Annotated in this window: 83 protein-coding genes, 1 tRNA gene and 1 pseudogene; 64 read left to right on the plus strand and 21 right to left on the minus strand. The window is 63.3% G+C overall.

Translation table 11 applies throughout. The annotated features are described in order from the left end of the window. Positions 1–738: electron transfer flavoprotein subunit beta/FixA family protein (locus Q390_RS0112730; protein ID WP_051603226.1), on the plus strand; the 738-nt coding region annotated here is incomplete at its 5' end. A 58-nt stretch (positions 739–796) separates the two neighbouring features. Further along, positions 797–1,729 carry an electron transfer flavoprotein subunit alpha/FixB family protein gene (locus Q390_RS0112735; RefSeq protein WP_027996409.1) on the plus strand — a complete coding sequence of 311 codons (933 nt, stop codon included), beginning with the start codon at positions 797–799 and terminating at the stop codon, positions 1,727–1,729. A gap of 146 nt (positions 1,730–1,875) precedes the next feature. Here Q390_RS0112735 and Q390_RS0112740 read toward each other — a convergent pair whose 3' ends face one another. Together Q390_RS0112740 and Q390_RS0112745 are read right to left on the minus strand one after the other, a co-directional pair. After that, positions 1,876–2,655, minus strand: a complete 780-nt coding sequence (locus Q390_RS0112740) for an SDR family NAD(P)-dependent oxidoreductase (protein ID WP_027996410.1) — start codon at positions 2,653–2,655, stop codon at positions 1,876–1,878. A gap of 46 nt (positions 2,656–2,701) precedes the next feature. Then, positions 2,702–4,150 carry a coniferyl aldehyde dehydrogenase gene (locus tag Q390_RS0112745; RefSeq protein ID WP_051603227.1) on the minus strand — a complete coding sequence of 483 codons (1,449 nt, stop codon included), beginning with the start codon at positions 4,148–4,150 and terminating at the stop codon, positions 2,702–2,704. Between the two features lie 119 nt (positions 4,151–4,269). On the opposite strand from Q390_RS0112745, the gene Q390_RS0112750 reads away from it, so the two are divergent. The 4 genes from Q390_RS0112750 to Q390_RS0112765 all read left to right on the plus strand — a co-directional run bounded on the left by Q390_RS0112750 (position 4,270) and on the right by Q390_RS0112765 (position 8,099). Then, positions 4,270–5,610, plus strand: coding sequence for a spinster family MFS transporter (locus tag Q390_RS0112750; RefSeq protein ID WP_027996412.1), 1,341 nt, complete (start codon positions 4,270–4,272; stop codon positions 5,608–5,610). A gap of 83 nt (positions 5,611–5,693) precedes the next feature. Then, the gene (locus Q390_RS0112755; protein WP_051603239.1) at positions 5,694–6,554 is read left to right on the plus strand and encodes an SDR family oxidoreductase; all 861 of its coding nucleotides are present in this window, start codon (positions 5,694–5,696) and stop codon (positions 6,552–6,554) included. After that, the gene (locus Q390_RS0112760) at positions 6,551–6,814 is read left to right on the plus strand and encodes a hypothetical protein (RefSeq protein ID WP_027996414.1); all 264 of its coding nucleotides are present in this window, start codon (positions 6,551–6,553) and stop codon (positions 6,812–6,814) included. The genes Q390_RS0112755 and Q390_RS0112760 overlap by 4 nt, the downstream gene beginning before the upstream one ends. A 157-nt stretch (positions 6,815–6,971) precedes the next feature. Further along, on the plus strand, positions 6,972–8,099 hold the full coding sequence (locus Q390_RS0112765; RefSeq protein ID WP_027996415.1) for an aromatic ring-hydroxylating dioxygenase subunit alpha: 1,128 nt from the start codon (positions 6,972–6,974) through the stop codon (positions 8,097–8,099). Positions 8,100–8,205: 106 nt separating this feature from the next. Here Q390_RS0112765 and Q390_RS18445 read toward each other — a convergent pair whose 3' ends face one another. Both Q390_RS18445 and Q390_RS0112775 read right to left on the minus strand, forming a co-directional pair. Further along, positions 8,206–9,051 carry an EthD domain-containing protein gene (locus Q390_RS18445; protein WP_051603228.1) on the minus strand — a complete coding sequence of 282 codons (846 nt, stop codon included), beginning with the start codon at positions 9,049–9,051 and terminating at the stop codon, positions 8,206–8,208. A gap of 120 nt (positions 9,052–9,171) precedes the next feature. After that, positions 9,172–10,449, minus strand: a complete 1,278-nt coding sequence (locus Q390_RS0112775) for an MFS transporter (protein WP_037472967.1) — start codon at positions 10,447–10,449, stop codon at positions 9,172–9,174. Between the two features lie 357 nt (positions 10,450–10,806). On the opposite strand from Q390_RS0112775, the gene Q390_RS0112780 reads away from it, so the two are divergent. Then, the gene (locus Q390_RS0112780) at positions 10,807–11,664 is read left to right on the plus strand and encodes an SDR family NAD(P)-dependent oxidoreductase (protein WP_027996418.1); all 858 of its coding nucleotides are present in this window, start codon (positions 10,807–10,809) and stop codon (positions 11,662–11,664) included. 9 nt (positions 11,665–11,673) lie between these two features. On the opposite strand, the gene Q390_RS0112785 is transcribed toward Q390_RS0112780, so the two are convergent. From Q390_RS0112785 to Q390_RS0112805, 5 genes are all read right to left on the minus strand, one after another. Further along, on the minus strand, positions 11,674–13,350 hold the full coding sequence (locus Q390_RS0112785; RefSeq protein WP_027996419.1) for a GMC family oxidoreductase: 1,677 nt from the start codon (positions 13,348–13,350) through the stop codon (positions 11,674–11,676). Between the two features lie 95 nt (positions 13,351–13,445). Next, positions 13,446–14,219, minus strand: coding sequence for an SDR family NAD(P)-dependent oxidoreductase (locus Q390_RS0112790; protein WP_051603229.1), 774 nt, complete (start codon positions 14,217–14,219; stop codon positions 13,446–13,448). Positions 14,220–14,238: 19 nt separating this feature from the next. Then, the gene (locus tag Q390_RS0112795) at positions 14,239–14,982 is read right to left on the minus strand and encodes an SDR family NAD(P)-dependent oxidoreductase (RefSeq protein WP_027996421.1); all 744 of its coding nucleotides are present in this window, start codon (positions 14,980–14,982) and stop codon (positions 14,239–14,241) included. A 32-nt stretch (positions 14,983–15,014) separates the two neighbouring features. Continuing rightward, positions 15,015–15,389 carry a steroid Delta-isomerase gene (locus tag Q390_RS0112800; RefSeq protein WP_027996422.1) on the minus strand — a complete coding sequence of 125 codons (375 nt, stop codon included), beginning with the start codon at positions 15,387–15,389 and terminating at the stop codon, positions 15,015–15,017. Positions 15,390–15,392: 3 nt separating this feature from the next. Beyond that, on the minus strand, positions 15,393–16,166 hold the full coding sequence (locus Q390_RS0112805) for an SDR family oxidoreductase (protein ID WP_027996423.1): 774 nt from the start codon (positions 16,164–16,166) through the stop codon (positions 15,393–15,395). 405 nt (positions 16,167–16,571) lie between these two features. On the opposite strand from Q390_RS0112805, the gene Q390_RS0112815 reads away from it, so the two are divergent. From Q390_RS0112815 to Q390_RS0112945, 27 genes are all read left to right on the plus strand, one after another. After that, the gene (locus Q390_RS0112815) at positions 16,572–17,306 is read left to right on the plus strand and encodes an SDR family NAD(P)-dependent oxidoreductase (RefSeq protein ID WP_027996424.1); all 735 of its coding nucleotides are present in this window, start codon (positions 16,572–16,574) and stop codon (positions 17,304–17,306) included. Between the two features lie 37 nt (positions 17,307–17,343). Next, a complete protein-coding gene (locus Q390_RS0112820) occupies positions 17,344–18,111 on the plus strand; it encodes an SDR family NAD(P)-dependent oxidoreductase (protein WP_027996425.1) in 768 nt (255 codons plus the stop codon). Further along, entirely contained in the window at positions 18,108–18,758 is a 651-nt protein-coding gene (locus Q390_RS0112825) for a nuclear transport factor 2 family protein (protein ID WP_037472969.1), read from the plus strand. Before Q390_RS0112820 ends, Q390_RS0112825 begins: the two co-directional genes overlap by 4 nt. A 1-nt stretch (position 18,759) precedes the next feature. Continuing rightward, positions 18,760–19,839 carry an alkene reductase gene (locus Q390_RS0112830; RefSeq protein WP_027996427.1) on the plus strand — a complete coding sequence of 360 codons (1,080 nt, stop codon included), beginning with the start codon at positions 18,760–18,762 and terminating at the stop codon, positions 19,837–19,839. Between the two features lie 108 nt (positions 19,840–19,947). Then, positions 19,948–20,535, plus strand: coding sequence for a DUF4142 domain-containing protein (locus Q390_RS0112835; protein ID WP_245606917.1), 588 nt, complete (start codon positions 19,948–19,950; stop codon positions 20,533–20,535). Between the two features lie 531 nt (positions 20,536–21,066). Then, positions 21,067–21,975, plus strand: coding sequence for a VOC family protein (locus Q390_RS0112840; RefSeq protein WP_027996429.1), 909 nt, complete (start codon positions 21,067–21,069; stop codon positions 21,973–21,975). 19 nt (positions 21,976–21,994) lie between these two features. After that, positions 21,995–22,873: a CoA transferase subunit A gene (locus Q390_RS0112845; protein ID WP_027996430.1), complete on the plus strand. Its 879-nt coding sequence runs from the start codon at positions 21,995–21,997 to the stop codon at positions 22,871–22,873. 17 nt (positions 22,874–22,890) lie between these two features. Then, positions 22,891–23,655: a CoA-transferase subunit beta gene (locus tag Q390_RS0112850; RefSeq protein WP_027996431.1), complete on the plus strand. Its 765-nt coding sequence runs from the start codon at positions 22,891–22,893 to the stop codon at positions 23,653–23,655. A 9-nt stretch (positions 23,656–23,664) separates the two neighbouring features. Further along, positions 23,665–24,570 (plus strand): enoyl-CoA hydratase, encoded by a 906-nt coding sequence (locus tag Q390_RS0112855; protein ID WP_027996432.1) that lies wholly within the window; start codon positions 23,665–23,667, stop codon positions 24,568–24,570. Next, positions 24,567–25,691, plus strand: coding sequence for an NAD(P)H-dependent flavin oxidoreductase (locus Q390_RS0112860; protein WP_027996433.1), 1,125 nt, complete (start codon positions 24,567–24,569; stop codon positions 25,689–25,691). The genes Q390_RS0112855 and Q390_RS0112860 overlap by 4 nt, the downstream gene beginning before the upstream one ends. A 32-nt stretch (positions 25,692–25,723) precedes the next feature. Then, positions 25,724–26,479 (plus strand): enoyl-CoA hydratase family protein, encoded by a 756-nt coding sequence (locus Q390_RS0112865; RefSeq protein WP_027996434.1) that lies wholly within the window; start codon positions 25,724–25,726, stop codon positions 26,477–26,479. Between the two features lie 16 nt (positions 26,480–26,495). After that, positions 26,496–27,650 (plus strand): acyl-CoA dehydrogenase family protein, encoded by a 1,155-nt coding sequence (locus Q390_RS0112870; protein ID WP_027996435.1) that lies wholly within the window; start codon positions 26,496–26,498, stop codon positions 27,648–27,650. Between the two features lie 12 nt (positions 27,651–27,662). Continuing rightward, on the plus strand, positions 27,663–28,739 hold the full coding sequence (locus Q390_RS0112875; RefSeq protein WP_027996436.1) for an acyl-CoA dehydrogenase family protein: 1,077 nt from the start codon (positions 27,663–27,665) through the stop codon (positions 28,737–28,739). 16 nt (positions 28,740–28,755) lie between these two features. Continuing rightward, a complete protein-coding gene (locus tag Q390_RS0112880) occupies positions 28,756–29,907 on the plus strand; it encodes an acetyl-CoA C-acetyltransferase (protein WP_027996437.1) in 1,152 nt (383 codons plus the stop codon). A 4-nt stretch (positions 29,908–29,911) separates the two neighbouring features. Next, the gene (locus Q390_RS0112885) at positions 29,912–30,790 is read left to right on the plus strand and encodes an SDR family oxidoreductase (protein ID WP_027996438.1); all 879 of its coding nucleotides are present in this window, start codon (positions 29,912–29,914) and stop codon (positions 30,788–30,790) included. A 122-nt stretch (positions 30,791–30,912) separates the two neighbouring features. Next, the gene (locus Q390_RS0112890) at positions 30,913–32,058 is read left to right on the plus strand and encodes an acyl-CoA dehydrogenase family protein (RefSeq protein ID WP_037472972.1); all 1,146 of its coding nucleotides are present in this window, start codon (positions 30,913–30,915) and stop codon (positions 32,056–32,058) included. Next, positions 32,055–33,218: an acyl-CoA dehydrogenase family protein gene (locus Q390_RS0112895; protein ID WP_027996440.1), complete on the plus strand. Its 1,164-nt coding sequence runs from the start codon at positions 32,055–32,057 to the stop codon at positions 33,216–33,218. Before Q390_RS0112890 ends, Q390_RS0112895 begins: the two co-directional genes overlap by 4 nt. 120 nt (positions 33,219–33,338) lie before the next feature. Beyond that, on the plus strand, positions 33,339–34,124 hold the full coding sequence (locus Q390_RS0112900; RefSeq protein ID WP_027996441.1) for an SDR family oxidoreductase: 786 nt from the start codon (positions 33,339–33,341) through the stop codon (positions 34,122–34,124). A gap of 1 nt (position 34,125) precedes the next feature. Then, positions 34,126–34,596 (plus strand): MaoC family dehydratase, encoded by a 471-nt coding sequence (locus Q390_RS0112905; protein ID WP_027996442.1) that lies wholly within the window; start codon positions 34,126–34,128, stop codon positions 34,594–34,596. A 24-nt stretch (positions 34,597–34,620) separates the two neighbouring features. Beyond that, on the plus strand, positions 34,621–35,829 hold the full coding sequence (locus Q390_RS0112910; protein WP_027996443.1) for an acetyl-CoA C-acyltransferase: 1,209 nt from the start codon (positions 34,621–34,623) through the stop codon (positions 35,827–35,829). Positions 35,830–35,954: 125 nt separating this feature from the next. Then, positions 35,955–37,076 (plus strand): helix-turn-helix transcriptional regulator, encoded by a 1,122-nt coding sequence (locus Q390_RS0112915; RefSeq protein ID WP_084153906.1) that lies wholly within the window; start codon positions 35,955–35,957, stop codon positions 37,074–37,076. Positions 37,077–37,312: 236 nt separating this feature from the next. Further along, a complete protein-coding gene (locus Q390_RS0112920) occupies positions 37,313–38,923 on the plus strand; it encodes a class I SAM-dependent DNA methyltransferase (RefSeq protein ID WP_027996445.1) in 1,611 nt (536 codons plus the stop codon). 1 nt (position 38,924) lies between these two features. Continuing rightward, a complete protein-coding gene (locus tag Q390_RS0112925; RefSeq protein ID WP_037472975.1) occupies positions 38,925–39,194 on the plus strand; it encodes a DUF1016 N-terminal domain-containing protein in 270 nt (89 codons plus the stop codon). Further along, positions 39,187–39,621 carry a nucleotidyltransferase substrate binding protein gene (locus tag Q390_RS0112930; protein WP_027996447.1) on the plus strand — a complete coding sequence of 145 codons (435 nt, stop codon included), beginning with the start codon at positions 39,187–39,189 and terminating at the stop codon, positions 39,619–39,621. The genes Q390_RS0112925 and Q390_RS0112930 overlap by 8 nt, the downstream gene beginning before the upstream one ends. Beyond that, complete coding sequence (locus tag Q390_RS19575) at positions 39,614–41,371, plus strand: restriction endonuclease subunit S (protein WP_211250463.1); 1,758 nt, start codon at positions 39,614–39,616, stop codon at positions 41,369–41,371. The genes Q390_RS0112930 and Q390_RS19575 overlap by 8 nt, the downstream gene beginning before the upstream one ends. A 261-nt stretch (positions 41,372–41,632) precedes the next feature. Next, positions 41,633–42,709: a Fic family protein gene (locus Q390_RS0112940; RefSeq protein WP_027996448.1), complete on the plus strand. Its 1,077-nt coding sequence runs from the start codon at positions 41,633–41,635 to the stop codon at positions 42,707–42,709. A 100-nt stretch (positions 42,710–42,809) separates the two neighbouring features. After that, complete coding sequence (locus tag Q390_RS0112945) at positions 42,810–46,052, plus strand: type I restriction endonuclease subunit R (RefSeq protein ID WP_027996449.1); 3,243 nt, start codon at positions 42,810–42,812, stop codon at positions 46,050–46,052. A gap of 40 nt (positions 46,053–46,092) precedes the next feature. Here the strand turns inward: Q390_RS0112945 and Q390_RS18455 are convergent, their stop codons facing one another. Further along, entirely contained in the window at positions 46,093–48,531 is a 2,439-nt protein-coding gene (locus Q390_RS18455; RefSeq protein ID WP_051603230.1) for an efflux RND transporter permease subunit, read from the minus strand. Next, positions 48,528–49,532: a WD40/YVTN/BNR-like repeat-containing protein gene (locus Q390_RS0112955; RefSeq protein WP_027996450.1), complete on the minus strand. Its 1,005-nt coding sequence runs from the start codon at positions 49,530–49,532 to the stop codon at positions 48,528–48,530. Before Q390_RS0112955 ends, Q390_RS18455 begins: the two co-directional genes overlap by 4 nt. 280 nt (positions 49,533–49,812) lie before the next feature. On the opposite strand from Q390_RS0112955, the gene Q390_RS0112960 reads away from it, so the two are divergent. The 6 genes from Q390_RS0112960 (at position 49,813) to Q390_RS0112985 (ending at position 53,200) form a co-directional block, all read left to right on the plus strand. After that, entirely contained in the window at positions 49,813–51,027 is a 1,215-nt protein-coding gene (locus Q390_RS0112960; RefSeq protein ID WP_027996451.1) for a thiolase family protein, read from the plus strand. A 3-nt stretch (positions 51,028–51,030) separates the two neighbouring features. Further along, positions 51,031–51,975, plus strand: coding sequence for a bifunctional OB-fold nucleic acid binding domain-containing protein/MaoC family dehydratase (locus Q390_RS0112965; RefSeq protein WP_027996452.1), 945 nt, complete (start codon positions 51,031–51,033; stop codon positions 51,973–51,975). Positions 51,976–52,064: 89 nt separating this feature from the next. Then, a complete protein-coding gene (locus tag Q390_RS20550) occupies positions 52,065–52,298 on the plus strand; it encodes an SDR family NAD(P)-dependent oxidoreductase (protein ID WP_027996453.1) in 234 nt (77 codons plus the stop codon). Positions 52,299–52,319: 21 nt separating this feature from the next. Continuing rightward, positions 52,320–52,577, plus strand: a complete 258-nt coding sequence (locus Q390_RS0112975; protein ID WP_027996454.1) for a hypothetical protein — start codon at positions 52,320–52,322, stop codon at positions 52,575–52,577. Continuing rightward, positions 52,525–52,905 (plus strand): hypothetical protein, encoded by a 381-nt coding sequence (locus Q390_RS0112980; protein WP_027996455.1) that lies wholly within the window; start codon positions 52,525–52,527, stop codon positions 52,903–52,905. The genes Q390_RS0112975 and Q390_RS0112980 overlap by 53 nt, the downstream gene beginning before the upstream one ends. A gap of 103 nt (positions 52,906–53,008) precedes the next feature. Further along, on the plus strand, positions 53,009–53,200 hold the full coding sequence (locus Q390_RS0112985) for a hypothetical protein (protein ID WP_027996456.1): 192 nt from the start codon (positions 53,009–53,011) through the stop codon (positions 53,198–53,200). 190 nt (positions 53,201–53,390) lie between these two features. On the opposite strand, the gene dmpG is transcribed toward Q390_RS0112985, so the two are convergent. The 5 genes from dmpG to Q390_RS0113015 form a co-directional block, all read right to left on the minus strand. Continuing rightward, on the minus strand, positions 53,391–54,434 hold the full coding sequence (gene dmpG / locus Q390_RS0112995) for a 4-hydroxy-2-oxovalerate aldolase (RefSeq protein WP_037472977.1): 1,044 nt from the start codon (positions 54,432–54,434) through the stop codon (positions 53,391–53,393). A gap of 22 nt (positions 54,435–54,456) precedes the next feature. Further along, positions 54,457–55,380 (minus strand): acetaldehyde dehydrogenase (acetylating), encoded by a 924-nt coding sequence (locus Q390_RS0113000; RefSeq protein ID WP_037472979.1) that lies wholly within the window; start codon positions 55,378–55,380, stop codon positions 54,457–54,459. 13 nt (positions 55,381–55,393) lie between these two features. Further along, positions 55,394–56,191 (minus strand): fumarylacetoacetate hydrolase family protein, encoded by a 798-nt coding sequence (locus tag Q390_RS0113005; protein ID WP_027996459.1) that lies wholly within the window; start codon positions 56,189–56,191, stop codon positions 55,394–55,396. 3 nt (positions 56,192–56,194) lie between these two features. Beyond that, positions 56,195–57,031, minus strand: coding sequence for an alpha/beta fold hydrolase (locus Q390_RS0113010; protein ID WP_027996460.1), 837 nt, complete (start codon positions 57,029–57,031; stop codon positions 56,195–56,197). Between the two features lie 65 nt (positions 57,032–57,096). Then, a complete protein-coding gene (locus tag Q390_RS0113015; protein WP_027996461.1) occupies positions 57,097–58,101 on the minus strand; it encodes a flavin reductase in 1,005 nt (334 codons plus the stop codon). Positions 58,102–58,364: 263 nt separating this feature from the next. Between Q390_RS0113015 and Q390_RS0113020 the strand changes: the two genes are divergently transcribed. The 7 genes from Q390_RS0113020 to Q390_RS18465 all read left to right on the plus strand — a co-directional run bounded on the left by Q390_RS0113020 (position 58,365) and on the right by Q390_RS18465 (position 68,367). After that, entirely contained in the window at positions 58,365–59,561 is a 1,197-nt protein-coding gene (locus Q390_RS0113020; RefSeq protein ID WP_027996462.1) for an acyl-CoA dehydrogenase family protein, read from the plus strand. A 31-nt stretch (positions 59,562–59,592) separates the two neighbouring features. Further along, the gene (locus Q390_RS18460) at positions 59,593–61,383 is read left to right on the plus strand and encodes an FAD-binding protein (protein ID WP_245606918.1); all 1,791 of its coding nucleotides are present in this window, start codon (positions 59,593–59,595) and stop codon (positions 61,381–61,383) included. Beyond that, entirely contained in the window at positions 61,380–63,050 is a 1,671-nt protein-coding gene (locus Q390_RS0113030) for an FAD-binding protein (RefSeq protein ID WP_027996463.1), read from the plus strand. The genes Q390_RS18460 and Q390_RS0113030 overlap by 4 nt, the downstream gene beginning before the upstream one ends. A gap of 1 nt (position 63,051) precedes the next feature. Next, a complete protein-coding gene (locus Q390_RS0113035) occupies positions 63,052–63,810 on the plus strand; it encodes an SDR family oxidoreductase (RefSeq protein WP_027996464.1) in 759 nt (252 codons plus the stop codon). A 112-nt stretch (positions 63,811–63,922) separates the two neighbouring features. Beyond that, the gene (locus tag Q390_RS0113040; RefSeq protein ID WP_027996465.1) at positions 63,923–64,969 is read left to right on the plus strand and encodes a ferredoxin--NADP reductase; all 1,047 of its coding nucleotides are present in this window, start codon (positions 63,923–63,925) and stop codon (positions 64,967–64,969) included. A gap of 6 nt (positions 64,970–64,975) precedes the next feature. Beyond that, positions 64,976–66,634 carry a FadD3 family acyl-CoA ligase gene (locus Q390_RS0113045; protein ID WP_156949901.1) on the plus strand — a complete coding sequence of 553 codons (1,659 nt, stop codon included), beginning with the start codon at positions 64,976–64,978 and terminating at the stop codon, positions 66,632–66,634. A gap of 35 nt (positions 66,635–66,669) precedes the next feature. After that, positions 66,670–68,367, plus strand: coding sequence for a methyl-accepting chemotaxis protein (locus Q390_RS18465; protein WP_051603232.1), 1,698 nt, complete (start codon positions 66,670–66,672; stop codon positions 68,365–68,367). 61 nt (positions 68,368–68,428) lie between these two features. On the opposite strand, the gene Q390_RS0113055 is transcribed toward Q390_RS18465, so the two are convergent. Beyond that, positions 68,429–69,286: an enoyl-CoA hydratase gene (locus Q390_RS0113055; RefSeq protein WP_245606919.1), complete on the minus strand. Its 858-nt coding sequence runs from the start codon at positions 69,284–69,286 to the stop codon at positions 68,429–68,431. 77 nt (positions 69,287–69,363) lie between these two features. On the opposite strand from Q390_RS0113055, the gene Q390_RS0113060 reads away from it, so the two are divergent. The 13 genes from Q390_RS0113060 to Q390_RS0113120 all read left to right on the plus strand — a co-directional run bounded on the left by Q390_RS0113060 (position 69,364) and on the right by Q390_RS0113120 (position 85,587). Then, the gene (locus Q390_RS0113060; protein ID WP_027996468.1) at positions 69,364–70,149 is read left to right on the plus strand and encodes an SDR family oxidoreductase; all 786 of its coding nucleotides are present in this window, start codon (positions 69,364–69,366) and stop codon (positions 70,147–70,149) included. A gap of 55 nt (positions 70,150–70,204) precedes the next feature. Further along, positions 70,205–71,182, plus strand: a complete 978-nt coding sequence (locus Q390_RS0113065) for a Zn-ribbon domain-containing OB-fold protein (protein WP_027996469.1) — start codon at positions 70,205–70,207, stop codon at positions 71,180–71,182. Next, positions 71,179–72,360, plus strand: coding sequence for an acyl-CoA dehydrogenase family protein (locus tag Q390_RS18470; protein WP_051603233.1), 1,182 nt, complete (start codon positions 71,179–71,181; stop codon positions 72,358–72,360). Before Q390_RS0113065 ends, Q390_RS18470 begins: the two co-directional genes overlap by 4 nt. Position 72,361: 1 nt before the next feature. Continuing rightward, positions 72,362–72,766, plus strand: coding sequence for a MaoC family dehydratase (locus Q390_RS0113075; RefSeq protein ID WP_027996470.1), 405 nt, complete (start codon positions 72,362–72,364; stop codon positions 72,764–72,766). 46 nt (positions 72,767–72,812) lie between these two features. Next, positions 72,813–73,991 (plus strand): lipid-transfer protein, encoded by a 1,179-nt coding sequence (locus Q390_RS0113080; protein WP_027996471.1) that lies wholly within the window; start codon positions 72,813–72,815, stop codon positions 73,989–73,991. 30 nt (positions 73,992–74,021) lie between these two features. Then, positions 74,022–75,203 carry an acyl-CoA dehydrogenase family protein gene (locus tag Q390_RS0113085; RefSeq protein WP_027996472.1) on the plus strand — a complete coding sequence of 394 codons (1,182 nt, stop codon included), beginning with the start codon at positions 74,022–74,024 and terminating at the stop codon, positions 75,201–75,203. 46 nt (positions 75,204–75,249) lie between these two features. Beyond that, entirely contained in the window at positions 75,250–77,058 is a 1,809-nt protein-coding gene (locus Q390_RS0113090; protein ID WP_027996473.1) for a long-chain-acyl-CoA synthetase, read from the plus strand. Continuing rightward, positions 77,055–78,179 (plus strand): MBL fold metallo-hydrolase, encoded by a 1,125-nt coding sequence (locus tag Q390_RS18475; RefSeq protein ID WP_084153909.1) that lies wholly within the window; start codon positions 77,055–77,057, stop codon positions 78,177–78,179. Before Q390_RS0113090 ends, Q390_RS18475 begins: the two co-directional genes overlap by 4 nt. After that, a complete protein-coding gene (locus Q390_RS0113100; RefSeq protein WP_027996474.1) occupies positions 78,166–79,353 on the plus strand; it encodes an acyl-CoA dehydrogenase family protein in 1,188 nt (395 codons plus the stop codon). Before Q390_RS18475 ends, Q390_RS0113100 begins: the two co-directional genes overlap by 14 nt. 42 nt (positions 79,354–79,395) lie before the next feature. Continuing rightward, positions 79,396–80,553 carry an acyl-CoA dehydrogenase family protein gene (locus Q390_RS0113105; protein WP_027996475.1) on the plus strand — a complete coding sequence of 386 codons (1,158 nt, stop codon included), beginning with the start codon at positions 79,396–79,398 and terminating at the stop codon, positions 80,551–80,553. A gap of 5 nt (positions 80,554–80,558) precedes the next feature. Next, a complete protein-coding gene (locus tag Q390_RS0113110; protein ID WP_051603234.1) occupies positions 80,559–82,289 on the plus strand; it encodes a class I adenylate-forming enzyme family protein in 1,731 nt (576 codons plus the stop codon). A gap of 329 nt (positions 82,290–82,618) precedes the next feature. Then, positions 82,619–83,992 carry a DUF1329 domain-containing protein gene (locus tag Q390_RS0113115; protein ID WP_027996477.1) on the plus strand — a complete coding sequence of 458 codons (1,374 nt, stop codon included), beginning with the start codon at positions 82,619–82,621 and terminating at the stop codon, positions 83,990–83,992. A 38-nt stretch (positions 83,993–84,030) separates the two neighbouring features. Continuing rightward, on the plus strand, positions 84,031–85,587 hold the full coding sequence (locus Q390_RS0113120) for a DUF1302 domain-containing protein (RefSeq protein ID WP_037472981.1): 1,557 nt from the start codon (positions 84,031–84,033) through the stop codon (positions 85,585–85,587). Positions 85,588–85,765: 178 nt separating this feature from the next. On the opposite strand, the gene Q390_RS0113125 is transcribed toward Q390_RS0113120, so the two are convergent. Continuing rightward, complete coding sequence (locus tag Q390_RS0113125; protein WP_037472983.1) at positions 85,766–86,338, minus strand: DedA family protein; 573 nt, start codon at positions 86,336–86,338, stop codon at positions 85,766–85,768. Positions 86,339–86,500: 162 nt separating this feature from the next. Then, positions 86,501–86,721 (minus strand): annotated as a pseudogene (locus Q390_RS19580) (hypothetical protein); the annotation flags it as partial. Positions 86,722–86,909: 188 nt separating this feature from the next. Between Q390_RS19580 and Q390_RS18480 the strand changes: the two are divergent. The 3 genes from Q390_RS18480 to Q390_RS18485 are packed head-to-tail and all read left to right on the plus strand — an operon-like array spanning position 86,910 to position 90,105. Continuing rightward, positions 86,910–87,461, plus strand: a complete 552-nt coding sequence (locus Q390_RS18480; protein WP_156949902.1) for a phosphatase PAP2 family protein — start codon at positions 86,910–86,912, stop codon at positions 87,459–87,461. Next, entirely contained in the window at positions 87,458–88,516 is a 1,059-nt protein-coding gene (locus Q390_RS0113140; RefSeq protein ID WP_084153911.1) for a glycosyltransferase family 2 protein, read from the plus strand. Before Q390_RS18480 ends, Q390_RS0113140 begins: the two co-directional genes overlap by 4 nt. Further along, positions 88,513–90,105 (plus strand): ArnT family glycosyltransferase, encoded by a 1,593-nt coding sequence (locus Q390_RS18485; protein WP_051603236.1) that lies wholly within the window; start codon positions 88,513–88,515, stop codon positions 90,103–90,105. Before Q390_RS0113140 ends, Q390_RS18485 begins: the two co-directional genes overlap by 4 nt. Here Q390_RS18485 and Q390_RS20635 read toward each other — a convergent pair. Then, the gene (locus tag Q390_RS20635) at positions 90,035–90,307 is read right to left on the minus strand and encodes a GtrA family protein (RefSeq protein WP_342666099.1); all 273 of its coding nucleotides are present in this window, start codon (positions 90,305–90,307) and stop codon (positions 90,035–90,037) included. The genes Q390_RS18485 and Q390_RS20635 overlap by 71 nt on opposite strands. Positions 90,308–90,421: 114 nt before the next feature. On the opposite strand from Q390_RS20635, the gene Q390_RS19590 reads away from it, so the two are divergent. Beyond that, positions 90,422–91,324 carry a ChbG/HpnK family deacetylase gene (locus Q390_RS19590; RefSeq protein WP_169737282.1) on the plus strand — a complete coding sequence of 301 codons (903 nt, stop codon included), beginning with the start codon at positions 90,422–90,424 and terminating at the stop codon, positions 91,322–91,324. 319 nt (positions 91,325–91,643) lie between these two features. On the opposite strand, the gene Q390_RS0113155 is transcribed toward Q390_RS19590, so the two are convergent. Continuing rightward, positions 91,644–91,719 (minus strand) — tRNA-Asn (locus Q390_RS0113155). Positions 91,720–91,736: the final 17 nt, after the last annotated feature.

Below are 91,736 nucleotides of genomic sequence, written 5' to 3' on the forward strand. Positions count from 1 at the left end.
GTCCCGGTCAAACGCGTGGTCGACTACAACGTGAAAGTTCGAGTGAAGTCGGACGGCACGGGTATGGACATCGCCAACGTCAAGATGAGCATGAACCCCTTTGACGAAATCGCTGTCGAAGAGGCCGTGCGCTTGAAAGAAAAAGGCGTGGTCACCGAAGTGATTGCCGTCTCCTGCGGCGATGCCAAGTGCCAGGAAACGCTGCGCACTGCCATGGCCATTGGCGCCGACCGCGCCATCCTGGTGCAGACCGATGCCGAACTCCAGCCGCTGGCCGTGGCCAAGCTCTTGAAAGCGCTGGTCGATAAAGAGCAGCCCGGCTTGATCATCCTGGGCAAGCAAGCCATTGACGACGACGCCAACCAGACCGGCCAGATGCTGGCGGCGCTGGCGGATCTGCCCCAGGGCACCTTTGCCAGCAAGGTGGAAGTGTTGGGCGAGAGCGTGCAAGTGACGCGCGAAGTCGATGGCGGCCTGGAAACGCTCTCGCTGAGCCTGCCGGCGGTGATCACCACCGACCTGCGCCTGAACGAGCCGCGCTACGTGACGCTGCCCAACATCATGAAGGCGAAAAAGAAACCGCTCGACACCTTCACCCCGCAAGACTTGGGTGTGGACGTGAGCGCGCGCCTCAAAACCCTCAAAGTATCCGAGCCGCCCCAGCGCGGCGCTGGCATCAAGGTGCCCGACGTGGCCACGCTGGTCGAGAAACTCAAGAACGTGGCCAAGGTCCTGTAAAGCGCCAGCGCACGCACCCCCTGTCCATGACTGAACAAGCTATTTGGAAACCCACACCATGACCGCACTGGTTATTGCCGAACACGACAACAGCGCCATCAAGGGCGCCACGCTCAACACCGTCACCGCCGCCCTGGCCTGCGCTGGCGAAGTGCACGTGCTGGTGGCCGGCCACAACGCCGCCGCTGCTGCGCAGGCCGCAGCGCAAATCGCTGGCGTGGCCAAAGTGATCCATGCCGACAGCGCTGAGCTGGCCGACGCCCTAGCGGAAAACGTCGCTGCGCAAGTGCTGGCGCTGGCCGCCAACTACAGCCACCTGCTGTTTGCCGCCACGGCAGCCGGCAAGAACGTCGCCCCGCGCGTCGCGGCCAAGCTGGACGTGGCGCAGGTGAGCGAAATCACCAAAGTGATCAGCGCTGACACCTTCGAGCGCCCGATCTACGCTGGCAACGCCATTGCCACGGTGCAAAGCCTGGACGCTACCAAAGTCCTCACCGTGCGCAGCACCGGCTTTGACGCCGCAGTGGCGACGGGTGGCAGCGCCGCGGTCGAAACCGTAGCTGCGGCGGCGGGCGCTGGCCAAAGCCGCTTCCTTGGCCGCGAAGTGACGAAAAACGACCGCCCCGAGCTGACGGCGGCCAAGATCGTGGTCTCGGGCGGGCGCGCGCTGGGCAGCAAAGAGCAGTTTGACGCGGTGATGGAGCCGCTGGCCGACAAGCTGGGCGCCGCGCTGGGCGCCAGCCGCGCGGCGGTGGACGCGGGCTACGCACCCAACGACCTGCAAGTGGGCCAGACGGGCAAGATTGTGGCGCCGCAGCTGTATGTGGCCGTCGGCATTTCGGGTGCGATCCAGCACCTGGCGGGCATGAAGGATTCGAAGGTGATCGTAGCGATCAACAAAGACCCGGAAGCGCCGATCTTTAGCGTGGCCGACTATGGGCTGGAGGCCGATCTGTTTGTCGCCGTGCCGGAGCTGGTGGGCGCGCTGTAAACGCTCGCTGATTTCTCAAACAAAAAGAGCGCCGCAAAAACGGCGCTCTTTTTTTATAGCTAGTACCGCACGTCAAATAACGGTTTCAGGCTGTTTTGTTCTTAAAAACCAATAGATACGTGCGGTTGCAGCTATTGAATTAATTTTTAAAAATTCGGCGCTTCGACGCCGCCGTCCACGCCCAGCACCTTGCCGGTGATCCAGCTGGCGGCGGGCGAGGCCAAAAATAGCGCGGCGTGGGCGATGTCTTCGGGCTGGCCCAGGCGGCCCATGGGGGTGCTGCTGTTCATGCGCTCGGTGCGCTCGGGCGTCAGGAACGGCGCCAGCGCGTCAGTCAGGATGGTGCCGGGTTCGATGGCGTTGATGCGCACGGCCGGGCCGAAGTCTTGCGCCAAGTTGCGCGTCATCTGGTTCAGTGCCGCCTTGGCGGCGCCGTAGGCGCTGAAGTGCTTTTGTGCGTAGCGCGCCGCCACCGAAGAGATGTTGACCACCGCGCCACCGCCGGCGTGTTTCATCGCCTGGGCGGTCTTCTGGATCATCAGATAGGCGGGGGTGACATTCCAGGCCAGCACGGCGCTGAACTCGGCACCGCCCATTTTCAGCGGGCTGTTCGGGCCGGCGCCGCCGGCGTTGTTGATCAGGATGGTGATCTTGCCGAGCTCGGCCACGGTGCGCGCCACCAGGGTGTCGAGGTTGGCTTCGTCGCTGACGTCGCCGGCTACGGTGATGGCGCGCCGGCCCAGCGCGCGCACTTCGGCGGCGACGGCGTCCAGGTCGGCCTGGGTGCGTGCGGCCAGCGCCACGTCGGCGCCGGCGCGCGCCAGTGCCAGCGCGCAGGCGCGGCCAATGCCCTTGCCGGCGCCGGTGACGATGGCGACTTGGCCGTTCAGGGAAAAGGGCGAGGAAGGGGAAGCAATAGCGGTCATATAGCGGATGAAGGGGAGTCAAAAAAGAAAGAGCAAGGACGCAGCCTCAGGGCGCCACAGCAGCGCGGATCATTTGCTCAAACGTCTCGGTGTACGGCGGCAACATGCCCCATTCGCGGCGCGGGTCGTGCGCGCCGGCGCTGTAGACGCTGCGTGCATGGCTGAATTCCAGGAAGCCTTCGCGGCCGTGGTAGTGGCCCATGCCGGAGGCGCCGACGCCGCCAAACGGCGCGTCGTGCAGGGCCGGGTGCATGGTGACGTCGTTGATCGAGACACCGCCCGACAGCGTGTGGTCCAGCACCCATTGCTGCTCGGCGGCGTCGCTGCCAAAGTAGTACAGCGCCAGCGGGCGCTCGCCGGCATTGATCTCGGCCACGGCCTCACTCAGTGTGCGGTAGCTGCGCAGCACCAGCGCCGGACCAAAAATTTCGTGCTGGGCGATGACGCTGTCCGCCGCCGGATTCACCACGATGCGCAGCGGCATCCGGCGCGATGCCACCGCGTCCGAGGTCGGCCAGTCACCGGCCATCACCACGCGCGCGCCGCGCTGACCGGCGTCGGCTATATAGGATTCGACGCGGATAAAGTGGCGCTGATTCACCACCGGTGTCACGTCGCTGTTGTCGGCAATCGTCGGGTACAGGCCGCTGTAGCTGCTTTGCAGGGCGGCAATGAAGGCTTCGGTCTGCGACTCGTGCACCCACACCGTGTCGGGCGCGACGCACAGCTGGCCGGAGTTGGCGCTCTTGCCCACGGCAATGCGCTCGGCGGCGTTGGCAATGTCGGCGCTTTGGCCCACCAGCACTGGCGACTTGCCGCCCAGTTCCAGCGTTACCGGCACCAAATTTTCTGCCGCGCCGGCCATCACCAGCTTGCCCACCGCTGTCGAGCCGGTGAACACCAAGTGGTTGAACGGCTGGCGCGAGAATTCAGCCGCCACATCGGGGCCGCCGGTGACGACGGCCAGCACTGTCGGATCAAAGAATTCGGCCACAGCCTGCGCCAGCACCTTGGCGGTGCGCGGTGCGATTTCTGAGGGTTTCAAGATGCCGCTGTTGCCGGCGGCAAAGGCGCAGGCCAGGGGCGATAGCAGCGTGAAAATCGGCGCATTCCAGGTGCCGATGATGCCGACCACGCCCTTGGGCTGAAAGCGCACCCAGGCGGTGGCGCCAAAGTTGTCAAACGGCGCGACGCTGGGGCGTGGCTGATCGGGCATCCAGGCTGCGCAATGGTCGCGGGCGTGCTTGAGCGAGCCGAGCGAGCCGACGATGTCGTTCATCATCGAAAACACCACCGGCCGGCCGCCAAAGTCTTCGCCCATCGCGGCGCACAGCGCATCGCTGTACTGCACCAGCATGTCGATGGTGCGCTGCAGGCGCTGCTGGCGCGTGGTGGCGCTGACGGGGCCTTCAGCGCGAAACGCCGTCTGCTGCGCAGCGAGCAGTGCCGCCAGCGAAGCGGCGGCCGTGGCGGGGGAGGCAAGGGAAGAGGACATGCAGTCTCCTGGTAGAAATGGTGGTGCTGGCGCGAAGATGCATCCTAGCGGCGCCAGTTTTGTCTGGCGTAGTCTAAAAAGACGATGGCGTGCGGCCCCTTGCCCGGCGAACATGGGGCATGAACCTGCAAGATCCACCGCGCGTCAACTGGCGCACCCACCTGAGCCTGGCGCTGTTGGCGCTGGTGTATATCTTTTCCTACATTGACCGCCAGGTCGTGGCCATCCTGATCGAGCCGATCAAGCACGAGTTTGGCGCCAGCGACACGCAGATGGGGCTGCTGACCGGCCTGGCCTTTGGCCTGATGTATGCCGCACTGGGCGTGCCAGTGGGCAAGCTGTCTGACCACACAAGCCGGCGCAATATTGTGGCCGTGGCCTGTGGGCTGTGGAGCCTGGCCACCATGGCCTGCGGCTTTGCCGGCCAGTTCTGGCAGCTGCTGCTGGCCCGCATGTCGGTCGCAGTGGGCGAGGCCGGCGGCATGGCGCCGTCGATTTCGATGGTGTCCGACATGTACCCGCCCCGCCAGCGCTCATTCATGATCAGCCTGTTCATGATGGGGCCGCACTTTGGCGTGCTGATTGGCCTGGCGCTGGGCGGCTGGATTGCGCAGCACTACGGCTGGCGCGCCACGTTCATCTGGTTTGGTGTGCCCGGCCTGCTGCTTGCGGCCTTGGTGTTTTTGTTGGTGCGCGAACCGCGCCGGGGTGGCTTTGAAACGGCAGAGGTCCTGGAGCAGCTGCAGCAGCAGCCGGTCGAATCGATGTGGAAGCAGCTGCGCCGCCTGCTCGGCATTACCGCGTTTCGCCGTCTGGCCTTCGCCTGCGGGCTAGCCGGCATGGCCGGCTACGGTTACGGCATCTGGACACCGAGCTTCCTGGTACGCACGCACGGCATGAGCATGGCCCATGCCGGCCTGCTTTTTGGCGTGGTCAGCGGCGTGGGCGCGGTGGCTGGCGCCCTGACCAGTGGCTGGCTGTGTGACCGTCTGGTAGCGCGGGATGTGCGCTGGCAGATCGGCCTGCCGATGCTGGGTGTGGTCATTGCCATTCCTTGCGCCATTGCCTTTTTTATGTGGCCGACCACTGGCAACTGGATGCTGGGCCCGATGAAGGTGCCGCACGCGCTGGCGTTTGCTGCGGTGTTTGCATTCTTTGCCAGCTGGTGGCCGTCGCTGTCGTTCAGCGCCACCAGCCACATGGTGGCTTCGAACGAACGCGGTGTGGCTGCGGCTCTGCTGAGCTTTTTTCTCACGCTGTTTGGCGTGGGTGCGGGTCCGCTGGTGACCGGCATAGTCAGCGACCTGCTGACCCCCATGTTTGGCGTCGAGGCGCTGCGCTGGTCACTGGTGTGCGTGATGCTGTTCATGGTGCCCACCGCCGTGCTGATGGCTATGTCGCTCAAGCCCTACCGTGCGCGACTGGAGCAGATAAGGCCCAGCAGCTTGCGTCGTGCCTGATACGCACTGCTTGGCGCTGCTGCCGGATGCAGGTGCGTCCGGCAGCAGCGCACTTTCATATTTACAGCCAAAGGAACATTTGCGTGTCTGTCGCTCGCTCTGCTTTTTATCCTTCGCCATCGGGCGTCGTTTTCATCACCGGTGCCAGCCGCGGCATTGGCGCCGCCACCGCCGAGGCGTTTGCGCGTGCCGGCTGGCGCGTGGCGATTGCCGCGCGCACGCATGACGCCAGCCAGGCGCTAGCGCACCAGCTGCGCCGCCCCGATGGCCAGCTGCTGGCCGGCAGCCTGGCCACCACCGCCGCCGCCGTGCAGGCCTGCGGCGCCGAGGTGTTTGCCCATGCCATGGACCTGATGGACAGCGCCTCGATGGATGCGGCGCTGGATGCGGTGCTGGCACACTTTGGCCGCATCGATCTGCTGATCAACAACGCCGTCTACCAGGACCGTGAGATCAACGCCATGTTGCTGGAGCTGGACGATGCCGCGCTGCAGCGCACGCTGCTGGGCAACGTGGTGGCGCCATTCCACTTGGCGCGCCGGCTGCTGCCGACGCTGCTGGCGCAGGGCAGCGGCCAGATCATCAATGTCTGCTCCGGCGCCGGCCAGAGTGACCCGCCGATCGCCGCCAACCAGGGCGGCTGGGGCTTTGCCTACGGTGCCTCCAAGGCGGGTCTGGCGCGGCTGGCCGGCTGCATCAACCGCGAACACGGCGCCCAGGGCGTGCGTGCCTACAGCGTCAACCCCGGCCTGGTCACGACCGAGGCCGTGACTGCCACGCTCGGCGAGGACAGCGCGCTGGCGCAGCGCTATGGCGCGGTGTCGCCCAGCGCCATTGCTGCCGGCTTGCTGTGGCTGGCCACCGACCCGGGCGCTGTGGCGCTGGCGCGCAAGCCCACGCTGATACAGCTGCAGGAACTGGTGCACGAACACCAGTTGACATGACGCTGCAGCGCCTGCCGCAGGTGCCACTCCTGCCACGGCCACTGCTGACCAATGCGCAGTGGCGCTGCCTGCGCGTGCTGAGCGAGGTCGGCGGCGATGTGGCCCACGCGGCGCGCAAGCTGCACTGTGCACAGGGGTCGCTCAAGGGAGCGCTGGCGGAATTGCAAACCTGCCTGGGGGCGCAGCATCTGGCGGTGTCGGATGCGCATGTGCAACTGTCTCCATCACTGCAGATGCTGTTGCGCTCGCGCTGCGACTGAGTCCGCTGCGCCGCGTTCATCGTCCAAACGGCTTAACCGGTCCGGCGGTTTGCGCTGTATCAGCCCGAGCGGTCCTATCGTCCAAACAGGGTATGTCAGCGGGGAGCGGCAAATCCATCATTGCCCTCTACCCATTACTACACTGTCTGGAGACTTTATGGCCACTACCAAGGAATACCGACTGGGCGAATTCACCTTCCCCCGCGGCTGGTTCATGATTGCCGATGCTGAAGAGCTCAATACGCACAAGCCCCTGGCGGTGCGCTTCTTCGGCAAGGACTTTGCGCTGTACCGCGGCCGTGCCACCGGCAAGGTGATCCTGCTGGACGCCTACTGTCCGCACATGAAGACGCACTTGGCGGCGCCCAACACCACCTCGTATGTGGTCATCGACGGCGGTGGCAGCAACATCGAGGGCGACAACATTCGCTGCCCCTACCATGCTTGGCGCTTTGGCCCGGACGGCAAATGTGACGACATCCCTTACCACCAAGGCCCGATTCCGGCGGCCGCCTGCGTCAAGAGCTGGACGGTGGTCGAGAGCCTGGGCGCGATCTGGGTCTGGCACGACCCCGAGGGCGGTGAGCCCGAGTGGGAGCACCCCAGCCTGCCGCAGTGGGACGACCCCAGCTGGGTGCGTGGCCACTGGGACCACTTGGGGATGCTGAACCAGCACCCGCAGGAAGTGATCGACAACATCACCGACTACGGCCACCTCAGCCCCATCCACGGCTCCACCGTGGAGCGCTACGAGAACGAATTCAAGGGCCACAACGCCATCCAGCGCCAGTGTGGCGGCCACCGCACACTGGTCGGCGCCGATCCTGCCAACAGCACCCTGTACACCGATACCGTTTACCACGGCCCTGGCGTGCTGATCTCGATGTTGACCGGCATGTTTGAAACCGTGCTGCTGATCATGCACACGCCGGTCGATGACGGCACTATCAAGGTGTGGCACTCGCTGATCGTCAAGTCGCCCGGCGGCAACGCCCAGGTCACCACCGCCGATTTGGTGGGCGCGCGCCAATTCCAGGAATCCAGCCGACTGGCGTTTGCGCAAGACTTTGAAGTCTGGACCAACAAGGCAGCGTGCCTGAACGGCTTGTTTATTCCCAGCGATGGCCCGTTCATGAAAGCGCGCGTTTGGTACAAGCAGTTCTATAACCCCCGCGCCAACAAGCACGAGTACTTGGAGCAGTGCGAAGGCCTGTACGTGCCACGCGGCGCCACGCCTTACAGCGAACGCGGCGCCGCCGCTATGGCCGCCGCCGCAGCCGAGTAACCGCTCGGTAGGAATGGCCGGCGGTGCAGACACAGCACCTACCGGCCAGGCATTCCCCCTTCCCGCCTTGGGCTACAGCCACGCTGTAGTCCACAGGCGGGTTTTTTTATGAGGATTGCACCGAAGCTTCAGGCCGTTGGTGCGTCACCTGTGTGAACATAAACACCGATTGCTTCAGATCCACCAGCACGCTGTACGGTGCGGGCAGTTGGCAGCGCAGATCACGCACTTGGCTGCGCATGTCCACCGGACCATGGCCGTTGCCACTAGGTGCCGCATTGCCACTGCGGCTGTCGGCAAAAGCGGCGCGGGCCGCGTCGGCGCTGTCAAACCACCACTCGGCAATGCCGTCGAAGTCGTAGCCCTCGGGCGGTGTTTGCACGACGTGGTTGTGCACCACGCGCCGGGCGGTTTTCAGCGTCGGGGAGCTGAGCCAGGCGTCTTTGGGGCCGTCCATCCAGGCGGTGTCAAACGCGCTTTTGCTGACACCGGCATTGCGGCGCAAAAAGCCAAACACCACCACCGGGCCGGCGGGGGCCTCACGCAGCACCTGCTCGCTGCACACCAGTGTGCAATCGCGCACATAGGTCGAGAACACGCGCGGTTCGTCAGGGCGCATGGTAGCCAGCGTTTCTGGGTCGTTCCAAATGTCGTTGGCTACTTCGAGGTCGCGCAGTTGCAGCAGATTGACGCCGTCGTAATCCGCGCTGGCACCGTGCAGGCCGCCATCTTCCGCGCCACTCTCGCCATTGCGCACGCGGCTGCATTGCTGCACGCCCAGCACTTTGTCGCGCACGTTGGTGCATTGGCTCCCCAGCGCCGAGTGTTCACGCCAGGCTTGGGCAAAGTCCTCGGCCGCCAACGCGGGGTTGCGCTTGGCGAGGTAAATCATCTTCCAGCGCGGCTGGGCAGTGGCAGCGGGAACGGGAGCAGTAGCAACAGCAGAAGTCATGGCGGTGGGCCTTTCTATCGGGGTGGATGAAACGAGGTGACTTAGCGATAGCCTATTCAACGACGGCCCGGCTGTAAATCGGGGGTATGCCCCGTACCTTGTGGTAACTGTGGGCGGTGTTCAGGCGCGGTGGGCGTTGCGATACGCCTGCGGATAAGCCCGCATGGCGCGAAAAAACGCAAAAATTCCGACCAAAATCATGCTGACCATGCCCAGCATGGCGTAGCGCAAACCGTCGCCGCCCAAGCTGGCGTTGAGCACATCGCTCAGCCAGCCGGTCAAAATCGGCCCGAGGCCGTTGCCAACGATGGCGCCGGCCAGCAGCACCATCGAATTGGCGGTGGCGCGGCGCTGGCTGGGCGTGACCATGCTGATGGCGGCGTAGCTGGGCGCCGCCCACCACGGTAGAAAAAAGGCAAACAACACCATTAGCACCGTCGCTAGCAGCAGCGTGCCGGCCGGCAGCAGCAGATACGCCACGCCACTCAGCAGCGACAGCACCAGCCCGAGCAGCGGCACGCCCAACTGCCAGCGCAGGTCGCGGTGCGCCAGCCGGTCGGTCAGCGCGCCCGAGACCAAGCTGCCGGTAATCGAACTGAGCGCCGAGGCGCCAGAAATCCAGCCCGCCTGTTGCAGCGACAAACCGTGGTGGCGCACCATCAGCGCAATGTTCCAGGTGCCAAATGAATACGCCGCCAGCAGCGTAAACGCCACGCCAATCACCAGCCAGCGCGTCACCGGCTCGGCCCAAATCGCCGCCACCGCACCCGGCTGGCGCACGCCGGCAGCGGGCGCAGCGTGCGCCGTGGCCTGGCGCAGCGGCTCGCGCACGGTCAGCAAGAGCACCAACGCCATCAGCAGCGAGCCAGCGCCGGCCACTACCACCGTGGTGCGCCAGCCGTAGTTTTCGGCCAGCCACGAACCCAGCAGCAACGCCAGCAGTGCGCCGATGCTGCCGCCGGTGCCAAACACGCTCATGGCGCGCGAACGCTGCGCCGGTGGGTACAAATCGGCCAGCATCGACATCGAACCCGGCGTGCTGCCGGCATCACTCAGCGCTGCGCCCGAGCGCGTGAACATCAGCGACCAAAACCCCACCGACGCCGCCCCCAGCGCCGCCAGCAGCCCGCCTGTACCCCGGCACAGCGCAATCAAACCGCGCCGCTCGCGCCGGTCGGCCAAGCGTCCCAGCGGCACGCCCAGCAGGCCGAAAGTAATGGCAAAGCCCAGCCCGGTAATCAAGCCGATTTGCAAATCCGACAGGCCAAATTCGAGCTTTACCGGCTCAATCAGCACCGACAAAATTTGCCGGTCCATGAACGCCAGCGCCGACATCACCGTCAGCAGCGTCAGGATGTAGCGGCTGTTGGGGGCGGTTTCAGGGGGCGCGTTGCTCATAGTCGGCCTGTGGTGTGCTGGTGCAGCGGTGCGTCGTGGCTGCGCCGGCAGCAGGCGATAGGGGGCATGGAGCAAATCCTCAGAGGTGGCGCCTGGGCGTGCACAGTCGCCGCCGCAGCGATGCTTGCCATTTTTTGGCGCCCCTGTTGCCCGGTCATCGTCCGCTCAGACGATGGAGGGGTGTTGTTTTTAGATAAAAACAGGCTGTAGGCCTTTAGGTACGTGCGCTAGCAGCTATTTATTCAGGAGTCTTTCTCTGCTGCACATGGTCTGAGCGGACGATGGCGCTGCCGCACTGGCCGCTGAAGATGCTGCGCAACTACAACCACCGCCCCATCGGCGAGACAAGGAGACAACATGGCTTTCACATTGACAGGGTTTGACGGCAAAGTGGCCGTGGTCAGCGGCGCGGGCCGGATGCGCAGCATTGGCCGGCCGATTGCGCTGGCACTGGCGCAGGCCGGCTGCGACGTGGTGCTGACCGGCACCGGGCGCGCGCCCGAGACGTATCCGCAAGACGAGCAGGACGCCGGCTGGCGCGACATTGCATCGGTCGCCGACGAGATTCGTGCTCTGGGCCGGCGCGCCTTGCCCGTGGTTACCAGCGTGGCCGACCCGGACGCCGTCGATGCCTTGGTGGCGCAGGTGATCGCCGAATTTGGCCGCGTGGATTTTCTGGTGAACAACGCCGGCGCATCGCGCGGCGGCGACCGCGTGCCGGTCACCGAGCTGGCTATCGAAACCTGGAAGCGCGTGATGGACACCAACCTGAACGGCACCTTTTATATGTCGCGCGCTTTTGCCCGGCAGATGAGCGCGCAGGGCGAAGGTGGCGCCATTGTCAACATCTCCTCGCTGGCAGCGCGCCTCTTGGCGCCCGACACCGCCGCCTACGCTACGACCAAAGTGGCCATCAACGGTTTGAGCACCATCATGGCCGGTGAGCTGGGGCCGAAAAACATCCGCGTCAACGTGGTGGCCCCCGGCATCATCGACACCAGCCGCTTGGACGATGTGCCACGCGGACAAGTCTGGGACGACATGGTCGCCGCCTTCATTCCGCTGGGTCGCGCCGGCACCGGCGAAGACGTGGCCAACATGGTGACCTTTCTGTGCAGCGCACAAGGCGCTTGGGTCACCGGCCAGCACATCTACGTCGATGGTGGTCACGGTGCTACGCCGCGCCGGCCAGCGCCAGCACCAGTGCAGAAGTGAGGTCGCGGGCTACAAATACACCGCCGCCGGCGCCGCTTGCCCCAGCACCAGGTCGGCGCCTTTGTCGCCAATCACCACCGCGGCGGCGTTGGTGTTGCCCGAGACGAGGTGTGGCATGACCGAGGCGTCAATCACCCGCAGTTGCTGGATGTCACGCACTTTCAAGTCGGGCGTGACCACGGCCAGCATGTCATCGGTGCGGCCCATGCGGCAGGTGCCGACAGCGTGGTGGCCCGAGCCGAGGTAGGGCGCCAGCCAGTCCAGCCATTCGGCGTCGCTGTCCACCGTCGGCACGGCCAAGCCGGGGCGGGTTTCGGCTTCGACCAAGGCAGCCAGTGCCGGTTGCTGGGCGATGCGGCGCACAAAGCGCAGCGCGTACAGCAGCGCGCGGCGGTCGCGCTCGTCGTCCAAATAGTTCATGCGGATGCTGGGGCGCTCGGCGGCGTTGGCGCCGTTCAAGCGCAGTGCGCCGCGTGAGTAGGGGCGCACTTGGTAGGGCGCCATCGTCATGCCCGGAAAGGCTTCGGCGCTATAGGCTTTGGCGCCCTCCATAAAGGCTTCAATCTCGCCCGTCGCCGGCAGGCCGTGCACTTGGATGTCTTGGTAGGGCAGGCTGGGATCGCTGCTGAACCACGCGGCAAATTCGGACGCCGGCACCGACAGCGGGCCACGCCGTGTCAGCAAATAGCGTAGCACCGAGCCGGCCAAGCCCACGCCGCGCAGGCCGGCGTTCAGGCTGGGCGTACCGGGTTTCAGGCGCCAAGACATCGGCACGATGGCGTGGTCTTGCAAATTGGCGCCGACGCCGGGCAGGTCGGCCTGCACGGCAATCCCGTGTTCGCGCAGGTGCTCGGCCGGGCCAATGCCCGACAGCATCAGCAGTTGCGGTGATTGCAAAGCGCCAGCGCACAGCAGCACTTCGCGCGCGGCGGTGGCGTTGTGCTCGCTGCCATCTGGCAGTTGCCAGCAGACGCCGGTGGCGCGGCCTTGGCTGACGTGGATACGCTGCACCAGCGCGTCGGTGCGCACCGTCAGGTTGGCGCGGCGCATGGCCGGTTCGATGGCGTTGCGCGCCACCGACGAGCGCCGACCAGCGCGCAGGTTGGCTTGGAAGATGCCCGCGCCGTGCGGGTGGCCGTTGTTGAAATCGGGGCAGTGCGGCAGGCCGGCTTGCAGCGCGGCTTGCACCATGGCGTGTGACACCGGGTTGTCCACCTGCGGGTCGGCGGCGCGCAGCGGGCCGCCGCGTCCGTGCAGCGCACTGGCATAGGGGCCGTCGCTGCGCTGCTGGTCTTCGGTGCGGGCAAAGTAGGGCAGCAGCTCCGCCCAGCTCCAGCCGCTGGCGCCCAAGGCCGCCCAGCTGTCGTAGTCGGCGCGGTCGCCGCGCACGTAAACCATGCCGTTAATCGACGAGGAGCCGCCCAGGCGCTTGCCGCGCGGCAGGGCGATGCGCCGGCCGCCGGCCCAGCGTTCTGGCTCGGTTTCGTGGCCCCAGGAGTAACGCGGGCTGTAAATCATTTGCCCCCAGCCTGCGGGCATGTCCACCAGCGGGTCGCGGTGGCTGCCGCCGCCTTCCAGCAGCAGCACGCGCACGCTGGGGTCGGCGCTGAGCCGGGCGGCCAGCGTGCCGCCGGCAGAGCCAGCGCCGATGATGATGTAGTCGAAAGTGTCGAAGTTGTCGCTCATTGGGGCTTTGCTTTCGGATGGTGGTGCTTGTCGGGTTACGCCCTTTGGGCTAACCCGACCTACGGCGCTATGGCGCTGCGGTGCTTGGCTCTCGCTCAGGCGGTGCAGGAGCCGCCGTTGAGCGGCAGCACTTGGCCGCTCATCCAGCTGGCTTCGTTGGACACCAAGTACGTCACTGCGGCGCCCACGTCGTCCGCCGTGCCGGCGCGGCCGACGGCGGTGTTGCGTTTGGCGATGTCGTCGTAGCCAAAGTTGTTCATTGCGCCCAGCGACAGTGCGTTGGCCGTCACGCCTTGGCGACCGACTTCGTGCGCCAAGTGGCGCATAAAGCCCAGTGCCGCCGATTTAGCTGCGGCGTAGTTTGATAGGCCCATCGCCATGCCGTTGCGCCACGACTCGGAGGTGATGATGACGATACGGCCAAAGCCGCGCTCGCACATACCGTCCACCACCAGCCGCGTCAGGCCGAGGATGGCGCGCAGGTTCAGGTCGAGCTGGCGCTCAAAGTCCTCATCGCCCAAATCTTTGAAGGTGCGCAGCGAATTGGGCATGCCCGGTGGCACGCCGGCGTTGTTGACCAAGATGTCAATCTCGCCAAAAGTGCTGCACGCGGTGGCGACGATGGATTCGCGTACGTCGGGCAGCGTGATGTCGCCGGGCGCGGCGCAGGCTTTGAAGCCTTCGGCGACCAGCGCAGCGGCAGCACCTTCGGCGCGCTCGGGATAGTAGTCGTTGATGACCACGCTGGCGCCTTGGCGGCACAGCGCGCGTGCTGCGCCCAAGCCCATGCCTTGGCCGGCGCCGGTAATCAGCGCGACACGGCCGGTGAGGTTGAACAGCGGGGCGGTGGTGTTGGTGTTTTCGCTCATAAAAAGTCCTGCTTGTTTTTTAGCAAACGATGCTGCCGCCGTTGACCGGCAGCACTTGGCCGTTGACCCATTCAGCTTCGGGCGAGGCCAGATAAACGATGGCGGCGCCGACGTCTTGCGGCGAGCCGGCGCGCTTGACTGAGGCGGTCTTGCGGGCGATTTGCGCCGAGCCTTCCCAGTTGTTCATGGTGCCCAGCGACAGCGCATTGGCGGTCACGCCGTGGCGGCCGACTTCGCCCGACAGGTTGCGGATAAAGCCAATCGCCGCCGCTTTGGCCGCGCCATAAGCACACAGACCCATGCCAGTGGCGGTGCGTGCCGCGTCGGAGTTGACGGCGATGATGCGACCCCAGCCGCGCTCGATCATCGACGGCAGGATGGCTTGGCAGGCGTGCATCAGGCCGTGCAGGTTCAGCTGCAACCACGCATCCCACTCGGACGGCGGCGACTCCAGAAATGGCGTGTAGCCCCAGCCTTGCGCCGGGATGCCGGCGTTGTGCACAAACACGTCGATGCTGCCGTGGTCGGCCAGCAGGTGTTTGACCATGACAAACACCGCCTCGCGGTCGGTCATGTCGGCGGTGGCGCCAAAGGCTTTCAAGTCTTCGCTGCGCAGTGCTTCGGCACCGGCTTCAGCGCGGTCGGCAAAGAAGTCGTTGACGATGACGGTGGCGCCTTGGCGCGCCAGCATTTGCGCCACGCCAAAGCCCATGCCGCGTCCCGCGCCGCTGACCAGCGCTACTTTTCCATCCAAACGGAACATGTTTTTGTCTCCTGTTGTTTTATGTACGTTGTTCAGCCGTGGCTGATGTTGCTGGGGCCAAAAAAGGCACGCATCGCGGTGATGCGACCCGCGTCGTCAAAGCGCATCACGTCTATCGGCCGGATGGTGAGGCGCTGGCCGTCCATCACCAGCGCGACGCTGAAGGCAAACGCTGCCTCGTTGGCGACGGCGCGAACGGGGCCTTCCAGTACCACTTGCAGCTGCATTTGCAGCGAGGCGCTGTAGAAGCGGCGAATCTCCGCCAGGCCGCGCTGCGGCGTGGCGCCGACCGGGTCTTCGACGGTGGCGTCCTCGGCATACAGCGCGACGATGGCGTCGATGTCGCCGGCGTTCAGCGCGGCGATGTAGGCGCGCACGGCCGCTTGCATGTGCTCGGGCGTGGGCATGGCTTAGAACTGCGTTGGACGCGTAACAGCGTCAATGCCGCCATCGACATACAGCTGCGCGCCGTGGACAAAGCTGGCACCGGCGCCCATCAAAAAGGCGACCACCGAGGCCATCTCGCTCGGCTCGGCGCGGCGGCCCATCGGGGCGACAAAGTTTTTGATCGATTCGCTGAAGCGCTCGTCTTGCAGACCGGCTTGCAGCAGCGGGGTTTCGGTGGCGCCGGGGGCGACGGTGTTCAGGCGCACGCCGGCCTGGCCCCAGGTGGTGGCGCGCTGGCGCACCGCCACGGTGACGGCGTTTTTCGAGCCGGCATAGGCCAGGTTGCCGCCTTGCGCGCCAGCGGCCATGACGATGGCGTTGGCGGCGGCTTCGTCACCGGCGGTGCAGGCGGCGGCCATCGGGTTTTTCTCCCACGGCAGCATGGCCGAGGCGACCGACGAAATCACTACGGCGGACGGGTTGTCGCCCTTTTGCAGCGCGCCCAGCAGGCCGTCCAGCAGCGCAATGGTGCTGAAGTAGTTGACCGACAAAATCAGTGACGCTGGCTGCACCTGCGCGCCCAAACCGGCGCACAGCACCAAGCCATCCAAGCGGCCGCCGGTGCGCTCCAGCGTTTGCTCAATCACGGCCGCGCGCCCGGCGGCGGTGGACAGGTCGGCGTTGATGTCGGCGTTGCGCAGGTCAGCGCCAATCACGGTGTGTCCTGCGGCTTGCAGCGCTTGTACGGTGGCGGCGCCAATGCCGGAGGCCGAGCCGGTAACGAGGGTGGTGGGCATGGATTCAGTCCTTGAGGGGCAGGGGTAAACGGGGTGTGTAGGGAAAAGCTGAGCGCAGCTTGCCAGCAAGCCGCACCAGCGCACCACATGCAAACGGACGATGGCCGGGTGGCGTTTGGCTTTTTTGGCTGGCCCGTGATGCTATTGAATAAAGAGCTGCTGGCGCATGTATCTAAAGGGCTAGAGGCTTATTTCATATAAAAATGAAGCGCGCTGGTAGGTAGTGCTGGATCGGTGGTTTTTTAGTGTTTTTGGCCTCTGGCCCTTTAACAACATGCGCTAGCAGCTATCAATAAAGTAGTGATTGGGTGGCTTGCGTAGTCTTGTTGGACGATGAGACTGGGACTCTCTGTCTTTAGTCTTGTGGCACCCATCGATTGAAAAATTTCCACAGGAGCACAACCCATGAGACTGAAAGACAAAGTAGCGCTGGTGACTGGCGCCGGCCAAGGTATGGGCCGCGCGATTGCGCGCTGCTTCGCGCAAGAAGGCGCCACCGTGATTGCGCTGGACCTGAACCTTGAAGCCGCGCAAGCGTCGCTGGCCGGCTTGGGCGGCAACAGCATCGCGCGCAGCTTGGACGTCGGCAACAGCGCTGCCGTCGCCGTTTTGGTCGATGAAGTCGTCGCCACTTTTGGCCGGGTGGATGTGTTGGTGAACAACGCCGGCATTGGCTCGGTCGATGCCTTTGCCGATATTGCTGACGAAACCTGGGCGCGGGTGCTCAACGTCAACCTGAACGGCGCTTTTTACTGCGCTCGCCAAGCCGTGCGCGCCATGCTCAAGGCCGAGACGCGCGGCGTGGTCATCAACGTCGCCAGCACTGCGGCGGCCAGCGGTGATGGCCCGGCGCACTACTGCGCCTCCAAAGCCGCGCTGATGGGCCTGACGCGCAGCATGGCCAAAGAGCTGGCGTCCAAAGGCATCCGCGTCAACACGCTGGTGCCCGGCCCGACCAACACGCCAATGATGCAAAGCATCCCGCAAGAGTGGACCGACGCCATCATTGCCGGCGTGCCGATGGGCCGCATGGCCGAGCCGCAAGACATCGCCCGCGCGGCCTTGTTCTTGGCCAGCGACGACAGCGGCTTTGTCACCGGCCAGAACCTGGCAGTCAACGGCGGCAGCGCTTTCCTGTAATCCCTGCGTCCCTCAGTACCAATTTTCAAGGATTCCCATGACACAAAGATTGCAAGGCAAGGTTGCTTTGGTGACCGGCGCCGGTACCGGTATTGGTGCCGCCACCGCCCTTCGTTTCGCGCAAGAAGGCGCCACCGTGGTGCTGTGCGGCCGTCGCCAAGAGCCGCTTGATGCCGTGGTCGCGCAAATCAAAGCCGCCGGTGGCCAAGCTGAAGCGGTGTCGGTGGATGTCAGCGACGAAGCCGGCTTCACGGCGGCCATCAACGGCGCTGCCGCGCGCCACGGCCGCTTCGACGTGCTGGTCAACAACGCCATGGCCTACAGCTGGGGCTCGATTGAAGAAACCAGCACTGCCGATTGGCACAGCAACTTCAGCACCTCGGTGGACGGCACCTTTTGGGGTACGCGCGCGGCGATGAAGTTGATGAAGGCCGAAGGCGGCGCGATCATCAACGTCTCGTCGATTTGCGGTTTTTTGGGCACGGCGTATATGGCTGGCTATTCGGCTGCCAAGGCGGCCATCGTCAACTTCTCGCGCGCTGCGGCGGCGGAAGGTGCGCTGAGTGGCATCCGCGTCAACGTGGTGGTGCCAGCGGTGGTGGAAACACCCGCGACCGCCGGCATGTTGTCGGACGACACCGCACGCAAAAACACTGAAAAGCTGATTCCTATGGGCCGTGTCGGTCAGCCGGAAGACTTGGCCAATGCCATATTGTTCTTGGCCAGCAACGAGGCCAGCTACATCACCGGCGCGGTGCTGCCAGTGGACGGTGGCCGCTCGGCGGTATTGGTGACGGCACTGTGAGCAACGCTGCCACTCCGGCTTGGCCGGCGAACCTGGAGGAGCGCATCGACCGGCTTGAATCCATCGACGCGATTCGCCAACTGGCCGGTAAGTATTCGCTGTCGCTGGACATGCGCGACATGGATGCGCACGTTAACCTGTTTGCACCCGACATCCGCGTCGGTCGCGACAAGGTCGGTCGCGCGCACTTCAAGGCGTGGCAGACCGATACGCTGCGCGAGCAGTTCACCGGTACCTCGCACCATTTGGGTCAGCACCTCATCGAATTTGTCGATGCCGACCACGCCACCGGCGTCGTCTATTCTAAGAACGAGCACGAGTGCGGCGCCGAGTGGGTGATCATGCAAATGCTGTATTGGGACGACTACGAGCGCATTGACGGGCAGTGGTGTTTCCGCCGCCGCCTGCCGTGCTACTGGTACGCCACCGACCTGAACAAGCCGCCGATTGGCGACATGAAAATGCGTTGGCCCGGCCGCCAGCCGTACAACGGCACCTTCCACGAGCTGTTTCCGAGCTGGAAAGAGTTTTGGGCGGAGCGCCCGGATAAAGACACGTTGCCCGAAGTGGCTACCCCGGCGCCACTGGAGCAATTTTTAGCGACGATGCGGCGCGGCACCCCCGCGCCCAAGATGAGGGTGCGCTGACATGAAGCAACTGTTTGAACCGCTGCAACTGGGCGACTTGCGCCTGGCCAACCGCATCGTGATGGCGCCAATGACGCGCAACCGCGCGGGCGCCGATGGCGTACCGACCGATGTGATGGTCGAGCACTACGGCCAGCGCGGCGATGCCGGCTTGATCGTCGCCGAGGGCACCTGGCCCAGCGCCGTCGGCCAGTCCTACTGTCGCCAACCCGGCATTGCCACGCCAGCGCAAATTGCCGGCTGGAAGCGCGTCACCGATGCGGTACACGCACGCGGCGGGCTGATCGTGCTGCAAATCATGCACGGCGGGCGCATTGGCAGCCGGCATATCAAGGCCGAGGGCGTGGAGACCGTGGCGCCGAGCGCGTTGCAGGCCGCTGGCGAAATCGTCACCGACATCGCCGGTATGCAGCCCTATGACACGCCGCGTGCGCTCAGCACTGAAGGCGTCCGCGCCATCGTGCAAGAGCACGCGCAGGCGGCGCGCAATGCGCGCGAAGCCGGCTTTGACGGCGTTGAGCTGCACGGCACCAGCGGCTACCTGCCGATGCAGTTCCTCAGTTCGGGCAGCAACCAGCGCACAGACGAATACGGCGGAACGGCCGCCCACCGCGCGCGCTTTGCCTTTGAGTGCCTGCGCGAAATGGCCGCCGCCATTGGCGCCGGTCGTGTGGGTTTGCGCCTGAATCCGGGCAACACCTACAACGACACCCGCGATGAAGATTCCGCCGCTACGCACGCCGAGCTGATGCGCCAGGCCGCGACGCTGAACCTGGCTTATCTGCATGTGATGCGTGCGCCGACGCCCGAGCTGGATGCCTTTGCGCTGGCGCGAGCGCAGTTTGGCGAGCGGCTGATTCTGAACGACGGTTTTGGTCCGGACAACGCGGCAGCCGCCTTGCAGGACTATGCGGGCGCCGCGCTGTCGTTTGCGCGCCATTTCATCGGTAACCCCGATCTGGTGGAGCGGTTGCGCGCCGGCCAGCCGCTGGCACGCTTTGACCGCAAGACGCTGTATACGCCGGGTGCCGCCGGCTACACCAGCTACGAATGCTATAGCGCGGCTGCCCTCACCGCCTGACGCAAGACGGCTGGCGCCGGCGCTCGGGTTGGCTTTTTGGCTGCATTCCTTTTCCTTGCTAGACCAAGACGGCCCGATGGAAAAGAGCTTTACCGCTAAGAGTAGGAGTTGCCCGACGGGATAACGTGGTATTGGCTGGCAGTGCCGCTGCGCATGGCGGTTGAAGCTAGGATTTTTCTTCACGGAGCCATCCTCATGAAACTCAGTCATTTGGCCGCCGCAGCCTTCAGCGTCGCTTTTATTGCAACCGCGCATGCCCAAGCCAGCAAGAAGGATCAGGAGTTCCTCACCCAGGCCGCAGCAGGCGGGCTTTACGAAGTGGAGGCGGGGAAACTTGCACAGGGAAAGGCCTCCTCGGACAGGGTGAAATCCTTTGGCAGCATCCTGGTGAAAGACCATGAAATTGCCAACGATGAACTCAAGCAGCTGGCGAGGAGCAAGGAGGTGTCTCTTCCGACGGCCATCCCTGCCGATAAGCAGTTGCGACTGGATGAGCTTGTCATAGCAAAGAATTTCGACAGAGAATTCCTGCAAGAAGTCGGATTGGACGACCACACGAGCGATATTTCACTCTTTGAAAAAGCCAGCAGAGACTCGGACGACAGCGCAGTCCAGGCATTCGCCCGCAAAAATTTGCCGATGCTGAAGGCGCACAGGAAGCAGGCGGAAAGTTTGCAAAATTCATTAGGAAAATAACGGCGGCCACTCTGCTGCCCTGTCCGCTCCTTGCAGAGGCGGCACTGACTGACGGTAGGTGAGTGGTGCTGCTGCAAATTTCACCAGAGGTGCCGAGACGGACTAACTCAAGCGTGCTTCATAGAGGTCCCCGGCATATGCACGCAGTTGTTTGTTCGTTCAGCGTCAGCGGCTCACTGCCCCTTGGCCTTGATCCCGCCGTGGTTGAACCAGCCTGGCGTAAGGGATGGGTGCGCACCCCACGGAAATCACCAAAACACGCAGGCCGGTCACGCCAACGGATAGTGCCGCGCTAACGAAAGAGCGCCGCCTCTCCACGAACAGCCGGTTGTCTCGCTCAGTCGTTCCAGACGGTCCTGCCTGGCCGGGTAACAAGGTCTTGATGCGCTGCCAATGCGCATCGGGCAGGGCCTATTTTTGGGGCCGGTTTTGCTGTGCTTTTCGTTAGTCTCAACGGACGATGCTGGTGCCGGGTCGGCTGACCAGAATCAGTCCATCGACTTGATGCGTGCAAAACCAGGAGAAGCGTGAATGATGAATATCAGCGGTCTGGCCTATGTGGTGGCTGAAACCACCGACCTGGCCAAATGGAAGGGTTATGCCGAAGGCGTGCTGGGCATGATGACAGCGCCTGCACCCGATGGAGGTCTGTATGTGCGCATGGACGAGCGGCAGTTCCGCTTTGCCGTGCAGCCCGGCGCGCGTGATGCCTACGTGGTATCGGGTTGGGAGGTGACCGGCCGCGCCGACTTTGACGCTGCACTGGTGGTGCTCAAAGACGCTGGCGTCGCGGTCGAGATGGGCGACCCCGCCCACTGCCGGCTGCGCTGCGTGCAGCAAGTGGCCGCTTTCAGCGACCCGTCGGGTAACCGCCACGAGCTGGTCTGGGGCTTTCGCTCGGACTTTGCGCACTTTGCCTCGCCGACCGGCGTGTCGCGCTTTGTCACCGGCAACATCGGCATGGGCCACACCGTGCTGCCCACCACCGACTTTGCCAAGACGGTCGAATTTGCGACCCAGGTGATGGGTTTTGGTCTGTCCGATATCTACAACTTCCAGCCCGCCGGCCCCGATGGCCCGACGCTGCCAATCCATTTCTTTCACTGCAACAACGGCCGCCACCACAGCTTGGCGCTGGCCGGTTTTCCGGTCGAGAGCGGCTGCGTGCACGTCATGGTCGAGGTCGAGAACATGCCCGAAGTGGGCCGTGCGCTGGACCGCATGGCCGCGCACCAGGTGCCGCAAACCGCCACGCTGGGCCAGCACACCAACGACAAGATGATTTCTTTCTATATGCGCACGCCGTCGAACTTCGACATCGAGTACGGCTACGGCGGTGCGGTGGTCGATTGGCAAGAGCACATCGTCCACGAATTTACCCGCGTGAGCCTGTGGGGTCACGATTTCAGCATCGGGCAGCGCAGTGCTGCCGCTGCTTGACCAGGAGAGCAAGAGAGCTATGGCCAACAAAAATATGACTGCCGCGCAAGCGGTGGCGCAAATCAAAGACGGCATGACCGTCGGCATCGGCGGCTGGGGCCCTCGGCGCAAACCGATGGCGCTGATCCGCGAGATTCTGCGCAGCCCCGTGAAAGACCTGACGGTGGTGGCTTATGGCGGTGCCGATGTTGGCATGTTGTGCGTCGCCGGCAAGGTAAAAAAGCTGATTTTTGCTTTCGTCACGCTGGACTTCATTCCGCTGGAACCCTACTTTCGCCAGGCGCGCCAGAGCGGCGGTATGGACATCATGGAAATCGACGAAGGAATGATGCTGCTCGGTTTGCGCGCCGCTGCCATGCGCGTGCCCTTCATCCCTTCGCGCTTGGGCTTGGGCACCGACGTGCTCAAGCGCAGCCCGAACATCAAGCTGGTCGATTCGCCCTACGACGAGCGCCAGTGGGTGGCCATGCCGGCGCTGAATCTGGATGTGGCGCTGGTGCATGTGGACCGCGCTGACGCGCGCGGTGTCTGCCAGGTCGATGGCCCGGACATCTACATGGACGAGCTCTTTGTGCGCGCGGCCAAACAAAGCTTTGTCAGCTGCGACGAGCTGGTCGATAGCAGCTACTTTGAAGGCCGCGACGCCTCGCGCCAGGTGTTCTGGGAGCGCGCCCACACCACCGGCGTGGTGCATGTGCCAGCCGGCGCCCACCCGAGTTCGTGCGCGCCGCTGTATGGCTTTGATGTCAAGCACTTCAAGGAATACGCCGCCAGCGCCAAGGAAGAGGGCGGCTGGCAGAAATATGCCGCGCGCTATGTGCATTGCACCCACGCCGAGTATTTGGAGCGTATCGGTGGTCTCGAAGCGGTGCACCAGTTGCCGCTGCCAGTGTTTTGACGACGGGAGAGCGTGTCATGAGTGAATTTTCTTTGGTAGACCGCATCATCTGCGCTGCATCCGATGCGTGGATTAACGATGGCGAAGTGTTGGCGACCGGCATTGGCATCGTGCCGCGCCTGGCGGCATCGATGAGCATGTTGTCCAGCAATACCGATCTGATGATGACCGACTCCGAGGCCTGGTTGGTCAGCGAGCCGGTGCCGATCGGCCCGCGCAATGGCTATCAAATCAAGCGCGAAGGCTGGATGGGTTTTACCCGCATCTTTGACAACGTCTGGAGCGGCAAGCGCCACGCCATGGTGGGGCCAACGCAAGTCGACCGCTTTGGTCAGGCCAACATCTCGATGATTGGCAGCGACTACGACAAACCCAAGTCGATGATGCTGGGTGTGCGCGGTTTTCCGGGCAACTCGATCAGCCACGCCAACTCGTTCTTTGTGCCGAACCACAGCACCAAGGTGTTTGTGGCGGGCGAGGTCGATATGGTGGCTTCGGTGGGCTACAACCCAGCGCGTTTGGCGCGGGGCTGGAGCTTGGACGATATTGATGTGCGCCTGATTTTTACCAATCTGGCAGTCATCGACTTTGGCGGCCCGAACCACCAAGCCCAACTGCGCTCGGTACACCCCGGTGTGACCGCTGCGCAGGTGCAAGAGGCCACCGGCTTTGAGCTGCACATGCCCGCCAGCGTGCCTGAAACCGCTGCACCCACCGCCGCGCAACTGGCGCTGCTGGCGCGGCTCGACCCCCACAACCTGCGCGCCTCGGTGCTGAACTGAGTTCTCCCCATGAGCCACAACGACCCGGGTGACCACTTTGTGCAGCGCGAGGACGCATCGGTTTACGAGACCGACGCGCCGGTGCTGTACCAGGCCGTGGACGGCATCGCCACCCTGACCATGAACCGCCCAGACTTCAACAACGCGCAGAACTCGCAGATGACCTACGCGTTGGATGCCTGCTTTCGCCGCGCGGTCGATGACGACAACGTCAAGGTGATCGTGCTGCGCGGCGTCGGCAAGCACTTCAGTGCCGGCCATGACATTGGCACGCCGGGTCGTGACATCAATAAATCTTTTGAGCGCGAGAGCCTGTGGTGGGATCACACCAACAAGCCCGGCGCCGAACAAATGTTTTCGCGCGAGCAAGAGGTTTACCTCGGCATGTGCCGGCGCTGGCACGACCTCCCCAAGCCGACGATTGCCATGGTGCAGGGTGGCTGCATTGCCGGCGGCCTGATGCTGGCCTGGGTGTGCGATCTGATCGTTGCCAGCGACGATGCCTTTTTTCAGGATCCGGTGGTGCGCATGGGCATTCCGGGGGTGGAGTATTTCGCCCATGTGCACGAATTGAATCCGCGCATTGCCAAAGAATTTCTGTTCTTGGGCGAGCGCATGAAAGCCGACCGCGCCTACATGATGGGCATGGTCAACCGCGTGGTGCCGCGTGATGAACTTGAAGCGCAGACCTACGACATCGCCGCCCGCATCGCCAAGCAGCCGCGCCTGGGTTTGGCGCTGACCAAGACGGTGATCAACCGCGTCGAAGAGCTGCAAGGCCTGCGCTCGACCATGGACATGGCTTTTGGTTACCACCACTTTGCCCACGCGCACAGCCAGGTGCTGGGCGCCGGCCACCTGGGCGGGCACGACGCCAAGTCGATGGTGCAAGCCAACAAAAAGGACAGCGCATGAGCACCGCCACCCATTCTTCTGCGCACGATTTGCGCACCCCCCTGTGCGACCTGCTGGGCTGCCGCTACCCCATCGTGCAGACGGCGATGGGCTGGGTCGCCGGCTCGTCGCTGGTGGCAGCCACCACCAACGCTGGCGGCTTTGGTTTTCTGGCCGGTGCCACCATTGCCGCCGACCGCGTGGAGAGTGAAATCGTCCGCGTGCGCGAGCTGACCGGTGACCAGCCGTTTGGCCTGAACTTTCACATGTTCCAGCCCAATGCCCAGCAGCTGCTGGACTTGGCGGTGAAGCACAAGCTGCGCGCCGTCAGCTATGGCCGTGGGCCGGACAAGAAGGTGATTGGCCGCCTGCGCGATGCCGGCATCGTCTGTATGCCGACGGTGGGCGCGCTCAAGCACGCACAAAAAGCCATCGAGATGGGCGCCAACGCCATCACTATCCAGGGCGGCGAGGGCGGCGGTCATACCGGCTCAGTGCCGACCACGGTGCTGCTGCCGCAGGTGGTCGATGCGGTGCAGGTGCCGGTGGTCGCCGCCGGTGGTTTTTACGACGGGCGCGGCTTGCTGGCGGCGCTGGCCTTTGGCGCGCAGGGCATTGCCATGGGCACGCGCTTTTTGATGACCAGCGACTCGGGCGTGCCCGAGGTGACGCTGAAACGCTACCTGGCGACGCGCGACGCCGAAAAAATCCAGATTTCGTACCTAGTGGACGGTATGCCGCAGCGCATGATTCCCAACGAATACCTGGCCATGCTGGAGAAGGCTTCGCCCTTTAAGCGCCTGCGCATCGCCGTGAAGCTGGCCTTGCAGTGGAAGGCGCAGACCGGCATGACCTCCAGCCACGCGCTGGGCGTGCTGTGGCAGGGCCTGCGCGAAGACCCCGGCAGCGCCGCGCAGACGGTGATGGCCGCTAATGCGCCGATGCTGTTGCAGCGCTCGATGGTCGACGGAAAGCCCGCCGAGGGCGTGATGTCCGCCGGCCAGGTGGCGGCGCTGATTGGCCAGCTTGACTCCTGCGAGCAGGTGATCTCGGGCATCGTCGACCAGGCCTGCGCGCGCTGCGCCGCACTGAATGCAATGACCACCGCGCCGCTGGCCCTGCCGGCCGCGCAAGCCGCCTGACCACACCCGAAGACCCAACTGGTAACGCAAGCATGAACTCACAATTTTCTTCCCAGGTGCACGACAACGGCGTGGCCGAAGTGGCGCTGAACCGCCCGCCGGTCAATGCCCTCAACGCCGCCGGCTGGAACGGCTTGGCCGCTGAAATTCACGCGCTGGGCGAGCGCCCCGAAGTGCGCGTCATCGTCGTGCGTGCCGAAGGCCGGGGCTTTTGCGCCGGTGTCGATATCAAAGAGCTGGCCAGCAACGACAAGCTGATTTTGGACGTCAATGCCGGCAACTACGCCACCTTCAAGGCGGTGCACTTGAATAAGGTGCCGGTGATTGCCGCCGTGCAGGGCTTTGTGCTGGGCGGCGGCATTGGCATTTGCGGCGCCGCCGACATCGTGATTGCCGCCGACGATGCCACCTTCGGCCTGCCCGAAGTCGATCGTGGTGCCATGGGCGGCGCAGCGCACTTGCAGCGCATGTTTGGCGTGCAAAAGACGCGCTACCTGTTCTTTACCGGCGACATGATCGGCGCGCCCGAAGCGCTGCGCCTGGGTGCCATCGAACGCGTGGTGCCACGCGAGCAGCTGCGTGACGTGGCGCTGGAGATCGCCGGCAAGATTGCCGCCAAGAGTCCCACCATGATCCGCATCGCCAAGGAGGCGCTGACCGGCATCGAGGACGGCGACCTGGAAGCCAAATACCGCTGGGAGCAAGGGTTTACCCTGCAGGCTTATATGAGCCCGGACTCTGGCGAAACCCGCAGCGCTTTTGTCGAAAAGCGCGACGCCAAGTTCTGAACCCGAGGACACCCCCATGGACTTGAATTACACCCCTGCGCAACAGGCTTTCCGGGTCGAAGTGCGCGACTGGCTGCACAGCCATGTGCCGAGCGAAAAATTTGCCAGCTACGACACGCGCGAAGGCTTTGAGCAGCACCGCCGCTGGGAAGCCGTGCTGGCCGAAGGCGGCTGGAGCAGCGTCACCTGGCCCAAGGATTTAGGTGGGCGCGGCTGCGACCTGATCGACTGGCTGATTTTTGAAGAAGAGTACGCCGCAGCGAATGCGCCGTTTCGCGTCAACCAGAACGGCATCTTGCTGCTCGGCCCGACGCTGATGGAGTTTGGTACGCCCGAACAAAAAGCCAGGTTCCTGCCGCGCATGGCGCGCTGTGACGACATGTGGGCGCAGGGCTGGAGCGAGCCGAACGCCGGCTCGGACATGGCCGCCATCAGCAGCCGCGCCATCCGCGACGGCGACCACTACGTGCTGACGGGCCAAAAAACCTGGTCCACCCGCGCGCTGTTTGCCAACTGGCTGTTTGGCCTGTTTCGCAGCGACCCCAACTCCAGCCGCCACCATGGCCTGAGCTACATGCTGGTGCCGCTCGATACCCCCGGCATCACCATCCGCCCGATCCAGGCGCTGAACGGCAAGCAGGCGTTTGCCGAGGTCTTCTTTGACGATGTGCGCGTGCCGGTGGAGAACCTGCTGGGCGACGAAGGCCAGGGCTGGAACGTGGCCATGGCCACCGCCGGCTTTGAGCGCGGCTTGCTGCTGCGCTCGCCGGCGCGCTACCAGCGCACGGCACAAAAACTGCTGGCGCTGTACCGCAAGCACCAGGCCAGCGCCGACCGCGACCCGTCGATCCGCGAAGCGGTAGTGCGCGCCTGGATGGGCGCCGAGGCCTACAACCTGGCCTCGTACCACACGGTCAGCCGGGTGCAACACGGCGCGCGCATTGGCGCCGAGGCCAGCACCAACAAGATTTTCTGGTCGGAGCTGGACTTGGACATGCACGAGACCGCCATGCGCATCCTGGGTCCGCGCGCCGAACTGTGCGACGACCCCGAGACGCACGACTGGCTCGAAGGATTCCTGTTTGCCCAGGCCGGCTCGATCTACGCTGGCAGCAACGAGATCCAGCGCAACATCATTGCCGAGCGGATGCTCGGTTTGCCCAAGTACTGAACGAGGCCGACCATGGATTTCACTTTCAATGAAGACCAGCAAGCGCTGCGTGACTCGGTCAGCCGCTTCCTGATGGTCGAGGCCGCGCCTGAAAAAATGCGCGAGATCTGGCAGACCGACGTCGGTCGCTCGTCCGAACTGCGCGCCAAACTGGCCGAGCAGGGGCTGACCGCGCTGTCGGTGCCCGAGGCCGACGGCGGTTTGGGCATGGGCGATGTCGACTGGTCGCTGATGACGCAGGAGCTGGGTTACTTCGGCATTCCCGACTCGCTGGCCGACACCGCCTACCTGGCCACTGGCCTCCTGGTGGCGCTGCCCGAGGATCACCCGGTGCGCAACACCTGGCTGGCGCGCATTGCCGACGGCAGCGCCCGTATAGCGCTGGGTCATCCGGTCAACCCCTGGGTGGCCGATGCCCACCTGGCCGACCTGCTGCTGCTGGCGCACCCCTGCGACGGCGGCACCGAGTGGCACGCGCTGGCGCCCGCACAGGTGCAGGTCACGCCGTGCGCCAGTATCGACGCCTCGCGCCGGCTGGCCACCGTGGTCTGGACGCCATCGCCGGCCACGCGCATTGCCGATGCGGCTGCGGGCCAGGTGCTGGCCGATGCACTGGTGAACCGGGGCGCGCTGAATGTGTCGGGCCAACTGATCGGTCTGGCGCAGCGCATGTTGGACTTGACGGTCGATTACGCCGCACAGCGCAAGCAGTTTGGCAAGCCGATTGGCGCTTTCCAGGCGGTCAAGCACCACCTGGCCGATGTCGTCACCAAGATTGAATTTGCCAAGCCGGTGCTGTACCGCGCCGCCAGTGCGCTGGCCAGCCAGGCGCCGGATGCCGCGGTGCGCGTCTCGCACGCCAAGCTGGTCTGCGCCGACGCCGGCTGGTTTTCGGCGCGCAAGGGCATCCAGGTGCATGGCGCCATGGGCTACACCTGGGAAGTCGATTTGCAGATGTTCATGAAGCGCGCCTGGGTGCTGGACGCCACCTGGGGTGACCGCGCTTTCCATAAAGAACGCCTGTTTGAGGCGCTGCTGCACGACAGCAGCCTGCTCGGCCCCGGCGCCACTTTCCACACCCCTTCCTGATTTGGAGACCCCTGCCATGGCAGAAGCTTTTATTGTTGACGCGCTGCGCTCGCCCACTGGCAAGCGCAACGGCTCCTTGGCCGCCGTCCACGGCGCTGACCTGGGTGCCCACGTGATCAAAGCACTGGTCGAGCGCAACGGCGTGCCGGCCGAGGACTACGACGACGTGATTTTTGGTTGTGTGGACACCATCGGCTCGCTGGCCGGTGACATTGCCCGCACCTCGTGGCTGGCCGCCGGTATGCCGCTGCACGTGCCCGGCACCACCATCGACCGCCAGTGCGGTTCGTCGCAGCAGGCGGTGCATTTCGCCGCCCAGGCGGTGATGAGCGGCACGCAAGACGTGGTGCTGGCCGGTGGTGTGCAGACCATGAGCGCCATCCCGATCAGCTCGGCCATGCTGGCCGGACAGCCCTTGGGTTTCACCACGCCGTTTGCCGAAAGCAAGGGCTGGCAGGCACGCTTTGGCGATGCCCCCGTCAACCAGTTTTATGCCGCGCAGCGCATTGCCGACCACTGGGGTTTGTCGCGCGCCGACATGGAAGTGTTTGCCAAAGAAAGCCACGACCGCGCCCTGCGCGCCATCGCTGAAGGCCGTTTTGACCGCGAGATCGTGCCGTTCGGCGACTTCCGCATGGACGAGACCGCGCGCTCCAGCACGCTGGAAAAGTTGGCCACGTTGCAGCCGGTCGATCCGACCTATCCAAAAATTACCGCTGCGGTGTCCAGCTCGACTTGCGACGCCGCGGCTGCGGTGCTGGTGGTGTCCGAAGCGGCACTGAAGCGCTACCACCTGACGCCGCGCGCCCGCATCCACCACATCAGCGTGCGTGCGGACGACCCGATCTGGCACCTGACGGCGCCGATTGCCGCCACCGAGTACGCGCTGAAGCGCGCCGGCATGAAGCTCGATGACATCGACCTGGTCGAAATCAACGAAGCCTTCGCTTCGGTGGTGATGGCGTGGTTGAAAGAAACCCGCTACCCGCACGAGCGCACCAACGTCAACGGCGGCGCGATGGCGCTCGGCCATCCGCTGGGCGCTTCGGGCGTCAAGCTGATGACCACGCTGTTGCACGAACTCGAACGCACCGGTGGTCGCTATGGCCTGCAAACCATGTGCGAAGGCGGTGGCCAAGCCAACGTGACCATTATTGAAAGAATCTAAAACCATGGCTATTTGTAACCACCGTACTGTCATCATCACCGGCGCTGGCGGTGGCTTGGGCCGCGCTTATGCGCTGGCGTTTGCCGCTGAAGGCGCCAATGTGCTGGTCAACGACATCCGTCTGGACGCCGCCGAAGCGGTGGTGGCCGAAGTCGCCGCTGCCGGCGGCAAGGCCATTGCCAACAACGGCGACATCACTACCATGGCTGGCGCGCAAGCCATCATCGATGCCGCCGTGGCCGCGTTTGGTGAAGTGCATGTGCTGGTCAACAACGCCGGCGTGTTGCGTGACCGCATGTTCGTCAGCCTGAGCGAAGACGACTGGGACCAAGTGATGCGCGTGCACCTGAAGGGCCACTTTTGCCTGGCGAATCTGCTGGGCAAGCGCTGGCGCGATGCCGCCAAAGCCGGCAACACAATCGACGCGCGCATCATCAACACCAGCTCCGGCGCGGGTTTGCAAGGTTCGGTGGGCCAGTCGAATTACTCGGCGGCTAAGGGTGGTATTGCCGCGCTGACGCTGGTGCAGGCCGCTGAAATGGCGCGCTACGGCGTCACCGCCAACGCACTGGCCCCGGCGGCACGCACGGCGATGACCGAAGCCGGTATGCCCGACATGGTCAAGGCACCCAGTGACGGCAGTTTTGACGGCTGGGCGGCCGAGAACGTCGCGCCGCTGGTGGTCTGGTTGGGCAGCAGCCAATCGGCGCATGTCACCGGAAAAATGTTTGAAAGCCAAGGCGGCCGCATTTCCATTGGCGACGGCTGGCGCACCGACGCGACGCGCGACAAGGGCGCACGCTGGGACGTGGCCGAACTCGGTCCGGTGATTGACGCGCTGCTGGCAGAAGCCGTGCCGGCGCAAAAGGTCTGGGGCAGCTGATGGCTGGCAGGCGGTGCGTTGGTGAGTTATTGTGATATTAAAACAATAGCTGTTAGCGCACGTATCTAAAGGGCTAGAAGCCTATTTGATGCATATTTTTGCTCTTTTGGATGGACACCCGTATGGATCTTTCTCTCAGCGACGAGCAGCAGCAAATTGCCGACAGTGCTGCCATTTTTCTGCAAGAAGCCAGCACCAGCGCCGCCGTGCGCGCCACCTGCGAAGGCGCTAGCGGCATTGACGACAAGCTTTGGCAAGGCATCGCCGAGCTGGGTTGGTGCGGCGTGCACCTGCCTGAATCGGTGAATGGTTTGGGCTTGGGCGTGGTCGAACTGGTGCTGCTGCAAGAGCAGCTAGGGCGCCACTTGGCCTGCGTGCCGTTTTTTGACAGCGTGGCGCTGGCATCGACCGCATTGCGCGAACTGCCCGATAGCGCTTTGGCGCAGCAGTGGCTCGAGTCTTTGGCCAGCGGCGAGAAAAAAGCCGCGTTGGCTTTGGGCACCGAGTGGGTCTTTGCCACCGCCCGCGCACAACGTACGGCCAGCGGCTGGACGTTGGATGGCGCATGGCCGCAAGTCGGCTCCGCCGCGATGGCCGATGTGCTGCTGTTGCCGGCGCAGGACGACGCCGGGCACAGCGTGTTGCTCCTCGTGCCGGCGGACGCCGCTGGCGTGCAAGTCACGGCCCTGACCACGTTGGACACCACGCGCCGGATAGCCGCTGTGCAGTGCAGCGCGGTCACGCTGCCGGCAGAAAACTGCATTGGTCAAGGCGCGGCGCTGGACGCAGTGCTGGCGCGCACGCTGCACATCGGCGCGATGGCGCTGGCAGCCGAGCAAGTCGGCGCCGCGCAGCAGTGTTTGGATTTGACGCTGGCGTTTACCGCCCAGCGTGTGCAGTTTGACCGGGCGATTGCCGGTTTCCAAGCCGTCAAACACCGCTGTGCGCAGATGTTGGTGGTGCTGGAGAGCGCCCGCTCCGCCGTCTATGGCGCGGCCTGCATGGCCGATACCGGGCCGGCTGCGGCGACGCTGCTGTTCTACGCCGCGCAAGCACGCGTCGCCGCTACCGAAGCGGCGCAGTTTTGCGCCCGTGAAGCGCTGCACCTGCACGGCGGCGTCGGCTTTACCTGGGAGTACGACCCGCACCTGTACCTGCGCCGTGCGCAAGCTTCCAGCCAGCGGCTGGGCGCGCCCGCGTGGTGGCTGGAGCAGGTGGCACAACAACTGCTCAACACGTCCAAGGACACGCCCAAGGAGGCCGTATGAACCTGCAAGAAACCGAGGTAGAAAAAGCCTTTCGCACCAGCGTGCGCGCGTGGATGGCCGCCAACCTGTGCGGCGAGTTTGAGCCGCTGCGTAACGCCGGCGGCCTAGGCTCGCCCGGCTACGAACCCGCGCTGGCCAAGCGCTGGGAGCAGCACTTGGCCCAAGGCGGCTGGACGGGATTGGGCTGGCCGCGGGCGCACGGCGGGCGTGAGTTGCCGCTGGCGCAGCAGGTAATTTTTCACGAGGAATACGCGCGCTGCGGCGGCCCGAGGCGCTTGGGCCACATTGGTGAGACGCTGCTGGCACCGACGTTGATGGCGCACGGCTCGTCCGAACTGCAAGCGCGGTTTTTGCCCGGCATCTTGGCTGGCGAAACCTATTGGGCGCAGGGCTATTCCGAGCCGGGCGCCGGCTCCGACCTGGCGGCGGTGCGCACCCGTGCGCGCATCGATCCCGAGACGGGTGAATGGGTGATCGACGGCCAGAAGGTCTGGACGTCGTGGGCGCAAGAGTCGGACTGGATTTTTGTGCTGGCGCGCAGCGAGGCCGGCTCGGTGCGCCACAAGGGGCTGGTGCTGCTGCTGGTGCCGCTGCGCCAAGCCGGGGTGACGATTCGGCCGATCCGCCAGATCACCGGCGACTCGGAATTCAACGAGGTGTTTTTGGACGGTGCCCGCACCGAAGGGACTTTGAGCCTGGGCGCGCCGGGGCAGGGCTGGGCCGTCGCCATGTACCTGCTCGGCTGCGAGCGCGGCGCCTCGACGCTGGGCCAGCAGGCGCATTTCAAAAGCGAGCTGGAGCAGCTCATCACCGTCGCCCAACGCAATGGTGCCGTGCACGACCCGCTGCTGCGCCAGCGTCTGGCGCACGCCGCGCTGGGTTTGGAGACACTGCGCAGCCACGCGCTGCGCACGTCGGGTGATGGTGCGCCGCCGCGCGCCGCCAGCATCAGCAAATACGTCTGGTCGAACTGGCGCCGTGCGCTGGGCGAGCTGGCCATGGATGTGTTGGGGAGGGAGGCCGACATTGATGCGGGTGACCCGCTGCACCGCACATTGCAGCATCTCTGGCTGGAAAGCCGCTCCGACACCCTCTATGCTGGTAGCAACGAAATTCAACTCAACATGATGGCGGAGCGCGCATTGCAAATGCCGCGTTAAAAAGCCCATTTTTTAGCACGCTCTTTACAGGCCCGCCCGGCTCATCGTCCATGCAGACGATGCCGCTTGGCGGGCCTGCTTGCACCATGGGGCTGTCTTACTTTGATGGATGTTGACCCCATGAAGCCTGCTCCCGATTACGTTCCCGCCCACGGCCTGTTGCGTGGTAAATCTATGCTGGTCACGGCCGCTGCTGGTGCCGGCATCGGCTTTTCCGTCGCCCAACGTGCGGCCGAAGAGGGCTGCCGTGCCCTGTTTATTTCTGACGTGCACGAGCGCCGCCTGAATGAGGCGGTCGAGGCCATCCGCAAGGCCACCGGTTTGCAGGAGGTCTACGGCCAACTGTGCGACGTCAGCCAGGAAGCCCAAGTGCAGGCGCTGGTGGATGCTGCCGAAGCGCAGATGGGCGGCATCGACGTGCTGGTCAACAACGCCGGCCTAGGCACCAGCCGCCGCGTGGTCGACATGGAAGACAGCGAGTGGCACAAGGTGCTGGACGTGACGCTGACCGGCACCTTCCGCATGGTGCGCGCGGCGCTGAAGGTGATGCAGCCGCGTGGCAAGGGCGTCATCATCAACAACGCCTCGGTGCTGGGCTGGCGCGCCCAGGTCGAGCAGGCGCACTACGCGGCGGCCAAGGCCGGCGTGATGGCGCTGACGCGCTGCGCCGCCATGGAAGCGGCCGAGTTCGGCATCCGCATCAACGCCGTGGCGCCGTCGATTGCCATCCACGCTTTTTTGAAGAAATCCGCCTCCGAAGAACTGCTAAACGAGCTGTCGGCCAAAGAAGCCTTTGGCCGCGGCGCCGAGCCCTGGGAAGTGGCCAATGTGATGATTTTCCTGGCCAGCGATTACTCGTCCTACATGACCGGCGAAGTGGTCTCGGTCAGCTCGCAGCACGCTTGATATGACCACTGCTTTGTTTGATTCCGTCGCCGGCGTGCTGGCGGCGGTCGGCACTGACTTGGGCCACACCGACTGGGTCGTTATCGACCAGCAGCGCATCAACACCTTTGCCGAAGCCACTGGCGACCACCAGTGGATTCACGTCGATCCCGAGCGCGCCAAGGACGGCCCGTTTGGCGTGTGCGTGGCGCATGGCTATTTGACGCTGGCGTTGGCCAACCTGTTTTTGCCACAACTGGTCAGCTACCAGCGCCTGAAGATGGGCGTGAACTACGGCTGCGACAAGGTGCGTTTTCCCGCGCCGGTGAAGGTCGATTCGCGCGTGCGTGGCCGAGGTGCAGTGGTGGCGGCCGAGCCGGTCAAAGGCGACGGCGTGCAAGTCACCGTGCGCATCAGCGTCGAGATCGACGGCAGCGACAAACCCGGCTGTGTGGTGGACACCATCAGCCGCCTCTACTTCGATGAAGTTTGATGATTTTTGATTGAGAGTATTTGCATGAACCCCCAAGACGCCGTCATCGTTTCCACCGTCCGCACGCCCATCGGCAAGGCTTTTCGCGGCGCCTTCAACGACACCGAAGCGCCCGCCATGGGCGGCCATGTGATCCGCGCTGCGCTGGACAAAGTCGGCGTGGCTGGCGCTGATGTCGGTGATGTGATGCTGGGCATTGCCGCGCAGCAGGGCAACCAGGGCTACAACCTGGGCCGCCTGTGCGCCTATACCGCCGGTTTGCCCGACAGCGTCGGCGGCATGGCCATTGACCGCATGTGCGCCTCGGGCCTGATGAGTATCGCTACCGCCGCCAAAAGCATCGTCTGTGGCGAGCTGGACATTGCCGTCGCCGGCGGGCTGGAGTCGATTTCGCTGGTGCAGAACAAGCACAAGAACAGCTACCGCGCACAGTCCAAGTCGGTGCTGGAGGCCATGCCCACGGCCTATATCCAGATGATCGAGACGGCTGAAATCGTCAGCCGCCGCTACGGCATCTCGCGCGCGGCGCAGGACGAGTATTCGCTGCGCAGCCAGCAGCGCACCGCTGCGGCGCAAGCGGCCGGTTTGTACGCCGACGAAATCGTGCCGATGACCACCAGCAAGCAACTGTTTGACAAGGAAGGCAACGTCACCGGCAACGAAACCGTCACTTTGCTGCAGGACGAAGGCAACCGCGCCGACACCTCGCTGGAAAGCCTGGCCAAGCTCAAGCCCGTCTGGAAGAACGGCCAGTGGGTGTCCGAAGGCGAATTCATTACTGCCGGTAATGCCTCGCAGCTGTCCGACGGCGCCTCGGCCTCGGTGCTGATGAGCGCCGCCGAAGCGCAGCGCCGGGGCTTGGCGCCGCTGGGCATTTACCGCGGCGTGGCCGTGGCCGGTTGCGGCGCCGACGAAATGGGGATTGGCCCGGTGTTTGCCATCCCCAAGCTGCTGGCACGCCACGGCTTGACGGTCAACGACATTGGCCTGTGGGAAATCAACGAGGCCTTTGCCTGCCAAGTGATCCACTGCCGCGACACGCTGGGCATCCCCGACGAGCGCTTGAACGTCAACGGTGGCGCGATTTCTATTGGTCACCCGTTTGGCATGTCGGGCGCGCGCCTGGTGGGTCACGCGCTGCTCGAAGGTCGCCGGCGCGGCGTGAAATATGCCGTGGTCAGCATGTGCATTGGCGGTGGCATGGGCGCGGCCGGGCTGTTTGAAATAGCATAGGCGGCATAAAAAGTCCTGCTCTGTTCCGTCGTGGGACAAAAGAGCATTTCATTTTCAATGAATTCAACGACTTAAAAGCAGCGACCTTGCAAGACATCTCATCTGAATTTTCCCTTGGCGAGAACATGTCGCCAGAATTTTTAAGCCAGATCCTAGGGGCGGTATATGACGCGGCCCTGGATGAGGCGGGCTGGGTCAGTTTTCTGGAGTCGGTGCGCAAGATCATGGACGGCAATTACGCCTCGCTGATTGTGCGCACCGAAACCACTGACGACATCGGCCTGATCGTCTCGGCCGGCCAGAACCAGCCCAGTCTCGACCCCGGCAATCCCTATATCGCCATGAGTCCCTTCACCGGGATGAAACCCGACCATCTGGTCACCATCAGCGATGTGCTGTCGCCGCAAGAATGGCGCGCATCCAGCTATTACCGCGATTACTGCGCGGCGCAGGGCGTGTTCCATGTGCTTGCCGCCGACATCACTACGCGCAATGGCGGTGTCTATGGTTTTCGCGTCACCCGCCCGGAGACGGCGCCTGATTTTTCTAAAGATGACATCCGTTTTTGCAGTCTGCTGATTCCGCACATCAAGCGTGCCTTGAATCTGCACCTGTCGATCCACCAAGACCGCAAGGTCAGCACTTTGTACAGCCACGCCATGGCGCAAATGATGGTCGGCGTGGTGGTGCTGGACCAGAACGGCGAGGTGATTGAATGCAACCCGGCCGCCACTGCCATCCTGGATGCCAAGGATGGCCTGAGCGTGGTCGGCAAGCAGTTGACCGCGTCCTATGCCGACGACAACCGCGCGCTGCAGGCACTGGTGCGCAGTGCGCTGGTCAACACCCACGCGGCACGCCTGTCGGTGAACGAAGCCATGCCGATCAATCGCCCCTCGGGGCGCTTGAGCTGGGGGCTGATCGTGCAGAGCATTTCCTCCGACCAGTGGACCGAGGGCAAACAGCGCCCCAGCGTCGCCGTGTTTGTGCGCGATACCGAGGGCCGGGTGGATCCACCGGTGCGACTGGCGCAGCAGTTGTTTCGCCTCACGCCGGCCGAAACTGCGCTGGCGATCCAGCTGGCCAACGGCCTGTCGCTGGAGGAAGCGGCCGAGGTCCTGCACATCAAGCGCAACACCGCGCGCGCGCACCTGCGCTCGATCTTCTCCAAGACCGGCGTGCGCCGCCAGACCGAGCTGGTGCGTATTTTTCTCAATAGCGTGGCCTGGCTGAGCGCTGGCGAGTAAGCGCTAGAGCAGGGTGTGTACGCAGCGGTGCATACACCCTGATAGCTGCTATATTGATAGCTTATAGCGCTTGCCCAGCAAGGGTTTAAGCCTGATTTGACTTTATTTCTTCAGCCGGGGTGCGCCGCTAGGGCGGCCCTCCTGGGTGCCGATCCTGCCCAGCCGGGCAGGATGCAAATCCGGTGGTATGGTCAGCGTGATATGGCGCTCAGTGGCAGCGCCCACCACCCCATCCCATGCTCGACGACATCCAAAAAACCCTCTGGGCTACGGCCGACAAACTGCGCGCCAACATGGACGCAGCCGAATACAAGCACCTGGTGCTGGGCCTGATCTTTCTCAAATACATCAGCGACACCTTTGCCGCGCGCCGCGCTGAAGTGGCCGTGCGTCTGAGCGACCCGGACGACGAGTACTACTACGGCGACGCCGCCCCCGAAGACCTGGCCGCCGAGCTGGACGACCGCGACTATTACGTCAGCGCCAACGTCTTCTGGGTGCCCGAAGGCGCCCGCTGGGAGCAGCTGCGCGCCCAGGCCAAGCAGCCGGAGATTGGTAAACGCATCGACGATGCGCTGGCGCTGATCGAGGGTGACAACCCCAAGCTCAAAGGCATTCTGGACAAACGCTTTGCCCGTGCGCAGCTGCCCGACGGCAAGCTGGGCGAGCTGGTGGACTTGGTATCGACCATCGGCTTTGGCGCCACGCCCGACGTGGCACGCGACACCCTGGGGCAGGTGTACGAATATTTTCTGGGCATGTTTGCCAGCGCCGAAGGCAAGCGCGGCGGCCAGTTCTACACGCCCGCCAGCATCGTCAAAACCCTGGTGGCCGTGCTCAACCCGCACAGCGGCAAGGTGTACGACCCGTGCTGCGGCAGCGGTGGCATGTTTGTGCAGTCTGAGAAGTTCATCGCAGCGCACGGCGGCAAGATCAACGATGTGTCCATTTACGGGCAAGAAAGCAACCCCACCACCTGGCGCCTGGCCGCCATGAACTTGGCGATTCGCGGCATCGACTACAACCTGGGCCGCGAGCCTGCCGACACCTTTGTGCGCAACCAGCACCCCGACCTGCGCGCCGACTTCATCCTGGCCAACCCGCCCTTCAACATCAGCGACTGGTGGCACGGCAGCTTGGAGGGCGACCCGCGCTGGGTCTATGGCGACCCGCCGCAAGGCAACGCCAACTACGCTTGGTTGCAGCACATGCTGCACCACCTCAAGCCCACCGGCCGCGCCGGCATCGTGCTGGCCAATGGCTCGATGAGCAGCAGCCAGAACAGCGAAGGCCAGATCCGCGCCGCCATGGTCGAGGCCGATGTGGTCGAGGTGATGGTGGCGCTGCCCGGCCAGTTGTTCTTCAACACGCAAATCCCCGCCTGCCTGTGGTTCCTGGCCAAGCAGAAAACCACGCGCAAGGGTGAAGTGCTTTTCATCGACGCCCGCAAACAGGCCAAGATGATTTCACGCGTGCAGGCCGAGCTGGACGACGCAGCGATTGCCCGCATCGCTAACACCGTCGCCGCTTGGCGCGGTGAAGCACTTCCCCTGTCTGCGGATTCACTCCCTCTCCCTCTGGGAGAGGGCGGGGGTGAGGGCTCCCCAGCCGCGTACCAGGACATCCCCGGCTTCTGCCGCAGCGTCCCCCTGGCCGAGATTGCCCAGCACGGCCATGTGCTCACCCCCGGCCGCTACGTCGGCGCCGAAGAAGTCGAAGACGACGACGAAGCCTTCGCCGACAAGATGCAAAAGCTGACGGAAAAACTGGGCGAGCAGATGGCCAAGGGCGCGGAGCTGGATGCGCTGATTCGGGTGAAGTTGGGAGGGCTGGGGTATGAGTTCTGAGATGGCCACCATCACCCCTGCCTACAGCCAATGTCTGGGCGACCTCAAAACCCGCTACCGCCAAGTTCAGCTCAAAGCGGCAGTTGCGGTCAACACTGCCATGCTCCAGTTTTATTGGGAACTGGGGGCCGACATTGCAGCGCAGCAGGGCAAACACGCCTGGGGCAGTGGCTTTCTTGCCCAACTCAGCGCGGGCCAGTCAACGCCTATTGCGAAGCAGGCTGCTTCGCAATTTGATGGTGACAATTCCAAGGAAACACGCAATGGCTGATACAAAACTCGACCTAGACGCATTGCGCCGCGCAGTGGCTTCACTAGAGGACGGCTTGGAAGTGGTCAGCAACGCTGACTGGTTCAACCAGCAGTCGTCCAAAGTGCAAAACACCCTCATCGCCGGCGTGATTCAAAATTTTGAATTCGTCTACGAAGTCGGCTTCAAGATGCTGCGCCGCCAGATTGAGCTGGAGTCAGCCAGTCCGAGTGAGGTGGATGAGAGCAATTTCCGCGACGTGCTGCGCGTGGCGGCAGAAAAGGGGCTGATTGCCGATGTCGAAGCGTGGTTTCGCTACCGGCAAATGCGCAACCTCACCGCCCACACCTACAACCACGAAAAAGCCCAGCAGGTGTACCAAGGCACGCTGCTGTTCATTGGCGATGCGCAGGCCTTGCTGGCCAGCTTGGAGGCACGCAATGCTTGAGCGCCCTTTGGTAGATGTTCGCCCCGACCTGTGGCGCATCGTGCAGGGCATCCTGCAAAAGCAAGTGCCAGACCGCGAGGTGTGGGCCTTTGGCTCGCGCGCCAAATGGACAGCGAAAGAATTTTCTGATTTGGATTTGGCCGTCATCGGCGAAGTGCCGCTGTCACTCGACGCATCCGCCGCCTTGGCCGAGGCGTTTTCCGAGTCCGACCTGCCGTGGAAAGTGGATGTGGTCGATTGGGCCAGCACCAGTGCGGAGTTTCGCCAAATCATTGAGCGGGACAGGGTGGTGGTGCAAAACGCCCCCGCAGCCCCCGTAGGTCGGGTTAGCCCAAAGGGCGTAACCCGACAGATGTCCGACGAGCCAGCGGCGGTGGGTGCCGAAGATGTCGGGTTACGCTGCGCTAACCCGACCTACGAGGGGGAGTGGAAATCCACCACCCTCGGTCAGATTTGTACAGCCCAAGGCGGGGCAATCCAAACCGGCCCTTTTGGCAGTCAGTTGCACACGTCTGATTACAAGGAGGTAGGGATTCCTGTAGTCATGCCTACCAATATTGGCGAGAGCGGCATCGTTCTTGATGGCATCGCCAGAATTGACCAATCAGACGTGGAGCGTCTTTCTCAACACAAGCTGCAACTTGGCGATATTGTTTTCAGTAGGCGTGGTGATGTCACCAAAAACGCCTTGATTCGCGAACACGAAGTCGGTTTTTTTTGCGGCACAGGATGCTTGAAAGTCAGACTGGGTAATGAATCCATTTCCAGCGCCAAATTCATTTCGCACTACCTGCGATTACCTGAAATCAAGGATTGGCTGATACGTCATGCCGTTGGGGCTACGATGCCGAATTTGAATACCGGCATCCTTTCGGCTGTTCCCATTGATTTGCCACCGCTGCAAATTCAATGGGAAATAGCAACAATTCTCGGCGCACTCGACGATCGCATCACTCTCCTGCGCGAAACCAACGCCCCGCTCGAAGCCATCGCCCAGGCGCTGTTCAAGTCGTGGTTTGTCGATTTCGACCCCGTGCGCGCCAAGATGGAAGGCCGCGCCCCCGAAGGCATGGACGAGGCCACGGCGGCGCTGTTTCCGGATGGGCTGGAGGAGTCGGAGTTGGGGGTGGTGCCGAGGGGGTGGAGCACCGTTCCCATCTATGAGCTGGCCACCTATATCAACGGTGCTGCCTACAAGGCATTCGAACCAAATACTGACTGCCGTGGGCTTCCTATCATCAAGATCGCGGAGCTTAAAGCGGGCGTTACTTCGCAGACTGCATATTCGGACGTCGCCATGCCAAACAAGTACCGCATCGAGACTGGCGACATCTTGTTTTCATGGTCTGGCAACCCTGATACGTCGATTGACACCTTCGTGTGGACCCACGACGAAGCTTGGTTGAACCAACATATCTTCCGCGTGCTGCCGCACTCATCAGAAGCGCGATCCTTCGTACTTCAAACACTTAAGCATCTCCGGCCAGTGTTCGCTGAATTGGCTCGCAACAAGCAAACAACCGGGCTTGGGCATGTGACGGTTGCGGATATGAAGCGCTTGTTGGTGGTCAAGCCCAACAAGTCCGCCCTCGATCATTTCGACCTTGTCGTTGCACCTATTCATAGAAGAATTTTCGGCAATGTGCAGCAAGCCCAAACCCTTGCCACCCTCCGCGACACCCTGCTGCCGCGCCTGATTGCCGGCCAGTTGCGGCTGCCCGAGGCACAGGCGCTGGTGGCTGCGGCGTGACAAAGCGGCACATTAAAGAATTCTTTAATGACCCAGCAGCCTGTTAAAGAAAACTTTAATGTGTTTTTGCTACTTATTCGATAGCTGCAAGCGCACGTATCTAAAGGGCTAGATGCTGATTTGACTACTATTTTGTGCCAATGCGCCTCAAAACAGCCCCAAACCATGTCTAAAAAACCGCTTTTTCTATACACATGGCCACTGACGTGCATAGAAATCGCGGTTTTTTAGACATGTCCTCTTTCCTGAGAACGCTCTTTTATGTCTTTTGACCGCAACCAACCCTACAACGACCTGCCGCTGCTGCCACCAGCCATGGAGCTGGAAACCAAGGCGGTGCTGAAACAAGCGATTGCCGCCAATCGGGTGCTGGCCAATCTGCGGGGCTTGGCAGCGCAGATACCGAATCAAGGCGTACTCATCAATAGCATCGTGCTGCAAGAGGCGCGGCTGTCGTCCGAGATTGAAAACATCGTTACCACCAACGATGAGCTGTACCGCGCCGATGCCGATGCCGATGGCAAAACCGACCCACACACCAAGGAAGTGCTGCGCTACCGCCAAGCGCTGAACTTCGGCTTTCGCCAGCTGAAGGAACGCCCGCTCTCCACCAATCTGTTTATCGACATCGTTCGCACCATCAAGCAAGTGGACTTGGGCGTGCGCAGGGTGCCGAATACGGCGTTAAAAAACGCATTGAACGAGGTGGTGTACACGCCCCCGGTCGGTGAGGCTGTCATACGCGAGAAGCTGGCCAACTTGGAGCAGTTCATCCATGCGCAGGACGACTTAGACCCGCTGGTCAAGATGGCCGTGATGCACTACCAATTTGAGGCCATTCACCCCTTCGAGGATGGCAACGGCCGCACCGGGCGCATTTTGAATCTGCTGTATTTGGTGGAGCAAGGGCTGTTGGATAGTCCAGTGCTCTTCCTGTCGCGCTACATCATTGCCAACAAGCCGGGCTATTACGAAGGGCTGCGCGGCGTAACCGAGCGGCAGGACTGGGAGAGCTGGATTCTGTACATGCTGCGCGCCGTCGAAAGCACTGCACAGCAGACATTCGACCAAGTAACCCGCATTCGGCTATTGATGGAGCAGGTGCGCGAGCAAGTGCAGCAACAAGCGCCGGGCATCTACAGCAAAGACCTGATTGAAGCGATTTTTCAACATCCGTACACCAAGATTCAATTTCTGGTGGACGCCAACATCGCTAAGCGCCAGACCGCATCCAGCTACCTTCAGACCTTGGCGGGCTTGGGCGTGCTGCGCTCCAGCAAGCAAGGACGGGAGATGTATTACATCAACGACGCGCTGTTTTCTGAGTTGGTGAAATGACGATGGAATCGACATATGCAAAAAACATGTCGATTTAAAGTAAAAAAATAAACATATCAGAGGTGTCATGTCGATGACATGAACATGAGGGAGTAGCTCGATGACCGAAGACCAACTCGAACAAGAAACGCTCTCGTGGCTGCAAGACGTGGGCTATGTGGTGCAGCGCGGGCCAGACATTGCGCACGATGGCCAGCAGCCCGAGCGCGCCCACTACCGCGAGGTGTTGCTGCTCGCCCGCCTGCGCGCTGCCATCGCCCGGCTCAACCCCAGCATCCCCGCCGCCGCCCGCGAGGACGCGGTGCAGCAGGTGCAAAACCTCGGCTTGCCGGTGCAGTTTGCGGCGAATCGGGCGTTTCACAAACTGCTGATCGGCGGCGTGCCGGTGCAGTACCAGCAGGACGGCGAGACGCGGGGCGACTTTGTGCGGCTGGTGGATTGGACGAATGCATCGCGCAACGAGTTTTGGGCGGTCAACCAGTTCACTGTCAAAGGTCCGCACCACACACGCCGGCCCGACATCGTGCTGTTCGTCAACGGCCTGCCGCTGGTGCTGCTGGAGCTGAAGAATCCGGCCGATCAAAACGCCGACATCTGGAAGGCCTACGACCAGATTCAGACCTACAAAGAGCAGGTGCCCGACCTGTTCCAGTTCAACGAGGTGCTGGTGATTGCGGACGGCAGCGAGGCGCGGCTGGGGTCGCTCTCAAGCAATGCCGAGCGCTTCATGCAGTGGCGCACGATTGACGGCGTGCAGCTCGACCCGCTGGGCCAGTTCAACGAATTGGAGACGCTGGTGCGTGGCGTGCTGGCGCCGCAATACTTGCTCGACTACCTGCGCTTCTTTGTGCTTTTCGAGGACGACGGCCAGCTGGTCAAGAAGATTGCCGGTTACCACCAGTTCCACGCGGTGCGCGCGGCCATTGAGCATGTGGTGGCCGCTTCGCGTGAAGGAGAGGAAGCTACTAAGCGTGGCAAAGGCGGCGTGGTCTGGCACACGCAGGGCAGCGGCAAGAGCATCACCATGACCTGCTTTGCCGCCCGCGTGATGCAGGAGCCGGCGATGGCCAACCCGACCATCGTCGTCATTACCGACCGCAACGACCTGGACGGCCAGCTGTTTGGCGTGTTCAGCTTGGCGCAGGATTTGCTGCGCGAGCAGCCGGTGCAGGCCACCACACGCCAAGCCCTGCGTGAGTTGCTGAGCAACCGACCCTCGGGCGGCATTGTGTTTGCGACGATCCAGAAGTTCATGCCGGGCGAGGACGAGGATTTGTTCCCGGTGCTGTCTGCCCGCCACAACATCGTGGTGATAGCGGATGAGGCGCACCGCACGCAGTACGGCTTTGAGGCCAAGCTCAAGACGCGCAAGACGGGGTTTAAGCCAAATCAGCCTCAAACGCTTGATGGGCAAGCGCTAATAGCTACTAAAGGCATAGTGACTGGCGATGCCGGCAGCAGTGCGCTGCTGGCTGAATTCGAGGTGCCGGAATACAAGACCAGCTACCAGGCGGGTTACGCGCAGCACCTGCGCGATGCACTGCCACACGCCACCTTTGTCGCCTTCACCGGCACGCCGGTCAGCAGCACCGACCGCGACACGCGCGCCGTGTTTGGCGATTACATCCATGTCTATGACATGCAGCAGGCCAAAGAAGACGGCGCCACGGTGGCCATCTATTACGAAAGCCGTCTGGCCAAGTTGCGTTTGAAGGACGACGCGCTGGCGCTGCTGGACGACGAAGTGGACGAGTTGGCCGAGGACGAAGAAGAAAGCACCCAGGCCCAACTGAAAAGCCGCTGGGCGGCGCTGGAGAAAGTGGTGGGCGCTGCGCCGCGCATAGCCAGCGTGGCGGCCGACCTGGTGGCGCACTTTGAAGAGCGCAATCAAGCGCAGGACGGTAAAGGCATGGTGGTGGCCATGGGCCGCGACATTTGCGTGCACCTCTACGATGAAATCGTGCGCCTGCGCCCCGACTGGCACAGCAGTGACCCGGAGCAGGGCGCCCTCAAGATCGTCATGACCGGCAGTGCCAGCGACAAGGCTTTATTGCGAGCGCACATCTACAGCAGCCAGGTGAAGAAGCGGCTGGAAAAGCGCTTCAAAGACCCTGCCGACCCGCTGCGGCTGGTGATCGTGCGCGACATGTGGCTGACGGGTTTTGACGCGCCCTGTGTGCACACCATGTACGTGGACAAGCCCATGAAGGGCCACAACCTGATGCAGGCGATTGCCCGCGTCAACCGCGTGTTCAAGGACAAACAGGGCGGCCTGGTGGTGGACTACATCGGCATCGGCAACGAGCTGAAGGCGGCGATGAAGGAATACACCGCCAGCAAAGGCCGGGGCCAACCTACGGTGGACGCGCACGAGGCGCTGTCGCTGCTGCTGGAGAAAATGGATGTGCTGCGCACCCTGCTGCACGGCCATGACTGGTCGGGTTTTTTAACCGGCGGGCACAAGGCGCTGGCGGGTGCTGCCAACCATGTGCTGGGCATTCGGGCAGAGCACAAAGACAGTTCGCAGGACGGCAAGCGCCGCTTTGCCGATGCGGCGCTGGCCATGGGCAAGGCCTTCAGCCTGTGCTGCACGCTTCATGAAGCCAAGGCGCTGCGCGAGGAGGTGGCGTTTTTCCAAGCCGTCAAAGTCATCCTGACCAAGCGTGACACCACGGCGCAGAAAAAGACCGACGAGCAGCGCGAGGCTGTCATCCGCCAAATCATTGGTCAGGCGGTGGTGAGCGATAGCGTGGTGGATATTTTTGACGCCGTGGGTCTGGACAAACCCAACATCGGCCTGCTGGACGAAGAATTTTTGGCCCAGGTGAAAAACCTGCCCGAACGCAACCTGGCGGTGGAATTGCTGGAGCGTTTGCTAGAGGGTGAAATCAAGGCCAAGTTCGCCACCAACGTGGTGCAGCAACGCAAATTCTCTGACCTGCTCACCAACGTCATCACCCGTTACCAAAACCGCAGCATCGAGACGGCGCAGGTGATGGAAGAGCTGGTGGAGATGGCCAAGAAGTTCAAGGAGGCCGCCAGCCGGGGCGAGGTGCTGGGCCTGAGCGAGGACGAGGTGCGCTTTTATGACGCGCTGGCTAATAACGAATCGGCCGTGAAAAAGCTGACCGATGAGACGCTGAAAGAAATTGCCCACGAGCTGACCGACAACCTGCGCAAGAACATCAGCGTGGACTGGAGCCAGCGCGAGAGCGTGCGCGCCAGCCTGCGATTGATGGTCAAGCGCATCCTGCGCAAATACAAATACCCGCCAGACTTTGCCGATGCAGCGGTGGAGCTTGTTTTGCAGCAGGCCGAGGCGCTGGGGCAGAGCTGGGTGTAGCCCGCTCTAGCCCCAGATGCGCCAGGGCTCAGGTGCAGGTTCAGGGAGCCAGTTTCTGGGTCGTAGCGAATGGCACGGGCGTGGCCGGTGCGGCCGGTGCCTGTGGTGGCACGGGCGCAGGGTGGCTAGAGGTGCGCTTTTGTCCCACGCCCAGCCAGCAGGCCATGGCCGGCAGCAGGAACACGGCGCCCAGCATGTTCACCAAGAACATGAAGGCCAGCAGGATGCCCATGTCGGCCTGGAACTTCAGTGCCGAGAACGCCCAGGTGCCCACCCCCAGCGACATCGTCACGCCGGTGAATACGGCAGCCGTGCCGCGCTGGCGCAGCGCTTCGTAGAAGGCTTCGCGCAGCGACTTGCCGTTGTGCTCCAGCTCGTGTTGCAGGCTCTCGTACAGATAGATGCCGTAGTCCACGCCCACCCCCACGCCCATGGCAATCACCGGCAGCGTGGCCACCTTCAGGCCAATGCCGAGCGTGGCCATCAGCGCGTTGCACAGGATGGATACCAGCGTCAGCGGCACGATGATGCACAGCACCGCGCGCCAGCTGCGGAAGGTGAGCCAGCACAGCAGCGTGATGGCGCCAAAGATGGCGGCCAGCATCTGGATTTCTGCGTGCTCCACGGCGTCGTTGGTAGCGGCGGCTACGCCGGCATTGCCGCCGGCCAGGCGGAACGTCAGGTTGGGCGTCTTATCGGCGTCGATGAACTTCTGCACTTCGCCGACCACATGCTTGAGGGTGGCGCCTTCGTGGTCTTTCAGGAACAGCTGCAGGTGGATGACATCGCAGCTGCTGGTGTTCAGGCCGAGTTCAGGGTTGGCCGCCTTGGCGCCGGTGCGCAGCGCCGCTTCGGTGCGCTGCAGCGCCGCCCAGCGCGGGTTGCCTTCGTTGTTACCGCCAGCGGCCAGCTTGGCGAGGCCGGCCACGGTGGTGACCGAGCGCACACCATCGACGCCGCGCATGGCCAGGTCAAAGCGCTCCACGGCGTTCATCACGCTCCAGTTCAGGCAGGCCTCGGGCGTGTTGAGGGGCTCGGCATACACCGACAGCACGTCCATGCCGATGGCATAGCTGCTGATGATGCGGTCGTTGTCGCGGTTGTAGCGTGACTCGGCGCGCAGCTCAGGCGCGCCGGCGCCAATGTCGCCGGTCAGCAGGTGGCGCGAGGTGAGGGTGCCGCCGGCCAGCAGCACCAGCGATACGCCCAGCGTCAGCAGCGCCGGACGCGGCTGGGCCAGTACGGAAATCGCCCACCAGCGCTTGTGCAGCCCGGTGACGCCGTCGGTGCGGCCCAGGGCGCTAGGCTCCAGGCGCAGGCGCGACAGGATGACCGGCAGCATCATCTTGTTGGTGATGATCATCAGCAGCACGCCCAGGCAGGCAGTCATGCCCAGCTCGTGCACGATCGGGATGTCGATCATCATGATCACCATGAAGCCGAGCGCATTGGTCAAAAGGGCCACCGTGCCGGGCACGGCCAGCTTGCGAAAGGCGCTTTCCGCCGCTTGCTCGGAGGTCATGCCGGCGCGCACATCGTGCTTCCAGGCATTGGTCATCTGCACGGCGTGCGACACGCCAATCGAGAACACCAGAAACGGCACCAGGATCGACATCGGGTCGATGCCAAAGCCCAGACCGGCCAGCAACCCCAGCAGCCAGATGACCGGCAGCAGTGCCACCAGCAGCGCCAGCACCGTCAGGTTGACCGAACGCGAATATAGCCACAACAGCACGGCGGTGATCAGGAAGGCCAGGCCGAAAAAGCCGATGACGGTGGTCAGGCCGTCCATCACGTCGCCCAGTACCTTGGCAAAACCGACGATGTTGATTTCGATCTTGTCGCTGCCGAACTGGGTGCGGATGGCTTCCAGTTTTTTTGCCACGTCGCTGTAATCCAGATGCTTGCCGGTTTGCGGATCGATTTCCAGCAGGTCGGCGCGCACCATGGCTGACTTCAGGTCGGTGCTGACCAGCCTGCCAATCTGGCCCGACTTGGCGACGTTGGAGCGCACCTGGGCCAGGCCTTCTGCATTGGGTGTGAAGCGCGAGGGAATGATGACCTCGCCGACAAAACCGTTCTCGGTGACCTCGATGTAGCGCACGTTAGGGGTGAACAGCGAGAACACCTGGGCGCGGTTCACACCGGGGGTGAAGAACACCTCGTCGGTGACGGTGCGCAGCGTTTTCAGAAACTCTTCGTTGTAGATGTCTCCTTCGCCCTTCCAGCGCACATTGAGCAGCACCCGGTTGGCACCGGAGAAGGTGGTGGAGTGCTGCAGAAAGGCCGCCATGTAGGCGTGGCGCAGCGGAATCAGCTTATTGAATCCGGCATCCAGGTGGGTGCGCAGCGCCGAAGCGCCCAGCACCAGCGTGATGAGGGTGGTGACCACCGCAATGGTGTTGCGCCAAGTGATCAAAGCGTGGGCAATGCGGGCGATGACCGCTTCGGTGCGGGTCGCGGCGTGGGGGGTGCTCATTGGGCGGCTCCGGTGGAAGAGGGGGTGCTGGCGGCGGCTGGTGCGGCTGCGTAGGCTTGCAGGCCGGCATCGCTGGCGAGCCAGCCGGTGCCGTTGGTGGCCAGCGCCAGGGCGGTCAGGCTGGCGCGGCCTTGCACGCGGCTCAGGGTGAAATGCTGGCCGCCATCCTGGCTGGTCGCCACCAGGCTGCCCTGGCCGACCAGAATGATCTTGCCGTCCGGTGTGACGGCATGGCCGTAGAAGGAGGCCTGCACCGGCATCTCGGAGCGGATCCAGGGAGCGTCGTTCCCCGCAGTGTGAAAGACGTTGCCGCGCATGCCATAGGCCAGCCAGCCGCCACCGGGCAGGACCAGGGCGTTGTAGAGCGAGCCGTCGTAGAAGGGCTTGATTTCTGACCAGCTCTCGCCGCCATCGCCAGAGCGCAGCACCAGGCCACGCTCGCCGACGATCAGCCAGTGCTGGCGATCAGGGCTGCCGACGATGCGGTTCATGTGTTTGTCTTCTACCGATGCGGGTAGCGCCAGCGGTGCCCAGTGCAGTCCCTGGTCGTTGGAGCGCAAGGCGCGGCCAAAGGCACCGACGGCGATCCAGGCGCCCGAGGCCAGCTGCGCCACGCTCATCAATGGCTCGCCGTTGTACTCGTCAAAAGCCACTTCTTTCCAGCTCAGCCCGCCGTCGGTGGTGTGCAGGATCCAGCCCTCATGGCCGACAGCCATGCCCTGCAGGCCATCGGCGGCAAAGCTGATCTGGTTGATCAGTGCCTGGCGGTTGCTAGAAACCAAGGCACGCTCCCAGTGCTGGCCTTGGTCGGTGGAGTACAGCAGCGTGCCCAGTTCGCCACCCGTCACCAAGCCGGCCTGGGAGGTGACCAGCGTGTTGAGTTGCATACGATCCACTGCCAGCCGGGTGGCGGCCAGGGGCGGGGTCTCGCGTGGTGAAAAGGCCTGGACGGCGCCCAGGGCCATCAGGACGGCGACGGCTATGCCGACAGGGGTTCGCACTATATGTCTCCTTGGTCTTTTGCTGTGTGGCACCGAAGGTGGTGGCATACACGGCAAACACGTTCTAGGGTGCGATTCTTCGCCGTGGTGTCAATTGGGCATCGTCCAAAAGGACGAAAGCACCAGGCTTTAAGGGTAAGTCCCAGGAGTCGGGCCGGCAGAAGTTTGACAGTAGCGCCGCTGGCCAGCGGCGGCTGCTGCGCCCATAGTCTTGTTGGACGATGGGTGTCGGCGCACGGCTGCCCACAATGCAAGCTACCCACATTCACTGAAGGAACCCATGGGACTCACAGGACAGGCGTTGCTGGTTGGCGCCGCGCAATACAAACCAGAGAAGTACTCCACCGCGCCGCAAATGTTCCATCTGGAGCAGGTGGCCGATCTGACCACGCAAGCTTTGGACGATGCCGGTCTGTCGCTCTCCGACGTGGACGGGCTGATCACCGTTGGGCCGCAGTTCCATGAGGCCGGCATGTTCGTCCCTGCCATGGCCGGCGAATACTTGGGCGTGCCACTGAATTTTGCCGAGGTGGTGGACCTGGGCGGTGCCAGTTCGGTCGGCGCGGTCTGGCGCGCGGCCATGGCGATTGAGATGGGCATGTGCGACACCGTCGTCTGCGTGATTCCGTCGCGCATGGCGCCGACCGCGCCGAACGACGACCACATGGCTGAGGTCATGCGCACGTCGCGCTTTGGCGGCCACAGCACGCGCTTTGGCGCGCCCGAGGCCGAGATGGATCTGCCCTACGGCCACATGGCGCAAAACACCGGCTACGCCATGATTGCCCAGCGCTATGCCGCCATCCATGGCTACGACGCCGCCGCGCTGGCGCGCATTGCCGTTGATCAGCGCTTCAACGCCTGCCACAACCCCAACGCCATGTTCTACGGCCAGCCGATCACGGTGGAAGACGTGCTGGCCTCGCGCATGGTGGCCGAGCCGCTGCGTATGCTGGAAATCGTCATGCCGGTGGCCGGCGGCGGCGCCGTAGTCGTGACGCGCGCCGACAAGGCGAAAAATTGCCGCCACCGGGGCGTGCAAGTGGTGGGCTGCGGTGAACATGTGCAGACCAAGTCGCCGACCTACGCCGCCGACATGCTGGCCACCCCCATTGGCCCGGCCTCGCGCCGCGCCTTTGCCATGGCCGGCCTCACGCCGGCCGATATGCACATGGCGCAGATCTACGACTGCTACACCATCACCGTGCTGCTGACGCTGGAAGACGCGGGCTTTTGCGCCAAGGGCGAAGGCATGCGCTTCTTGCGCGAACACGATTTCACATTCAAGGGCGACTTTCCAATGAATACCCACGGCGGACAACTCAGCTTTGGCCAGACTGGCGCGTCCGGCGGCATGACGCAAGTGATTGAAGCGCTGCACCAAATCCAAGGCCGTGCCGGCGAGCGCCAGTTGGCACGCCACGACTTGGCCTACGTCTCGGGCACCGGCGGTGTCATGAGCGAGCAGGGCGCCTTGATTTTGAAAGGGGCCTGAGCCATGAGCTGGAACAAACCCCTGCCGCAACCCACCCCCATTTCTACGCCGTTCTGGGACGGCCTGAAAGCCCACGCAGTGCGTATCCAGCAGTGCGAGCACGGCCACTGGCTGTTCTTTCCGCGCACGCACTGCCCGACCTGTGGCTCGCGCCAGCTGACGTGGAAAACCGTCTCTGGCGAAGGCACGCTCTACACCTTCACCGTAGCGCGTGTGCCCACGCTGCCCGAGTTCAGCGACGAAATGCCGCAGCTGCTGGCCGTGGTCGAGCTCGACCAAGGGGTGCACATCAACACCACCCTGGTCGGTGTGGCGCCCGAAGAGCTGCGCGTCGGCCAGCGCGTGCGTCCGGTGTTTGACGAGCGCCCCGGCAGCGTGACGCTGCTGCGCTACACACCGGTCGAGTCGGCGCAGGCCAGTGTCATCACCGGTGAAAAAACCACTGAGACCGAAACCGCGCCGGCAGCGGCAACCGAGGCGCCCAAGCGCCAGGTCAGTTGCAAGGACATCGACGCCATGCGTGCGCTGGTGTCGCAGGAGTTCTCCGCCTGGTCGAACCAGTTTGAAGTGACGCAAGAGCTGATCAATCAGTTTGCCGCGCTGTCGGGCGACGACTACTGGATCCATACCGACCCCGAGAAGGCGCGTGCGCAAGGCCCGTTTGGCACCACCATTGCCCACGGCTCACTGGTGCAGGTGCTGACCAGCCAGCTGAAGATGCCGATGGACTTTGAGGTGACGGATTTCACCAATATCGTCAACTATGGCTCCGACCGGCTGCGCTTTGCCACACCGGTGCCGTCGGGCTGCCGCATCCATGGTCGCTACCGCATCAAGTCGGTCGAGCAGCTCAAGCGTGGCGTGCAGGTGGTGATGGAAATCAACATCCACTGCGTCGGACAAGACCGGCCTTCGGTCATTAACGACTTGGTGATGCTTTACATGTAACGCTGCAAAGCACCTCAGTAACAGGCCCGCACGACTGCGCAGTTGGCGGGCCTGTGTTGTTTCAAAAATCCCTTGGCAGGAGTTTTTGCATGACGGGTACGCTGAAAAACAAGGTCGCCATCGTCACTGGCGCCAGCCGGGGCATGGGTGCGGCGATTGTTGAACGCTTTGCCGCCGAAGGTGCCAAGGTGGTCATTACTGCGCGCACGCTGCAGGCTGATGGCCAACTGCCTGGCTCGCTCAGGGAAACGGCAGAGCGCATCCGCGCCCGGGGCGGTATGTGCCACTGCCTATATCTGAAACCACCGCACCACCCGGCGTAGCGGCCGGTGAGAGAACCTTTGATGCACCCTAACGCACTGCGTGGCCGCACGCTGATCGCCTTCATGCTGTCGGCCAGCCTGGCCTCCACCATCGGCGGACTGCCGTTCAACCTGCTGCCGGTGCTACTGGGCACGCTGAACGCGCCGCTGTGGATGAACCGGCTCAACTGGCGCCTGTTGACGCTGGTCAGCACCGCCGGCACGGCACTGGGGCATCGTCTTTGCTGTGCTCAAGCTGCTGGGCGGCGTGGCCGCCTTCAGCGTGGCGGCCTTGGGTGAGCGCCTAGTACCGCTGCGCGCCGCACTGCTGGTGCTGCTGGCTATCGGCGTGGGGCTGGCGCTGCTGGCCAGTGCCGGCTCCAGCGGCTTTGTCGGCTTTGCGCTGGGCGCCTGGGTCTGGGAGTTCGCCTTCACCTGCGGCTGCGTGTTCCAGACCGCCGCCATTGCGCGCAGCGACCCCAGTGGCCGCGCCGTCACGCTGGTGCCGGGCGCCTTTGCCCTGAGCTCGATGGCCGGGCCCGGCCTGGCCGGCCAGATCGCCGCCGGCGCCCGCAGACCAGGAAAACCCTTACTACAAAGGGATGATGTCGCGCCACGCCGTTGGTAGAGACTCGGGCTATAGGCCCTGCCAAGACAGGGCTCGAGAAAACGAGGGTAGGGAAGACCACCCAGGCCATAGAGCCTCTTTGTTCCACACAGGAGACAACACCATGAAACGCCGCCGTTCACGCTGGGCCCTGATCGCTACTGTCGCCATTGCCCTGGGTACTGCCCTGATGAGCCCGTCCTCCCTGACGCCGCTGGCGTTTTCCGGCGCTGCGCCGTATACGACCGCACCAGGCGCCGGAGCGCCACCTGCCAACGTATCCTGGCAGGTCACCTTGATGGGTGGGCGCTGGTAATCATTGAAAATAATAGCTACTAGCGCTTGCTGGGTAAGCGTTTGAGAGCTAAATCACTGGTATTTTGCAAAACAAAAAGGGGCGCAAGACCCTTTTTTTGCATCAAACAGGGCGCAAACTGTTGCTGGGTCTGCGCTACAAGCTATTGATCTTGTAGCGCAGCAGCGTGTTTGACGCCCCGTGCCGCAGCTCAGGCCGCAGCCCGTTCCTTGCGCTGTTTGGCCAGCGTCATGGCCGTGTCTTCAATCATGTCTTCCTGACCGCCGACCATGCCCCGGCGGCCCATCTCGACCAAGATGTCGCGCGCCGGCACGCCGTATTTCTTCTCGGCGCGCTTGGCAAACAGCAGGAAGCTGCCGTACACGCCGGCGTAGCCCAGCGTCAGCGCATCGCGGTCGATGCGGATTGGAAAATCCATGATCGGCACCACCAAGTCTTCAGCCACGTCCTGGATCTTGAATACATCGACCCCGGTCTCGATACCCATCAGGTCGCAGACGGCAATGAAAACTTCCATCGGCGTGTTGCCGGCACCGGCACCCAGGCCGGCCGCCGCTGCGTCAATGCGCGTCGCGCCGACTTCAATCGCCGCCAGACTGTTGGCCACGCCCATCGCCAGGTTGTGGTGGCCGTGAAAGCCCAATTCGGTTTCCGGTTTCAGTGCGGCGCGCACCGCACCGAGCCGACTTTTGACGGTTTCCGGCAGCAGGTGACCGGCCGAGTCGGTGATGTAGATGCAGTTGGCGCCGTAGCCTTCCATCAGCTTGGCTTGTTTGACCAGGCCCTCGGGGCTGTTCATGTGCGCCATCATCAAAAAGCCCACCGTGTCCATGTCCATTTTTCTGGCCATGGTGATGTGCTGTTCTGACACATCGGCCTCGGTGCAGTGGGTGGCGACGCGGATGGTGGTCACGCCCAAGCCGTGCGCCATTTTCAAATGGTCCACGGTGCCGATGCCCGGCAACAAAAGTGCGCTGACTTTGGCCTGCTGCATCAGCGGAATCACCGCGCCGAGGTATTCCTCGTCGGTGTGCGCCGGAAAGCCGTAGTTGACCGAACTGCCGCCCAGGCCGTCGCCGTGGGTGACTTCAATCAGCGGGATGCCAGCGTTGTCCAGGCCGCAGGCAATGGTCTTCATTTGCTCCAGCGACATCAGATGGCGCTTGGGGTGCATACCGTCGCGCAGCGTCATGTCGTGGACGGTGATCTTGGTGCCTTTGAGGGTGGTGCTCATGGTGTGTATTTTCTTGAATCTGTCAGGCGGCCACGGCCAGGGGTTCGAGCGTCAGGGCGCCGCTCAGGATTTCTTCGGCAAACATCTCGGCGGTGCGCGCAGCCGCCGCCGTCATGATGTCCAGATTGCCGGCGTACTTGGGCAGGTAGTCGCCCAGACCTTCGACTTCCAGAAAGACGGAAACACGGTTGCCGTCAAACACTGGCCCGTTGACCAAGCGGTAGCCGGGCACGTATTTCTGCACCTCTTGGATCATGTCGTGGATCGACTGCGTGATGGCCGTCTGGTCCGGTTCGGATTCAGTCAGGCAGTGCACGGTGTCGCGCATCATCATCGGCGGCTCGGCCGGGTTGATGATGATGATGGCCTTGCCTTTTTTGGCGCCGCCAACTTTTTCCACTGCCCCCGCGGTGGTGCGGGTGAATTCGTCAATGTTCTTGCGCGTGCCGGGGCCGGCGGATTTGGACGAGACGGTTGCGACGATTTCGCCGTAGGCCACGGGCTGGATACGGCTGATGGCAAACACCATCGGAATCGTCGCCTGGCCGCCGCAGGTGACCATGTTGACGTTCATCTCGCCTTGGCCGACGTGTTGCTTCAAATTCACTGGCGGCACGCAGAACGGGCCGATGGCGGCGGGCGTCAGATCAATCATCAGCGCGCCCTGCGCGTTCACCTTGCGCGAATTTTCCGCGTGGACGTAGGCGCTGGTGGCGTCAAAGACGATCTGCACGCCATCCTGCTTCATGTGTGGAATCAGGCCATCGACGCCGTCGGCGGTGGTCTTGATGCCCATCTCGCGGGCGCGCTTCAGGCCGTCGGATTCGGGGTCGATGCCGACCATCCAGACCGGTTCCAGTACCAGGCTGCGTTGCAGTTTGGCCAGCAAATCGGTGCCGATGTTGCCAGGGCCGATCAGGGCGCATTTGATTTTTTTCGTGGTCATAGGGAGGATTTCCTTAGTCTGAGAAAGCAATCGAGCAGCCACCCAGGCCTTCGATGTGCAGGGTGAAACGGTCGCCAGCCACGGCGGGCACCAGTGGTGCCAAGGAGCCGGACAAGATCAGCTCGCCGGCCTTGAATGGAATGCCAAACGCGCCCAGCGTGTTGGCCAGCCACGCCACGGCCTCGGCCGGGTGGCCTTGCACGGCGGCGCCGACACCGCTGCCGGCGGGCGCGTCGTTTTTCCACATCTGCATCGATACGGCGGCCAGGTCGAGCGCGCGCGGGTCGGTGTGCTGCGCGCCAACGACAAACACGCCGCACGAGGCGTTGTCGGCCACGGTGTCTTGGATTTTGATTTTCCAGTTGTCGATGCGGGAATCGACGATTTCAAAGCACGGTGCCACCCAGGCGGTCGCGGCCAGCACGTCTTCGCGCGTCACGCCCGGGCCTTGCAGGTCGGACTGGAGCATGAAGGCGATTTCACCCTCGGCACGCGGCTGTATCAGGCCAGCGGCTTTCAGTGACACGGTAGCGCCGTCGGCATATTGCATGGCGTCGGTGAGAAAGCCAAAGTCGGGCTGAAACACGCCCAGCATGTCCTGCACCGGCTTGGAGGTGACGCCAATCTTCTTGCCGATGACGCGCTCGCCCGCCGCCTCGCGCCGCGCCAGAAAGCGCAGCGAGATGCGGTAGGCGTCGTCCACCGTGATGCCGGCGTGGCGGTCAGTCAGCGGCACCAGCGTGCGGCGTTCGCTCAGGGCGGCAAACAGCTCGTCACCCAAGGATTCGATGAGTGCGGTATCTAGGCTCATGGCTCAGCCGTTCTGCATGAAGTCGATGCAGCTGCGGTTGAACAGCTCGCGGTGCTCGACCTGCACCCAATGGCCGCAGCGGTTGAGCATCACCATGCGCGCATTGGGGCAGTTGTCCAGCAGCTTGGCCGCGCCGCTGGCCGGGTTGAATTGGTCGTTGATGCCCCAGAAGCCAAACACCGGACAGCGCAACTGGTGCAGTTGCTCGGTCATGTTCGGTACTTTCAAAATCGAGCGGGCGGCATTGGTTTGCGTCAGTGCAATCGGCGCGCGTTCGTTGATGATTTCTTCGGTTAGCAGGCTGGGGTCAAACAGCTGCATGGTCATCACGGCGCGCATCGCTTCGGCGCCGGTTTTGCCGGATTTGTAGATGGCGAACATGTTGGCAATGCCGGGCATGGCCAAGTAGGTGTCGATGTCTTCGACGCCGCCGGGTGCCATCAAAATCAGCCGCGCCACGTCGTCCGGGTAGGCCAGCGCATAGCCCAGCGCCACCGCGCCGCCGAGCGAGTTGCCCAGCAGCGTGACTTTTTCAAGGCCCAGGCCATCGACCAGGCCCTTGATGCCGGCAATGAACAAGTCCAGGTCGTACTGCGGCAGGTCGGGCTTGCTCGACAGGCCATAGCCAATCAGGTCGGGAACGATGGCGCGGTAGCCGGCCTGGGCAAATTCGGGATAGTTGCCCTTGAAGTTGCTGTAGCCGCTGGCGCCGCCGCCGGCGCCATGCAAAAAGATGACGGCTTCACCTGCGCCCTGCTCGTGGTAATGCACGCGCTGGGGCAGGCCAGAGATGTCGCCAATGTCGAGGTATTTGCCTTCAGGAATAGGGGTGGTTTGCATGGGTGTGCCCTTAAAGAAAGGAGAAAGCTAAAAAAGCCGGTAGTGCTTGAAGCGGTGGAGGTGCTTTAGGCGTCTCGCGGCGCTGGCGCCTGCCACAACTTGGGCAGGCCGGGGTCGGTGGCCAAAATGGCTTGCTTGAGCAGGTTGCGCAGCGCGGCCGATTCCATCTCGCCCATGCGGTCCACCAAATCGGCTTCGACCGATTTGGCGGCGGCCAGCACATGCAAGATGGCGTCGGTGCCGGCAGCGCTCAGGCGCAGGCCGCCGGCTTCTTGCTCCAGCAGGCCGCGTTGCACCAGCGATTGCAGGCTGGCGGCGCTGGAGTCGATACCGGTGTAGGCGATGTGCGCGGCAATTTCGGGCACCGCCAGCGGCTGGCGTACGCTCAGCAGCGACAGCACAAAAAAATCGGTGTCCGACAGCTGTTTCGCTTGCAGCGTGCCGCGAATGCCGTGCAGAAACTGAAAGTGCGCCCGTCCAAACAAATAGCCCAGCAAATTTTCGGAATACACCGCGCCGTCCAGCTGTGCCAGCGGCTCGGTGGAAACCGGCGCCGCCTTGCGCGCCGCCAGCGCGTAGCCGCCGGTGACGTAGACCAGTGGCGGCACGGCGCAGCTGTCGTATTGCACCACTTCGCCAACAAAAATCGTGTGGTCGCCGCCTTCGTATTTGAAGGCAGTTTTGCACTGAAAGCGCGCGCTGCAACCGGGCAGCAGCGGCGCGCCGCTGGGCTGCGTGTCCATGGCCAGACCGTTGAATTTGTCTTCGCCGGCGCGGGCAAAGCGGTTGGACAGGGCTTCTTGCTCGTTCGACAGGATGTGCACGTTCCAGTGCGTGCTCTCGCTGAACGCCTCTAGGCTGCGCGCGTTGTTGGCCAAGCTCCACAGCACCATGGGCGGGTCGAGCGACACCGAGTTGAAGCTGTTGGCCGTCACGCCAATCGGTGCGCCATCGGGTGCGGTGGTGGTGACGATGGTCACGCCGGTGGCAAACATGCCCAAGGCGCGGCGAAATTCTTTCGGGTCAAAAGCGGTGGGGGTGGCAGCGGTGGTGGGGGCAGTAGCGTCCATGCAAGTCTCCTGAGTCTTGAGGACTGAGCTTGCCGGGCGCTGGACGCGCGGGAATCCCCCACACGGACTAGACACGCGCGGGGTTTGCCACAGGTCAGGTGCAGCGCGCACGGCGGCGCCGATAGGTGCACTAGGGTTGGTTTTTAGTCTGATTGGACGATGAGCGGGCTGCGGACGGGTGGGACTATCTGCCCATCGCAAGGCATTTTCCTTGCGCGATCACCCCCAGCCTCGTAGAGCACAGCCTTTCGGAGACGACCACCATGATGACCGTAAAAGACGATTATTTGACGCCTGAAGCCCTTGAGTTGATTGCGCGTGCGCGTGCCATGGCACCGCGCCTGGCCGAGCGTGCCCGTGCGGCGGAAGACGCTTCGATGGTGCCGCGCGAAACCGTGGAAGAGATGCAGGCCGCCGGCTTTTTCAAGGTGTTGCAACCCAAGCGCTGGGGCGGCTACGAAATGGATCCGCGCGTGTTCTACACCGTGCAGATGGCGCTGGCCGAAGGCTGCATGGCCACGGCCTGGATCTACGGCGTGATCGGTGTGCACAACTGGCAAATTCCGCTGTTCCCGGAGCAGGCGCAAATCGATGTCTGGGGTAACGATCCGACCACACTGACCGCATCGACCTACATGCCCACCGGCAAGGCCGAGCCGGTGGAGGGCGGCTACAACTTCAGCGGCCGTTGGAGCTGGAGCAGCGGCTCGCAGCACTGCGAGTGGATTTTGCTCGGCGGCTTGTTGCCCAAGAAAGACGGCTCGGGCGCGCTGGAGCACTGCACCTTCCTGCTGCCCAAGGCAGACTTCAAAATTATCGACAACTTCGATGTGCTGGGTCTGCGCGCTACCGGCAGCCACGACATCCAGGTGACCAACGCCTTTGTGCCCGAGCACCGCACGCACCGTACCAACGACCACAGCGACGCTGGCTGCCCCGGCCGCGCGGTCAACCCTGGCTGGCTCTACCGCATTCCGTTCACCCAGGTGTTCCAGCGCGCGGTGTCGTCGGCCTGCTTGGGCGCGACCGACGCCGCCATCCACAGCTTTCGCGCACGTTGCGCCAGTTTTGTCGGCAAACACGGTGCCAAAACCGCCGAAGACGTCAATTCGCAGCTGGTGGTCAGCGAAGCCATGATGATGAGCGATGCCGCCAAACTGGTGCTGTACCGCAACTTCCAGCGCATCGTTGACTGCGCCAAAAACGGCACGGTGATGGACGTGGAAGAGCGCCTGCTGCAACGCGCCCAAGCCGCACAAGTACCCAAAAAATGTGCTGAAGCCGTCAACGAAATCATGCGCGCCTGCGCTGCTGGCGGTGTGTTCAAGAGCAATCCGATTGAGCGCACCTTCCGCGACCTGCATGTGGCGCGTGGCCACATTGCCAACAACACCGATACCTATGCGCGTGCGCATGGCGCCGTGATGCTGGGCTTGCCCAACGCCGACGCTTTCGTCTGACCGGTAGCAACGCATGACAACAGGAGGCGGCGTGCAACAACCCCCATTGAAAAACGAACAGCAATTTGATGTGATCGTCGTCGGGACGGGGGCCGGTGCGTTGCTGGCCGCCATCCGCGCCAGCGACGCCGGACTCAAGACCCTGGTGGTCGAAAAGACCGCGCTGGTGGGCGGTACGTCCGCCATCTCGGGCGGCGGCATCTGGATTCCAGACAACCACGACATGCCCAAGGCCGGCTTGAAAGACAGCGTCGATGTGGCCTTTGGTTACGTCAAGGCCTGCGCCAAAGGCCTGGCCAGCGACGACCGGGTGCTGGCCTATGTTGAGACGGCGCGCCACATGGCGCGCTATCTGGGAGAGATTGGCGTGCCTTATCGCTGCATCCCGCTCTATTCGGATTACTACCCGCACATCCAGGGCGCTATGCCCGGTGGCCGCACCATGGATCCGCTCGAATTCAATGCCGCCAAGCTGGGGCTGGAGGGCCTGGCGCTGCTGCGCCCGACCAACCCGGGGCAGCTGATTCTGGGCCGCATGAATATCAACGCCTTCCAGGCGCGCACCATGCTGGCGCGTGAGAAAAAGGCCAAGTGGATGCTGATGGGCATCATGGCGCGCTATTTTCTGGACTACCCGTGGCGCAGCAAGAGCAAGCGCGACCGGCGCCTGACCGGTGGCCAAGCGCTGGTCGGCGGGCTGCTGACGGCGCTGCGCCAACGCAACATTGCGCTGTGGCTGAATACGCCGATGGAGTCGCTGGTCACTACAGGGGGCCGCGTCACCGGTATCGTGGTGCAAAAGGACGGCCAGTCGCTGCGCCTGCAGGCGCGCAAGGGTGTGATCCTGGGCGCCGGTGGCTTCGAGCGCAATCAGGCGATGCGCGAGCAATACCTGCCCAAGCCGACCGACCAGGCGTGGACGGCCACCCCCCCCGGCGGCAACACCGGCGACACCATTCTGGCCGGCGCCGTTGTCGGCGGCCAGTTGCACCTGATGGCGCACACCTGGGGCGTGCCGACGCTGGAAGTGCCCAAGGAAGAAAAATTTCGCCCGCTGTTTGTCGAGCGCTCCATGCCCGGCTGCATGGTGGTGAATGCGCGCGGCGAGCGCTTTTTGAACGAATCCGGGCCGTACCCCGAATTCCAGCAGGCGATGTATGCCAACCACGCCCAGACCGGCGGCGCCATTCCGGCCTGGATCGTGTTTGACGCCACCTTCCGCGCCAACTATCCCATCGGCCCCTTGATGCCCGGCTCGGCCGTGCCCGACAGCCGGATGCGCAAGAGCTGGTTGAACAGCGTGTACTGGAAGGGCGAAACGCTGCAAGAACTGGCAGCAAATATTGGCGTCGATCCGGCTGGCCTGGTAGCCAGTGCAGCGCGTATGACCGAGTTTGCGCGCACTGGCAAAGACTTGGAGTTTGACCGCGGCGGCAACGTGTTTGACCGCTACTACGGCGATGTCAACGTCCATCCCAATCCGAACCTTGCGCCCATCCAAAAAGGCCCGTTCTACGCCATGAAGCTGCTGCCCGGTGATATTGGCACCAAGGGGGGGCTGCTGACCGACCGCGACGCGCGCGTGCTCGACGGCGCCGGCAACGTGATCGACGGCCTGTACTGCATCGGTAACAACTCGGCCTCGGTGATGGGCCCGGCCTACCCCGGCGCCGGCTCGACGCTGGGCCCGGCCATGACCTTTGGCTACCGCGCCATTGCCGCCATGCAGGGCCAACCTATCGCGTTGGAGCGCACCGACTTGCTGGCAGATGCTGCGCCAGCGCCCGCAGCAGCGGTGCAGCGGCAAGGACAAGTGGCATGACGCGCCCAGCCAAGGTATCGACGGTCACGCCGATTGCCGCAGCGCTGGAAATCGACGATGCCAACGCCATCGACTGGAGCGACAGCGCCGACGTGGTGGTCGTCGGCTGGGGTGCGGCCGGTGCCTGCGCCGCCATCGAGGCGCGCGCCACCGGCGCATCGGTGCTGGTGATTGACCGCTTTGCCGGCGGCGGTGCCAGCACGTTGTCGGGCGGTGTGGTGTATGCCGGTGGCGGCACACCGTACCAAAAGCAGGCCGGTTTTAACGACACGCCCGAGGCGATGGCCGACTACCTGCGCCACGAGGTCAACGGCGTGGTCAGCGATGCCACGTTAAAGAAGTTTTGCGACGACAGCGTTGCCAACTTGGCGTGGCTGGAAATGCACGGCGCGCGCTTTGGCGCCACCATGCCCGACTACAAAACCTCGTACCCGCCCGAAGGCAAGTTTTTGTACTACTCCGGCAACGAAGTGGTGCCGGCCTACCAAGGCGACAAAGGCGCACCCGCGCCACGCGGACACCGTGCCATCGCCAAAGGCCAATCGGGCGCCACGTTGTATGCCGCGCTGCAAGCGGCGACGCTGCGCGCCGGCGCGCAGCCGCTGACGCAAGCTGCCGTGCGCCGCTTGGTGCGCTTGAACGGTGCAGTGATCGGCGTCGAAGTCTGGCAACTGCCGCCCGGCGATCCGGCCACGCTGAAACACGCCCAGCTGAGCCGCGAAGTCGAGCGCTGGCGCACCTTTCGCCCCGGTAAATCGGCTGCCTTCCGGCGCGAAGCCGCCCAGATTGAGCAAGCCAAAGCCCAGCCGCGCTTTATCCGCGCACGCCACGGCGTGGTGCTGTCCACCGGCGGCTTTATGTACAACCCCGAGATGATCCAAGAGCACGCGCCGCACACCCGGCGCGGCTGGCCGATTGGCGGCGCCGGCTGCGACGGCAGCGCGGTGCGCTTGGGCGCCACCGTCGGCGCCGTCTCGAAAGAACTGAGCAACGTCTCAGCGTGGCGTTTTATTACGCCGCCGGCCGTCTGGCCCAAGGGCGTAGTTGTCAACAGCCAAGGCGAGCGCTTTGCTAATGAGCAGCTGTATGGCGCCGCGCTCGGCTATGAGCTGGTCGATCGCCAAGGCGGCAAGGGCTGGTTGATCATTGACGGCAAGCTGCGCTCGCAAGCGATACGCCAATGCCTGTTGGGTCGCATTTGGGCATTTCAGTCGCTGCCAGCGCTGGCGATGATGCTGTTGAGCGCCAAAAAAGCCGCCACGCCCGAGGCGTTGGCTGCGCGCATCCAAGCCAACCCGGCCAAGCTGCGTGCCAGCATCGAGCGCGCCAGCGCCGCCGCCCGCGGTGAGCGCGAGGACGCCTTTGGCAAGTCGCCCGACATGCGCCATGACCTGTCGCGTGGGCCGTTCTACGCCATCGACATTTCTATCGGTTCGCCGACCTTTCCGCTGGCGGTGCTGACGTTGGGTGGGCTGGTGGTGAATGAAGAAAACGGCCAAGTGTTGGACGCCGCGGGCCAGCCGATTGCCGGCCTGTTTGCCGCTGGCCGCGCTGCCATTGGGCTGCCGTCTTCGCGCTACATCAGCGGTTTATCGCTGGCCGATTGTGTGTTTTCTGGACGCCGCGCCGGTCGCGCTGCGTCCCACTCGACTGACAAGGGGAATTGACATGGGACGCGTACAAGACAAAGTGGCTTTGGTCACCGGCGGCGCCAGCGGCGTCGGCTATGAAACCGTCAAGCTGCTGTTGGCCGAGGGCGCCTTTGTCGCCATTACCGACATCAACGCCGCAGCCGGTGAAGCCTTTGCTGCCGAGTGCGGCGAGCGCGCCATGTTCATCCGCCACGACGTCGCCAGCGAAGCTGATTGGACAGCGGCCATTGCCGCTGTGCAGCAGCGCTTTGGCCCGCTGGACATCCTCATCAACAACGCCGGCATTTTGATTGCGGGCAGCATTGCCACCGCCACGCTGGCGCAGTTTCGCCAGCTGATGCAGGTCAACGCCGACTCGTGCTTCATCGGTTGCCAGCAGGGCATTGCGGCGATGCAAGAGCGCGGTGGCAGCATTGTCAACATGGCCTCGGTGTCGTCGTGGTTGCCGATTGAGGGCTACGCCGGCTACAGCGCGACCAAGGCCGCCGTGGCGGCGCTGACCCGCGCCAGTGCGCTGTACTGCCGCAACAACGGCGTGCCGGTGCGCATCAACTCGGTGCACCCGGACGGCATTTACACGCCGATGATGCAAGCCTCGGCACCTGGCGTGCCGGCCAAGTTTTTGCTGTTCGACCCCAAAACCAACCCCAAAGGCCGCGCCACCCTGCCTGAGAACATCGCCAAGGTGATGTTGTTCTTGGCGTCTGACGATTCCCAGGCCATCAGCGGCGCCGAGATGCGCGCCGACAGCGCCATTTTGGGCACTGGACTGTAAAAATACAGTCAAATTGGCCTCTAGCCCTTTAAATACGTGCGCTACTAGCTATTAATTTGATAGTTTAATAGCTGGTTGAGTGCACTGCAGTTAGTCCCCCAAGGAGTTACCCATGAGCCGATACCATGCGTTGCGCGTGCGCGCGGTGGTGGACGAGACCCACGACACCAAGTCCTTGGTGTTCGAGGTGCCGCCCGCACTGGCCGACGCTTTTGCCTACCAGCCCGGCCAGTTTTTGACGCTGCGCTTGGCGATTGATGGCCACCATGTGCCGCGTTGCTATTCGATGTCGAGCGCACCCGGCGTGGACGACGCGCCGCGCGTCACTGTCAAGCGCGTCAAAGATGGGCGCGGCTCCAACTGGGTCTGCGACCGCGTGCGCGCCGGCGACATGGTCGAGGTGATGCCGCCGTCCGGCGTGTTCTATCCGCGCTCACTGGCGGGCGACTTCTTGCTGCTGGCCGGTGGCAGCGGCATCACGCCGGTGTTTGCCATCCTGCGCTCGGTGCTGGCCCGAGGCGAAGGCCGCATCACGCTGCTGTACGCCAACCGCGACGAAAAATCCGTCATCTTCAAGAATGAACTGAAAGCGCTGGCCGAGGCCCATCCGTCGCGTCTGACGGTGATCCATTGGCTGGACTCGGTGCAGGGCGTGCCTTCGGTGGCGCAGCTGGCCGAGCTGGCGCGCCACCACCGCGCCGCCCAAGCCTTTATTTGCGGCCCCGGCCCGTACATGGATGCGGCCGTGGCGGCGCTGCAGGCGATGGAGATGCCGTCCGAGCGCATCCACGTCGAGCGTTTTGCCTCGCTGCCCGACGAAGAAACCCTGGCCGCTGCCACCGCCATCGCCCAGGCCGCGCCGCCACTGCCGGGCGCGGTGGAGTCGGCCGTGGTCGAAGTGCTGCTGGACGGCGAAACCCACACCTTGCATTGCAGCGGCACCGAAACGCTGCTCGAAGCGGCCCTCAAGGCCGGTCTGAAAGCGCCGTATTCCTGCCAGGCCGGCATGTGCGCCTCGTGCATGTGCCAAGTCGTGGAAGGCAGCGTGCACCTGCGCCACAACGACGTACTCGACAAAAAAGACCTGGCCAAAGCCTGGACGCTGGCCTGCCAGGCCGTGCCGACCAGTGAGCGCCTGCGCATCAAATTTCCGGAGTAAACCCTTATGAGCCTGATTTCCGAAGCGCCTGCGGGCGCCGTGTCCGATGTGTCCCCCTGGGCGCTGGCGCCCGACCTGCCTGAGACGCTGCCGGCGCTGCTGCGCCAGGCGGCGCAAAACCAGCCGCAGCAGCCGGCCATCGTTGATGGCGATACCACCATCAGCTATGCCGATCTGCTGCAGCGCAGCCAGGCGGTGGCGCGTGCGCTGATCGCCCTGGGCGTGCAGCCCGGCGACCGCGTGGCGCTGTGGGCGCCCAATCTGCATGAATGGATTCTGGCGGCCTGCGGCACCCACGCCGCTGGCGCGGTGCTGGTGCCATTGAACACGCGCATGAAGGGCGGCGAAGCGGCCGACATCCTGGAGCGCAGCGGCACCAAGGTGCTGTTTTGCATTGGCGACTTTCTGGGCCAGTACTACCCGGTGCAGCTCGATGGCCAGCGCCCGGCGGCACTAGAGCACATCGTGGTGCTGCGCGGTGGTTTTCAGCCGAGCGCCAGCCACCCGAACGACCTGGCGTGGGACGACTTTTTGACCGCCGGCGCGCAAGTGCCGCCGGCGCAGGTCGAGGCGCGCGAACAGGCTTTGAGCGCCGACAGCACGGCTGATTTGATGTTCACCTCGGGCACCACCGGCCGGCCCAAGGGCGTGATGTCGGCGCATGGGCCGACGATTCGCGCCTTCAGCACCTGGGGCCGCGTGGTCGGGCTGCAGGCGGGCGACCGTTACCTCATCGTCAACCCGTTTTTCCACTCGTTTGGCTACAAGGCCGGCTGGGTGGCCGCCTTTATCCAAGGCGCTACGGTGTACCCCGAGCAGGTGTTTGACGCCGACAAGGTGCTGGCGCGCATCGCCAACGACCGCATCAGCTTTTTGCCGGGGCCGCCGACGCTGTTTTTGACCATGCTGGCGCATCTGCGCTTGAAGGACTTTGACATCTCCTCGCTGCGCGTGGCGGTGACCGGCGCGGCCACGGTGCCGCCGGTGCTGATCACGCGGATGCGCGAAGAGCTAGGCATCAGCAACGTCACCACCGCCTATGGCCTGACCGAGTGCGGCGGCTGCGCCACTATTTGCGATCCTGGCGACAGCGCTGAAACGGTGGCTAGCACCTGTGGCCGCGCGCTGCCCGGCACCGAGGTGCGCTGCGCCGATGAAGCCGGCCAGAGCGTGCCGGTGGGCCAACCGGGCGAGGTGCTGCTGCGCGGCTACCACGTGATGCAGGGCTACTTTGACGACGCCGCGGCCACGCTGGAAGCCATCGACGCCGAGGGTTGGCTGCACACCGGCGACGTCGGCGTACTGGACGAGCGCGGCTATTTGCGCATCACCGACCGCCTGAAAGACATGTTCATCGTCGGTGGCTTCAACTGCTATCCGGCCGAAATTGAACGCCTGCTGGCCGACCACCCGGACATTGCCCAAGTGGCGGTGGTTGGTGTGGCCGATGAGCGCATGGGTGAAGTCGGCTGCGCCTGCGTGGTGCGGCGCGCCGGCAGCGAGCTGACCAGCGAAGCACTGGTGGCTTGGGCGCGCGCGCACATGGCGAATTACAAGGTGCCGCGCCATGTGCTGTGGTTTGACAGCTTTCCGGTGAATGCCTCGAACAAGGTGCTCAAGCGCGAGCTGGCGCAGACCGCCGCTGCCCTGTTGCCGCAGGCTTGAGTAGGCCGGAATTTTTGACTGCGCAAAGGATCGCCATGACTGCCTCCACCCCGTTGCCACCTGCTATGGCCTTGCCGGCTGCGCGCTGGCGTCCGTCCTGGCGCCTGTCCACTCGCCTGTCGCTGGCCTTTGGTCTGGTACTGGGCCTGCTGCTGGTGATCACGGCGGTGGCGCTGCACCGGATGCAGCGCATCGACGCTCACACCAAGCGCATGACCGAGGTCAACCAGAGCCGCATTGCCGTCATGCAGACCATGATGAACGCGGTCAATGAGGTGACGGTATCGCTGCTGGGCGTGACGCTGGTGATCGACGAAGTCGATGCGCAGGAGGAGGCCGAGCGCATTGCCAAGGGTATGGAGCATTACCGCACCGCCCGCGCCCAACTCCAGCAGTTGTCGGTCGCAGCGGACCAGGCGCGAGAAGGCACGCCAGCGGGTGACCCACTGGCAGAACTGGATGCCGTGGCCGTGCGCGGCATCGACAGCGCGCAGTACGTGCGCGATGCCTTGCTCTTGGGCAACAGCAACCTGGGCAATGTTTTTCGCGCGCGCAACCCGCGCCCGCTGCAAGCGCAGTGGCTGGCGCAGTTGGCTAAGCAAGCTGAGCGCGAGGCGCAAGACGCGGCCGTGCAGCACGCGGCCATCCAGGCCGAGTTTGTATTGGCGCGCCAGTGGCTGCTGAGTGCGGCGGCCGTGGCCATCGTTCTCAGCGTCGTCGCCAGCACGCTGATCTTGCGCAGCGTGACGCGGCCACTGGCGCAAGCGATTGACCATGCCCAGCGCATTGCCCAGGGCGACCTGACGGGCGACATCGTCGCGGCGCGCAGCGATGAAACAGGTGACCTGCTGCGCGCGCTGGCACAGATGCAATGGCAGTTGCGCAGCCTGGTGGCCAGCATCCACAGCTCCTCTGGCGGCATTGCGCTGGCCAGCCGTGAAATCGCCCAGGGCAACCAGGACTTGTCCCACCGCACCGAACAGGCGGCCAGCGATCTGCAGTCCACCGCCCTCTCGGTAGGCGAGCTGGCGGAGATGGTGCGCGCTTCAGCTGAGGCGGCGGCCCAGGCCGATGCATTGGCGCGCCAGGCTGCCGGCGCGGCCGGTCAGGGCGGCCAGGCGGTGGCCAGTGTGGTGGTGGTGATGGACGAGATTTTGTCCGGTGCACGGCGTATTGCCGACATCGTGGCGGTGATCGACTCCATTGCCTTTCAGACCAACATCCTGGCGCTCAACGCTGCGGTTGAAGCGGCACACGCCGGCGAGCAGGGGCGCGGTTTTGCCGTGGTGGCCAGCGAAGTGCGCAGCTTGGCGCAGCGTGTCGTGGCCGCGGCGCACGACATCAAGCTGCTGATTGAAAGCTCGCTGCTCAGCGCCGGCAACGGCACCCAACTGGCGCGCCATGCCGGCAGCACCATGGAGCACATCGTCACCCGCGTGCACAGCGTCACTGTCACCATCGGCGAGGTCGCCAGCGCTGCCAGCGCGCAGTCCAGCGGCATCGAAGAGGTCAGCGCCGCCGTGGCGCGGCTGGACGATATGACGCAGCGCAATGCGGCCTTGGTCGAGCAATCTGCCGCCGCTGCCCAGGCACTGGAGCACCAGGCGGCGCAGCTGGAAGAGCTGGTCGGCGTGTTCCGCGCCGGGCCACAGGGGGCTGTGTCAGAGTATGCGCAAGGGGAGTTGGAATATGAGCGAGATAGCCCTCAAGCCCTTATGGCGCAAGCGGTGTAAGCTATTTTATTGAGAGTGAATGCAGCGCGCTGCTGCGCGCTGTTCACCGTAGGGTCAGGGCTCAGCGGCCTTCAAACACCGGCTTGCGCTTTTCAATGAAGGCCTGCATGCCTTCCTTCTGGTCGCGCGTGGCAAACAGCAGCTGGTTGGCCTTGCGCTCCAGCATCAGCGCGGTCTCCAGCGAGGCATCGACGCCGGCCAGCACCACTTCCTTGATCTGCATGGCGGCCAGTGGCGGCATGGCGGCAATCAAACTGGCCATTTTCAGTGCTTCGGGCAGTACCTGGTCGTCGGGCAGCACCTGGCTGACCAGACCCATCACGCGCGCTTCTGCGGCGCTGACCGGCTTGCCGGTCAGCAACAGGCGCATGGCGTTGAACTTGCCCACGGCGCGCACCAGGCGCTGCGTGCCGCCGATGCCCGGCATGATGCCGATACGGATTTCCGGCTGCGAAAAGCTGGCGCTTTCGCCGGCCAGGATGATGTCGCAGTGCATCGCCAGCTCGGCGCCGCCGCCAAAAGCGTAGCCGCACACCGCCGCAATGATCGGCTTGGGACAGCGCTCAATCGGTGCCCAGACGCGCTCGGTGTGGCGCTCCATGATTTCAATCGGGCCGGCGCCCTCCAGGCCCTTGATGTCGCCGCCGGCGGCAAAGACTTTCTCCCCCCCGGTCAGCACGATGGCGCGCACCGCATCGTCGGCGGCCAGCTGCGTAAACGCTTGCGATAGCAGCGCTTGCAGGTTCAGGCTGAGCGCATTGGTGGCCTGCGGGCGGTGCAGGCGCACCACGGCCACGCCGTCAGCGCCGTCGTTTGGGTAGCTGATTTGCAGCTCGCTGTGGTCCAGTTCTGGGGGAGTGGTTGGGGTGTTGGGTGTGGTCGGCATAAACAAAATCCGGCAAGTGTGGATGCGTGGCATGTTCTTTTCAGGGGGGTGCGGTCACATCGTCCTTTTGGACGTATCTGCCAGCTGCTGCAATCCGTAAATTTGCACCCATGACACAGACTAGCCATACCGATTTTGACCAACGCGTGGTGCTCGTCACCGGCGGCACCAAAGGCATAGGGCGCGGCATTGCCGAAGGCTTTTTGGCCGAGGGTGCCATCGTGGTGGTGTGCGCCCGCAGCGCCCCTGACACCTTGCCCCAAGTGGGCGAGCGCAGCGCCGAATTTTTGCCCTGCGACGTGCGCGAGGCCGACGCCGTGCAGGCGCTGGTCGCCGCCATCGTGCAGCGCCACGGCCGCCTGGATGTGCTGGTGCACAACGCCGGTGGCAGCCCGCCGGTCGATGCCGCCACGGTGTCGCCGCGCTTTCACGAAGGCGTGATTCGCCTGAATTTCACGGCCGCGCTGCACATGGCGCAGGCCGCCAATGCCGCCATGCAGAGCCAGGCCAGCGGCGGCGTGATTGTTTTTATCGGCAGCGTCAGCGCACTGCGGCCGTCCCCCGGCACGGCGGCCTATGGCGCGGCCAAGGCAGCGGTGCTCAGTCTGGCGTCGTCGCTGGCGGTGGAATGGGCGCCCAAGGTGCGCGTGGTGGCGGTCAGCCCCGGCTTGGTGCGCACTGAGCAATCCCATCTGCATTTTGGTGACGACGCCGGTATTGCCGCCGTCGGCGCCACCATTCCGGCCGGCCGCATGGCCGAGCCGTCTGACATTGCGCAGGCCTGCGTGTTCGTGGCTTCGCCGCGCGCCAGTTACCTGAGTGGCACCAATCTGTTGTTGCACGGCGGCGGCGAAAAGCCTGCCTTCTTGGCAGCGGCAAATGTGGGTACTTCCTGAGCGCGCGCCAGCGTCCACAGGAATCCCTGAATCAAACCAACGAAGGAGCATGGCCTTGGCTGAAAACGAGTGGATGAATGAAGTCCGAGCCCTGGTGGGCAAGGAATACGGGCGGATTTATGCCTGGGACAAAATCAACGCCCCGATGATTCGCCAATGGTGCGAAATCATGGGCGTGGACCCCGCGCGCTACATGGCAGAGGGCGCCGTGATTGCACCGCCGGCCATGTTGCAAGTCTGGTGCATGGAGGGTTTGATTGCCAACAACTACCCGCCCGGCTCGACCAAAGAGAATCCCTACGAAGCGCTGAAACTGATGGAAGCGCACGGCGTGGCCTCCGTCGTGGCAGTGAATTCGGAACTGACCTTTGGGCGCGATGTGCTCGAAGGCGAGCGCCTGTACTACTCCACCCGCCTCGATTCGATCAGCGAGCAAAAGACGACAGGCTTGGGTACGGGTTACTTCGTCACGCTGTGCATGACGTTTTTCTCGGAAAAAGCCACGGGCGACGAAGAAGTCGGCAGCTTGCTGTTTCGCGTCTTCAAGTTCAACCCAGCCAATCCGGTCAAACCGGGTGCGGACAAGCCCAAAGCAGAAGCCGCAGCGGCACCGGTCGCCAAGCGCCCAATGCCCGGTATGAGCGACGACACGCGCTTCTTCTGGGAAGGCGCACGCGCCGGCAAGCTGTTGATTCAGCGCTGCAAGGGTTGTGGCGAGCTGCGCCATCCCCCCGGCCCGGTCTGCCCCAGCTGCCACTCGTTTGAGTGGGACACGGTCGAAGCGTCTGGACGCGGCACGGTGTACTCCTTCGTGGTGATGCATTACCCCGAAGTGGCGCCGTTTGACCATCCGAACCCGATTGTGTTGATTGCGCTGGAAGAAGGCACACGCCTGATTTCACAAATGGTCGGCATCGCGCCCGGCGATGTGCGTATTGGCCAAGCGGTACAGGTCGAATTCAACCGCTTTAACGACGGCGAGCTGGTGCTGCCGCAGTTTCGCCCCGTAGCCACGCAAGGAGTGGCCGCATGAACTTCGATTTGACCGATGACCAGCGCGCGTTTGCCGACATGGCCGCTGGCCTGTTTGCCGACTATTGCAGCGACGAACAGTTGCGCGCCCACGACGCCGCCGGCACGGCGCCATTCTTTCAAGCGCTGTGGCAGCAGTGCGTGACCGCTGGCTTGAACAGCATCTTGGTGCCCGAAGAGCACGGTGGTTTGGGCTTGGGCATGACCGAGCTGATGGCCGTGCTGCAACAGCAAGGCCGTGCGCTGGCACTGGTGCCGCTGTGGGAGTCGCAAGTGACGGTGGCGGTGCTGGCGCAGTTCTCTCCCGCCGCGCTGCCGCAGGTGCTGGAAACCGCCATGGGCAGCGAGTCGCCGGTGGCGCTGTCGCTGCAATCGCTGTCGCGTTCGCGCGGCCCCTCGCTGCAACTGAGCCGCGCTGGCGCAGGTTGGACGCTGAGCGGTTTTGAGAGCGCCGTGGCGCTGGGTGCTGAAGCGCGTTATGCGCTGTTGGCCGCGCAAGTGGACGGTGGTGCTGACGGTGAAATGCGTCTGGTGCTGGTCGATGTGACCCAAGCTGCCGTACAGCGCACCGCTGGCCGCGACCAACACCACCAATCGATTGCCGATCTGGCATTTGACGGCCTGGCTTTGCCGGCCGAGAACGTCTTGCCGCTGGCCGCGACCGCATGGGTCGAGCAGCGCGCCATTGCCTGTGTGGCCGCGTTGCAGCTGGGCGTGACCGAGCAGCAACTACGCCGCACGGTGGAGTACGTCAGCGAGCGCAAGCAGTTTGACCGCGCCATTGGCAGCTTTCAGCTGGTGGCTGGCCAGATGGCCGATGGCCACATTGCTACCGAAGCGCTGCGCTCGGTGCTGTGGCAGTTGGTGTACCGCTTGGATGCCAACTTGGGCGCTGCGCCGCAGGCTTATGCCGTGCGCGCTTTGGCCAATGACACCGGCCACCGCGCCGGCCACATGGCCCAGCACGTGCACGGCGGCATTGGTGTGGACATCACCTACCCCATGCACCGCTTCTTGTTCTGGACCCGTGCACTGGGCGCGGCGCTGGGCGGTAGCGAGCACCACTTGGCACAGCTGGGTGACTGGCTGGTCGAGAACGACCACTTGGGCTGGAAGTACGACGCGCCCGAGGACGACAGCAGCACCGCTAACACCACCAACACCCGTAAGGAGGCCTGATATGGCGAAGTTTGACGACATTGCCGTGGGCGCAGAACTGCCCACGCTGACGGTGCCCGTGACGGTGGCGCTGGTGAACGGCGGCGCGATGGCGACGCGCGACTATTTTCCCGGTCACCACGATTTGCAGGCGGCGCGCGAGCTGGGCTCGGCGCACATCTTCATGAACATCCTGACCACCAACGGTTTGGTGCAGCGCTTTATTGACGACTGGAGCGGTCCCCAAGCGCGCATGCGCGATCTGAAGATCAAGCTGGGTGCGCCCAACTACCCCGGCGACACCATGACCCTCACCGGCGCTGTCACCGAAAAGCGTGACGAAGACCGCACGGTGCAAGTCACGCTCAAGGGCGTCAATTCCATGGGCAACCACGTCACCGGAACGGTGCGTGTGAGCCTGCCTTGATGGCACTTATTCAGTACATCCAGGACCTCCAGGAGCACACATTTACATGAACGATCTCTCTATTTCTGGCCGCGCCGCCATTGCGGGACTGGGCGCTACCGAGTTCTCGAAAAATTCTGGCCGCACTGAACTGCGGTTGGCCATGGAAGCCACGCTGACCGCTTTGGCTGACGCCGGCATCGACCCGAGCGAAGTGGACGGCTTCTCGTCGTACACCATCGACAAAGTGCCCGAGTACGAAATTGCCCGCCTGCTGGGTGCCAAGGACGTCAAATTCTTCTCGCAAGTGCCGCATGGCGGCGGCGCGGCCTGCGCGCCCATCCTGCACGCTGCGATGGCCGTGGCCACCGGTATCGCCAAGACGGTGGTGGTGTACCGCGCTATGAATGAGCGCAGCTGGTACCGCTTTGGCAATGGCAACTACGGTTTCGGCACCTCGCCGATTTTCGAGAACATCAACTACGGCTGGTACATGCCGTATGGCTTTCACACCCCAGCCGCTTGGGTGGGCATGTTTGCCCAGCGCTACATGCACGCCTACGGCGCGACCAGCGAAGACTTTGGCCGCGTGGCCGTTGCCGCACGCGACTTTGCCGCGACCAACCCGGCCGCCTTCTTCCACGGCAAGCCGATCACGCTGGAAGAGCACCAAGCCTCGCGCTGGATTTGCGAGCCACTGCACCTGCTCGACTGCTGCCAAGAGTCTGACGGCGCCGTCGCCATGGTGATCACGTCGAGCGAGCGCGCCCGTGATCTCAAGCAAAAGCCCGTGATCATCAAAGGCGCAGCGCAAGGCATCAGCGACGGTCAGCAAATCATGACCTCGTACTTTCGCGACGACATCACCGGCCTGCCCGAAATGGGCTTGGTCGCCAAGCAGCTGTGGCAGCAAAGCGGCCTGACGCCACAAGACATCCAAACTGCGGTGATCTACGACCACTTCACGCCGTTTGTCTTGCCGCAGTTGGAAGAGTTTGGCTTTATGAAACGCGGTGAAGCCAAAGACTTCATCCGCGCTGGCGAGCACGCCCGCGGCGGCAAGTTGCCGATCAACACCCACGGCGGCCAACTGGGCGAGGCCTACATCCACGGCATGAACGGTATTGCCGAGGGCGTGCGCCAAGTGCGCGGCGCGGCGGTCAACCAAGTGGCGGACGTGCACAACGTGCTGGTCACGGCCGGCACCGGCGTGCCCACCAGCGGACTTATTTTGGGCGACGCCTGATTTCGGCCAGCGACCAAGGAGCACAACACTATGTTTATCGACCTCACCCCCCAGCAGCACGCTTTGCGTCTGAAGGTGCGCGACTATTTCAACGACCTGATGACGCCCGAGCTGCGCTTAGAGCTGCGCGGCGCCGAAGGTGGCGACACCTACCGCCACACCATCCGCAAGATGGGCCAGGACGGCTGGCTGGCGGTCGGCTGGCCCAAAGAGCACGGCGGCCAAGGCCTGAGCGCCACCGAGCAGCTGATCTTCTTTGAAGAAGCCAACATCGCTGGCGCACCGCTGCCGTTTGTCACCATCAGCACCGTCGGCCCGGCGCTGATGGAAAACGGCACCGCAGCGCAAAAAGCCCGCTTTTTGCCCGGCATTGCTGCGGGCGAGACGATTTTTGCCATTGGCTACTCGGAGCAGCAAGCCGGCTCGGACTTAGCCACGCTCAAGACGCAGGCGCGTCTGGTGGGTGACTTGGAAACCGGTCACTTTGTGGTCAACGGCGCCAAGCTGTGGACCTCGGGCATCGAGTCGGCCGACCACGTGTGGCTGGCCGCTCGCACCGATCCCGATTTGGCACGCCACAAAGGCGTCTCGATCATGATCTTGGACACCGATGCGCCGGGCTTCTCGCACACGCTGATCCAGACGGTGGGCAACTTCACCGCAGCCACTTACTACGACAACGTCGAAGTGCCGGCCGACCGCTTGGTCGGGCAGTTGAACGGCGGCTGGAAGCTGATCACGGCGCAGCTGAACCACGAGCGTTTGGGCTTGGGTTCTTGGTCGGACAAGGTGTTTGGCCCCTTCACCCGCGTGTTGCAGTGGGCCAAGGCGCGCGACGAGCAAGGCCGCCGCGCGGTCGATCAGCCGTGGGTGCGCCGGGCGTTGGCTGAGTGCTACACCCGCCTCGAAGCCATGCGCTTGATCAACTTCCGCATCGCTGCCGATTTGGAAGCGGGTCGCATGGACGTGGCGTTGGCCTCGACCACCAAGGTCTATGGCTCCGAGGGTGGCATTGAGATTTTGCGCCGCTTGGTGGACATCGTTGGCTCCAGCGCGCTGGTGCGCGCCGGCTCTAGCGCCGCGCTGTTGCTGGGCGAGCTGGAGTACGAAGTGCGCGCCTCGACCTTGATGACGTTTGGTGGTGGCACCAACGAGATCCAGCGCGAGCTGATCGCCCAGTTCGGCATGAACATGCCGCGCCCGGTGCGCTAAAGCACCGCGCTGACCCATCCAACACAACGACGCATAGGGAGACGGCGTGAACAATGCAACCATCGTGCCGCGCGAAGTAACGCAGGCCAAGCTGGACATCCGGTCCAAGGCGGGGCAACGCCACCGTGCCTCACAAACCTACACCATGGCCGAGCGCATCGAGGAAAGCGCGGTGCGCTTTGCTGCGCGCGCCTGCCTGCTGTATGGCAAAGAGCGCTACGACTACGACCAGACCAACCGCCGCATCAACCAGGTGAGCCATGCCGCGCACGCGCTGGGCGTGCGCTGTGGCGACGTGGTGGCCTTGTGCATGGAAAACCGTCCGGCGTTCCTGTTTACTTGGCTGGGCCTGGCCAAGTTGGGCGTGCGGGTGGTGTTTCTGAACACCAACGTCAGCGGCAAACCGCTGCTGCACGCGCTCGAGGCTACCGGTGCCACACATATCGTGGCGGGTGAGGAATGCCTAGAACTGTTTGCCGCCACCGAACTGCCCGGCGAGCTGCGCTACTGGCTCTGGCCGGATGCCGAGCGGCCGGCCGCAGCGGCGCTGCGCGCGCGCTGCGTACTTAATCTGGAGCAGGCTGCGCGCCAGGCGCCCGATACCAACCCGCCCGCCGAATGGCGCGCAGGGTTGGTGGCGGGCGATACGGCTTTGTACATCTTCACCTCGGGCACCACCGGCTTGCCCAAGGCGGCAGTCATCAGCCACGCCCGCTGGCTTATCACCGGCGACGTGATGGTGGCGACCATGGACGTGACGCAGGACGATGGCTTCTATTGCTTTTTGCCGCTTTACCACGGTGCCGCAGCGTTGTCGGCTGCTGCCACAGCGTTTACCTCGGGCGCCAGCCTGCTGCTGCGGCGCAAGTTCAGCCGCAGTGAATTCTGGCCCGATGTGCGTCGCCACAACGTGACGATTTGTCAGTACGTCGGCGAAATCTGCCGCTTCCTGCTGAGTGTGCCGCCGCAGCCGGACGACCACCACCACCCGCTGCGCAAGCTGGTTGGCGCCGGCATGGCGCCCGAAGTCTGGGAGCAGTGGATGCGCCGTTTTGGCGCGCAGTTCCAGATCTACGAGGGCTGGGGCTCGACTGAATCCAATACCAACACCATCAACCTCGATAACCGCGTCGGCTCCTGCGGCCGCGTGCCGTTCTGGGAAAAGACCAACCTGCGCCTAGTGCGCTATGACATCGACAACGACAGCTACATCCGTGACGACAACGGTTTTTTGCAGCTGTGCGAGGTCGGCGAAGTCGGCGAAGCCATTGGCATGATCATCAACATCCCCGATGTGGTGGGCGGGCGCTTTGAGGGCTACACCTCGGCCGAGGCGACAGAAAAGAAAATTCTGCGCAACGTCTTCAAGAAAGGCGATGCCTGGTGGTCGTCGGGCGACTTGCTGCGCTACGACGAGGACGGCTATTGCTGGTTTGTGGACCGTATGGGCGACACCTTTCGCTGGAACAGTGAAAACGTCTCCACCACCGAGGTCGCCGATGCGCTGGGCGATTTTCCAGGGCTGGACGCCATCACCGTCTATGGCGTGAAGGTGGCAGGCGCCGAGGGCCGCGCCGGCATGGCGGCGCTGGTGCTGCAGCCAGGCGTGGCGTTCGACCCGCAAGCGTTCTGGGCCTTTGCGCTGGAGCGCCTGCCGCGCTACGCCGCTCCGCTGTTTCTGCGCCTTGCGCCGACCACCGACATGACCGGCAACTACAAGCTGCGCAAGGTGGACTTGCAGCGCCAGGGTTACGACGCCGCGCTGGTGAGTGATCCGCTCTACCACCGCGACGACCATGCCAAGACCTATGTGCCGCTGAGCGCCGTGGAACTTCAGCCAAGGGCGCTGGCATGACGCGCCTGCATGCCCGGGCGGTGCTGGACTATCCGTTTGAAGCGCCGGCCACCGACGGCGCAGTGGTCGAAGTGGCACCCGGCATCCTGTGGGCGCGGATGCCCATGCCGATGGCGCTAGACCATATCAACGTCTATTTGCTGCGCAGCGACAATGGCTGGACGCTGATCGACACCGGACTTAATACCGAGACCACGCGCGAGCGCTGGGAGCACATTGTGGCCACGCATCTGCAGGGCCTGCCGATCGTGCGCCTGGTCTGCACGCACATGCACTACGACCACGCCGGGCTGGCCAGTTGGCTGTGCCAGCGTTTCAACATTCCGCTGTACATGACGCACGGCGAATATTTCATGATGCGCGCGCTGGCCGAGCCCATGCCGGATCCGCTGCCGCAAGCCCAGGTCGAGTTCTACCAGCACGCCGGGATGCCACAGGAGCGCGTCGATCGCATGTGGAAGGCCATGCGCAAAGATCCGTTTTTGCCGCCGCAGCCGGATGCGTTCATGCGCCTGCGCGGAGGCGACGAGATTGAGCTGGGTGGACGCACCTGGCGCGTGGTGATTGGCGAAGGCCACTCGCCTGAGCACGCCTGCCTGTACTGCGAACAAGACGCCATCCTGATTGCCGGCGACCAGTTGCTGCCGCGCATCAGCTCCAACGTGCTGGTCACCGGCATCGAGCCCGAGGCCAATCCGCTGCAGCTGTGGCTGGAGTCGCTCAAGCGCCTGGAGCAGCTGGCGCCGAACACGCTGGTGCTGCCCTCGCACGAGCGCGTGTTTCGCGGCCTGCACGCGCGCACGCAGGAACTGCGCGAACACCACGAGCACCAGTTTGTGCTGCTGCGTGCCCACCTGACCGAACACGCCAGCTGCACCGCCTTTGAAGCCATGCAGTGCCTTTTCCCGCGCTTGCGCGGCCCAGTCGACGACATGCTGGCGCTGGGCGAGTCGATTGCCCACCTGTCCTGGTTGCGTTACGCCGGCGTGCTGCGGCGCGTGCTGGACGAGGACGGCGTGCACCGCTTTGCCCTGGCCGACCCGTCGTTTGCACTCACCCTTCCTCCCTCCGACGCACCCCCAAGCCCCGAACTCGAAGAGGCCAGCCATGCAAGACACTGAAAATTTCCGCGCCGAAACCCGCGCCTGGCTGGAGGCCAACTGCCCGCCCGCCATGCGCCAGCCGCTGACACAGGAGCAGATCGTCTGGAGCGGCTCCCAGGTCACTTTTGGCAATGACGACCAGCGCGTCTGGTTCGAGCGGATGCGCGAACGCGGCTGGTTTGCACCCGATTGGCCGACCGAGCTGGGTGGCGGTGGTCTCACCCCCAAGCAGGCGCGCATCGTCGAGCAGGAGATGCTGCGCCTGGGTTGCCGCCCGCCGCAGTTCAACCTGGGGGTGTGGATGCTCGGCCCGGTGCTGCTGGAACTGGGCAGTGACGCGCAAAAACGCGAGCACCTGATCCCCATGATGCAGGGCCGTGCGCGCTGGTGCCAGGGCTTTAGCGAGCCCAATGCCGGCTCGGATCTGGCCAGCCTGAAAACCTCGGCACGCGTGGACGAGAACGGTGACTTCGTTGTCAACGGCTCGAAAATCTGGACCTCCTATGGCGACCAAGCCGACTGGATGTATGGGTTGGTGCGCACCGACACCAGCGTGAAGAAGCAGGAAGGCATCAGCTTCATCCTGATCGACATGAAAAGCCCCGGCGTCACCGTCAAGCCGATCGAGCTGATCAGCGGCAAGTCGAGCTTTTGCGAAGTGTTTTTTGACGACGTGCGCGTGCCGGCACGCCAACTGGTCGGCCCGCTCAACGGCGGCTGGACGGTGGCGAAAAAATTGCTGCAGCACGAGCGCGCCGCCATGTCCAAATTCAGCGAAGGCGCCGCACCCTCGCACGACGCGCTGGCTGTGGCGCGGCCTTATCTGTACGACGCAGATGGCACGCTGCTGGAGCCGGTGTGGCGCGACCGCCTGGCCGCGCTGCTGATGGACTCGCACGCGTTTTCGCTGACGCACCAGCGCGTCAAGGAAGAAGCCATGGCGCGCCTGGACGTGAGCGGCCCATCGTCGATCATGAAACTGGTGCAGACCGAGCAGGAAGTGGCCAAGTACGAGTTGCTGATGCAGCTGATGGGCCAGCGCGGTTTGAGTTGGGAGGGAGACGAGTTCAGCCGCGATGAGCACGACATCTGCCGCCTCTGGCTGCTGGCCAAGACCTACACCATCTCGGGCGGCAGCAGCGAAGTGCAGCTCAACATCATTGCCAAGCGCGTCCTCGGCCTGCCCGGCTGAAGCGCTCGCAAGGTGCCTACGATAAAAAACAGGAGACACAGCATGGGTTTTTTGCTGAACGATGAACAGCGCCAGCTGGGCGACAGTGCGACAGAATTTTTGAACGCGCAGTCGCCCCTCAGCCTGCAGCGGCGCCTGCGCGACGAGCGCGCGCCGCTCGGGTTTGAGCCGGCGCTGTGGCAGCAGGTGGTGGAGCTGGGCTGGCCGGCCGCCGTTTTTCCGGAAGCGTATGACGGTCTGGGCGTCGGCTACCTCGGCCTGGGCGCGGTGTTCGAGGCCATGGGTCGCACGCTGGCGGCGCTGCCGCTGCTGTCCTCGGTGGTGCTGTGCGGCGAGCTGCTGCTGGCCGCTGGCAGCGAGGCGCAGCGCCAGCGCTGGCTGCCTGGCTTGGTGGACGGCCAGCAGCGCTTGGCGCTGGCACTGGACGAGCAGGGTCGCCACCATCCCGAGCGCATCAAGACGCACGCCCGGCGCAATGCGCAGGGCAACGGCTGGGTGCTGGACGGCGAGAAATGGTTTGTCATCGACGGCATCGGCGCACCCTGGCTGATCGTCGTGGCGTGCGTGCTGGACGCGCAAGGCGCTGATGCCGGTCTGGGCCTGTTCATGGTCGAGGCGACACAGGCTGGCATCACGCTACAGCCGACGCGGCTGGCCGACAGCCGCAACCACGCGCGCATCACGTTGTCGGGCGTGGAAGTGGCCGACGCGCTGCGCCTGAACGCCGCCGCGGATGCCGCACAGGCGCTGGACGCAGCACTCGACCGCGCCCGCATCTGCCTGGCCGCCGAAGGCCTGGGCCTGCTGCGCGAGGCGTTCGAGCGCACCAACGCCTACCTGAAGGAGCGCGTGCAGTTCGATGTGGCGATTGGTTCGTTCCAGGCACTGCAGCACCGCATGGCGCGGCTCTACACCGAGCTGGAAATGCTGCACAGCTGCGTGCGCGCGGCGCTGTCGGCCATTGACACCCCTGCCGACACGCAGGACGCCGAGCTGGCGCTGCTGGCCAGCCTGGCCAAGGCGCGCGCCTCGGATCTGTGCGAGAAGCTGATGAACGAAGCCGTGCAGCTGCACGGTGGCATCGGCGTGACCGACGAGTTTGACCTGGGGTTGATGGTCAAACGCGCCCGTGTGCTGCAGCACAGCCTGGGCGATGGGGTGTTCCACCGTGAGCGCTATGCACGACTGAAAGGATTTTGACCGCCATGAACGCTAACGTTAATTCTTCTGCCACCCGCCAAGACGACTTCGATCTGCTGGCGCTGGCCGAACGCTGCCGTGCGCAGCTCACTGCCCCAGGCGCACCGTTTGAGCTGGTTTCCGTCGGCCTGAATGGCCAGCAGTTGCCGGCCTATCGCAACGCCTTTACCTCGTTGCCGGCGTTGCTGAACGCCGGGCGTGTGCATGGCGCCAGCGAATTCATGGTCTACGAAGGCGAGCGCTGGACGTTTGCCCGTTTCTACCAGGCGGCCGATGCGCTGGCCGGGCGCTTGCAGGCCGAGCACGGTGTGCAAGCCGGTGACCGCGTGGCCATTGCCATGCGCAACCGCCCCGAATGGGTGGTGGCGTTTGTTGCGGTCGCGCTGATTGGCGCCGTGCCGGCACCGCTGAATAGTTTTGGCCTGCGCGAGGAGTTGCTGTCGGGCCTGCGCGACGTGCAGCCGCGTTGGCTGATCTGCGACGCCGAGCGCTTTGTCCATGTGGGCGCTGACCTGGCTGCGCTGGGGTGCCGTGCCGCTGTGGTGGACGGCGCGCCGGGGCAGGGCGATGTCGCCTGGGCCGCGCTGCTGGCCCCTGGTGCGCCAGCGCTGCAGCCGCCGACGCTGGCGCTGGACGACGAAGCGCTGATTTTGTTCACTTCCGGTGCCAGCAGCCAGGCCAAGGGGGTGCTGTCAACGCAGCGCGCGGTTTGTCAGGCGCTCTACAACATCGATTACATCGGCGCCATTGCGGCCATGACCTCGCCCGATCTGATCGCCACCATGCTGGCGCGCAAGCTGCAGCCGACCACGCTGACGGCGGTGCCTTTGTTCCACGTCAGCGGCCTGCACGCACAACTGCTGGCCTCGCTGCGCCATGGTCGTCGGCTGGTGTTCATGCGGCGCTGGAGCCCCACGCAGGCGCTGGAGCTGATCCAGAAAGAAAAAATCACCCAGTTCAACGGCGCGCCATCGATGGTGATGCAGCTGCTGGCCGAGCCCGGTTTTGACGATCCGACCATCACCGCCAGCCTGGGCGGTGTCGGTTTTGGCGGCGCCGGTCTGCCCCAGCGCGTGATCGACGATGTGCTGGAGCGCCGCCGTGACGCCATGTCGGGGGTCGGTTTTGGCCTGACTGAGAGCAATGGCGTGGGCGCGGCGGCGGCGGGCCAGCTGTTCCAGGCGCACCCCCAGTCAGCGGGCCAAGTCTCACCCATCATCGAGCTGCGCATTGCTGAGTTCGATGGCACGCCGGTGCCAGATGGGGAGTCCGGCGAAATCTGGCTGCGCGGCGTCAGCCTGATGCAGGGCTACTGTGCCCAGCCCGATGCCACGGCGCGGGCGTTGGCCGATGGCTGGTTTCGCACCGGCGACATCGGGCTGCTGGAGCCCGGCGGCTTTGTGCGCGTGGTTGATCGCATCAAGGACGTGATCAACCGCGCCGGTGAAAAAATCGCTGCGGCTGAAATCGAGTCCTGTCTGCTACAGCACCCCGATCTGGTCGAGGCGGCGGTGTTTGCCCAGTCCGATGACCAGACCGGCGAAGCTGTGATCGCCGTGGTGGTGCTGGCACCTGGCGCCCGCGTGAGCGCGCAAGAAGTGCAGGCCCATGTCGCCGCCCGCCTGGCCGCCTACAAGGTGCCTAAACAGGTGCATGTGCGCCAGGAGGAACTGCCGCGCAACCCCGCCGGCAAGCTACTCAAAACCCTGATCAAGCGCGAATACGTGGCCATCTAAGCCCGGCGCGCGCTGGCGCTGAAAATAACATATGAAACAAGCTTAAACCCTTTGGCAATAAGCGCTAGTAGCTATTATTTATATAGCTCTTGCGACCAAAGGGGGCTTCGCTGCGCCCAAGGCAACGCTATTTCATTTCGTCACACCATGGCACTACTGCGGGTGACAACCTAGTCCCATCAGACGATGGAGAGATGTCCGCAGAGCTCAACAATTCTTTCCGGGACGACTGACCATGCGTGCTTTGGCCCACGTGTCCGTTGAAACCGCCACGCACCTGGGGGCGACTTGGATTGCCACCTTTTTTATAGAGATGCAAGGAGACTTTGATGAAAACAATGATGACCGTGATACCAGTAGCCGTGGGGCTGCTGATGGCTGGAACGGCGATGGCCAAGGTGCCTGCGGCGGAAGCTGCCAAGCTGGGCAAGGAGCTGACCTGTGTCGGCGCTGAAAAGGCCGGGAGCAAGGACGGCGTGCCGGAGTATTCCGGCAAGTGGCTGGGCACGCCCCCCGGCGTGCAGTACACGCCGCATGTCGGTCAGCACCCGGTAGACCCCTATGCCAGCGAAAAGCCGGTACTGACCATCACCGCCGAGAACCAGGCGCAATACGCCGCCAAGCTGTCGGATGGACAAAAGGCCTTGTTCGCCAAGTTCCCAAAGACCTTCCGCATGGAAGTCTATCCAGGCCACCGTGATTTCCGCCTGCCCGATTCGGCCTGCGATGCCGCCAAGAAAAATGCGCTTAACGCCGAGATTGCCGACGGCGGCCTGAGTATCAAGGGCGCCGTGCGCGGCGCCGTTCCGTTCCCGATTCCGAAGAACGGCCAAGAAGCCTTGATGAACAACATGTTCCCCAACCGTGCTTTTAACGAGGACAAGACCACCGACTTTGCCAATGTGCTGTCCGACGGCAGTATTTCCTGGGGACGCTCGCGCAACCAGAACCTGGACCACGGCAATATGCCAGAGGTGGCGGGCAAGCCTCTCGAGGGGTTGATGGCCAACGCCCTGACTGCGACGCTGTTGCCCGAGCGCGAAAAGGGCAGCGTCAGCGTGTCGTCCGAGCCGGTCAACTTTGCCAAGGACAAGCGCTTGGCCTGGAGCTATGACCCCGGCACCCGCCGCGTGCGCCAGTTGCCCGAATACGGCTTTGACCAGCCGCTGGGAGGCTCCGGCGGCAAGATGACTATTGACTCCGACCGCCTGTTCAATGGCTCGCCCGAGCGCTATAACTGGCAGCTGCTGGGCAAGCGCGAGATGTACGTTCCCGCCAACGCCTACAAGCTGCACGCCAAGACCGTGAAGTACGCCGACCTGCTCAAGCCTGGTGTGCCCAACGCCGAGTTTATTCGCTGGGAATTGCGCCGCGTCTGGGTTGTTGAAGGCGCACTGAAAGACGGCTACCGCCATCTGTACGGCAAGCGCGTGCTTTTCCTGGACGAAGACACCGGCCAGGCCGTCATGTCCGACATGTATGACGCGCGTGGCTCGCTGTGGCAGTACGCCTTCCTCAACTACTACTACGGCTTCGACATTAATGCGTGGCAAGCGGGCACAGCCTTTTATTTCGATTTGAACTCGGGTGGCTACATCGCCTACAACCTGTTCCAGGAGCGCCCCACCGGCCCGATTCTGAACAAGGGCAATCTCAAACCGTCCATGTTTACCCCCGAAGCCGCCCGCAACGCCGGTAACTGAGCCCACGCAGCCCCAGAGAACTCGAGGAGACATTCCCCATGAAAAAAGAAAAATCAGCCCTGACCAAGGCTTCACCCATTGCCTTGGCCGCAGCCTTGCTGTGCGCGGCGGGCGCGGCCAGTGCCGGTGAATCCATCGAATTTGGCGATGGCTACAAGCTCGACTGGCGCCTGAACACCAACTACACGCTGTCCCAGCGCACCAAAAGCGCGGCGCCGCTGCTGGCGAACAATGCCGCCGGCAATGACGGCGACAACAATTTTTCCAAGAACGCGCTGACGGCCAATCGCCTTTCAGCATTGTTCGAGGGCAAGTTGTCCAAGGGCGAGAGCGGTCTGGTGCTGTCGGCCAGCACGTTCTATGACGATGTCTACCACCGCAGCAACGACAACCCCGGCCTGGGTGTCAGCAAGCCGGGACGCGTGGACGAGTTCTCCGCTGACGCCAAGCGCTTCCATGGCGGCTACAGCCGTATCCTGGATGCCTACGCCTACACCTCGTTTGAGTTTGGTGACTCTCGCCGGGCCACGATCCGTGTCGGGCGCCAGGCCGTGAACTGGGGTGAGGCGGTGTATTTCCCCAATATCGCGCAGGCGCAGGGACCGTTTGACGGCACCAAGTCGGGCGTGCCCGGCACCGAAACCAAGGACGTGATTCTGCCGGAAGACCAGATTGCGGCTTCGGTCGAGATCACGCCGCGCTGGACCATGCTCGGTCAGGTGCAATTTGGTTTTCACGAGACGATTGCTCCGGCGCCAGGCACGTTCCTGAATAGTTCGGATGGCGTCGGCCCCGGCGGCAGCTGCCTTGGCGTCTACAACGGCGGCAACACCTGTCTGGGATTCGCGCGCAAGGACGACATCACGCCTGGCAAAACCGGGCAATGGGGGATTGGTACACGCTACCGCGTGACCGATCAGACCGAAGCCGGCCTGTACTATCTCAACTACAACGACCGCACGCCGCTGCCCATCATCCAGCCAGCGCCGCCCACCTACCGTATGGGCTCCTACCAGGTGCGTTACTTTGACGACGTCAAGTTGCTCGGCGGTACCGTCAGCACCACCTTCGGCAACACCTCCGCCTACGGTGAAATGACCTATCGCAAGGGCGTGCCGCTCCTGATGGGTGCGTTGGCTACGCCCGAGCGGGCCAATGCCACGCAGATCAACGTGGGTACCTTCACCAACATTGGTCGCTCACCGATTGCCGACTCGATGCAGTTGTTGGGTGAAGTGTCCGCCGTCAAATACAGCGGCTATGAAGGCAAAAAGAGTGATTTGAACTTCAAGACCGACTCCGGTTTGGCGTTCTCTGGCACCCTGGTGCTGGGTTATCCCGGCGTCTTTGAGGGTTGGGATCTGACGGTGCCGATCAGCTACTCGCAGCAGCTCAGTGGCCGCACGCTGTTGGGCGGTGTGGGCGGCAAGGGCGATAAGCGCTACAGCATCGGCGCCACCTTTGTGCGCCGCGGCAACATGTCGGTCAATGTGACCTACTTGGGCTACCTGGGGAGTGCATCGCTGGATGCGGTCAATTACCGCCCGCTGGCCGACCGCGATCAGCTGGCGTTGAACCTCAAGTACTCTTTCTAAAGCTGTTTTGCGCTGACCATGCAGCCGGTTTTATGCCGTTTTCCGTGCCCTCTCGACGGGACAGATGGCGGGGCTGAGCAGGCGTAAAACCGGGTCGGCAGAAAACACTCCAAGAGCCATTCTTCTGGTGGGGGGCCTGGATTAATCCAGGCCCTTTTTGTGTTTTTGGACGCTCCGCTCAACTTTTGTTGTTCAATGCGCGGCGCCGTGCCAGCAGCCACCACACTAGCCCCACGATCAGCAGCAGCGACAAACCCCACAGCTCATCTGCGTCCACTGCCTTGAGCAGATACACCAGAGCGTGGCCAGTTCCATAACCTGCACCGGCAATGAGCAGTGCCCATAGCACAGCTGCCAGCCCATTCAGCAGCAGAAACTGAGGCCAGGAAACGCTGCTCATGCCAATAGCGATTGGCCCGGCGATGCGCAGCCCGTACAGGAATCGGAGGGACAGAATCACCGGCAGGTAGTGGCGATCCAGCAAGCCACGAACGCGGGCCGCGCGCGGCTCCAGGGACGGATAGCGCACCAGCAGCGCGGTGCCATAGTGGCGTCCGATCCAAAAATACAGTTGGTCGCCCAGAAAGCTGGCAAATGCGGCTACTGCAACTACCACCGACATCGACAAATGCCCGCGAGAGGCCGCTGCGCCCGCGACAAGCAAAACGGATTCGCCTTCCAAAAAGGTGCCCACCGCCACCGCTACGTAGCCATAAGACTGTACCCACTCTGCGATATGCGCCGCTTGCATGATTCAGTAGCCTTTGGTTCGCGATCTGTGCCGTGGAATGGCTCCGTGTGACAACAATGGGCCGATTTGGCGGGTCGTTGGTTGAACAAAAGAATGCAGAGCACCATGAAAGCCAACAGCGCTGCCGATACCCACCGTGGTGGTGGCCACAATCGTCGTTCAGTAGAAGAGCGGATGAAAGGCCTTGGCCTTGATTTGGGCAGTGACCGCCATCAGAAAGAGGACGGCAAAAATAGCCGTATCAATCAGGTAGCCCAGGTGCATCGACATCGAGACGGCATCGCCCCCGTCTCACTGAGCGTGGTGGCGGCAATCTTGATGATCCAGAAAATCAAAGTAACTTCTGGTACTTTGATCAAGGCGTCTTGTGTGAACGTGTTCATTTTGAATCCTAGTGAATAGTTCAGTTTTTCCCTGAAACCCATCCGCAGTCTTCAGCCACGCCGCCTGATTTGTGCTTGAGAGGTACTTTTGTAACGCAAAAATGCTCCTATGAGGCATTCCCTAATTCTGGGCTAAGACTCGGCATTCACTATTGAGAGCATTCCATCACTGGTTTCAGGCCCTCACCATGTCTCTTGACTCTGCTGTTTTTTTGTCCCTCAATGGCTCGGCCACTTCGCCGCATTGGTTGACGCTTATCGGGCTCTTTGCTACTCAGCATTTGATGCAATGGATAGCTGGGGGCACTGTAGCGATCTTTGTCACGGGCAACCGGCAAGTGAAGTTACACGTGGTGCAGCTGCTTGTCGCCATCACAGCAGCTTGGTTGCTGGCAAGGCTGGGCCAGCATTTCATTCCCATTGACAGGCCCTTCACTGTGGGGCTTGGCAAGCAGTGGCTGCCGCACGCAGCCTCGCATGGATTTCCCAGCACACATGCGACCGTTGCTTTCGCATTTGCCACCGCCGTTGCCCTGACTGCAGGGCGCCTGCATTGGGCGTTGCTTGCCTTGGCCGCTGCGGGTCTGGTGGCCTGGAGTCGCGTGTACCTTGGCTTGCATTTTCCGTCGGACGTGCTGGCCGGCGCCTTGGGGGGAAGCGTATGCGGGTGGCTGGTATGCCGGTGCCCGTTCTGGCATTCGCCAACAACCCATTCCGATGCTGCAAAGGAGATGACATGATTGCCTTGCTGGACACTGCGCCCCCCCAAGAGAGGTTTTCGCCGCATGCTCAGGCTGTCAGTGTCAGCCGCGATGGCGTGCTGGCTCTGGCGCAACCATTACCTCGTAAACTTGGCTCTGTCTCTTGCATTGTTCCGTGCTACAACGAAGCGGTGAGTCTTGAGCAATTACTGCCTCAGTTGCATGAGACCCTTCAGGCCTGCACTGAACAATGGGAAGTGATTCTGGTGGACGACGGCAGTTTGGATGCCACCAGTCTGGTGCTCGCCAAGTGGACGCAGACACCGGGTTTTCGTGCACTGCTGCTATCGCGCAATTTTGGCAAGGAAGCCGCCTTGATGGCGGGTCTAGAGGCGGCGCAAGGTGACGCCGTTGTGATGATGGACAGTGATTTGCAGCACTCGCCATCGCTGATCCCCGTCTTTCTTCAGCATTGGTGCCAAGGCAGGGATGTGGTCTACGCGCTGCGTGAAGATCGGCACGATGAAAGCAGTTTTAAGCGGCTGGGGACTCGCTGGTTTTACAGACTCGTCAATATGTCGGGGCGATTCGAGGTGCCGGCCGGCGCGGGGGATTTTCGTCTCATGGACCGCGCTGTCGTCAACGCGTTGCTGTCGCTGCCGGAGCGCAACCGGTTTATGAAGGGGCTTTACGCCTGGGTCGGATTCGACGTGATTGCCGTTCCCTACATGCCAAGTGCACGGCTGCACGGCACAACCACCTTTAGCCCTTGGCGCCTGATTCGGCTCTCACTCGATGGCCTGACCGGCTTCACCACTTGGCCGCTGCGTGCCGTGAGTGGCATCGGTTTTGTGCTGGCGGTTTTTGCCCTGCTCTATGGCGCTTATCTGACCCTTGCCTATTTTCTCTACGGGCACGTTGTTAATGGCTGGACCACCCTTGCTGTGAGTCTGATGGGGTTTTCAGGTATCCAGCTCTTGTCGCTGGGCATCGTAGGCGAATACGTGGGGAAAATTGCAGAAGAGGTCAAGGCGCGGCCCCTCTATGTAATCAAACGTGAACTGGGTCAGGGCCTGAAAAAGGCCAATCGATGAACGCATCTCAGCCGTCGGCAAAATTTGCCATTGCCGCTGCCTCCTTGCTTGTGCTGGTCTGGCTGGCTTTTACGACATGGGCACGCCCTTTGATGCTTCCCGATGAAGGGCGTTACGTCGGCATTGCTTGGGAAATGCTCCGTTCTGGTGACTGGCTTACCCCCACGCTCAATGGGTTGCCCTATTTTCACAAGCCACCACTTTTTTACTGGATCACCGCCGCTTCCCTGTGGCTCTTTGGCCACCACGAATGGGCCGCCAGAATAGCGCCATTGCTGGGTGCCTTGTTGGGGACGGGCGCTTCTTATGCATTCGTTCGCCGCTGGTCAGGCGAGCGGGCCGCGCGGAGGGGAGTGGTGGTGTTGCTGGCACAACCTATATGGCTGATTGCCGCGCAATTTGCCAATTTGGACATGCTTGTGGCGGGATGCATCGTCGCCACCATCGTTTTGCTTGCGCATTCTGTCTTGCTTGCTGACGAAGGAAAGCCTTGGCATGGGGTTCTGACTACCGCCTGGGGCATGGCTGCCCTGGGCGTGCTTGCCAAGGGGTTGATTGGTTTTGTGCTGCCTGCACTGGTAGTCTTTGCATGGCTTCTCGTGCAGAAGCGGTGGCGCCGTCTGGTCGGCCTTTTGTGGTGGCCAGGAATAGTGGTTTTTCTGGCGCTTACCGTGCCCTGGTTCGTGGCTATGCAGCAGCGGTTCCCGGAATTTCTGGACTATTTTTTTGTTGTTCAGCATTTCAGGCGGTTCACCGACAGCGGTTTCAACAATGTGATGCCTTTCTGGTTTTACCCTGCTGTACTGTGCCTGTGTTTTCTGCCATGGTTGCCCTGGATGCTGCGGGCTTTCAGGCCCAGGGCCGACCTGTCGGCTACCCAACGCTCGGTTCGCCTGCTGCTGTTGATTTGGCCTGCCATCGTCGTTGTATTTTTCTCGTTACCCCAGTCTAAGTTGCTGGGCTATGTATTGCCCGCCATTGCCCCGCTGGCATTCATTGCGGCAGACGGCTATCTATCGCGCACTTCTTTGTCCGGCACCCCGGCCCGCATGTGGTGTATTGCGGCTGGCATCGGGTGCACGCTGACGCTGGGTCTCCTCAACTGGATCGCGGTCCATCCACAAAATTCCACACGCCCTTTTGCGCTGGTACTGCGCGACAGCCGCCAGCCGTCCGAACCTGTTGTGATGCTCGACAAATACTATTTCGACCTGCCGTTCTATGCCCAGTTGGGTGGCCCGGTGGCTATCGTGGAGCGCTGGGACGATCCCAAACTTCACCAACAAGACAATCAGCGCAAAGAGATTGCTGACGCCGGTCAGTTCGACAAAGCCGCTGCAGCCAAGCGCCTGCTTTTAGCCGCAGGCTTGCCTGGTCTTTTGTGCCGCTCGGGTACCACGTGGGTGCTGGGCCCTTCCTCTGCAGGGGAACGCTACCCATTTTTGCAGGCGGCAGCCGACCTGCAGCACCAAGACGGCACCACGCTGTGGCGCGTTGACAGCAGCAGTCCGTCCCTGCTCAATGCGCTGGGTTGCGACGGAAAGCCCAGTAGTGACTCACCACATAAGGTCCACCCGCCACAGCAATAAGCACTACAGCCAGCACCAAGTCGTAGCGCAGGGCACTCCAGCGCAACAGCAATGCATAAGCGAGTTCATTGATGGCAAAGCCGCATGCAGATACAGTAAAAAATCGACCCGCAGAGTGCCAGAGTGGCACGCCATGGTGGCGAAAAGTCCAGCGGTAATGCCCTGAAAATGAAACGCTGAACGCTATCAGCCAACCCAGCACATGGGCCCACAAGGGCTACCAGTCAGCATGTTCCACAAGTACCACCACGACGCTCCAGTGCACAGCGGCAGCAGCAGTGCCCACCAACACGAAGCGGGCGACTCTCCCGCACAGATGCTCGGCAAGGGCGTTGCGTTGACGGATAAAAGATTGCATTCGCATGAGCCCGCAGAGCATAGCCGCAGCCTGTGCATTGCTGTGGATGATTTTGGGCTTCACCCAGGCGTGTGCGTGGCAGCACTCTTGCTGTCTCGGCTAGGGCGCGCGCAAGCCATTGGCTGCATGGTCGGGGCCCCAGCTTGGCCTCAATGGGCCCAGGAGTTACAAGAACTCGACCCACACCAGACAGAAATGGGCCTGCACCTGGACCTCACGCAGCACCCTTTGCATTTGCAACCACAGAGGCTGGGGTCGCTGATTCTGCACAGTTGGCTGCGAACGGTTGAACGCACTGGTATACGCACTGAAATTTGTGTGCAACTGGATGCCTTTGAGCAGCGAACTGGCAGTCCGCCCGCCTATGTGGATGGGCACCAGCATGTGCACCAGTTTCCGGTCGTGCGCGAGGAGCTGCTGACGCAGTTGCAACTGCGCTATCCGAACCATCTGCCATGGCTGAGAAACACCGCGCGGTATTCAAGTGCACGCGCCGGCCAGCCAGCGTCTTGGCGGCAAACGATCAAACCCCGGATGATTGAAGCGCTGGGGGCTGCTGCACTGGCGCGTCAGGCGCTTGCACGGGGCTTTCGCCAGAACAACCATCTACTGGGAGTACACGATTTCAGTGGTGACGAGGACAGTTACCTTGCTTGGACCAGAAGCTGGTTGCAGGCGTGTGTCAGCGGTGACTTGCTGATGTGCCACCCGGGGCTGGGCACCTACCCGCAGGATGCGCTTGGTTCGCGCATCCATGAGTATCGGGTGCTCTCAGGCAGCGCATTTGGCGAGGTGATAGAGAAAAATGGCATCCGACTTGAACCCCTGGGACAGACGCTCGCGTGTGGTGTGGGATGGTGACCTGCAAGCGCAGGGATCGCGCTGTGTAAGTCGAGACAGTCGCTCCATTGGCACTCAAATGTATGCACCAGCGCTAGGGCCACTTCAGTGAAAGCCTCTGCCTGGCTTTGCCATGCGGATCGGTGCCCAGGCTGCACTGCACGTGCCCTTGCACCACACGCGCTGCAACAAGGCGCTGACTGATCGCCATTTGCCAGGCATGTCCGGCGCAGAGGCTTTCTCCCTACACAGAGAGAAGGTGATGGCGCAGCAAAAATTGCACAGTAGGGCAGAAAAAAGCAAAAAGCCCGCGAGAGGCGGGCTAAGTGCTTGATTTATTTGGCTCCTCGACCTGGGCTCGAACCAGGGACCTACGGATTAACAGTCCGGCGCTCTACCAACTGAGCTATCGAGGAATATTTTATGTTGTAAA

The organism is Simplicispira psychrophila DSM 11588 (assembly GCF_000688255.1).
In the GTDB taxonomy this organism is placed as follows: Bacteria; Pseudomonadota; Gammaproteobacteria; order Burkholderiales; family Burkholderiaceae_C; genus Simplicispira; species Simplicispira psychrophila.

Coding starts and splice junctions, on each gene's coding strand:
- Q390_RS0112735 (WP_027996409.1), top strand. CDS start 797: ATGACCGCACTGGTTATTGCCGAACACGACAACAGCGCCATCAAGGGC.
- Q390_RS0112740 (WP_027996410.1), bottom strand. CDS start 2,655: ATGACCGCTATTGCTTCCCCTTCCTCGCCCTTTTCCCTGAACGGCCAA.
- Q390_RS0112745 (WP_051603227.1), bottom strand. CDS start 4,150: ATGTCCTCTTCCCTTGCCTCCCCCGCCACGGCCGCCGCTTCGCTGGCG.
- Q390_RS0112750 (WP_027996412.1), top strand. CDS start 4,270: ATGAACCTGCAAGATCCACCGCGCGTCAACTGGCGCACCCACCTGAGC.
- Q390_RS0112760 (WP_027996414.1), top strand. CDS start 6,551: ATGACGCTGCAGCGCCTGCCGCAGGTGCCACTCCTGCCACGGCCACTG.
- Q390_RS0112765 (WP_027996415.1), top strand. CDS start 6,972: ATGGCCACTACCAAGGAATACCGACTGGGCGAATTCACCTTCCCCCGC.
- Q390_RS18445 (WP_051603228.1), bottom strand. CDS start 9,051: ATGACTTCTGCTGTTGCTACTGCTCCCGTTCCCGCTGCCACTGCCCAG.
- Q390_RS0112775 (WP_037472967.1), bottom strand. CDS start 10,449: ATGAGCAACGCGCCCCCTGAAACCGCCCCCAACAGCCGCTACATCCTG.
- Q390_RS0112780 (WP_027996418.1), top strand. CDS start 10,807: ATGGCTTTCACATTGACAGGGTTTGACGGCAAAGTGGCCGTGGTCAGC.
- Q390_RS0112785 (WP_027996419.1), bottom strand. CDS start 13,350: ATGAGCGACAACTTCGACACTTTCGACTACATCATCATCGGCGCTGGC.
- Q390_RS0112790 (WP_051603229.1), bottom strand. CDS start 14,219: ATGAGCGAAAACACCAACACCACCGCCCCGCTGTTCAACCTCACCGGC.
- Q390_RS0112795 (WP_027996421.1), bottom strand. CDS start 14,982: ATGTTCCGTTTGGATGGAAAAGTAGCGCTGGTCAGCGGCGCGGGACGC.
- Q390_RS0112800 (WP_027996422.1), bottom strand. CDS start 15,389: ATGCCCACGCCCGAGCACATGCAAGCGGCCGTGCGCGCCTACATCGCC.
- Q390_RS0112805 (WP_027996423.1), bottom strand. CDS start 16,166: ATGCCCACCACCCTCGTTACCGGCTCGGCCTCCGGCATTGGCGCCGCC.
- Q390_RS0112815 (WP_027996424.1), top strand. CDS start 16,572: ATGAGACTGAAAGACAAAGTAGCGCTGGTGACTGGCGCCGGCCAAGGT.
- Q390_RS0112820 (WP_027996425.1), top strand. CDS start 17,344: ATGACACAAAGATTGCAAGGCAAGGTTGCTTTGGTGACCGGCGCCGGT.
- Q390_RS0112830 (WP_027996427.1), top strand. CDS start 18,760: ATGAAGCAACTGTTTGAACCGCTGCAACTGGGCGACTTGCGCCTGGCC.
- Q390_RS0112840 (WP_027996429.1), top strand. CDS start 21,067: ATGATGAATATCAGCGGTCTGGCCTATGTGGTGGCTGAAACCACCGAC.
- Q390_RS0112845 (WP_027996430.1), top strand. CDS start 21,995: ATGGCCAACAAAAATATGACTGCCGCGCAAGCGGTGGCGCAAATCAAA.
- Q390_RS0112850 (WP_027996431.1), top strand. CDS start 22,891: ATGAGTGAATTTTCTTTGGTAGACCGCATCATCTGCGCTGCATCCGAT.
- Q390_RS0112855 (WP_027996432.1), top strand. CDS start 23,665: ATGAGCCACAACGACCCGGGTGACCACTTTGTGCAGCGCGAGGACGCA.
- Q390_RS0112860 (WP_027996433.1), top strand. CDS start 24,567: ATGAGCACCGCCACCCATTCTTCTGCGCACGATTTGCGCACCCCCCTG.
- Q390_RS0112865 (WP_027996434.1), top strand. CDS start 25,724: ATGAACTCACAATTTTCTTCCCAGGTGCACGACAACGGCGTGGCCGAA.
- Q390_RS0112870 (WP_027996435.1), top strand. CDS start 26,496: ATGGACTTGAATTACACCCCTGCGCAACAGGCTTTCCGGGTCGAAGTG.
- Q390_RS0112875 (WP_027996436.1), top strand. CDS start 27,663: ATGGATTTCACTTTCAATGAAGACCAGCAAGCGCTGCGTGACTCGGTC.
- Q390_RS0112880 (WP_027996437.1), top strand. CDS start 28,756: ATGGCAGAAGCTTTTATTGTTGACGCGCTGCGCTCGCCCACTGGCAAG.
- Q390_RS0112885 (WP_027996438.1), top strand. CDS start 29,912: ATGGCTATTTGTAACCACCGTACTGTCATCATCACCGGCGCTGGCGGT.
- Q390_RS0112890 (WP_037472972.1), top strand. CDS start 30,913: ATGGATCTTTCTCTCAGCGACGAGCAGCAGCAAATTGCCGACAGTGCT.
- Q390_RS0112895 (WP_027996440.1), top strand. CDS start 32,055: ATGAACCTGCAAGAAACCGAGGTAGAAAAAGCCTTTCGCACCAGCGTG.
- Q390_RS0112900 (WP_027996441.1), top strand. CDS start 33,339: ATGAAGCCTGCTCCCGATTACGTTCCCGCCCACGGCCTGTTGCGTGGT.
- Q390_RS0112905 (WP_027996442.1), top strand. CDS start 34,126: ATGACCACTGCTTTGTTTGATTCCGTCGCCGGCGTGCTGGCGGCGGTC.
- Q390_RS0112910 (WP_027996443.1), top strand. CDS start 34,621: ATGAACCCCCAAGACGCCGTCATCGTTTCCACCGTCCGCACGCCCATC.
- Q390_RS0112915 (WP_084153906.1), top strand. CDS start 35,955: ATGTCGCCAGAATTTTTAAGCCAGATCCTAGGGGCGGTATATGACGCG.
- Q390_RS0112920 (WP_027996445.1), top strand. CDS start 37,313: ATGCTCGACGACATCCAAAAAACCCTCTGGGCTACGGCCGACAAACTG.
- Q390_RS0112925 (WP_037472975.1), top strand. CDS start 38,925: ATGGCCACCATCACCCCTGCCTACAGCCAATGTCTGGGCGACCTCAAA.
- Q390_RS0112930 (WP_027996447.1), top strand. CDS start 39,187: ATGGCTGATACAAAACTCGACCTAGACGCATTGCGCCGCGCAGTGGCT.
- Q390_RS19575 (WP_211250463.1), top strand. CDS start 39,614: ATGCTTGAGCGCCCTTTGGTAGATGTTCGCCCCGACCTGTGGCGCATC.
- Q390_RS0112940 (WP_027996448.1), top strand. CDS start 41,633: ATGTCTTTTGACCGCAACCAACCCTACAACGACCTGCCGCTGCTGCCA.
- Q390_RS0112945 (WP_027996449.1), top strand. CDS start 42,810: ATGACCGAAGACCAACTCGAACAAGAAACGCTCTCGTGGCTGCAAGAC.
- Q390_RS18455 (WP_051603230.1), bottom strand. CDS start 48,531: ATGAGCACCCCCCACGCCGCGACCCGCACCGAAGCGGTCATCGCCCGC.
- Q390_RS0112960 (WP_027996451.1), top strand. CDS start 49,813: ATGGGACTCACAGGACAGGCGTTGCTGGTTGGCGCCGCGCAATACAAA.
- Q390_RS0112965 (WP_027996452.1), top strand. CDS start 51,031: ATGAGCTGGAACAAACCCCTGCCGCAACCCACCCCCATTTCTACGCCG.
- Q390_RS20550 (WP_027996453.1), top strand. CDS start 52,065: ATGACGGGTACGCTGAAAAACAAGGTCGCCATCGTCACTGGCGCCAGC.
- Q390_RS0112975 (WP_027996454.1), top strand. CDS start 52,320: ATGCACCCTAACGCACTGCGTGGCCGCACGCTGATCGCCTTCATGCTG.
- Q390_RS0112985 (WP_027996456.1), top strand. CDS start 53,009: ATGAAACGCCGCCGTTCACGCTGGGCCCTGATCGCTACTGTCGCCATT.
- dmpG (WP_037472977.1), bottom strand. CDS start 54,434: ATGAGCACCACCCTCAAAGGCACCAAGATCACCGTCCACGACATGACG.
- Q390_RS0113000 (WP_037472979.1), bottom strand. CDS start 55,380: ATGACCACGAAAAAAATCAAATGCGCCCTGATCGGCCCTGGCAACATC.
- Q390_RS0113005 (WP_027996459.1), bottom strand. CDS start 56,191: ATGAGCCTAGATACCGCACTCATCGAATCCTTGGGTGACGAGCTGTTT.
- Q390_RS0113010 (WP_027996460.1), bottom strand. CDS start 57,031: ATGCAAACCACCCCTATTCCTGAAGGCAAATACCTCGACATTGGCGAC.
- Q390_RS0113015 (WP_027996461.1), bottom strand. CDS start 58,101: ATGGACGCTACTGCCCCCACCACCGCTGCCACCCCCACCGCTTTTGAC.
- Q390_RS0113020 (WP_027996462.1), top strand. CDS start 58,365: ATGATGACCGTAAAAGACGATTATTTGACGCCTGAAGCCCTTGAGTTG.
- Q390_RS0113030 (WP_027996463.1), top strand. CDS start 61,380: ATGACGCGCCCAGCCAAGGTATCGACGGTCACGCCGATTGCCGCAGCG.
- Q390_RS0113035 (WP_027996464.1), top strand. CDS start 63,052: ATGGGACGCGTACAAGACAAAGTGGCTTTGGTCACCGGCGGCGCCAGC.
- Q390_RS0113040 (WP_027996465.1), top strand. CDS start 63,923: ATGAGCCGATACCATGCGTTGCGCGTGCGCGCGGTGGTGGACGAGACC.
- Q390_RS0113045 (WP_156949901.1), top strand. CDS start 64,976: ATGAGCCTGATTTCCGAAGCGCCTGCGGGCGCCGTGTCCGATGTGTCC.
- Q390_RS18465 (WP_051603232.1), top strand. CDS start 66,670: ATGACTGCCTCCACCCCGTTGCCACCTGCTATGGCCTTGCCGGCTGCG.
- Q390_RS0113055 (WP_245606919.1), bottom strand. CDS start 69,286: ATGCCACGCATCCACACTTGCCGGATTTTGTTTATGCCGACCACACCC.
- Q390_RS0113060 (WP_027996468.1), top strand. CDS start 69,364: ATGACACAGACTAGCCATACCGATTTTGACCAACGCGTGGTGCTCGTC.
- Q390_RS18470 (WP_051603233.1), top strand. CDS start 71,179: ATGAACTTCGATTTGACCGATGACCAGCGCGCGTTTGCCGACATGGCC.
- Q390_RS0113075 (WP_027996470.1), top strand. CDS start 72,362: ATGGCGAAGTTTGACGACATTGCCGTGGGCGCAGAACTGCCCACGCTG.
- Q390_RS0113080 (WP_027996471.1), top strand. CDS start 72,813: ATGAACGATCTCTCTATTTCTGGCCGCGCCGCCATTGCGGGACTGGGC.
- Q390_RS0113085 (WP_027996472.1), top strand. CDS start 74,022: ATGTTTATCGACCTCACCCCCCAGCAGCACGCTTTGCGTCTGAAGGTG.
- Q390_RS18475 (WP_084153909.1), top strand. CDS start 77,055: ATGACGCGCCTGCATGCCCGGGCGGTGCTGGACTATCCGTTTGAAGCG.
- Q390_RS0113100 (WP_027996474.1), top strand. CDS start 78,166: ATGCAAGACACTGAAAATTTCCGCGCCGAAACCCGCGCCTGGCTGGAG.
- Q390_RS0113105 (WP_027996475.1), top strand. CDS start 79,396: ATGGGTTTTTTGCTGAACGATGAACAGCGCCAGCTGGGCGACAGTGCG.
- Q390_RS0113110 (WP_051603234.1), top strand. CDS start 80,559: ATGAACGCTAACGTTAATTCTTCTGCCACCCGCCAAGACGACTTCGAT.
- Q390_RS0113115 (WP_027996477.1), top strand. CDS start 82,619: ATGAAAACAATGATGACCGTGATACCAGTAGCCGTGGGGCTGCTGATG.
- Q390_RS0113120 (WP_037472981.1), top strand. CDS start 84,031: ATGAAAAAAGAAAAATCAGCCCTGACCAAGGCTTCACCCATTGCCTTG.
- Q390_RS0113125 (WP_037472983.1), bottom strand. CDS start 86,338: ATGCAAGCGGCGCATATCGCAGAGTGGGTACAGTCTTATGGCTACGTA.
- Q390_RS18480 (WP_156949902.1), top strand. CDS start 86,910: ATGTCTCTTGACTCTGCTGTTTTTTTGTCCCTCAATGGCTCGGCCACT.
- Q390_RS0113140 (WP_084153911.1), top strand. CDS start 87,458: ATGATTGCCTTGCTGGACACTGCGCCCCCCCAAGAGAGGTTTTCGCCG.
- Q390_RS18485 (WP_051603236.1), top strand. CDS start 88,513: ATGAACGCATCTCAGCCGTCGGCAAAATTTGCCATTGCCGCTGCCTCC.
- Q390_RS19590 (WP_169737282.1), top strand. CDS start 90,422: ATGCTCGGCAAGGGCGTTGCGTTGACGGATAAAAGATTGCATTCGCAT.